We start from the raw sequence: 102,841 nt of genomic DNA, 5'->3' as shown, positions 1-102,841 counted from the left end.
AAACAGCTGGCTGTACGACGAGCTGTTCTGCAGCCGCAACTTCGGTCCGGCCATCCACAAGTTCGGCGCCATCCTCGGCGGCGCGTTCAACTTCGTCGACCAGAACCTGTTCGGCGGCAAGATCCCGCTGACCCTGCACGACAACCAGCCGGACTACGCCTGCCTGAAGCCGGCTGCCGCGTGCGCGAAGATCGACTATCCCAAGCCGGACGGCAAGCTGAGCTTCGACAAGCTGTCCTCGGTGTTCCTCTCCAACACCAACCACGAGGAAGACCAGCCCTGCCACCTGAAGCTGGTCGATGCCTCGATCCCGCTGGGCAAGAACCTGCCGCTGTATGACGAGCCGGCGCAGCGCTATTGCCCGGCCGGGGTGTACGAGATCGTCACCCTGGAAAGCGGCGAGAAGAAGTTCCAGATCAACGCGCAGAACTGCGTGCACTGCAAGACCTGCGACATCAAGGATCCGGCGCAGAACATCACCTGGGTGGCGCCGGAAGGCACCGGCGGGCCGAATTATCCCAACATGTAAGGCGCAGCCCCGAGGATCCGCCCGTCAGCTGGCGGACCTCCTCTGCAGTAGCCAAGCCCGAAAACGCAAGAGCCACTGCCCCGCATGGGACAGTGGCTCTTTTTTTCAGGGACGATCCAAGCCCTGTTTGACCGGGACACCAGGCCCTCACTGGGGCTGGTAGTAGCCCACCGCGACCAGGTAGTTGCCGACCCGGCGGATGTAGGCGTGCTTCGGCTCGTTCTGCTTGGTCACCGGGTTGAGCCACTGATAGTCGAACTCGCCCTCGCCCTTGTTGAGGGCAATGTCGAGCATTGGCTGGCCGATCACCTTGCCATCCGGTCCCTTGATCGAGGCGAAGTCACGCGCCAGCAAGCGTCGGTTGTAGCCGTGGGCGACGAAGCGCTTGGTCTGCAGGTCGACGACCAGAACGTACAGATCGCCCTGGTAGTAGCGCTTGTCGAACTTGTTGATGGCGTCGATAGTGGCTTGAGGCTCGCTGGCCACCGCTTTGGCCGCCTCATCGAGCAGCTTGCGGGCATCGGTCGAGTCGGCGCGCGGCATGTAGTAGCCGACCGCAATGACATGGTCGCCGACCCACTGATAGAAGGTGTGCTTCTTGACGACCTTGCCGTCGAGGGTCCAGTCGCGGAAGGGGTATTCGATCTCCCCGATGTGCCCTTCGCCACCCTCCCGTGACATCAGTTTGGCACGCGCCTCGGCGCCGACCGCCTCGCCGATATCCTGACCGGCCAGCAGGATCGACGGCCCGCCACTGGCTACCAGCACGCCCTGCGCGTCGACCACGTAGACGTAGAGATTATCGACAGTGAACGGCCCGCGGCGACTGAATGTGGCCAGCGCCTTCTCGCCTTCCTGACGATAGTAAGCGACAGCCTTGGCCAACATGGCTCTCGCCGCCTGCTCCTCCTGTGCATATTGCGAACTTCCCGCCACCGGCGGTGAATTCTCCGCGGCAACGACAGCTGCCGGCAGAGCCAGCGCCCCCAGCAGAACACCCATGCGAACCAGATCGGACATGTAAACCCCTTGTTTCAGCGTCAATTGTTTTTGGAATCGCCGCGGCGACCTTTGCCACCGTCCACCGGTCGTAGCCGGCAGGAATACACTCTCGCTCAAACGCAACGACCAAGGAAGCCCTTGGTCGTTGCTGGTAACGCTTCTAGTGGCCCCACAGTGCCGAGGGGCAGCCCAACCACCGCCACGCAATCACTCACGGCGGTGAAAAGCAGCAGGCTGGCAACAACTTGCCAGCTCAAAGCCCATGGTCCCGTTAACGTTCAACGATGGCTTGCGACTGCGGCCAGCTCGTTCTCCCGGATCAGCTTCTTGTTGATCTTGCCGACGCTGGTCTTCGGGATGTCGGCGACGAAGCGGATCTGCCGTGGGATCGCCCACTTGTTGATGTGCCCGCTGGCGACGAACTGCTGCAGGTGCACCTCGATGGCCTGCTGGTCGAGACTCTCGCCCGGTGCGCAGACCACCAGGGCCAGCGGCCGCTCGCCCCACTGCGCATCGGGAATGCCCACCACGGCGACCGCGGCGACCGCCGTGTGCTGGCTGATCAGGCTCTCCAGCTCCAGCGAGCTGATCCACTCGCCGCCGGTCTTGATCACGTCCTTGATGCGGTCCTTGATCTCCACCACGCCACGCGCGTCGATGGAAGCCATGTCGCCAGTGTGCAGCCAGCCGCCCTCCCAGAGTTCGGCGCCCTTCTCCGGCTCCTTCAGGTAACCCTGAGTCAGCCAGGGTGCGCGGACGACGATCTCGCCCAGCGCTTCACCGTCGTGCGGCACGTCGTGGCCGGCAGCGTCGACGATGCGCAGGTCGACCAGCGGGATCGGCACGCCAGTCTTGATGCGCTCCGCCAGCTGCGCGTCCAGCGGCAGGGCGAGGTCTTCGGCGCGCAGGTGGGTCAGGGTCAGCAGCGGGCAGGTCTCGGACATGCCGTAGCCGGCATGGATGAGCATGCCCTGCTGGCTGGCCTGACGGGCGAGGCCCTGGGTCAGCGCGCTGCCGCCGAGGAGCATCTTCCAGCCGGCGAAGTCGGTCTGCTTGCCCAGCTCGCAGTCCAGCATCATCTGCAGGATGGTCGGCACGCAGTGGGAGAAGGTCACCCCCTCCTCGCGGAACAGGCGGACCAGCATGTTCGGCTCGTAGCGGCCGGGGTAGACCTGCTTGACGCCCAGCGCCGTGGCCACGTAGGGCACGCCCCAGGCGTGCACGTGGAACATCGGCGTGATCGGCATGTACACATCATTCGAGCGCAGCAGCGGCTGGCCCTCGTAGGCGGCGAAGGTGCCCAGCTCGTTGAGGGTGTGCAGCACCAGCTGGCGATGGGTGAAGTACACGCCCTTCGGATGGCCGGTGGTGCCGGTGGTGTAGAACAGGGTCGCCACCGAGTTTTCGTCGAAGTCGGGAAACTCGAAGTGGCTGGCGGCGCCGGCCAGCAGCGCCTCGTACTCGCCCAGTACCGGCAGTTGCGTCGGCCGGGCGCTGCCCTCGGTGAGCTGGACGTAGCCCTTCACGGTGGTCAGCTCGCCGTGGATCTGCTCCATGAGCGGCAGGAAGTCGTCATGCACCAGGACGATGTCGTCCTCGGCATGGTTTATGGTGTAGACGATCTGCTCCGGCGACAGGCGCACGTTCACCGTGTGCAGCACCGCGCCGAGCATCGGCACGGCGAAGAAGCATTCCAGCGAGCGGTGGCTGTCCCAGTCGAGCAGGGCCACAGTGTCGCCGGCCTTGATCCCGGCCGCGCTCAGCGCGTTGGCCAGGCGCTGGATGCGCTCGTTGAGGGTGCGGTAGCTGTAGCGCAGCTTGTCGGAGTAGACGATTTCCTGTTCCGGCTGGTAGAGCACGCCGGACAGCAGCAGGCGCTTGATCAGCAGTTGGTAGTCGTAGGCACCTTGCGCAGGCGGAATTATTTTTGTCGTCGCCATTGTTGTTTTCCCAACTTAGCCATTCTGAAATTCGGGTTCGCTGCACGCGGGAGAACCGGTATTCGCCCAGGCCGGAGCGCGCGTCCGGAGAGCCTGGTTCCCCCTCTATGGAACGAACAGTAAATAGCCCTCCCCTCGACCGCTTCACTTCGCACGCCACGAACTTGTCATTTGGTGACAGGCAGCGCCGCTGCAGGGCGTGCGCAGCCCGCCGCACAGCGCGGAAACCGGGGGAATGGCGAGGAGGAGGAAGGCGCCGCCACGCCCCGGCTAGGGGGCGTGGCGGGTGCGGAGGGACGCGATCAGAACTGCTCGGCGTCCAGCAGGTACAGGCTCGCGCTGCCGGCACGCACCGAGGCGCTCAGCGAGTGGATGCGCGGCAGGATGCGCGCAAAGTAGAAGCGCGCGGTGCCGAGTTTGCTGGCGTAGAAATCGTCGTCGCCCTGCCTGGCCAGCGCCACGGTGGCCATGCGCGCCCACAGGTAGGCATACACGGTGTAGCCGAAGGCGTGCAGGTACTCGACCGAGGCGGCGCCGATCTCGTTGGGGTTGGTCTGCGCCTTGTCGATCACCCAGGCGGTCAGCTGGTCGAGGTTGTCCACCGCGGCCTTCAGCGGGCCGGTGAACTCGGCTAGGGAAGCGTCGGCGCCGGCGATGAAGGCGTTGATCTCCTCGGACAGGTGCCGGTAGTAGCTGCCGCCGCTGGCGACCACCTTGCGCCCCATCAGGTCCAGCGACTGGATGCCGTTGGTGCCTTCGTAGATCTGGGTGATGCGGCAGTCGCGGATCAGCTGCTCCTGGCCCCACTCGCGGATGTAGCCGTGGCCACCGAACACCTGCTGGCCGTGGATGGTGGTTTCCAGGCCCATGTCGGTGAGGAAGGCCTTGGCCACCGGGGTCAGCAGGGCGACCAGCTCCTCGGCGCGCTTGCGGGTGGCGGCGTCCACGGCGTACTTGGCGAGGTCGAGCTGCAGGGCGACGAAGCTGGAGAAGGCGCGGCCGCCCTCGTTGAGCGCCTTCATGGTCAGCAGCATGCGGCGCACGTCCGGATGCACGATGATCGGGTCGGCCGCCTTGTCCCTGGCCACCGCGCCGGTCGGCGCACGGCTCTGGATGCGCTCGCGGGCGTACTCGACGGCGTTCTGGTAGGAACGCTCGCCCAGCGCCAGCCCCTGGATGCCGACGCCCAGGCGCTCGTAGTTCATCATGGTGAACATAGCGTTGAGGCCCTTGTTCAGCTCGCCGACCAGGTAGCCGGTGGCGCCGTCGAAGTTCATCACGCAGGTGGCCGAGGCCTTGATGCCCATCTTGTGTTCGATGGAGCCGCAGCTCACCGCGTTGCCCTCGCCCAGCGAGCCGTCGGCCTCGACCATCACCTTGGGCACCAGGAACAGCGAGATGCCCTTGGCGCCGGCCGGGGCATCCGGCAGCTTGGCCAGCACCAGGTGGATGATGTTCTCGGACAGGTCCTGCTCGCCGCCGGTGATGAAGATCTTGGTGCCGCTGACCTTGTAGCTGCCGTCGGCCTGCGGTTCGGCCCTGGTGCGGATGATGCCGAGGTCGGTGCCGGCGTGCGGCTCGGTCAGGCACATGGAGCCGGCCCAGCGGCCTTCGTACATGGCCGGCAGGTACTGCGCCTTGAGCTCATCGCTGGCGTGGTTGAGCAACGCCAGGCAGGCGCCGGCGGTCAGCATCGGGTACAGGGCGAAGGACAGGTTGGCCGAGTTGACCATTTCCTCGACCTGGGCGCCGATCACCTTGGGCATGCCCATGCCGCCGAACTCCGGCGCGCCGCCGACGCCGACCCAGCCGCCTTCGGCGTAGGTGCGCCAGGCCGCGGGGAACCCGGCCGGGGTCTGCACCGCGCCTTCGTGCCAGGAACAGCCTTCTTCGTCGCCACTGCGGTTCAGCGGAGCGATGACGCCCGCGGTGACCTTGCCGGCTTCCTCGAGGATGGCGCGTGCGGTGTCGGTGTCGACGACCTCGGCCAGCGCCGGCAGCTCGGCCCACAGGTTGGAAACTGCGAAGACTTCGTTGAGGACGAAATCCATATCGCGGAGGGGCGCTTTGTAATCGGACATTGGGAACTCTCACCCTGATTGCTGTTGTTGTTGGGAAACGCCGAAGAGGTCGTCATTGCCGCGCGGGCGGGACAGCGGCTTCATCGCTGAACAGCGCTTGCGCTGGCCCGAAGGGGAATCATCCACAAGGCCCGCAGCACCTGGACTCCCGCCTGCGCGGGAGTGACGGTCGGTGGCTATTTCCGGCCTTCTTCAGTAGCCGTCGTTGCGGCCATTCACCGCTGATTTTTTAACAAGCCACCCTCGGTGCACGCTTCGAACCTGGGGTGGATTTGCGGGTGGACCTCGGTGGAGGTCGAGGTGGAAGCGGCTTCCACCGACTTGGCGGCGACGGCGCCGCTGCGCTTGTCGGGCAGCAGGAAGTACGACAGCGCGGGGATCAGGATCAGCGCGCCGAGCATGTTCCAGACGAACATGAAGGTCAGCAGGATGCCCATGTCGGCCTGGAACTTGATCGGCGACCAGGCCCAGCCCACCACGCCGGCGGCCAGGGTGATGCCGACCAGGCCGACCACCCGGCCGGTGAAGGCCACCGCGTTCTCGTAGGATTCCGACAGCGACAGGCCCTTGCGCTGGTAGTGCAGCTGCACGCTGAGCAGGTACAGCGCGTAGTCGACGCCGATGCCCACGCCGAGGGCGATCACCGGCAGGGTCGCCACCTTGACGCCGATGCCCATCGCCACCATCAGCGCCTCGCAGAGCACCGAGGTGAGCACCAGCGGCAGCAGCGCGACCAGGGTCGCCCGCCAGCTGCGGAAGGTGAACAGGCAGAAGATCGTCACCGCCAGGTAGACGAACAGCAGCATGGTACGGTTGGCCTCGCGCACCACGATGTTGGTCGCCGCCTCGATGCCGGCGCTGCCTGCGGCCAGCAGGAACTGGCGCTCCTCGCTGCTGTTCTCGCGGGCGAACTTGTCGGCGATAGCTACCACTTCGTCGAGGGTCTCGGCCTTGTGGTCCTTGAGGTAGGCGATCACCGGCATCACCGAGCAGTCGCTGTTGAACAGCTCCGGGGCGTTCACCGAGGCCTGCTGGGCGGCGTAGTTCAGCATGTCCTGGTTGCGCTGGATGCTGTTCATCTTCGGGTTGCCCTCGAAGGTGCCGGCGGTGATCTGGCGCACCGCGTTGACCAGCGACACGGTGGTCTGCACCCCCGGGTGCTGCTGCAGTTCCCAGGCCAGGCGGTCGGCGAGGACCAGGGTCTGGTAGTTCAGGCAACCTTCCGGCGCGGTCTTGATCATCACCGCGAAGGTGTCGCTGGACAGCGCGTAGTGGCTGGTGATGTAGGCGTTGTCGCGGTTGTAGCGCGAGTCCGCGCGCAGCTCCGGAGCGCCGCTGTCCAGATCGCCGATCTTCAGCTGCAGGCTGACCACGAAGCCGCCGATGCCCATCAGCGTCGCCACCAGCACCGCGCCGGTCGCCCACTTGCGGGTGGTGAACAGGTCGAGCAGGTCCCACAGCTTGCCGAAGCCGCGGTGCTGGGCGGCGCGCGAGTCGATGCGCAGGGCCCGCTCGGCAGCCTTGCGGCCGACGCCGATGTAGGACAGCGCCACCGGCATCAGCAGCAGCGAGGTGAAGATCAACACGGCCACGCCGATGCTGGCGGTGATCGCCAGGTCCTGGATCACCGGGATGTCGATCAGCATCAGCACGGCGAAACCGACCGCATCGGCCAGCAGCGCGGTGACCCCGGCGATGAACAGGCGGCGGAAGGTGTAGCGCGCGGCGATCTGCTTGTGGGTGCCGCGGCCGATGTCCTGCATGATGCCGTTCATCTTCTGTGCCGCGTGCGACACGCCGATGGCGAAGATCAGAAAGGGCACCAGGATCGAGTAGGGATCGATGGCGTAGCCCAGAGCGGCGACGATGCCCAGCTGCCAGACCACCGCGGTCAGCGAGCAGGCGACCACCAGCAGGGTGCTGCGCACGCAGCGGGTGTAGAGGAAGATGATCACCAGCGAAGTGACCACCGCCAGGGCGAAGAACATCATCACCTGGATCAGGCCGTCGATCAGGTCGCCCATCAGCTTGGCGAAGCCGATCACGCGGATCTTGTACTTGCCGCTGCCCTCCTCGCCGCTCGCTAGAGCCTTGGCGTCGCCGGCGAACTCGTACTTGGCGCGCAGCTTCTCCTCGAGCATCCGCGAGAACCGGTGGTAGTCGATGCCGTGGCCGGTGACCGAATCCTGGTCGAGCAGCGGCACGATCAGCATGCTCGACTTGAAGTCCTTGGCAACCAGGCTGCCGACGATGCCGGCGCGGTTGATGTTCTGGCGCAGCTGCTCAATGTCGGCCGGCGCGCCCGCGTAGTTGTCGGGCATCACCGTGCCGCCCTGGAAGCCTTCTTCGGTGACCTCGGTCCAGCGTACCGCCGGGCTCCACAGCGACTTCATCCAGGCGCGGTCGACGCCTTCGGCGAGGAACAGCTCGTCGTTGATCTCCTTGAGCACGTTCAGGTACTCGGGATCGAAGATGTCGCCCTGGGTGTTCTCCACCACCACACGCACCGAGTTGCCCAGGCCGCGCAGCGACTTGCGGTTCTCCAGGAAGTTCTGGATGTAGGGCTGGCTCTGCGGAATCATCTTCTCGAAGCTGGGACGCAGCTCCAGACGGGTGAGCGCCATGTAGCCCAGCACCAGGGTGACCAGCACCATGAACACCACGAACAACGGTCGGTAATTGAAGACCAGGCGCTCCAGCAGGTTGCCGGAGCGCGGATCGAACTCGCGCAGGTCGCGGATCACCGGCATGGTGTCTTGCTTGATGTTGGCCATCGCTAGGTACTCTTTTTGTAGTTCTTGTAGGTCTTATTGAAGGGCCAGCGTGCGCACGCCACGCTCGCCCACCAGCACTAACTCGTTTGCGCCGTCCCGGGCCACGCCAGCCACCGGCGCCAGCGCCGGCTGCGGCACCAGGGCAAAGCTCGCGCCGCCGTCGTGGCTGCGCAGGGCATGCCCGGCCAGGCTGAACAGCCAGAAGTCGCCACGCTCATCCAGCGCGCCGGCGGTGATGCTGACCGGCAAGCCGGTCTCCACCGGGGTCCAGCTCTGCCCGCCGTCGCTGCTGCGGAACACATGGCCGCGCAGGCCATAGGCGAGCACCTCGCCCGGCTTGCCGACCACGCCGAACCAGGTGCCCTGGTAGGGCGAGGGCAGCGCCGCGAAGCGCTGCTGGCCGGCATCCCACTTGAGCAGCAGGCCCTGTTCGCCGGCGATGTACAGCTCGCCATCGACCGCCGAGAGGCTGTTGAGGTGGAAGCTCTGCGGGTTGTCGGTGCGATCCTGCATCGGCACCCAGGTCTGGCCGCCGTCCGCAGTACGCAGGATCAGGTTGAACACGCCGACGGCGTAGCCGCGCTGCTCGTCGGCGAACCAGACGTCGAGCAACGGCTTGTCGGCGCCCTCGTCGACCAGGCGCTGGCCCTCGGCGACGAACTGGGCCCACTGCTCGTTGGCGGGCTCGGCGCTGGCCAGGGCACTGTAATGGGCCAGCACCAGGGCGCCGATCTGCCGGCCGTCCAGTTGCTTGACCCAGCTGGCGCCGCCATCGCTGCTGTGCAGCACCACGCCGTCGTTGCCCACCGCCCAGCCCTGCTGAGGGGTGGGGAAATGCACCGAATTGAGATCGGAACTGACCGGCACGCCGGCCTGCTGCCAGCTCTTGCCGGCATCGTCGGAATAGAGAATGTGGCCGCGCTGACCGACTGCCACCAGGCGCTCACCGGCCCGTGCCACGTCGCGCAGCGGGCTGCGCGCCACCAGGGCGCTCGGCTTGGCCGGCAGGTCCAGCACATCGACGTAACTGGCCGCCTGGGCGATGCCCTGCAGCGAGCCCAGCGCGATACCCAGCGCCAGCAGCGCGCACTTCTTGAAGGAACCCATTAGCGCGTCCTCTTTGGAAAGCCGTACCGGGTGGCGCGTGCCTTGCCGCCCGGCATCGTGATCATCGGCTGGCATCCGCCAGCCGCCGTCCGGCCGAACATTCGGGGGAATGCCGGGCCGGACGGGACTCGTCACCGCCGGATTAGCGGATACCGGCGCCGGCCAGGGACTCGGGCGACCACTGGGTCTTGGTCAGCGGCTCGATGTACTTGATGCCGCCGTACTGGCCGACCACCCCATTGATGTTGTAGGTGCCGCCGATCAGGTCGTAGATCATGAACGGGGTGGCATCCGGGGTCTGCTTGTCGTAGCTCTGGGTCAGGAAGGCGAAGGAGCCGCGATACAGCTGACCACGGGCGTCATACTGGTCGGATGCCAGGGCGACCCAGCTGTCCTCGTCCAGGTAGAAGCGGCGCTTGTGGTAGATGTGGCGCGCGCTCGGCTTCAGGGTGCCCTCGACGACCCACACGCGGTGCTTCTCCCAACGCACGAAGTCGGGCGAGAGATGATTAGGCGTGGTCAGCTGCTTGGTGTCCTTGGCGTAGGTCAGCTCGTAGGTGTTGTACGGGACGTACATCTCCTTCTTGCCTTCCAGCTTCCAGTCGTAGCGGTCCAGCGCGCCGTTGAAGACGAACACGTCGTCGTAGGTACCGGAGCCGGAGGTGCCCGGGTTCGGGGTGTCATAGGCCAGGTTCGGTGCCAACTTCACCCGGCGCTGGCCCGGCAGGTACTGCCAGGCGCTGCGCGGCTGCACCAGCGGGTTGGCGGCATCACGCAGCATGATCGCCTCGCCGGCGCGGCGGGCCGGCGCGGTGTAGGCCAGCTTCATCTGGTAGTAGGTGTCCTTGGCGCCGATCGGCTTGTTCATGTCCTCGTAGATCGGGTAGCTGATGTTCGCCTGGCCGGTGGTGGACAGGGTCGGCTTGCCGGCAGCGTCAACGTTCCACGAGTCGTACTTGGCGGAGATGCTCACACCCTGGTAGCGCAGCAGGAAGTTCCACATCGCCTCGGCGCCGGTCTTCGGGATCGGGAAGGGAATGCCCGGCAGCACGTTGTCCACCGCGGTGCCGCCCTCCTTGGACTGGGCGTTGGCGGCGTTCTTCAGGGTGTTGTCGAGCACGGCCTGCGGCAGCGCCACCGAACGGTGGGTCGGATAGACATCGATGCGGAAGGTCGGGAAGCGCTTGGCCAGCTCGACGGTGGTGGCGGTCAGCTGGTCCTTGTACTGGTCGACATTCTTGCCGTCGATCACCAGCAGCGGCTTCTCGCCGGCGAAGGGGTCGGGACGCATGCTGTCGCCGTTCTTGAAGCCAGCCGGCGGCGTGGTCAGGCCGCCCTGGTAGGCGGGGATGGAGCCATCGGCGCTGGCGGCCGCGTCGGCGCCGACCTTGCTCAGGCTGGTGCCGAGCTTGGCGGCTTCGCCAGCGGAGACGGCAGCGTGGGCCTGGCCGGCGATGGTCAGGGCAAGGGAAGCAGCGATCAGGGTATGCACGAATTTCATAATTATTGTTTTCCTGCTCAAAAGCTGAGAAATGCGTGGATCAGAAGGTGGTCTTGACGGTCAGGTAGACCGCGCCGCGGTCTTCCGTGGTCGAGCCACCACCGGAGAACGAGGAGTAGCCGCCGCCGTAGCAGGTGTAGTCCTGCTCGCCGTCGAAGGCGTTCGGGGTCGCGCCGTCGGTCTGGCCGTCGTCGCAAGACTCGGCCTCGCCGAAGGCATCCACGTATTTGAGGTCTACGAAGTACTGGTTGTAGATGGCGGCGCTCAGGCCGACCGCGTAGTTGCCGGTGTCCTCCGCGCCACCGCCCTGCACCGGGGAAACGCCATCCAGGCCAAGGTTGACGGAAACCGGCATGCTCAGATCGACGCCGGGGACGACCTGGTACCAGGTCGGGGTGAAGTTGACGCCGATGCCCCAGTTGTCGCGGGTCGGCTTGTCGATGCCACGGTAGGTGCTCTTGCCCTTGTACAGCGCCTCGTTTTCGCTATCGAGCTCCAGCAGGTTGCTGTAGTACAGCTCGCCCAGCAGGGTGGCCGCATCGAACAGCGGGGTGTCGCCGATGGTCATCAGACCGTTGAGGGTCCAGTGCAGGGTGTCGCCGGTGGCGCCCAGGCCGTCGCCGTCGCCCGGCACGGCGTAGATCACCCCGGTACCCGGCGCGCGGGCCGGCAGCAGGCCGAAGCCGTTGCCAAGGCCCGCCGGGCTGGTCGAGCTGACGATCGCCGGGATGCTGGCCAGCGGCATGTTGTGGCGGATGTTCAGGTCGCTGCCGACGCTGACCCCGGCGATCTCCTTGGACAGGCTGATGCCGTAGATGTCGATGTCGTCGGCGTAGGCGAACTGGTAGGTCGCGCGCTGCAGCGAGTTGTACAGGTTGCCGACGGCCGCCCGCGGGCTGGTGGGCGGCGTGCCGAAGGGGCCGCTGGCGACCGTCAGGCCGCGGGCGTCGAGCCAGGCCTGCGGCAGGATCTCCGAGGTGTTGCGGTAGTAGACGCCCAGGGTGCCGTCCAGCCACTCCGGCGCCCACTTGGCCATCACGCCCCAGTCGCCGCGCTTGTCGGGGTTGAGGTCATCACCACGGCGGATGTTGGTCAGCGCGCCCTGCACCGGGATCAGCCCCGGCGTGCCGGTGTGGCCGAGCAGGAAGCTCTGCGCGCCCTCGCCCACCAGGTCGGAACCGCCGTAGTAGGTGCCGGCCTCAGGCAGGCGCGCGGCGTCCCAGTCGAGGAAGTACTGGGCGCCGATGGTCAGCTCGGGGTTGACCTGGAAGGAGGCGGAAATCTGGTTGCGCGGGACGAACAGCTCCTTGGCCTCGGTGCCCGGCGAAGCCGCCAGCTTGGCCAGGTCCAAGCCCGACTGGCCGTAGCTCAGCGAGTGCACCGGGTTGAGCAGGGTCTCGCCCCAGAACAGGTTGTGCTGGCCGACCTTGGCGCTGATCGCGGACTCATCGCCTATCTCGGTGCGGAAGAACACGAAGGCATCGAGGATTTCGCCCGACGGGCCGCTGTAGTAGCGCTGGGCATAGTTGCTCAGGTGCGGACTGCCCAAGCCAACGCCGGTACCCGGCAGGCCGCCCAGGCTCGGGTTGATCCCCGACTGGTCGCCGTTGCCGTTGACGAACGGGTTGGAGTTGGAGCCGGTGTTGTCATAGGCCTTGTCGTACCAGCTGGCAGCACTGACGCGGAAACCCATGTTGCCCTGGTAGATCACATCCAGCTCGGTCAGCAGGTCGACCCGGTTGGTGATGTTGGTGCCCGACTTGCGGAAGTTGTAGTCGCCGTCGTTGTTGTTAGGCGTGGCCAGCATGCGCTTGTCGGCACTTTCGGTACGCACGCCGTAGTTGTACTTCACGGTGTTGTCGAAGCGAACAGCCCAGTCTTCGCTGCCGGTATCCACCTCGAAGGCCTGGGCTGCAGGCAGCGAGGCCAGCATGATGGCGCTGGCCAGCAGGCTACGACGCAGAGGGTAGGCGCTGTGATTCTGGTTGTTATGCATTACGTTGACTCCGCTTGTTTTTTATTGTTGTAAACGTTAGCTGGCATTCAGCGACTGACTGCGGCGCAAGGGCTTGCCGGACGACTGCCTTTCTCGCGATCCAGCGCCTCGACGAACTGCTCGGCCTGCGGCCATGGGCCGTAGCCAGCCGCCGGGTTCAGGTGGCCGACGGCGCCGCAGTCGACCACTTCGCTGCCCCACTGCTCGGCCATGCGGGCGACCGCCGCGAAGCTGGCCAAGTGATCGTTGCTGCTGGCGGCAACGATGCTGGGGAACGGCAGCGGGCCGCTGGGCAGCGGGTCCCAACCGTTGGCGCGCAGGGTTTCCGAGGTCGGGTAGCCTTCCGGCCACTGAGCGTTGAGATCCGGCGGCGCGGCCAGCAGGGCACCCTTGATGTCGCGGCGATGACGGGCGGCCCAGTGCGCCACCATCAACACGCCGGCGCTGTGCGCCACCAGGATCACCGGACCGTCGATCTGCACCAGTTCACGCTGGATTGCCTCGACCCGCGCGGCGCAGCTGAGCTTGTCGGTTTCCAGCGGCGGCACCGAGCGAACCTTGGCCAGGCGGGTCTCCAGCAGTGTTTGCCAGTGCTCGGCCACATGGTCGCGCAGACCGGGGACGATCAGGACGGTAGCGGCGGTTTGCAGTTTTTCCACGTCAGCACCCTTGCTCTCGATATTCAGGTCGGCTCACCCGCCGAACGCTTCGAGATCAACAGTAAAGAGCCCTCCCCCCGGTCGCTTCACATTCGACGCCATGCTCTTTTCATTTGATGACAGCCGCACCGGATGACCAAGGGCTTTACTGGGGATTGATCGTCGGACGGCTTCTCATTTGGCGACAAGGCGGCTATAAGTTCAGGACCCGCCAGCGCAGCGGGACGCCAATTGACAACTCATGGAAAACAACAAGATGACCGCCCTCGCCCGAGCCGCCATTCTCACCAACTACCTGGAAGTCGCCCGCCATCTAGGCCTGAACGGGCAGAGCCTGCTCTCGCAGGTGGGCCTCAGCGTCTCGCAGCTGGACGATCCCAATAAGCGCATCCCGGTTGCCGCCGCGGTCGGCCTGCTTGAGGAGTCGGCGCGTCTCAGCGGCTGCGAGACGCTAGGCCTGCGCATGGCCGAACTGCGCCAGCTGTCGGACTTTGGCGAGATCAGCCTGCTGCTCAGCCACCAGCGCACCCTGCGCGACGCACTGCAGGTGATCGTGCAGTACCGCCACCTGCTCAACGAGTCGCTGGCGATCCACATCGAGGAGGCCGGCAAGACAGTGATCATCCGCGAGGAAGTGGTCACCGACAGGCCGGCGCACAGCCGCCAGGCCATCGAGCTGGCAGTCGGCGTGATGCACCGCTTCTGCGCCGCCCTGCTCGGCGCGCACTGGCATCCGGCCAGCGTCAACTTCACCCACGAGGCACCGGCCGACCTGACCGTGCACCGGCGCATCTTCGGTTGCAAGCTGGAGTTCGGCAGCGAGTTCAACGGCATCGTCTGCCCCGCCGCCGACCTGGACACCGCCAACCCGCTGGCCAATGCGGCCATGGCGCGCCACGCACAGCGCTACCTGGACTCGCTGCAGACCGCGGGCGAACACTCGGTGGTGTTCGACGCGCGCAAGACCATCTACCTGCTGCTGCCGATGGGCCGCGCCACCATCGAGCAGATCGCCGAGACCCTGGGGATGAACGTGCGCACCCTGCAGCGCCGCCTGGAGGAAGGCGGCGCCACCTTCAGCGAGCTGATCAACGGCGTGCGCCGCGACCTGGTGATCCGCTACCTGGAGAACCCCGGTTACTCGTTGGGGCGCATCGCCGACATGCTCGGCTACTCGATGCCCAGCTCCTTCACCCGCTGGTTCATCGCCCAGTTCGGCATGCCGCCGGCGGCCTGGCGTGCGCAGCACAACATCGTACCGCGCAAGGAACGTTGACGGAAAAGGCTACGGCGAGACCCTGCCAGCCGCGCAGGTTGGCGGGGATGCCACAGGGTCAGCGGCTGCTCTGCGCGACCGTCAGCGCCAGCTCGTCGAGATCGGTCACCGCGCGGCTGAGGTAGAACTCGGCGCCGCCTTGCCCGCGCCCCTTGGCCTGCTGCAGCTGGCCGCGCACGAACTGATAGCTTTGGCGGATCTTGTCGAGAGCTTCGGCGTGTTCGCCATGCCTCTGGCTCAGCAGCGCGAAGCGCTCCTCGATATCCAGGTCGAGGGTCCGCAGCTGCTCGGCCGACAGCAGCCACTGTTCCTTGTCCGTCACCGGGTAGTCGCGCAGCTGGTAGTCGAACAGGAAGCTGGCCAGCGCACGGCTCTGCTCGCTAAACAGCGCGGCAGGAGCCTCGGCGGGCAGCTCGCGCTGCTCGCGGGCATAGGCCGCACCGGCCGCCTCGCGCAGCTCGTGCTGGTGGACCAGCAGTTGCTGCACCAGCAGGGGATACTCCTGGCGGCGCGTCGTCGGCAGGCCTTCGAGCTTGCCGAACACCTGCTGCATGGCCTGCACCGGCCCGGACAGCTCGGGTGGCTGGCCGAGCTGTTGCACGTCGGTCTGCAGCGTCTGCAGGTGCTGGAACACCGAGGTGAGCAGACGCGGATCGGGCAGACGATCCCTGGGGTCGAAGTAGAGCATGGCGCTGACGCCGAGCAGCTGGCTGCGGCTGTCGAGTTCGCCAAGCTGCACTGCGCTGCGTTCGTCGGCGCCGGCCTGCAGATTGAGCATCAGCAGCGCGCTGAACAGCAGTTTGCTTCGCATAGTCCCTTCCCTCTTGTTTTGTTGTTCTGTGAGGTCATGCGGCCGATTCCGGATCGGCAAAGTCCGGCCTTGCGCCGGACACAAGCCATCCCCGCGGCGCCCTTCACGGGCGCCGCCGAGGACAGCGGGTGATCAGTCGCTCAGCGCAGAATGGTGCAGCCGGTGGCCGCCTGCAGCGCGTCGAAGTCGACGCCCGGGGCCATATCCACCAGGCGCAGGCCGTCTGCGGTGACGTCCAGCACGGCCAGGTCGCTGATGATGCGATTCACCACGCCGACGCCGGTCAGCGGCAGGTCGCAGCGCGCGAGGATCTTGTGGTCGCCGTTCCTGGCGGTGTGCTCCATCAGCACCACCACGCGGCGCACGCCGGCCACCAGGTCCATGGCGCCGCCCATGCCCTTGACCAGCTTGCCGGGGATCATCCAGTTGGCCAGGTCGCCCTGCTCGGACACCTGCATGGCGCCGAGCAGGGCCAGGTTGATGTGGCCGCCGCGGATCATCGCGAAACTCTCGGCGCTGTCGAAGAAGCTGCTGCCCGGCAGGGTGGTGACGGTCTGCTTGCCGGCGTTGATCAGGTCGGCATCGACCTCGTCTTCGGTCGGGAACGGGCCGATGCCGAGCAGGCCGTTCTCGCTCTGCAGCCAGACGTCCATGCCCTCGGGGATGTAGTTGGCGACCAGGGTCGGCAGGCCGATGCCGAGGTTGACGTAGAAGCCGTCCTGCAGCTCCTGGGCGGCGCGCTGCGCCATTTCTTCGCGGGTCCAGGCCATGTTCAGTTCCCCCCTGCCGTTTTAGAAAGCGTGCGGACTTCGATGCGTTTTTCCGGGTTGGCGTTGAGCACCAGGCGCTGCACGTAGATGCCCGGCAGGTGGATCTGGTCCGGATCCAGCTCGCCGATCTCGACGATCTCCTCCACCTCGGCGACGCACACCTTGCCGGCCTTGGCGCACAGCGGGTTGAAGTTGCGCGCGGTCTTGTCGAACACCAGGTTGCCGGCCTTGTCGGCCCTGGCGCCCTTGATCAGCGCCACGTCCGCGGTCAGCGCGCGCTCCATGACGTACCAGTGGCCGTCGAACTGGCGGGTCTCCTTGCCCTCGGCGACCAGGGTGCCGTAGCCGGTGCGGGTGAAGAACGCCGGGATGCCGGCGCCGCCGGCGCGCAGCTTCTCGGCCAGGGTGCCCTGCGGGGTGAACTCCAGCGCCAGCTCGCCGGCCAGGTACTGGCGCTCGAACTCCTTGTTGCCGCCCACGTAGGAGGAAATCATCCTGGCGATCTGCCGGCTGTACAGCAGCGGGCCGAGACCGAAGTCGTCCACCCCGCAGTTGTTGCTGATGATGGTGAAGCCCCGCTTGCCGGTCTCGCGCAGCGCCGCGATCAGCGCCTCGGGGATACCGCACAGGCCGAAGCCGCCGACCGCCAGGGTGATGCCGTCCGCGACCAGCCCGTCGAGGGCGGCGTGGGCGTTGGGATAAAGCTTGTTCATTGCATCTTCTCTTTCTTGTTGATTACCCGCAGGCGCGAAAACCCTGTAGGGCGAATTCATTCGCCCAGATGCCCCGCCGAGGCGAATGAATTCGCCCCTACGGTTCACAGGCCCCAGTGCATCAGTCCCAGCACCAGCGCGACCAGGAAGACGGTCTCGCCCACCATCAGCAGGATCGGCTTGATACCCACCGAGGCCAGTTCCTTGAGCTGGGTCTTCATGCCCAGCGCGCTGATCGAGATGACCAGGCACCAGCGCGACAGCTCGTTGACCCCGCCCTGCACCAGCGTCGGCACCCAGCCGGTGCTGTTGACGCAGGCGAGGATCAGGAAGCCGACGGCGAACCAGGGCAGCAGCGGCGGACGCTTGCCGGTCGGGTCGGCGCCCTGCATGCGGGTGATCATCGCGGCGGTGACGATCACCGGCAGCAGCATGGCGACGCGCATCAGCTTGACCACGGTGGCGGTGTCGCCGGTCTCGGGCGACATGCCGTAGCCGGCGCCGACCACCTGGGCGACGTCGTGGATGGTGGCGCCGAGGAAAATCCCGGCATCCTGCGGCGACAGGGCGAACCAGTTGGCGATCATCGGGTAGAGGATCATCGCCAGGGTGGACAGCGCCGATACGCCGATCACGGTGAACAGGGTGGCGCGTTCCTTCTGCGGGTGGTTGGGTAGCGCGGCGGCCAGCGCCAGCGCCGCCGAGGCGCCGCAGATGGCGGTGGCGCCGCCGGTGAGCATGCCGAACAGGCGCTGGAAGCCGAGCGCCTTGGCCGCCACCACCGACACGCTGATGGTCACCGCCACCAGGATCACCACCAGCGCCACCGGCTTCCAGCCGAGGCCGGCGATCTGCTCCAGGGTGATGCGCATGCCCAGCAGGCACACGCCGATGCGCAGCACGGTGCGTGCGGTGAACTCGATGCCGACCTTGCACTTGCCGTCCGCGGACAGGAAGTTCAGCGCCATGCCCAGTAGCAGGGCGAACAGCATCACCGGCGCACCGTAGTGCTCGGAGAGGAAGGTCGCCGCCGCGGCGACGATCAGGCTGACCATGAAGCCCGGCGCCAATTCGCGCACACGGCTGGGGAAGGAAACGAGAGCGATGGCGCTCATTGAGCGGACTCCTCGGAAGCGATGACGATGAACAGCCGGCCGTCTTCCTGCACCTCGACCGGATAGCTGGCGACCTTGAGCGCGGTCGAGTTGAGCAGGTAGCCGCTGGCCAGGTTGAAACGCAGGCCGTGGGCGCAGCACTGGATCACCCGCCCGTCCAGACGCCCGCCGCACAGCGAGGCGCCCTGGTGCGGGCAGCTGTCGTCGATGGCGTAGAACTGGCCGTCGACGTTGAACAGCGCCAGGCTCTTGCCGGCGGATTCGACCAGCGCACGCGCACCGGGGGCCGGCACCCTGGCGGCCGGCACTTCGATATGCCGGGTCATGCCGGCTGCTCCCGGCGCGCCAGCGCGGCGTGCATGGCGCCGAGCAGCACCTCGGTCGACTGCGCGCCGGACACCGTCAGCTGGCGGTCGAAGACGAAGCACGGCACACCGCCGCCGGCCATGCCGGCCGCCTCGCCGAAGAACGGGCGGCCGTCGCCGTGCAGGCTGTCGACCAGCTCGGCAGCCAGGAAACCGCAGGACTCGGCGGCGACCAGCAGGGTGGCGGGATCGCCGAGGTCCTCGCCGTTGTGGAAGTAGGCGGCGAATAGGCACTCGAGCAGGGCCTCGACCTGCTGCGCGCTGCCGATGGCGGCGGCCTGCGCCAGCAGGCGATGGGCGTCGGCGGTATTGGGCATGCGCAGGATGTGGGCGAAGTCGATGTCCTCCCCGGCGGCGGCCGCCGCCTCGCGCACCTGGGCCTGGCGCAGGCGCACGGCCTGCTCGCTGCCGAGGCGGCGCAGGTAGAACTCGGCGAACGGCACGCCCGCGACCGGCAGGTCCGGCAGCAGCTGCACGCCGCGCCACTGGAGGGTCACCGCAACGTCCGGCCGGGTGGCGCGCAGGCGGGCCAGCGCGCGCCCCAGCTGACGCTTGCCGATCAGGCACCAGGGGCAGATGAAGTCGAAGAACACCTCGATAGACAGCGGCTGGCTCACGACTGGGCCTCCAGTGCCGCTTCGGTGGCGGTTTCCTCGACACCCTCGCCCTTCAGGCGGGCCATGTCGTTCAGGTAGTAGCGCTTGGCGTAGAAGAACACCGCCGCCGCCGCGATGCTGACCAGCGGCACCAGCTGGAAGGCGTTGTCCAGACCGATCAGATCGGACACCTTGCCGGTGAGCAGCGGGCCGGTGGCCAGGCCCAGCAGGTTGTTGGCCAGGGTCAGGGTGGCGAACGCAGTGCCGTGCACGGTGTAGTGGGTCAGGTTGGCGACCATCGCCCCGGCCGGACCGGAGGTGCCGGCGGCGATCAGCATGCCGAGGCAAATCAGCACCAGCTGGGCGGGGCCGGCCGGCAGGGCGAAGGCCAGCGACAGCAGCAGGCAGCTGCCCAGGCAGTAGCCGATGGCCAGGCCGATCTTGCGATCCGGGCGGTTGCGGCACATACGGTCGCTGAGCATGCCGCAGAGGATCATGCCGATACCGCTGCACAGCACGATGATGGCGGCAACGCCGCCGGCCTGGTCGGTGCCCATGGCGTAGTAGCGATTCAGGTAGCTGGGCATCCAGACGATGACGGTGCCGCCGACGAACAGCTGCAGGCCGCTGCCGACGTAGGCGGACAGCACCGAGCGGCTGGAGTACAGGGTGCGCAGCGGGCGCTGGGCCTTGAGTGCCGCCTTGCTGGCGGCATCTGCCACCCGCCGGGGGGCGATCTTCGCCTCGCGCACGATGACCGGATAGAGCAGCGCCAGGGCCAGGCCGAACAGCGCCATGCCGGCGAACGCCCAGCGCCAGCCCAGGTGCTGGGCCATCACCCCGCCGAGGGCCATGCCCAGCACCGAGCCGAACATGCCGCCGGAAATGAAGGCGCCGGACAGGGTGGCGCGCATCTCGCGCGGGAACACCGAGACCACCACGGCGATGCCGACGCTGCCGTAGGCGGCCTCGCCGACGCCGACCAGGAAGCGGGCGACGAACATCTGCTGGTAGTTTTCCGCCAGCGCGCAGCCCAGGGTCGCCAGGCTCCACAGCACGGCCATGATCGCCAGGCTCCGGACCCGGCCGAAGCGGTCGGCGACCAGCGAGAGGGGGAAGGTCAGCAGGCCGACCATCAGCGCGACAATGCCGCTGAGCAGGCCGAGCTGGGCATCGGAGAGCGCCCATTCGCCCTTGAGCAGGGGGAATACGGCGTTGAGCACCTGCCGCGACATGTAGTCGGAGATCAACAAGCCGAAGGTCAGGGCGAAGACGATCCAGGCATAGCGGCGCGGGATGCCGTTGGAGGTGTCTTCGCCGTCATCGGCGGTGGGGTGGTAGGCGGCCATGCTGCCTCCTTCTGTCTGTCGGGCGTGGGTCTTGTTGTTATGGAAGGCCTGAAATAGCCACTGATCGTCACTCCCGCGCAAGCGGGAGCCCAGGTGCTGCGGGCCTTCTGGATGATTCCCCTTCGGGCCAGCGCAAGCGCTGTTCAGCGATGAAGCCGCTGTCCCGCCTGCGCGGGAATGACGACTTCTTCAGAGTTTCCTCATTGGTCATGCCTGACCGGTTCTGCAAAGGCTTCGCCCGGGGTGAAGCCTTTGCGCAACCTCTATGGAGCGTAGAGGGGCCGGGAAGCCGCTGACCTCCCGACCCGACCAAGGTCAGCCGCGCTGCGGCACGCCCTTCTGCCCCGGCTTGCGGTTCGGCGCCATGCCGTTGGCCAGCAGGGTTTCCTCGATGCTGTCGTACTGCACGCCGATGCGGTAGATCTCGCGCGCCTCCTTGCCGTTGGCCACTTCGCGGCCCAGTTCGTGGGCGACGCGCACGGTCTGCTGGATCTGCTGCACCGAGGTGAACGGCTTGCCGTGCTGGTCGATGATGGTGTCCTCGATGCCGCAACGCGGGTGCAGGCCCATGGCCAGGGCCATGGCGTTGAACGGCAGCACGTTCTTCAGCAGCGACTCGGCGGTGATGGTGCAACCGTCCGGCGCGCGGTGGATGAAGTTGAAGAAGTTGAACGGGTTGGGGCCGTCGAAGCCGCCGCCGATGCCGATCCAGGTCAGGTTCAGCGGGCCCATGTAGACGCCCTTGCGCACCAGGCGCTCGAGGGTTTCCAGGGCGTGCATGCCGGTCAGCTGGAAGTGCGGCTGGATGCCGTTGGCGCACAGGCGCTTGAGGTGCTCGGCCACCCAGGACGGACCGGCCGGCACGGTCATTTCGCTGTAGGCGGCCTGGTAGGCCGGGTTGGCCAGGGAGGTGCCTTCCAGGTATTCCGGATACAGCAGCTCCATGATGTTCATTTGCGTGGTGTTGATGGCGATGGTCACCTGGTCCGGCTTGGGCGTCAGCTCGGCGAGCAGGTGGCGGGTGTCGTCACTCAGCCACAGGGCTTCGGCGCCCTCGCCTTCCGGGGCGAAGGAGATCGAACCGCCGACCTGGATGATCATGTCCGGCACAGCTTCACGCACGCCGGCGATCAGCTCGTTGAACTTGGACAGGCGCTTGGAACCCTTGCCGTCCAACTCGCGCACATGCAGGTGCAGTACGGTGGCGCCGGCCTCGTAGCAGTCGACGGCCTTCTGCACCTGCTCTTCCATGGTCACCGGGATGTCTTCCGGGAAGTCCTCGGGCATCCACTCGGGGCCGTAGGGGGCGACGGTGATGACCACCTTCTCCATGTTCTCGGGGTGCAGGGAATCGTCGAAGAATTGCATGTTGTGATCCTCGGTCTTTTTGTTGTTTGCCGCCGGGCGTTCCGGCAGGCACAAGATGCGTGCACGTAAGGGGGGCGCTGAAAAGTCGTCATTCCCGCGCAGGCGGGAATCCAGAAGGCCCGTGGTACCTGGGCTCCCGCCTGCGCGGGAGTGACGGCAAGTGGCTTTTTCAGAGTTTCCTTAGAAAGTCTTGTCGCCGATGATCCCGGCGCGCTCCATCTTGCGATGGCACGGCGGGTAGTCCATGACGGCGTAGTGCTGGGTGCTGCGGTTGTCCCAGATCGCCACGCTGTTGGGCTTCCAGCGCCAGCGCACCTGGTACTCCGGGATGTAGGCCTGGCTGACCAGGTAGCGCAGCAGGTCGCTGCCGCCCATGTTGTAGTCCTGGCCGTAACGGACGTGCTCCGGGGTGTGGAAGTTGGTGAAGTGGGTAGTGAAGGCGTTGACGAACAGCACCTTCTCACCGGTTTCCGGATGGGTGCGCACCACCGGGTGCTCGGCGTCCGGGTACTGGGCCTTGAGCGCCAGGCGCTTGTCGATCGGCATGGCGGCGCCGAAGCTGGCCTCGATGCTGTGGCGGGCGCGCAGGCCCTCGATCTTCGCCTTCACGTCGGCCGGCAGGTTCTCGTAGGCCAGCACCATGTTGGCCCACATGGTGTCGCCGCCCACCGGCGGGCACTCGATGCAGCGCAGCACGCAGCCCAGCGGCGGCGCCTCGCGCCAGGTGGCGTCGGTGTGCCAGGCGTTCTCGTAGCGGTCCATCGGCTGGTCGGGGCGCTTGTAGATCTGCACCAGGCCCGGGTGCTCCGGGTCGCTGCCGGCCACCGGGTGGTCTTCCAACTCGCCGAAGCGGCGGGCGAAGGCCACGTGTTCGGCGCGGCTGATGTCCTGGTCGCGCAGGAACAGCACGCGGTGCTTGAGCAGCTGGGCGCGGATCTCGGCGAACAGGCCGTCGTCGTGGATGGCGTCGGCCAGCTTGACGCCGACCAGCTCGGCGCCGATGGCACAGGTCAGTTGTTCGACTTGCATGGCGGTGGCCTCCTCAGATGACGAAGATCGACGAGCCGGTGGTCTTGCGCGACTCCAGGTCGCGGTGGGCTTCCACGGCATCCTGCAGGGCGTAGTGCTGGTTGATCTCGATCTTGATGCGGCCGCTGCCGACGTGGTCGAACAGCTCGCCGGCCAGATCGGCCTTCTCGGCCGGGTCGGCGATGTAGTCGGCCAGCGCCGGGCGGGTCAGGTACAGCGAGCCCTTCATCGCCAGCAGCACCGGGTCGAAGGCCGGGATCGGCCCGGAGGCGGTGCCGACGCAGACCAGCAGGCCGCGGCGCTTGAGCGAGTCCAGCGAGGCCATGAAGGTGTTCTTGCCGACGCTGTCGAACACCACGTTGACGCCGACACCATCGGTCAGCTCGCGCACGCGCTTGGCGACGTCCTCGTGGCTGTAGTTGATGGTGTGGTCGCAGCCGTGGGCGCGGGCCACTTCGGCCTTGGCCTCGGTGGACACGGTACCGATCACGGTCAGGCCGAGCAGCTTGGCCCACTGCGAGACGATCAGGCCGACCCCGCCGGCGGCGGCGTGCAGCAGGATGGTGTCGCCGGCCTTGAAGTCGTAGATGCGGCGCATCAGGTAGGCCGAGGTCAGGCCGCGCATGGTCATGGCCGCGGCGGTCTCGAAGGAGATGGTTTCCGGCAGCTTGATCAGCGGCGCGGCCGGGATCAGGCGCTCGGTCGAGTAGGCGCCGAGGGTGTTGAGGAAGCCGGTGTAGGTGACGCGATCGCCCACCGCCACGTTGGTCACGCCCTCGCCCACCGCCTCCACCACGCCGGAGGCTTCCACGCCCATGCCGTTCGGCAGCGGGATCGGGTAGGTGCCGTTGCGGAAATAGGTGTCGGCGTAGTTCAGGCCGACCGCCACGTGGCGCAGGCGGACCTGACCGGGTCCGGGCTCGCCGACTTCGACGTCCTCGTAGCGCAGAACCTCGGGCCCCCCGGTTTCATAGAAGCGTACGGCTTTGGCCATGCTTGTCTCCCCAATTCATCTTGTTGAGCAATACCGCTCGTGTAGTAGGGAATTTAGGCAGTTGCCCCTTTCGGCGCTTCTCATCGGGCGACAGCGGTTTTTCATTTCATGACAGTTGCCGGGGATTCCTGCCTCCAGCGTGGGCCGCACGCAAAAAAGCCGGTGGGCGCGGCTGGCCTGCACCGCCATGCAGGTCCTGCCGCACGCACCGGCAAGGTTCAGCCAGTCTCAGCGCTGGCCACTGAGCGAATCAGGCGTGCTGGGTGAAACCCACCTGCCCCGGCTTGCGATTGGGTGCGAAGCCGTTCTTGGCCAGCGTCTCGTCGGCGTCCTTGTAGAAGGTGCCGATCTTGTAGATCTCGCGGGCTTCCTGGCCGTTGGCGATGTCGCGACCGAACTCGCGGGAGATGCGCACCAGTTGCTCGATCTGCTCGACGGTGGTCATCTTGCGCTCGCGCTTCTGCGTCCAGATGTTGTCCTCGATGCCGCAGCGCACGTGCAGGCCCAGGGCGATGGCCATCATGTTCAGCGGCAGGGTGTTGAGCATGGAGGTTTCCAGGGTCAGCACCGAGCCGTCTGGGCAGGCGCGCACGAAGTTGGCCAGGTTGTAGAGGTTCGGCGCCTCGAAGCCGCCACCGATGGCCACCCAGGTGAGGATCAGCGGCACGTTGCACACGCCACGGCGCATCATGCGCTCGACGGTTTCCAGCTGCGCGATGTTGGCCAGCTGGAAATGGGTCTGGATCTTGTTGTCGGAGAGGCGCTTGATGTGCTCCTCGACCCAGGCCGGGCCGGCCGGGATGGTCATCTCGCGGTAGGCCTCGTAGCCGGCGGTACCCACGTCCAGCGAGGTGCCGCGGACGTCGGCGGCGCACATCTGCTCGACCACGTTCATCTGGTTGGTGTTGATGGCGATGGTCACCTGGTCCGGCGTCGGCTTGATCTCGGCCAGCATGTGGCGGGTGTCGTCGGACAGCCACTTGGCGACGTCGCCTTCGCTTTCCGGGGCGAAGGAGATCGAGCCGCCGATCTGCAGGATCATGTCCGGACAGGCTTCGCGGATACCGGCGACCAGCTGGTTGGTGAAGGACAGGCGCTTGGAGCCCTTGCCGTCGGCTTCGCGACCATGCACGTGGAGCACGGTGGCACCGGCGTTGTAGCAGTCGACGGCCTTCTGGATCTGCGCGTCGAGCGAGACCGGAATGTCTTCCGGAAAGTCGGACGGCTGCCACTCCGGGCCGTAGGGCGCGGCGGTGATGACCAGTTTCTGCATGTTTTCGACGAACAGGGACCCATCGGTGAAGTTCATGGCGTTTTCCTCGGCTTGGCGGTGTTGTGCTGGTTGTGCTGTTCGGGGGATGGGGAAACTCGGCAAGAGTCGTCATTCCCGCGCAGGCGGGAATCCAGAAGGCCCGTAGCCCTGGGCTCCCGCCTGCGCGGGAGCGACGCAGAGTCCCCTCAGAAAGGCTTGTCGCCGACGATGGCCGCGCGCTCCATCTTGCGATGGCAGGCCGGGTAGTCCATGACCGCGTAGTGCTGGGTGCTGCGGTTGTCCCAGATGGCGATGCTGTTGGGCTTCCAGCGCCAGCGCACCTGGTACTCCGGGATGTACGCCTGGCCGATCAGGTAGCGCAGCAGGTCATTGGCGCCGGGGTTGGCGTCCTGGCCGAAGCGCACGCGCTCCTTGGTGTGGTAGTTGGTGAAGTGGGTGGTGAAGGCGTTGACGAAGAGGATCTTCTCGCCGGTTTCAGGATGGGTGCGCACCACCGGATGCTCGGCATCGGGGTACTGGGCCTTCATCGCCAGGCGCTGCTCGAGCGGCATGGCGGCGGCGAAGGACGACTCGAAGCTGTGGTTGGCGCGCAGATCCTCGATCTGCTGCTTGATCGCCTGCGGCAGCTTCTCGTAAGCCAGCGCCATGTTCGCCCACATGGTGTCGCCGCCCACCGGCGGGCATTCCACGCAGCGCAGCACGCAGCCCAGCGCCGGGGTCTCGCGCCAGGTGCCGTCGGTGTGCCAGGCGTTCTCGTAGCGGTCGATCGGCTGGTCGGGGCGCTTGTAGATCTGCACCAGGCCCGGCGCTTCCGGATGGGTCGGCGCCATCGGGTGGTCCTCCAGCGCACCGAAACGGCGGGCGAAGGCCACGTGATCCGGACGGGAAATGTCCTGATCGCGCAGGAAAAGCACCTTGTTCTGCAGCAGCAGTCCCTTGATCTCGTTGAACAGTCCGTCGTCGTGGACGGCATCGGCGAGGTTCACGCCGACCAGTTCGGCGCCGATACTGCAGGTGAGTGGTTCTACGCGCATCTTGTTGTTCTCCTCGGGGGCGAAGGGCGTTCGGCCGGACGAGCCGCCTGGCAGGCCGGCTGGCCGCAGTGGCCGTGAGGAGAAATTTATGAGCGCGCACCGCCGTCGACCTTTCATTCGACGACAGTGTTTTTTCATTTCATGACTAATCCCGGAGGTTTCCTGCGGGATTGGGCGCGGCTTTGATTTGCGTCAGTTTTTGCGATGCCAACCAGATGGCCGCAAGCCCACCTGCTCCGCTTCAGCCTGGGACGAAGGCGGGGCGCTGACGGGCAAGGGCGACATCCAGCGGCCCAGCCAACAACTGGCCGGGGGACCTTCCGTTGCGTAACATCCGCAGCCCCGTTTCCCACCCCACGCTGCGGCCGGCTGCGCCGGCCCGCCTCCCAGGTAAGTCTCAGGTAAGCCATGAAAGCAAAACGTCTGCGCGCCGATGTCCTGGCCGGACTCACCACCTCCTTCGCGCTGGTGCCCGAGTGCATCGCCTTCGCCCTGGTGGCCCAGCTCAATCCGCTGATGGGCCTGTACGGCGCCTTCATCATCTGCACCCTCACCGCGCTGTTCGGCGGCCGCCCCGGCATGGTGTCTGGCGCCGCCGGCTCGATGGCCGTGGTGATAGTCGCGCTGGTGGTGCAGCACGGCGCGCAGTACCTGCTCGCCACCGTGCTGCTGGGCGGACTGATCATGGTCGCCTTCGGCCTGCTGCGCCTCGGCAAGCTGATCCGCATGGTGCCGCACCCAGTGATGCTCGGCTTCGTCAACGGCTTGGCGATCGTCATCGCCCTGTCCCAGCTGGAGCACTTCAGGAGCGGCGAGACCTGGCTGAGCGGTACAGCGTTGTACCTGATGCTGGGGCTGGTGGCGCTGACCATGGCCATCGTCTACCTGCTGCCGCGCCTGACCCGCACGGTGCCGCCGGCGCTGGTGGCGATCCTCGGCGTCGGTCTGGCGGTCTGGCTGCTCGGCCTGCCGACCCACACCCTCGGCGACATGGCGAATATCGCCGGCGGCCTACCCGCCTTCGCCCTGCCGGACATCCCCTGGAACCTGGAAACCCTCGGCATCATCGCCCCCTACGCGATCCTGATGGCCCTGGTCGGCCTGCTGGAAACCCTGCTGACCCTGAACCTCACCGACGAGATCACCGAGAGTCGCGGCTACCCGGATCGCGAGTGCGTGACCCTCGGTGCGGCCAACATCGCCTCCGGCCTGTTCGGCGGCATGGGCGGCTGCGCGATGATCGGCCAGACCATGATCAACCTCAGTTCCGGCGGCCGCGGCCGGCTGTCCGGGGTGGTCGCCGGGGTGATGATCCTGTTGTTCGTGCTGTTCCTCGCGCCGCTGATCGAGCGCATCCCGCTCGCCGCACTGGTCGGCGTGATGTTCGTGGTGGCTCAGCAGACCTTCGCCTGGGCCTCGCTGCGGGTGCTCGGCAAGGTGCCGCGCAACGATGCGCTGGTGATCTTCGCCGTGACCGTCATCACCGTATTCACCGACCTGGCCACCGCCGTGCTGTGCGGCATCGTCATCGCCGCACTGAACTTCGCCTGGCAGCAGGCCCGCGAGTTGTACGCCGACAGCCATCTGGAAGCCGACGGCAGCAAGCTCTACCGCCTGCACGGCACGCTGTTCTTCGCCTCCAGCACGCCCTTCCTCAACCAGTTCGATGTGGCGGGCGACCCGGCCCAGGTGACCCTCGACTGCCGCCACCTGAGCTTCGTCGACTACTCGGCCATCGCCGCGCTGAAGACCCTGCGCGAGCGCTATGCCAAGGCCGGCAAGCACCTGCGCGTGCTGCACCTGTCCGAGCGCTGCAAGCAACTGCTCAAGCGCGCGGGCGTACAGCACGACTAAGGCCAGCCGGGTGCAGCGCCCTCAGGGGAGCGCCGAAGAGGCCGTCATTCACGCGCAGGCGGGACAGCGGCTTCATCGCTGAACAGCGCTTGCGCTGGCCCGGAGGGGAATCATCCACAAGGCCCGCAGCACCTGGGCTCCCACCTTTGCGGGAGCGACGGCTCGGGACCTCCTCAGCGCTGCAGCGGCATCAGCTTGTCGTCGAAGTCATTCATGCTCGGGAACACCAGCGGCTGCTGGTCGTCGAGCGTGTGCAGGTGGCGGCCGTAGTCGGCGAGGATCTGCGCACGCGCCTCGGCACTGACGTAGGGCACGTGGTAGCCGATGAAGGGCGGCAGAACCTCGAAGCCGCAGTAGGCCAGAGAGCCCTGCAGCAGCGGGCGCAGCAGGGTGTGGATTTCGCCGTGGATCGCCTCGGCGCCGAACATGTGCTCGCGCCCGCCGAGGGTCAGCGCCACCAGTGCACGCTTGCCGCGCATGCCGCCGCGGTCGTAGATGCGCTTGCCGCCGTAGAACACCCCGGAAATCATCACCCGGTCGATCCAGCCCTTGAGGATCGCCGGTTCGGAGAACCAGTACAGCGGGAAGTTGAGGATCAGCAGGTCGCACCACTGCACCTTGGCGATCTCGGCGGCGATGTCCTCCGCCAGGGTGCCAGCCTCGAAGTTGTGGCGCTGCTCCAGGGCGTAGACCAGATAGTCCGGGTTGGCCCGGCAGCCGAAGTCGGCGGCGCTGGCCACCGGGTTCCAGTTCATCGCGTAGAGGTCGGAGACCTGCACCTCGTGGCCCGCGCCGCTCAGTTGCTCGACGGCGCAATCCTTGAGCGCGGCGTTGAACGAGCGCGGCTCGTGGTGGGCGTGGACGATCAGTACCTTCATGCGCGCTTCTCTCCTGTCGGTGAATCTGTTCGCGGGCAATCATGTGGTGGCGAACTCATTCGCCACACTACCTCGGAAAGGCGAATGAATTCGCCCCTACAGGCTCAGGTGATTTCCCGGCGCTTTGGTCGGTGCCAGCGGCATCAGCCCCTTGCACATTGCCTTGTGCAGCTTGCCGACCACCTTGAGGCTCAGGCTGCTCTGTGCCTGGACACAGCAGGCCAGCACGATGCCGTGCTCCTGCTCGTCGCGGCTAACGTGCTGGCGGCTCATGGTGCGGGTGGTCTGGTAGACACCGCTGGTGACCTGCACCTTGCACACTCCGCAGCCGCCGCCGCGGCAGCCGACCGGAATGCCCTTGCGGCCGAGCCTGGCCATGCCGTTGAGCACGGTTTCCTGCTCGTCGCAGGCAAAGCGCTCGCCGGTGTCCTCGATGAGGATTTCATGCTTCATGGCCAGCGCCCTCCTCTGCCGCCTTGCGGGCCTGCACTTCGTCCGCGCGCAGCACACTGGCTGGCGCGCCGCCGATGGACCAATCCTCCGGTGCCACCCGCTGGCAGCGGCCGCGCACCAGCTCGCGGCGCACGCCGAGCACTTCCACCAGCAGCTCGGTGAAGCCCTGCGACAGACGCTGGCGATCCTCCAACGAGCGGCCGTCGAGGACGATGAATTCGAAGAACGGTGCGTGCAGCCCGTTGCTGCTGCTCAGCTCGCCGGCGACGGCGAACTGATTGGTGGGATAGGTGGTGATGAAAGCCCGCACCCGCTCCATGGGCGCCTTGAGCACTTCGCTGTACAGGCGCGAAGCCTCTTCGAGCAGGCGTTGGTCCTGCTCCGCGGAGCTATGCCCCGCCAGCAGATGGAAGTTCACGACAGGCATGGCGCATCTCCAATTATTGTTATTTGCGCGGTCAGTCCGGAGCCAGCGTAGGGTGCGCCGTGCGCACCGCAAGTGCCATTGTGCGCACGGCGCACCCTACAGGGCTACGGTAAGCCGCGACGCCGCCCCGAATCCAGCATCAGAGTCGAGCCGGTCATCGCATCGGCTTCCGGCGCCAGCAGCAGCGACACCGCCCAGGCCACCTGCTCCGGGGTGGTGAGGGCACCGATGGACGACTCGGCGCACATCTCGGCCAGCACGGCATCAGTGGTAATCCCGCGCAGCGCGGCGCGGTCGGCGGCGACGCGGTGCAGGCGCTCGGTATCGGCCGGGCCGGGGGCGATCAGGTGCGCGGTGATGCCGCGCGGGCCATAGGCGAGGCTGAGCTGGCGGCTGGCGTTGGCCAACGCAGCGTTGGCCACCCCGGCCGCCGCGGCGTAGGCAGTCGGCTCGAAGCCGTAGTGGCCGCCGATGGCGACCAGCCGCGAGCCCTTGACCAGCCGGCCGTCCACCGCGCGCACCAGGCGCAGCAGGCCGCCGACCTTGATGTTCACCGCATCGACCAGAGCGCTGGTTGGCGCGTCGAGCACACCGCCGGCCACCGCCACGCCCGGCCCGTGCACGATCATGCGCACCGGGCGGTCGAGGATGGCGGCGATCTGGGCGATGGACTCATCGCTGGCAATGTCGGCCACGCAGGCGATCACGCCGGGATGGCGGCTGGCCAGCGCGTCGATGCTCGCCGCGCTGCGCGCCACCGCCACCACGTCTAGGCCTGCGGCGCACAGCCGGGCGACTATCGCCTGGCCGAAGGCGCCGGTGGCGCCCACCACCACGGCCAGTTCCTTGTTTGCACTCATGGTCACCTCCAGAAACAGCAACGCCGGACAGGTTGCCCCGTCCGGCGTCAGTCTTAAGCGCTCTTCAGCAGCCCGCGCTCCTTGGCCATGGTCATCGCGGTGTCGAGGATCATGTCCTCCTGGCCGCCGATCATCTTCTTGCGGCCCAGCTCGACCAGGATGTCGCGCGCCGGCACGCCGAAGCGCTCGGAAGCGCGCTTGGAGTGCAGCAGGAAGGTCGAGTAGACGCCGGCGTAGCCGAGGGTCAGCGACTCGCGGTCGACACGCACCACGTGCTCCATCATCGGCACGATGATGTCTTCGGCCACGTCCATCAGCTTGAACAGGTCGACGCCAGTCTCGATGCCCATGCGCTCGCACACCGCGGCGAACACCTCCAGCGGGGTGTTGCCGGCACCGGCGCCGAGGCCCGCCGCCGAGCCGTCGATGCGGCTGGCGCCGGCTTCGATGGCGGCGATGGAGTTGGCGATGCCCATGCCCAGGTTGTGGTGGCCGTGGAAGCCGATCTCGGTTTCCGGGTTGAGCACTTCACGCAGGGCGCCAATGCGCGCCTTGACGTCCTCGGGCAGCATGTAGCCGGCGGAGTCGGTGACGTACACGGTCTGCGCGCCGTAGGACTCCATCAGCTTGCCCTGCTTGGCGATGCCGGCCGGGTCGTTGAGGTGGGCCATCATCAAGAAGCCCGAGGTGTCCATGCCCAGCTTGCGGGCGAAGGCGATGTGCTGCGGCGAGGTGTCCGCCTCGGTGCAGTGGGTGGCCACGTGCACGCTGCGCGCGCCGCAGTCATAGGCCGACTGCAGTTCCTTCATGGTGCCCAGGCCCGGAATCAGCAGCACCGAGACCTTGGCCTGCTTCATCTTGGCAGCGACGGCGGAGATGTACTCCTCGTTGCTGTGCGGGGCGAAGCCGTGCTGCAGCGAGTTGCCGCCCAGGCCCGCGCCGTGGGTGACCTGGATGTAGGGCACGCCGGAGTCGTCGAGGGCGGTGGCGACCTTGACCATCTGCTCGATGCTGATCTGCTCGCGCTTGGCATGCATGCCGTCGCGCAGGCACATATCGTGGAGGATGACCTTGCGGCCTTTGAGACTGTTGGACTCGCTCATCACGCGACCTCCGGGGTTGGCAGCTGGATCTTTCCGGCGAGGATCTCCTCGGCGAACATCTCGGCGGTACGGGTGGCCGCCGCGGTCATGATGTCGAGGTTGCCGGCGTAGGTCGGCAGGTAGTCGCCGAGGCCGGCCACTTCCATGAACACCGCGACCTTGTTGCCGTCGAACAGCGGGCCATTGACCAGCCGGTAGCCCGGCACGTACTTCTGTACCTCGCCGATCATCTCGAGGATCGAGGCGGTGATGCGCTCCTGGTCCGGCTCGTCGTCGGTCAGGCAGGAGATGGTGTTGCGCATGATCATCGGCGGCTCGGCCGGGTTGATGATCGCCAGCGCCTTGCCCTTGCGCGCGCCGCCAACCTTCTCGATGGCGTTGGAGGTGGTGTAGGTGAACTCGTCGAGGTTGGCGCGGGTGCCCGGGCCGATCGACTTGGACGCCAGGCTGGCGACGATCTCGGCGTAGCCGACGCTCTGGATGCGCGACACCGCGTGGACGACCGGGATGGTCGCCTGGCCGGCGCAGGAGATCATGTTGACGTTCATCTCCAGCTTCTCGGCGTGCTGGCGCAGGTTCACCGGCGGCACGCACAGCGGGCCGATGGCCGCCGGGGTCAGGTCGATCATCAGCACGCCCAGCGCGTTGAGCTTGCGGCTGTTCTCGGCGTGTACGTAGGCCGAGGTGGCGTCGAAGGCGATCTGGATGTTGTCTTCCAGCACGTGCGGCAGCAGGCCGTCCACGCCATCGCTGGTGGTCTTCAGGCCCATGTCGCGGGCGCGCGCCAGGCCTTCGGACTCGGGGTCGATGCCGACCATCCACACCGGCTCCAGCACTTCGCTGCGCTGGAGCTTGTAGATCAGGTCGGTACCGATGTTGCCCGAGCCGATCAGTGCACAGCGGATCTTCTTCATTGTCCCTGCTCCTGCAGTGCGGCGCGCTGCGGCTTGCTCAGCCCGGCGACGTAAAACTCGTGCTCGCGGTGTTCGGTGATCAGGATGCGCACGGTTTCCGGGCTGCAGTCCAGGCTGTCGGCGACCGCGGCGGTAACGGCAGCGGCAACGCGCTGCTTCTGCTCGACGGTGCGGCCTTCGATCATGTGCATTTCGATGATGGGCATGGGGGTACTCTCCAGATTCTTGTTATTCGGTGAAGCGCATGGATACGGAGCCGAGTTCCTGGAAGCGGGCGACCACGCTGTCGCCCGGCTTGACCGGCACGGCCTCGGTGATCCCGCCGCTCATCACGAAGCTGCCGGCCGGCAGGTTCTCGCCCAGTTCGGCGAGGATGTTCACCAGCATCGCCACCGCCTCGGCCGGATGACCGAGCACCGCGGCGCTGGCGGCCATGCCGACCAGCTCGCCGTTCTTCTCCATCACCACGCCGAGGGTGCGCAGGTCGAGATCCTCGACGTAGCGCGGACGACCGCCGCCGACGAAGCGCGCCGAGGAGCCGTTGTCGGCGATCACGCTGGCCAGGTCGAACTTGAAGCCGGAGAAGCGCGAATCGATGATTTCCACCGCCGGCAGCACGTAGTCGGTGGCGGCCAGCACGTCAGCCGCCGTGCAGCCCGGACCCTGCAGGGTTTCCTTCATGACGAAGGCCACTTCGCACTCGACGCGCGGGTGCACCAGGTCGGAGGTGGTGATCGCCGAGTTCTCCGGGCGCGCCATGCGGTCGGTGAGGAAGCCGATGGAGGGCACGCTGACGCCCATCTGCTGCATCTTCGCCTTGGAGGTCAGCCCGGCCTTCCAGCCGACCAGCTTGTGGCCCTTGGCGATGAAACGGCGGCGCAGCTCGCTCTGCACGGCGTAGCCGTCGGCGATGGTCATGTCCGGGTATTCGTCGGTGAGCTTGGGGATCGCGTAGGCGCGAGTCTGCGCCCCTTCGACGCGCTCGCACAGGCGCACGATGTCCTCGCGGGACAGGGTCAGGTTGCTGCTCATGCTGCGCTCCTCCCGGAGAATTTCACCCGGCAGCTACCGAGGCCGCCCACCGTGCACACCAGTTCGTCGCCATCGACCACCGGCACCAGCGCCGACTGCGAACCGGAAAGGATCACCTCGCCGGCCTTAAACGGGATGCCCAGTTCGCCGAGGGTGTTGGCCAGCCAGGCCACCGCGTTGGCGGGCGAGCCCTGCACCGCGGCGCCGACGCCGGTGGAGAAGATCTCGCCGTTCTTTTCCAGCACCATGCCGGCCAGGGTCAGGTCCAGCTTGCGCGGGTCGCCCTTGGTCTTGCCCAGCACGTACACACCGCAGGAGGCGTTGTCGGCCACGGTGTCCTGGATCTTGATCTGCCAGTTGGTGATGCGCGAATCGACGATCTCGAAGCACGGCAGCACGTAGTCGGTGGCGCGGATCACGTCCATCGCGGTGATGCCCGGGCCCTTGAGGTCATGCTTGAGCACGAAGGCCAGCTCCGCCTCGGCCTTGGGCTGGATCAGGCCGCCGAGGTCGATGGTGTCGCCCTCGTGGTAGACCATGCCCGAGGTGAGGATGCCGAAGTCCGGCTGGTACACGCCGAGGAAATCCTGCACCGGCTTGCTGGTGGCGCCGATCTTCTTGCCGACCACCGTCTCGCCGGCCGCAAGGCGGCGCGCGACGAAGCGCTGCTGGATGCGGTAGGCATCCTCGATGGTGATGTCCGGCTCGCGGCTCAGCAGCGGCGGCACCGCACGGCGGGCGACGAAGGCTTCGTAAAGCTCGTCACCGTATTGCTCGATCTTGTTGTTATCCATGTCGTTCTCACAAGGCTTCGACGGGGTTACCCCCTCTCCCACCCGTGGGAGAGGGGCGTCAGATTCAGAGCTTCACGCAGACGTTGCGCGTCTCGGTGTAGAACTCCAGCGAGTGCACCCCACCCTCGCGGCCGATGCCCGACTGCTTGGAGCCGCCGAACGGGGTGCGCAGGTCGCGCAGGAACCAGCTGTTGATCCAGGTGATGCCCACCTCGACGCGCGCCGCCATGCGGTGGGCGCGGGCCAGGTCGTTGGTCCAGATGGTGGTGGACAGGCCGTAGACGTTGTCGTTGGCCAGCGCGACCACCTCGTTCTCGCTGTCGAACGGACGGATGTGGCAGCACGGGCCGAAGATCTCTTCGCGCACCACCGCCGCGTCGTCGGACAGGCCGGTCCAGATGGTCGGCTGCACCCAGGAACCCTCGGCCAGCTCGCCTGGCATCTCCGGCACGCCGCCGCCGGTGACCACGGTGGCGCCCTCTTCCACCGCCTTGCGGTAGTAGGACAGCACCTTGTCGCGGTGCTCCTGGCTGATCAGCGGGCCGTAGTTGGCGTTGTGATCGTCCGGGCGACCGAACTTCACCGCCTCGGCCTTGACCTTCAGCGCCTGCACGAAGCGCTCGAAGATCGGCCGCTCGACGTAGACGCGCTCGGTACCCAGGCACACCTGGCCGGAGTTGAGGAAGGCGGAGCGGAAGATGCCGTCCACCGCCGCGTCGAAATCGGCGTCGGCGAAGACGATGCCGGCGTTCTTGCCGCCCAGTTCGAAGGACACGTCGCGCATGCCTTCCGAAGCAGCCTTCATGATTGCCGCGCCGGTGCGGGTCTCGCCGGTGAAGGTGATGGCGTTGACGCCCGGATGCTGGGTGATGAACTCGCCGGCCGAATCCGGACCGAAGCCGTGCACCACGTTGTACACGCCCTTGGGAATGCCCACGGCGTTCATCACCTCGCCGAGCAGCGCGGCGGTCTGCGGCGACTCCTCGGACGGCTTGACGATAACGGTGTTGCCGCAGGCCAGCGCCGGGCCGACCTTCCAGGTCATCAGCATGAACGGCGCGTTCCACGGGCAGATCACGCCGACCACGCCCTTGGGCACACGCATGGAATAGTTGAGGGCACCGCGACCATCCGGGGTGGCCATCTGGAAGGACTCGCTGGCGACGTTCTTGATCACGTCGGCGAACACCTTGAAGTTGGCCGCGCCGCGCGGGATGAACACATGCTTCTGGACGTGCGCGGGCTGGCCGGTGTCAGCCATCTCGGCCTCGACGAAGTCGTCGAAGCGGCGGGTGATCTCGTTGGCCACGCCGTACAGCAGCTCGACGCGCTGGTCAGTGCTCAGCCCGCCCCACTCGCCGTTGAGCGCGCCACGCGCAGCCTTGACCGCCGCATCCACCTCGGGACGGCCAGCTTCGCTGATCGAAGCGATCACGCGATTGTCGAGCGGCGAACGCTTGTCGAAACGCTTGCCGCTGGCAGCGGCGACGTACTCGCCGGCGATGAAGTTCTCAATCTTGCGCATGGTCACTCCGCGTTGTTGTTCTAGAGGGTGGCCAGCCGGTGCGACCGGGGTGGTGGTCGGAGTGGCTGGGCCTTGGGAGTGAGCATAAGGAGGGGTTGCGATACCGGCTAATACTTTGTTTCTTCTGATTGAATACCCTGTAGGTATCGAGTCAGGCGCATCAGCCTCTGGTCAAAACGGCCTTGAACCGCTCAGAATCGGGGTTCTGCTTCCGGCACCGGGTTGGTGCTGCCTTCGTTGAGAAAAGGAATAGTCGTCAGCTATGACTCCCTGCAAAAGCGCATAGACACCTCTCATAATAAACATAACCAAGCTCAATCAATCGTATTTGCCTTAAAATCACACACCCCGATAGGGTTTTCTTGAAATAAACAAGGGAAAGTTATGAAAAAAGAAAAAGGTACGCACCCTATATCAGACATGAGATTGGCACGCCCAATCATTTATATAGACAAATCAACCAACAAGGCAATAACACTCCAAAGGAGCGAAGTCTTCACAATTAATGATTGCGAGATAATATTTCCGGCGCCAAATAATGTTTCATTATTTGCAAGCATTGCAAAAAAAGAAAGGCAGCAAGCAAAAAACATCCACTCCAGCTTGATTGCAAAAAACATAAAAACCAAAAAAGCATTTGATGTTAAAGATAAAGACATAACTAGGCTATTCAATTATTTCGAGCACATTCAAAGCAGCATAATAGCCATATACACGGCAATAGAGGCATTTGCAAATATCGCCATCCCCGCAGATTTCACACACACCTTTAAAAACAACAAGGGCATAACCGAAACATGGAACAAGGCCGCCATAGAGCGGTGGTACAAAACTAGCGACAAAATTTCAGAATTACTCCCAAAAATTCTAGGTAGCGAGTCGCCTAAAACCATGGCCAACTGGTCAAAATTTAAGGACCTTGAAAACATAAGGAACGAAATAATTCATCAAAAAACGAAGCAAAGCAGCGGCGAAAAAAATATTGACTCATCATTTCTCGGAACTCTTTTAAGCAATGAAATATTCAACACGATAGATTCCGGATTTGAATTAATCTCCTTTTTCTGCCAGAAAGATACATATCACTCATTCTTTCCCATGGGGTTCAGTGATGCACACCTAAAACCTATCGAGGTAGACAGCTTTACAGATAGCTTTAAACTGCATCGCAAAGCCGAAGAGTAGAGTCCCATTGAAAATTGGGCAGATTTATTTTCCATGCGACCGACACATCTAGAGCATTAAGCCAACTCTGCGTCAACTGCTCAGACCCACGAACTCGCCACGTGCTGAGCCTTACTCGCTGGGACTATCATGGTCTTATCCGGCCGCGGTCCTGCGGCCACACATGGCGCAGGACATGAAACGCCCGGGGAGTATCAACGATGGGGAGCACAAGCCTTCATCCCAGCGGAACCAGAGGGTCACGTACTGACCCGACGTTGACCGCTGCGGCCAAGGGTCAAGGCCCCGGAGCTGAGTCGTCCAGCGACTACCGTGCGGTCGCCCTCTTCATCGGCGGCGCCGGCGACAAGAAGTCCTACTACCTCGCCGGCCCCTACCGCAACATCGCCTATGCGCTGGACGCATTCGAGCAGCGCATCGAGGCGGCCGGACAGGCGGAGAACTTCCAGTCGCTCTATCTGGGCTATCACGAGGTGTGGAGCGCGTCCGCCATCGGCCGGCTGGTGGCGACCGAAGTGCAGGATCAGAACACGCCCATCTATATCGTCGGCCACAGCCTCGGCGCCTGGAGCGGCGCGCATCTGTCGCAGCGGCTCAGCGAATGGGGCTATCGGGTGGAGATGCTGGTGACCCTGGACCCGGTGGGTTCGGGGCTGCTGGTGCGGCTGGGCTCGCGGATTCCCTACCACCGGCCGGCGCCGCACTGCCACTGCTGGATCAACGTGCGCGCCGAGCCGGGACGGTCGAATGCTTCGGATCTGGTGGCGCAGCTGGGGCGCAAGTGGCATGTCGCCGGCGAGCCGGATATCGACGAGGCGCTGGACACCAATCACGCCAATGCCTGGGCGCTGTTCTGCAATCCGCTGCACGACGGTCGCTCGGCGGCCGACCATATGTTCGAGTCGATTGTCGGCCAGTTGCACGGCTGATCCGGCAGGCCAGTCGGAATCCGTGCGAGCGCACGGATTTTTACTGTTCGAGCTATCAAGTCCGGCCGAATCCTTGCGTTCGCAAGGATTCGGGGGGTGTTCAGCCGGGCATCTTCGCAAAATGCGGCAGGTCGTCCAGCGGCTTGCCCCACGGCTGGGCGCTGTCGCAGTAGATGTGCATTGTCGGGCTGACGGCGGCCGGGTCGTCGAGGCTGGCGGCGCGGATGAATTGCAGGTCGGGCAGCACAGCCACGTCGGAGAACAGCGGCGAGCCACAGTCGGGGCAGAAGTGGCGGACTACCGGATTGCCGCTGTCGCCGGTGGTGGCGTAGGTGCTGGTCGGCCCCTTGTGGGTGAACGCAGCGCGGGGCACGGCGAATACCGTGGACATGGCGGCGCCGCTGGCGCGCTGGCAGTCGCGGCAATGGCAGTGCGCGACGATGACCGGCTCGGCTGTGGACTCGTAGCGAACGGCGCCGCAGGCGCAGCCGCCAGCCAGTTTCCTTTCACTCATCCTGTCTTTCCTTTTGCAGAGACAAAAAAACGGCCGCCCGTGGGCGGCCGCAAAGGGTGACTCAGATCGCCTTGAACAACGGGCTGCGCACCTGCTGCGCATCGGCCGCCGAGATGAACTTCTCGGTGTAGATGTCGCGTTCGAACAGGCGGCCCTGCATCAGGGTGGTGATGCAGGAGTCGATCATCAGCGGCGGACCGCACAGGTAGGCCTTGTGGCCGCGGAAGTCGTTGGCGAAGTATTCCTTGGCCGCCTCGTGAACGAAGCCGCGGAAGCCCTGCCAGTCGCTGCCTTCGGGCTCATGGGAGAGCGCCGGCACGTACTTGAAGTTGGGGTGCTGCTCGGCCAGGGCGAGGAATTCGTCGTGGTAGTACAGCTCGCTAAGGTTGCGCTGGCCGTAGATCAGGGCGATCGGCTTGTCGAAGCCTTCGGCGAGCAGGTCGAGGATCATCGAGCGCGGGCTGGACAGGCCGGAGCCGCCGGCCATGAAGATCACCGGCACGTCGGCGGACTTCTTGACGAAGAAGCGTCCGTAGGGGCCGCTGATGGTCAGGCGGTCGCCGACCTTGAGCTGCTCGTGCACGTAGGTGGTGCCGCGACCGCCGGGGACGATGCGGATGTTCAGCTCGATCTCGCCACCCTCTTCCGGCGCGTTGGCGATGGAGAAGGCGCGGTGCCCGATGCCGTCCGGCAGCACCAGGTTGACGTACTGGCCGGCCTGGAAGTGCATGCCCTCGGGCGCGTCGAGCTTGAGCCAGAGGCCCTTGATGGTCGGGGTCAGGCTCTCGATGCGGCTGACCGTGGCGGGGAAGTCGCGTACCGGCAGGTTCTCGGCGTCCGGGTCTTCCTCGATCTCGGCCTCGATGGTGATGTCGCTCTGCGCGGTGGCGCAGCACGCCAGGCACTTCTGCTCTTCGCGCTCGAAGTCCATCAGGGCGAAGCTGGAGGCTTCGCCGTGTTCGATCTCGCCGTTGGTGACCTGCACCTTGCAGGTGGCGCACAGGCCGTGGCAGCAGGCGTGCGGCAGGTAGATGCCGGCGCGCAGCGCGGCGTCGAGGATGGTCTGGCCTTCCTCGATCTCGATGGTCTGGCCAAGCGGCTCGATGGTCAGTTCGTAGCTCATGACGCGCCCTCCCCTCAGTTCGCCGACACCAGGCTGTTCAGGCCCGGGGTACGCATGCGCAGCTGTTCCTTGTGGCCGATGCCGTTGGCGGCCAGGCTGGCCTCGAAGTTCGGCACCCAGGGCTGGCCTTCCTTGAGCCACTCGACCTTGTTCCAGTCGATGGCGGCGGTGTCCGGGTCGGCCTGCAGCAGCGGCAGCAGGTGGCTTTCGATCAGCTCGCCGAAGGTGGCCTGCGGCGGCAGGCAGAACATGATGGGGGCACAGATCAGCAGGTGGTGGTCCCAGCTGATGAACACCAGTTGCTTGCCGTGGAAGTTCTCCACGCGGTCGCGGGGGATGCCGACGTATTCTTTGCGGGCGACTACGGTCATGTTCGTATTCCTTCTTGTTGTTCTGTGCGCGGCGCGGCCGGAGCGCACTCCGGCCGCGCCGCCTTGCATTACTGGTTAGTGGTGGACTGGGCGCGCCACTGCTCGAAGTTCTGGCGGTCCTGAGAGGTGGCGAAGTCGCCGTTGTCCTGGCCATCCTTGAGGAACACCCAGTCCATCCACGCGCCGAGGTCGCCCTTGAGCTCCTGCATCAGCCCCGGCATCGGCAGCCAGGCCTGGATGTACTTCTCCGGCTCGTTGTCGAACACATCCTTGCAGCCGTCGGAGCAGAAGTGGTAACGATCGCCCTTGTACACCGACTCGCGGTGGCAGGTCAGGGTCGGGTCGCCCGGCTCGGTGAACAGGGTCGGCAGCTGGCAGCACTGGCACAGCTTGGGCAGGCCGAAGTTGTTGAACGGCGCGCCTGTGGCGGCTTCGTGCTTCTTGATGTGCTCCCAACGCGGGCGGTAGTACTTGTCGAAGGTGGTCGGGTACTTCTTCGACAGCCAGTCCATGTCCTCGTCGGACGGGATCCACACGTGGAAGGAGGTGCCGAACTTCCACTGGTAGAGGCCCAGCATGAGCTGGTGGGACATGTGGTCGATGGCCTCTTCGGCCTGGTCCCAGCCCTTGGGCGCACGGATGCCGTAGCGGGCCAGGTCCTTGAACAGCGCGGTGCCGTTCTCGATGCCGTAGATGTTCCAAGCTTCGCGCCAGGACATCACGCGCTTGGGCAGCATGTAGTCCATCATGGTGCTGACCAGGCTCAGCACGCGGATGCCGCGCCAGAACCACTTGTCGATCCAGGCCTGGACGATCGGCAGGTTGTCCGGGTCCTGCTCGAGCATGAACTTGATGCACTCGAGGCCCAGGGTCATGTGCCGTGCCTCGTCGGACTGCGCCGAGAAGCCGAAGGTGACGGTGGCCATGTCGCCGTTGTAGGCGGCACCGGACATGAACGGCACGAACAGCAGGTTGGTCAGCACGTATTCGAAGCTGAAGCCGATGGCGATCATGAATTCGAACGGGCCGGCGGACATGGCGTCGTCGAAGAACGAACGGGCCACCGAGGTGTACCAGATGCGGTCGCGGTGTTCGGCGAAGGCGTGGAAGCCGTTGTAGAACTTGTTGTAGTTGGACAGCGCGTGGATCTGCGTCTGCGCGTGGCGGATCTCGTCGATGGCCTGCATCTGACAGGCGACCTGGGTGCCGACACCGGGGAACTCGCGGCCAACGCGGGCGAAGCCCTTGTGCGCGGAGTACTCAGCGGGGCTGATGGCCTGCAGGAACACCTTCAGCGCCGACAGGTAGCGGGCGTCGGTGATGTTCAGGTGGCCGTTGTTCTGCGCATGGGCGTCGATGATCGCGTAGAACTTGCGCTCCTTCTCGGCCTGGTACTTCCAGTAGGCGTCCATGGTCAGGCGGAAGGGATCTTCCCACTTGTCCCAGTCGTGGATCTTGATGCCTTCGTACTGCACGTAGGGGAATACTTCCTCGTGGCTGCGGTAGGTCGGCTCCCAGCCCAGATCGCGGGTGAACAGCTTGTACTTGTCTTTCAGGCTGAGCTTCTTGGCGGCGGTTTTCATGTCCATGGCGGGATCCTCTCTCAGCTGTTCCAGGTCAGGGTCAGGGTGTCTTCGTCTTCGTCGACGTTGCCTGACAGCGTGATCAGGTTGATCTGCAGTTCCTGCAGATCGAAGCTGCGACCGAGCTGCTCCTCGATGGTGTCCTTGCGGATCACCAGGCGGTTCGGCGCATCGATCTTGACCATCGCCGGCTCGCGGTTGACCACGGCATGGGGGTTGTCGATTTCGATCGCCTCGATGATCGGGCGAGTGTCTTCGTTGGCTTGCAGGGCAATGAATACGGTGGACATGGGTGAGCCTCTCAGAGCGCGATGCCGGTTTTTTCGATGCGCGCCTTGAAGGCGGCCACTTGTTCGCTGACCAGGTCGTCGGCGTCGGCGCCGAACACCTGCTCCACCACCGGCAGCAGTGCCGATGCAGCGCGGCACTTCCAGGCGTTGATCCACTCCTGCAGCTGGGCGCGGTTGGCCTCGGACTCGCCGGCGGCGACCTTGAGCACGGCATCCACCCACTTCTTGGTTTCGTCGAACCAGTCGGTCATGAACTGGGTCAGCATGGCCACCGAGGAAGCGCCACGGCTGGCCAGGTGCTCGTCGACGATGCGCTCGTAGACCAGCGGGTAGAGCAGGCCATCGAGGGCGACGTTCTGCGCCACGAACAGCTCGAACGGATCGCGCAGCGCCAGGCAGTCCTCGACGTAGCGGCGCAGCGGCTGCCAGGCCTCGCCATCGAGCCAGGCGGCCTTGCCAGCTTCCAGCGCCTCGGTGCCGCCGAGCAGCAGGCCCAGGCGCGACAGGTACTGGGCGATGCCCAGGTTGTCCATGGCGTGGTAGATGCACGGCTGGGTGAAGGTGGTGCCGTAGCCGTAGCCGCAGATGAAGGTGTTGTTCTGGTTGGCGCCCCAGGCGGCGTGGCGCAGCGGCACCAGCAGGTCGAGGGCGATCTGGCGCAGCTCGGCCGGCAGCAGGTCGGTCAGGCCGCGGCTTTCGACGAAGCTGAAGTTGGCCTCCATGCTGTCCTGCTGGCGGGCGCGGGCCAGGGTGTAGGTGCTGTAGTAGAACTGGCGCGGGTCTTTGAGGGCGTACCAGTCCTGCATGACGATCTTGGTGATGCCGGTGTCGTACAGCGCCTGATCCGGGTCCCAGGTCGGCCGGTAGTGCAGGTTCTCGGCGGCCTGGATGTCGTAGCTGCCTTCCTGGTAGCGCGAGGCAGGCTTGTCGCCAAAGCGGCGGGCCAGGTGGTCGAAAGTCTGGCGCAGCGGCTGGATGCTCACCGTGCGAAGGTCGATTTGCATACTTGTTCTCCTGCTGACGCTGCGCGGTACGCAGCGCCGTTCTTGTTGTTCTTGTCAGTGCTCAGGCTTTGAAGCGGGTCTGGGTGGCGTCGGCGAGACTCCAGTTCCAGTCGCTCGGCTCGTCCGTCCCTGTGCCCTCTTCCTTCGGCGGCAGCATCTGCACCTGGTTGGCCGCGCAGAACTCGGCGAAGGCTTCCGGGGTGAGGATCATCTCCACACAGAGGTCGGGCTCGCCGATGGCGAAGTCGAACTCGATGAAGCCGTTACCTCGCTCGCCGGTCACACGGACCCAGCGCTGCCGGGTGTCGAGGTTGGCCGGCACCATTTCCACCAGTTGCTCGGGACGGTTCATGGCCGGTCTCCTCAGGTCACTACGGTGAGGAAGGTTTCGTGCAGCTTGCGCTGCGGGTAGTCGAGGCCCTGGCCGAAGTTGTCGAAAGTCCAGGTGATCGGCTCGTAGTCGGGGTACGGCTGGTAGCCGCCCATGAAGGTCTCGAAGCGGTTGCCGGAGGGGTCCCAGGCGTAGATGGTGCAGCCGCGGGTGACGCCGTGGCGGGTCGGGCCGATGTCGACGTTGACCAGGTTCATCGACATGATGTCGCCGGCGCGCAGCACCTGCTCCCAGCTCTCCATCAGGAACGAGCAGTGGTGCAGCTTGCCCGGCTCCGGGTATTCGGCGAAGGCGATGTCGTGGACCTTGTGGGAGCAGGACAGCCAGATCGCGGCGTTACCCTGGCCGTCCGGGGTGAGCACGCGCTCGACCAGGTAGAAGCCCAGCACCTCGGTGAAGATCTTCTGCACTTCGGCGACGTTCGGCCCGTACAGCAGGGTGTGATCGAGGCGCACCGGGCCGATGCCGTGCTCGCGGGCCTGGGTCCAGGGGGCAGGGTTGACCAGGCCGGCACCGTTGCCGACTGCGGTCTTCTCGGCGTACAGCTCGATCAGGTGGCCGGAGGGCAGCTCGAAGCGCACACGCTCGCCGGTCTCCAGCAGGTCGCCGGCCGGGATACGGGTGGTGGTCAGACCGTAGGCCTGCAGATCGGCGTCGAGTTGCTCGAGAGTGGCCTTGTCGAGCACCTTGAAGCCGAAGAAGTCGATGCCGGCCTCGTCGGCCTCGCGGATCACGTAGCTGTGGTGATCGCGCTCGTCCCAGCACTTGAAGTAGACGCGACCCTGCGCGTCACGCCCGGTTTCCACCAGGCCCAGCACGTCGCGGTAGAAACGGACGCTTTCCTCGAGATTGAGCACGCGAACCTGGGCATGGCCCGGCCGCAGCACACCAGTCATCGCCATTTGTTGTCTCCATTATTTGGCTTGATGCGGTTTTGTAGTCTGCGGGCTTTCTACTGACATCCCGGCAGACAATCTTGCTTTCAACGTCATATACATTGCAGGGACGGTGCCAACTTATTTAAGTGACTGTTTTTAAAGGATTTATCAGGAAATCACCGGATCTGTGACCAACTCTGCGCATGACGCTTTTGTCCGCGGGGCCCAGGCGCCTTACAAAAACGTAAAGGTGCGGCGCACAAAACAACGGGCTGCAGCAGGTGCTTGGCGGGGCATGGAGGGCGCAAAGGAGCGGAATGCGCGGAGAAGATGCGCCCCGGACGCTGGCAGGCCAGCAGCCAATCCATGAAAAGGGAGACGGCGCGGGTTTCAGGTACCCGCGCCGGCCAGCGACAGCGCGCACTGTACGTTTTGGTCACGCCAAGCGGGGTAAGCGCCTGATGTTTGTGTCCGGCGTGGCGGTAGGACTTGGGTAGGGTGCGCCGTGCGCACCGGGACCACGCTGCCCCATGGTGCGCATGGCGCACCCTACGGTTCAGCGCCCGGCGCGCTGGCCGCGGCTCACGCCCTGTAGTAGGTTCGGTGGCCTAGCGGATTTCAGGGAGGATCGTCATGGCCAGCACAGAAGAAGTCGCTGCATTCATTGCCGCCGAGTTCCCGCAGACCAAATGCACGGTGCTGGAGGTCGGCAATGGCGGTGCCACGGTATCGCACCAGATCGGCCATGGTGAGTTGCGCCCCGGCGGCACTGTGTCCGGCCCGGTGCTGATGAGCATCGCCGATGTCGCGCTGTACGTGGCGATCCTCGGCGAGATCGGCCTGGTGCCGATGGCGGTGACCACCAGCCTGACCATCAATTTCCTGCGCAAGCCAGCGGCGGACCGGAGCATTGTGGGGGTCTGCAAGCTGATCAAGGTCGGCAAGTCTCTGGCGGTCGGTGAGGTCTACCTGTATTCGCAAGGCTCAAACGACGCCGTGGCGCATGTGGTCGGCACCTACTCCATTCCGCCGCGCCGGCAATGACGAGACTGCGCCTTTCCGAAACCGGGTAGGCGCGTCGAATCCGTATCAGTCGCTAGCTTCCAGCGCGCACGCCCCCGCCTCCCCTCCGGCCTGCTTGAGCCGATAGGCCAGTTGCCGGCGGGTGATGCCGAGCAGGCGAGCGGCGTGGGTCAGGTTGCCGTCGGCGCGGCGCACGGCCAGCTGGAGCAGGCGGTTCTCGTGGGCCTGCAGATCGAAATGATCGTCGAGCAGGGTGTCGTAGAGCTGCTCGCGGCGCGCCTCCTCGGCATTGCCCACCTGGCCCTTGCCGTCGACGGCCACCCCTTGCGGGGTTGCTGGCGCGTTGCCGGCGAACAGGTGCTCCAGTTCGATCTGCCCGCCGGACGGCGCCAGCAGCACGGCGCGCTCGACCAGGTTCTCCAGCTCGCGCACGTTGCCCGGCCAGTTGTAGGCCATCAGCGCCTGCATGGCGCGGTCGGTCACGCCATTCAGGGTCTTGTTGTAGGTCGGCGCGTACTTCTCCAGCAGCGAGCTGACCAGGATAGGGATGTCCGCCTTGCGGTCGCGTAGCGGCGGGATCGCCACCGGATAGGTGGCCAGCCGGTAGTAGAGGTCGGCGCGGAAGCGCCCATCGGCAATCGCCTGCTGCAGGTTGACGTTGGTCGCCGCCACCAGGCGCACGTTGACCTTGCGGGTCTTGTCGTCGCCGAGGCGCTCGACCTCGCCGGTCTGCAGCACGCGCAGCAGCTTTACCTGCGCCGACGGTGACAGGTCGCCCAGTTCGTCGAGGAACAGGGTACCGCCGTCGGCGCGCTCGAAGCGGCCGGGGCGCGACTGCTGGGCGCCGGTGAAGGCCCCCTTCTGCACGCCGAACAGCTCGGACTCGATCAGGTCGTTGGGGATCGCCGCGCAGTTGACCGCCACGAACGGCTGCTTGGCGCGGTCGCTGTTCTCATGCAGCCACTGGGCAAACACTTCCTTGCCGACCCCGGTCTCGCCGAGCAGCAGCACGGTGATCGGGCTGTGGGCGGCCTTGCTCAACAGGTCGAAGGCGGTGCGGAACGCCGGCGAGCCACCGACCAGCTTGCCGCTCGGCATCTGCTCGCGCTGGCGGCCGCGCAGCTGCCAGAGCTCCTGCGCCAACTCCTGGTAGGCGGTGTCCATCTCGGCCGGGCGGCAGTATTCGAGGTAGGCATCGTCGCCCCAGGCCTCGACCGGCTTGCCGACCAGCACGCAGTGGTGGTCGCCGCAGCAGGTGCACTGGGTTTCACGGAACACGATGAAGCGACGGAAGAAACGGGTAACGTAGCCGGAGGCATAGCCGGCCAGCGTCCAGCAGGCGGTTTCCTCACCAATGCCGTACTGCTGCAGGTGGGATTCGGCTTCCCAGGAGTTCTCGCAGACCACCTCGCCGAAAAAGGTACCCTGCTCCCAGTCGATCTGCGCCTCGGTGATGGTCGACTTGACCAGGCCCTCGAAGGCGTGCAGCTCCGGGCCGATCTGGAACACGTCGTAGTTTTCGCCTGCGCCCAGCAGCTTGGAGGCACGCTCGGCATCCTCCTGCCCGGCGGCGAAGCCCATGCGGAACAGCAGGCCGTGGGCCCGCTTGGCGCCGAGCGAATCGATCAGCTCGCGGCGCAGGGCGCCGAGGGCCTTGGCGTGAAGCAGCAGCATGCGGCTCTCGTCTAGCCAGATCTGCCCGTCATCGATGTTGAAGCGCAGTCTCGAACGCAGATTGAAGCGCTCGAGCGAGCGTTGTACTGCCATGTCAGTCATCCCCCGACCGGCTCGCGAATGGGCAAGGCGTGTCATTGCACTCCCCTGCCCGGCCCTTGGCCGGCTTTGTCTTGTTTTGGTCCCGTCTGAAACGGAACAGGCGGCCGACAACTTAAGTCATCGGCCGCCCGGATACCACTAGCGCTTGGTCAGACCGTTACAGACTTAGCTTGCAGCTGGGCCTGAGGCTGGCTCGGTCGCAGGAGGAAGTGCGCCAGTGCCGGTAGCAGGATCAGCGCGCCGAGCATGTTCCACACGAACATGAACGCCAGCAGGATGCCCATGTCGGCCTGGAACTTGATCGGCGACCAGACCCAGGTAGCGACCGCGATGCCCAGGGTGATACCGGTCAGCACCACCACCTTGCCGGTGAAGATCAGCGCCTTGTAGTAGGCCTCGGACAGGCTCATGCCCTCCTTCAGCCGCGCCAGGGTCACCGTCATCACATACAGAGCGTAGTCCACGCCGATGCCGACGCCGAGAGCGATCACCGGCAGGGTGGCGACCTTGACGCCGATGTTCAGCCACACCATCAGCGCCTCGCACAGCACCGAGGTGATCATCAGCGGCACGATAGCGCAGACCACCGCGCGCCACGAACGGAAGGTAATGAAGGCCAGCACGATCACTGCCGCGTAGACCAGGAACAGCATCTGCACGTTGGCCTTCTTCACCACGATGTTGGTGGCAGCCTCGATGCCGGCGTTACCGGCGGCGTTGAGGAAGCGCACCTCGTCGCTGCCGTATTTGGCGGCGAAGGCTTCCACGGTGTTGACCACGCTGGTCAGGGTGTCGGCCTTGTGGTCCTTGAGGTAGGCGTACACCGTCAGCAGGTCGCAGTTCTGGTTGAACATCTCGCGCGGGGCGCGGGTGATGATGGCGTTGAGCATGTCCTGCGAACGCGGCATCTCGAACCACTTGAGGCTGCCCTCGTTCATCCCGGCGTTGGCCACCTTGGCGAGGCCCGCCAGCGAGCTGGTCGCCTCGACGCCCGGCAACTGCTGCAGCTCGCGCTCCAGCGCATCCACCGCCGTCAGGGTGCTGTAGTGGGCGCAGGCGTATTGCGGGGTCTTGACCATGACGATGAACACGTCGCTGCTCGCCGCGTAGTTGGCGACCATGAAGGCGTTGTCCTTGTTGTAGCGCGAGTCAGCGCGCAACTCCGGAGCGCCCGGATCGGTGTCACCGATCTTCAGCTGGAAGCTGATGGTCAGGCCGATGGCACCCAGGATCAGGCCAAGGCCCACGGCCAGGCCGGCCCACGGCGTGCGGGTGAACAGGTCGAGGAAGGCCCAGAACGGGTGTTTCTTGTGCTCGACGTCATTGGCCTCCATCAACTCGGCCTTGAGGCTGCGCTGCGCGGCCACCGGGCTGACGCCGGTGTAGGACAGCAGGATCGGCAGCAGTACCAGGTTGGTGAAGATCAGCACGGCGACGCCGATGCTGGCGGTGATGGCCAGATCCTGGATCACCTGGATGTCGATCACCATCAGCACCGCGAAGCCCACGGCGTCGGCCAGCAGCGCGGTCATCCCGGCGAGGAACAGGCGGCGGAAGGTGTAGCGCGCCGCCACCAGCCGGTGGGTGCCGCGGCCGACGTCCTGCATGATGCCGTTCATCTTCTGCGCGCCGTGGCTCATGCCGATGGCGAACACCAGGAAGGGCACCAGCACCGAGTAGGGGTCCAGCTCGTAGCCGAGGGTCGGCAGCAGGCCGAGCAGCCAGACCACCGCGACCAGCGAGCAGAACACCACCAGCAGGGTGCTGCGCAGGCAGCGGGTGTACCAGTAGAGCACCGCGGTGCAGATGACGATGGCGGCGGCGAAGAACACCAGCACCTGGCGCAGGCCATCGATCAGGTCGCCGACCACCTTGGCGAAACCGGTGACGTGGATGGCGACCTTGTCCGACTCGTACTTGGCACGCAGTTGCTCGATGCGCTGCGACAGCGCGTGGTAGTCGATGCGCTCGCCGGTCTCGGCGATGCGCTCCTGCAGCGGCACCAGCACGATGCTCGACTTGTAGTTGGCGGCCACCAGCTGGCCGATCTCGCCGGAACGCTCGACGTTGATGCGCACCTGTTCGAGGCTCGACGCCGAGCCGTCGTAGTCGTCGGGGATCACCGGGCCGCCGTCCAGGCCGTCCTCGGTCACGCCGGTCCAGCGCACCGCCGGCGCCCACAGCGACTTCATGTACGGGCGGTCGACGCCGGGCAGCAGGAACACTTCGTCGCTGAGCTTGCGCACGGTGTCCATGTACTCGGCATCGAAGATGGTGCCCTCTTTAGCTTCCACGGCGATGCGCAGGGTATTGCCCATGCCGGCCAGCTGCTTGCGGTTCTCCAAGAAGTTGGCGATGTACGGGTGACCGGTGGGGATCATCTTCTCGAACGCCGCGTTCAGCGACAGGCCGAGCGCCTGGTAACCCAGCACCAAGGTGGTGAACAGGCAGATGACCACGATCGCCAGGCGGTTGTTGAACAGCAGCCGCTCGGCAAGGATCCCGGAATTCTGGTCGAACTCCTTCAGATCGGCGATGACCGCTTCGGCAGGAAGGGACTGGGCGTGGCTCATCATTTGACTCCCGAAACAATAGCGTCCGGCTCGACGCGGGACAGGCCGCGCGCGCCGGAAAGAATCAGCGCGCCATCGGCGGCTTCGGCGATACCGGTCAGGCCCGTGCCCGGCTGTACGGCCAGGGCAACGAAGCTGCGCGCGCCATCGGTGCTGCGCAGCAGGCGACCGCTCTCGTCGGCGAGCAGCACGGAGCCATCCTGCAGTTGGCGCCCGGAACTGATGGTCACCGGCTGGCCGAGCTCGACCCGCTGCCAGTTGGCGCCACCGTCGGCGCTGCGCCAGGCGTTGCCACGCAGGCCAAAGGCCAGCAGCGCATCGCCGTCGAGAGCGAGCGCGCCGAAGAAGGTGCCGGCGTAGGGCGTGCGGATCTCGGCGAAGCTGGCGCCGGCGTCGGCGGAATGGAACAGGGCACCCTGCTCACCGGCGATCAGCACCTCGCTGCCGTTGACCTGCACCTGGTACAGGTGCTTGCCGCGCGGATTGGGAACCCGCCCGACCAGCGACTGCCAGGTCTTGCCACCATCGGCGGTATGCAGGGCCAGGCCGTAGGCGCCGACCACGTAGCCATGCAGCTCATCGGTAAAGCGCACGCCGAGGAAGGGCTTGTCCGGGCCGTCGCTGACCAGATACTCGGCACTGCGCAGCGCAGCGGCGGCACCCTCCTCGCCCGCTTCGACGCGGATCCGGGCATCGTCGCGAACCAGCACTGCCACCTGGTTGCCGTCGAGCTGTCGTTGCCAGGTTTCGCCGCCATCGGCGCTGGCCAGCACCACACCGCTATGCCCCACCGCCCAGCCATGGGTCGCCGAGGCGAAATGCACGTCGGTCAGCGCCACGCTCACCGGCACGCTTTTGGCCTGGCGCCAGGAGCGCCCGGCGTCGTCGGACAACAGCACGGCACCGCGCTCACCTACTGCCACCAGTCGCTCACCGGCGCGAGCGACGGCGAGCTGCAGGCTGTGTTGCGCCCGCGCGCTTTCCCGCGCAGGGAGGTCGAGCAGGTCAGGCACGGTCGGCCCGCTTGCTGCGTTGGAAGGGCCTGCCAGGCAGGCGAGGGAGAGCATGGCGACGGCCAGGGCCGTGCGCCGGCGGAGCGGATTTAGCGCGTGCATGGTGCTTACTCGAATCCGACTCCCCGCCTCCGCTGCGCCGTCAAGCACGGCGCCTGCGGGGTGGGAGAGTCATGAGAGGGAACTCCGGCACCCCCGCCTGGGGCTGAAGTGCCGGAACTGCGGCCGGAAAGCGCGTCTCAGCGCACGCCTTCGGCGGCTACTGCATCACCGGTGTAGTGAGTCTCCGGCTTGCGCGCATCAACCTTGTAGGTGGCCTCGTTGAGCGACTGGGTGGTGCTCATGGTGTTGGCCTGCAGGTTGAAGATGTGCGCGGGCTTCAGAGCCAGCATCGGCGTGGACGGCAGCACGAACGGGGTGATCTGGGTGGTGCGCCACAGCTTGCCCTCGCTGTCGTAGCCATCCATCAGCAGGACCATCCAGGAGTCCTCGTCGAAGTAGTACTTGCGCTTGGCTACGGCATGACGCTTGCCGCCCGCCACGGTCGCTTCCACTTCCCACACGCGGTGCAGTTCCCAACGCACCTTGTCCGGGTTCAGGTGGTGCTGACCGTAGGCCTCGTCCAGCTTGGCGGTGACCACCTCGTTGGCGTTGTAGGGCACGTACATCTCTTTCTTGCCGACCAGCTTCCAGTCGAAGCGGTCGATATGGCCCATCAGGCCCATCACCTCGTCGAAGTAGTTGGCGCCGGAGGCGACGAAGTCCGGGGTGTCGTAGGCCACGGTCGGAGCACGGCGCACGCGGCGCTGGCCGACCAGGTACTGCCAGGCCTGGCGCGACTGGGCGACGTCGATGCTGTCGCGGAACACCAGCGATTCGCCAGCCTTGAACGGCGGAGCGGTGGTGGCGAAGCGCATCAGGAAGTACTCGCCGCTCCACTTATCCGCAGAGCCATCCTTGTAGTAGTAGGGATACTGGTTGGACTGGTCGTTCTGGGTCGCCAGGGTGCGCGAACCATCGGCGGTGAGGACGATGTTCTTGAAGTTGGTTACATCGGTGGCTTCGTTCTCGACCCGCAGCAGGTGATTCCACACCACCTCGATGCCAGCCTTGGGAATCGGGAACGGGATGCCGCCGTAGCAGCCCTGCAGCGACTTGCCGTCGTCCTTGGTCTGGCACTGGGTGGCGTTCTTCGCCGTGTTGTCATACACGTACTGCGGCGCCACAGCGGTGCGGTGGGTCGGATAGACGTCGACGCGGAAGCTGTCCGGGTATTTCTTCAGCAGCGCCTGGGTGCCTTCGGAGAGCTTGTCGGCGTACTGCGCCATGTTCTGCGCAGTGATCTTGGCCACCGGCTTCTCGCCCGGGAACGGTTGTACCGGAATGTCGCCGACCTTGGCACCGGAGGTGGACACGCCCTGCTGGCCGGTCCAGGCCGGAATGCTGCCATCCTTGTTGGCGGCCTTCTCGCCGCCCAGCGGGTTGAGGTTGCCTTTCAGCGCAGCCGCTTCTTCAGCGCTCACTGCAGCATGTGCGCCCTGGGCGCTCATCAGTACGGCAGCCAATGCTGCCCACAAAGCCGTTTTCTTGTGCATTTTTATAATCCTCGACTCGGGGATATTCCGACTTAGAAAGTGCGCTGGATCGACATCGAAATGAAGTCGCGGTCGCCGTGGAAGTTGTCATAGGACAGCTCGGGGCGAGCTGTGCCGTACTTGATGACCGAGCCGTCCGGGCCGTAGTAGTGGGTGATACCCACGCTGGCCTGCCAGGTCTTCTGGTACTCGGCCTTCAGGCCGACGCTGACGTTGCCGCCGTGGTTGGCGGGGAACAGTGCACCGTTGACCGAGGAGCTGCCGAACAGGCCGTAGCTCACGCCGATCGGTACCTGCAGGTCGAGGCCCGGAGCCACCTGGAAGTACTCGGGGGTGAACACGAACTGCAGCGCGCCCGCGTCGCGAGTGGCCTCGGGGTCGAGCCCATTGCCGGTGCCGGGGGTGGTATCGCCTTCGTCGGTAACGCTCAGGCGGCGGTTGAAGGCAAATTCACCGATGAACGAGGCGCCATCCCAGAACGGGGTGGCGGCCAGCACGCTGATCGCCGACAGGTTCAGGTGCATGGTGCGCCCTTTCGGGAAGGCGGAGTGATCGCCGCCGTCGGCACTACCTATACCCATCGGCAGAATCACCGCGTTGCCGGTGGCCACCAGCGGCATGTCGTCGCGGAAAGACAGTTCGCCGGCGACGTTGGTCTCGCCAACCAGGGTGCTGAAGCTGAAGCCGATGGTACGGATGTCCTCGGCATACACCTGCTCGTAGAGGCCGCTGGTCGGGTACACGTAGAACTGCGGCATCTTGTCGTGGAACTGCGCCGCATAGATGCCGTATTCGGTATCGCCCGCCTTGAACTTGACCTGCACACCGCCCTGCCCCGAGTCGCGGGCTTCGATATCGTCGCCACGCAGTACCGAGAAGCCAGGCCCCAGGATCAGCGAATCGCCACCTTCGTCGACGAAGTCGGCGAAGCTGAAGTAGCTGCCGGCCCCCGGCAGACGGCTCTTGCGCCATTCCAGCTGGTAGTAGGCACCGATCGACACGTTGGAGTTGATCTGCAGCTGCCCGGAAACCTGACCGATCGGACGGAGGATTTCCTTGAACTGCGAGTTGGGCACCGACAGTGCCTTGATCAGGTCCAGCGAGGTCTGCGCCGCGGCGATGCCGTTGGAGCCGAAGAACAGGCTCTCGCCGTACAGCTGGGTGAAACGGCCAGCCTTGGCGTTGAGGTTCATGTCACCCGGAGTGAAGCTGCCGTAGACGAACGCGTCCAGCAGCTCGGCCTTGCGTCCGTGCAGCTTCTCGGTGTCATCGGTGAATTCGTCGTAGTCTACGCCGCGCGAGTTGACCAGTGCGCCCCCCAGCGCGCCGGGGTTGTCGTTGGACTTGTTGTAGACGTCGTCGTACCAGGCCGCACCGCTCAGGCGCAGGCCGTAGTTGCGCTTGTAGCGCAGGTCGAATTCGGAGAGCAGGTCGAGGCGGTTGGAAATCAGACCGCGGTCGAAATTCTGGTCGCCGTCGTTGGTATTGACCTGCGGGCCGTTGGTGGAGCTGTCGGCAACGTTGGAATCGACATCGCGCACACGCCAGGCAGCACTGTACTTGACGGTGTTGTCCCAGGAGATGCGGAAATCCGGATTGCCGGAGTCGATCTGGAAGGCGAATGCCGCACTGCTGACAGACAGGCCGGCACACACGCCAGCGAGCGGGAGAAATCCCTTTTTCAAACGAAACTTCGACAGACTGGCTCTGTGGTCCATGTCTTCATCCTCGAAAATCATTGTTGTTGTTGTGCTTTCGGTGTCCAGGCTTTCTTGATGCAGTGTTTCTGCAGCTCGCCCCCATATGCTTCGGACATGGTTGAGAAACTATTGCCCGGACGACTTACCGTCCAATACCATAAAAATGCCAGATCGATACCCAAAAGGTATTGATGTGCTCAGCCGCAAGCCGTCGAGCCAGGCCCAAGCCGCTTAGCTCCTTGCGCGTAGCCAGATCACCGCCGCTCCCCGCTCCAGAGCGCCCGGAAGGCAGTCCCGGGATGAGGTCTCCCGGGCGCAGTGCTAGCGGATCAACGCACGCCCTCGGCAGCCACCGCATTACCGGTGAAATAGCTCTCGGACTTGGGAGACACCACCTTGAAATCCTCTTCGTTGAGCATCTGGACCACGCTCATGGTGTTGCCTTCCAGATTGAAGACCACCGAGGTTCTCAGCAGCGTGGCCGGGATGGCAGGCACCACATAGGGGATCCCCTGGGTGGTTCGCCACAACACCCCCTTCTTGTCGAAGCCATCCACCAGGGCGATCGCCCAGGTATCCTCGTCGATGTAGTAGCGACGGGTCGGCACCGCATGGCGCCGACCTTCGGCCACCGTCGCCTCGACCTCCCACACCCGATGGCGCTCCCAGCGCAGGTGATCGGGATTGAGATGGTGCTTGTCCAGCGCCTCGCTGACCTTGGCGCCAAGCAGCCCGTTGGTGTTGTAGGGAATCAGCATTTCCTTCTTGCCGACCAGTTTCCACTCGTAGCGATCCAGAGCGCCGAAGAACCCCTGAACCTCATCGAAATAGTTGGCCCCCGACGAGACGAAGTCGGGCGTATCGTAGGAAACGGTCGGCGCTCGGCGTACCCGCCGCTGGCCGACCATGTATTGCCACGCCTGGCGCGGATACTTGCCATTGATACTGTCGCGGGCGACCAGCGACTCGCCAGACTTGTAGGGTGGCTCGATGGTCGTATAACGGAACATGGCATATTCGCCCGACCAGTCCTTGGCATTGGCCCCTTGGTAATACGGCGGATACTGGAAGGCGATTTCGTTGCGGGTGGCCAGCGTATGGACGCCATCGGCACCACCGACGATATTGCGGAAGCGATAGTCGATCGCCGGAGCCTCGACCCGCAGCAGGTGATTCCACATCACCTCGACCCCGCTCCGGGGAATCGGAAAGGGAATTCCACCGATGCAACCCTTGATGGTGTCCCATCCTTCCTTGATGCTGCAGTCGAGCGCATTCTTGGCGATGTTGTCGTAGACAACCTGCGGAGCTGCCGCTGTGCGGTGGCCAGGATATACATCAAGCCGGAAGCTGTCGGGATACTTCTGCAACAATGCCTTGGTCCCACCGGACAACAGGGCATCGTATTCGGCCATATTCCTGGCAGTGACCTGGAAAAGCGGCTTTTCATTGGCAAACAACTGCGTCGGGATGTCCCCCAGCATGTTGCCCGGCACCGGCTTGGTAATGCCCCCCTCCCATTGCGGAATACTGCCGTCGGCATTCCCGGCCCTCTCCGCGCCCAGCGGGGTCAGCGTGCCATTGCGCAGCTTGGCCGCCTCCTCGGCACTGACGGCAGCCAGCGCCCCCTGCGGCACGCCCAGCATGATGCTGACCAGCACCACGCCAAGTGTTGCTTTCTTGTACATTGCAATATCCTCGACTCGGGAATATTCGACGAGAAAGAGGTATTGGCACGACAGCGAAACGAATCCCGGGGTGCGCGTTATTTATTCAGGCCGAGCGCTGGTATCGCGCCATTTACTGAAAGGCACTCTATCGAAGCAGCAAAATGACTGTAGCCTGGACCACGCCGAAAAATATGCTGCTGATTTTTCGCAGCCACCTGCGCCCCCAATCGGGATAATCGCAGTGAATCGAGCACCAGTATTATCGGCATCGACCTGAGCGACAAGCTGCGCTTATTTCCGAAGCCGCTGCAAACGCCACAGAAATCCGCCTCACACTCCCTTAAACCGGACTTCGAACAACTGGTGCAACCTCCATGCCTTCCCCTCGAAAATCGCTCTTGTTATTGTAAGTTTCCGTTCCTTGCATCTTGCAGCGATGTTTCGCTCCCCCATACAGAGGAACGGACCAGAAATCTATTGCCCGAATGGCTTAGCGTCCAATACCATAAAAACGTCATCTTGCTACCGCAAAGGTATCAAGCGACCAGCTCCCTCCCACAAGGTCGTCCAGCATGGATCTGCGTCATCTCCGCTACTTCATCGCCGTTGCCGAAGAGCAGAACATCGGTCGGGCAGCAGCCCGCCTGCACATCTCGCAACCGCCCCTGACCCGGCAGATCCAGCAACTGGAGGATGAACTGGGCGTGCGGCTGTTTACCCGCACCCCGCGCGGCATGGAGCTGACCGGGGCGGGCGAGATGTTCCTCGAGGAAGCGCGCAACATCCGCGCGCTGGTCGATCAGGCCACCGAGCGGACCCAGCGGGCCGGCCAGGGCAAGCTCGGCCGACTCGATGTCGCCATCTTCGGCTCGGGGATTCTGGACACCATTCCGAAGGTGCTGCTCGCCTTCAGGAACGCGTATCCCGAGGTCAAGCTCGTCCTGCACAGCATGAGCAAGGGCGAGCAGATCGAGGCCTTGCGCCAGCGGCGTATCGACGCCGGCTTCAACCGCATGCTCGCGCCGCTGCCCGACCTGGCCACCCAGCTCGTCGCCACCGAATCGCTGTTCCTCGCGGTGCACGAGAGCAGTCCCCTCGCCCGCGAGGCCGTCGTGCCGTTCCGTGCGCTGGCCGAGCATCCGTTGATCGCGTTCCCCACCGGCGCGCGGCCCAACTTCGTCGACAAAGTGATGGGCCTCTGCCAGCAGATGGGCTTCGTGCCGGAGGTGGCGCAAGAGGTGGGCGACTCGGTGACCGGCGTCGCCCTGGTGGCGGGCGGATTCGGCGTGTGCCTGGTGCCGCAGTCGGCTTCGGTACTGACGTTCCCCGGGGTGGTATACCTCCCGCTCAGCGGCGCCCCCGAAAACGCCACCGTCGATCTGAGCTGCATCTACCGCGCCGACGACCAGTCGCCGATTCTCGATGCCTTTCTGCAGACGATCAGGTCATTCGGCAAGTAAGCCGCGCCCGGTACAAATGTCCGGCGGCAGCAATGAACGGCTCGCGAGCCGGTGTTTCGGCACTGCCGGGTACCTACAGGGAACTCACGAGATGGCCGCCGTCGACGGCGAGGCAGGCACCCGACATATGCCGCCCGGCGTCGGAGGCCAGCAGCAACATGGGGCCATCAAGGTCCGCTGGCGTCCCGAAACTACGGCCGGGCACCCGCGCCCGCAGCTTTTCGCCCGCCGGGCTGCCGAGGAAGTCCTGGTTGAGATCGGTAGCGATGTAGCCTGGCAGCAGCACATTGGCGCGGATGCCGAAACGCGCCAGCTCGAGCGCCATCGCCTTGGTGGCCTGGATCAGGCCGGCCTTCGAGACCGCGTAAGGCGCCACGCCTCCGGCAACCCGCTCCCCCAGGATCGATGCCACATTGACGATGCAGCCACCCTTGTCGGCCGCCACCATGCGCCGCGCGCCCTCGGTGGCGACCAGCCAGCCACCTTTCAGATTGGTGTCGAGCACACGGTCCCAGTCGTCCTCGCCTTGCTCGAGCAGGGGCTTGGTGACCGTGATGCCAGCATTGTTGACGATGATGTCGGGCACCCCCGCAATCCTCGCAGCCTCATCGAAACAGGTGACGACGCTGGCCTGATCGCTGACGTTGAGCGACAGCGCGTGCGCCTTGCCGCCGATAGCCTCTATTTCTGCCACCAGCTCGTCGAGCTTGTCGGCGCGGCGGGCAGCAACCAGCACCTGTGCACCGACCCTAGCCAGCAGCTTGGCGAAGTGCCGGCCGAGGCCACTGGAGGCACCGGTCACCAGGGCAATGCGCCCGTCCAGGCGGAAACAGTCGAGAACGGAATCTTTACTCATGCTCTACCCCATCGGATAGCAGTCGACCCAACCAGACATCACTGAACGAGGATCTTGCCCACCAAACGCCAGCACCACGGAAGGCACAGCAGTCATGCACCCGCGTGTCGATGTTGCCGATCTGGTAAGGCACGCGGCTCTGCGCGATCGGCGCTATACCGGTGATACTTTGGATCCCCCGATCTGCATCAGGGGAGTTTGCGCAAAGATCTTGAAACGCGGAGGTTTACTGCTTGCCGTCCTGACGCATGTTCAGGATCCAGGCCACCAGCTGCCGGGACTCCTCGTCAGTCACGTCAACGCGGGCGCCCGCCGAAGGCATCGGCGCCGCGCCCCAGTGCCCTTCTCCGCCGTTACGCACCTTGCCTGCCAGCACTTCCAGCGCTGAATCCGGATACTTTTTGGCAATGCTCGTGAACGACGGCGCCTTGGGCATATCGTGATCGAGCGCATGGCAGGTCATGCATTGCTTCTGCTCGGCCAGTTGCATCATGTCCGCCGACTCCGCCGATGCCTGCAGGGCAAGCGCGGAAAGTCCGCCAATCACCGACATTGCCATAATTGTTTTTTTCATATCATCAGCCTCATATATTGTTTTCATTTATTGGCACAGCATGATGAAAAATGCCTATTTGGCACCTCTATTCAGCCTCGCTGAAGGCTTGAAGAGCCTGTATGACCGCATGACCTGCATACCGGGTTAGCCCGCCCCGTCGATGGCTTCCGCCCCCCAGATATGCTCAGCGTCGGGTCCTTGATGTCGCAGAGCTTGCAGCGCGCGCGATTGAGCGGGCTGCAAGCGTCTAGAGAAACGAGGGCCAGCCCTTGATGACTATGGGGTTATGCACGGCCTCTGCATGCGTGATTACCGCTGCCTGGTTGGCAACGGACGGCAACGAGGAGGATTGCACGGCCAGATAACTCAGGGTCACAAACAAGCCGGCAACAAAAAAACAAGTCATATTTCTTTTTATTTTCATGGCCTTGTCTCTCAACGATCCAGGGTATGACCACCTTGAACGCATGGGGATGGTCCCGAGCTCGCCCTCCAAAGAGGAGATGCGTTCTCGCCATTACGCAATGCCTGCCTCGCAGGGCCATGCGCCATGGTCAAGTCAGAATCTAGAAGAACAAGCGGAGCGCTGCAAGCCCATTTACAAACGAGCAGTTCTGTTTTTTAATCAACTCAGCAAGACCCTGCTCCCCTGCTCCACGACTCAAGCCGATGGCCTTGTGTGCCCATTGGCCCGATAACAACAAGGAAACACCATGGCTCAGCGTCAGATTTTCGTAGTCGGTGCAGCTCGCACCCCCATCGGCACCTTTGGCGGTTCGCTCAAGGACACCCCCCTGACCGCGCTCGCGACCACGGCCTGCAGCGCAGCCCTGCAACGCTCGCGGGTCGACCCCGGCGAAGTGGGCCATGTCGTGCTGGGCAACGTGATCCCGACCGAACCACGCGACGCCTATCTGAGCCGCGTAGCCGCCATGGACTCCGGCATTCCCCAGGAAACCCCGGCCTTCAACGTCAACCGCCTGTGCGGATCGGGTCTGCAGGCGATCGTTTCCGCCGCCCAAGCCATCCTGCTGGGCGATGCCGACATCGCCATCGGTGCCGGTGCGGAGAGCATGAGCCGCGGCCCGTTCATCCTGCCCAGCCTGCGCTGGGGTGCCCGCCTCGGCGATAGCGGCGCCGTCGACTACATGAACGGCATCCTCCACGACCCCTGGCAGAAGACCCACATGGGCGTCACCGCGGAAAACGTCGCAGCGCGCTATGGCATCAGCCGTGAGCAGCAGGACGGCCTCGCCCTGGAAAGCCAGCGCCGCGCCGCGCGTGCCATCGCCAAAGGCTATTTCCAGGAGCAGATCGTTCCGGTGCAACTGCAGACGCGCAAAGGCGTGGTCAGCTTCGCCAGCGACGAGCATGTACGTGGCGACCTCAGCCTCGAGCAACTGGCCGCGATGAAGCCGATCTTCCAGAAGGAAAACGGCACCGTCACGCCGGGCAATGCCTCCGGCCTCAACGACGGCGCTGCCGCCGTGGTGCTGGCCGAGGAGCAGCGCGCCAACCGCCTGGGCCTGCAGCCGCTGGCACGCCTGGTCGGCTACGCCCACGCTGGCGTCGACCCGGCCTACATGGGCATCGGCCCGGTACCGGCCGTGCGCCTGGTGCTCGAACGCACCCGCCTGTCCATCGAGCAGATCGACGTGATCGAAGCCAACGAAGCCTTCGCCGCCCAGGCCTGCGCGGTGACCCAGGAGCTGGGTCTGGACCCGGCCAAGGTCAACCCGAACGGTTCGGGCATCTCGCTGGGCCATCCGGTCGGCGCGACCGGCGCCATCATCACCACCAAGGCGATCTACGAACTGCACCGCACCGGAGGCCGCTACGCCCTGGTGACCATGTGCATCGGCGGCGGCCAGGGCATCGCCGCGATCTTCGAGCGCGTCTGAGTCGCCACTTGCCTCACTGACAACAAGAACAAGACAGGAGCAACACAATGCAGATCCGAACCGTAGGCGTCGTCGGCGCCGGAACCATGGGCAACGGGATTGCCCAGGTCTGTGCCATGGCCGGCCTCAAGGTGATCATGGTGGACATCTCCGAGGCCGCCCTGGCCCGCGGCGAGCAGACCATCAACGCCAGCCTCGACCGCCTGGTGCGCAAGGAGTCCATCAATGCGGACGCCAAAGCGGCCGCTCTGGCCAACCTGGTCAGCACCACCGACAAGCAGGCTCTGGCCGAGGCCGACCTGGTGATCGAGGCCGCCACCGAGGCGGAAGCCCTCAAGCTGGCGATCCTCAAGGATATCGACGCCATCGTCCGCCCCGACGCGCTGATCGCCAGCAACACTTCGTCGATCTCCATCACCAAGCTGGCCGCGGCCACCAGCCGTCCTGACCGGTTCATCGGCACCCACTTCTTCAATCCGGTGCCGGTGCTGGCGCTGGTCGAGCTGATCCGCGGTCTGCAGACCAGCGACGAAACCCAGGCGGCCGCCGAGGCTTTCGTCGCCAGGATCGGCAAGACTTCGATCAACGCCAGGAACAGCCCCGGCTTCGCGGTCAACCGCATCCTGGTGCCGATGATCAACGAGGCGGTGTTCGTGCTGCAGGAAGGCCTGGCCAGCGCCGAGGACATCGACGCCGGCATGAAGCTGGGCTGCGGCCAGCCGATCGGCCCGCTGGCTCTGGCTGACCTGATCGGTTTGGATACCCTGCTGGCGGTGATGGACGTCTTCTATCACAGCTTCAACGACTCCAAGTACCGCCCGGCGCCGCTGCTGCGGGAAATGGTCGAGGCCGGCTACCTCGGCCGCAAGAGCGGTCGCGGTTTCCACCGCTACGACTGACCCGTTGCCACCTACCCGCGAGAGCCTGCCATGGACTTCACCCTTACCGCCGAACAGCGCGACCTGCAGCAACGGGTGCGCGATTTCATTGCCGACACCATCATCCCCCTGGAACAGGACCCGCGCTGCGGCGCCCACGGCCCCAGTGAAGACCTGCGCCGCGATCTGATCGCCAAGGCCAAGGCCGCCGGCCTGCTTTCCGCGCACGTCTCGCCGGAATACGGAGGCCTGGGCCTCGACCATCGCAGCAAGGCGGTGTTCTTCGAGGAGGCCGGCTACTCGCCGCTGGGACCGGTGGCGCTGAACATCGCCGCGCCCGACGAAGGCAACATGCACATGCTCGAGGCGATCGCCACCGAGGAACAGAAGGAGCGCTGGCTGCGCCCGCTGGCCGCCGGCGAGATCCGCTCGTGCTTCTGCATGACCGAGCCCGATCCGGGCGCCGGTTCAGACCCGTCGATGCTGCAGACCACCGCCCGCCAGGTCGGCGAAGAGTTCCTGATCAACGGCCGCAAGTGGTTCATCACCGGCGCGGAAGGCGCCACCCTGGGAATCATCATGGCCAAGCTGGAAGACGGCCGGGCCACCATGTTCCTCGCCGACATGAACAGCCCGGGCATCCGCATCGAGCGGACCATGGACGCGCTGGACTCGTGCTTCCCCGGCGGCCATTGCGTGGTCAGCTTCGACAACCTGCGGGTACCGGCCAGCGCGATCCTCGGCGAGCTGGGCGAGGGCTTCAAGTACGCCCAGGTGCGCCTCTCCCCTGCCCGCCTGACCCACTGCATGCGCTGGCTCGGCCAGGCGCGCCGCTGCCACGATGTCGCCAGCCGCTACGCCGCCCGGCGCATGGCCTTCGGCAAGGCACTCGGCCAGCACGAGGGCGTCGGCTTCATGCTGGCCGACAACGAGCTGGACATGCACAGCGCCCGCCTGTCGATCTGGCATACCGCCTGGGTACTCGACCAGGGCCATCTGGGCACCCACGAATCGAGCATGGCCAAGGTCATCGCCTCGGAAGCCACCTGGCGGGTGGCCGACCGCAGCGTGCAGGTGCTCGGCGGCCAGGGCGTGACCGGCGAGACCATAGTCGCGCGGATCTTCTCCGACATGCGCGCCTTCCGCATCTACGACGGCCCCTCGGAAGTCCATCGCTGGAGCCTGGCCAAGCGCATCTTCAAGAGGAACAGCGCATGAATCCCGAGCTGAGTACCGCCCTGCAGGCCTTCATCGCCCAACAGGCCGGGGCCGCGAGCGTCGAGTTCAGCGAGCTGCGCCTGCTCTCCGGCGGCGCCATCCAGGAGAACTGGCTGGCCATCGCGCGGATCGAAGGCGGCCCGCTGGCCGGCACTCAGGAACTGGTGGTCCGCGCCGACTCCCCCACCGGGGTGTCGGTCAGCCATGGCCGCGCCCAGGAGTTCGCCCTGCTGCGCGCGGCCTTCGCCGCCGGGGTCACGGTACCGGAGCCGCTGTGGCTGTGCGCCGAGCGCGAGGTCATCGGCCGGCCGTTCTTCGTCATGCGCCGGGTGGCCGGCACCGCCACCGGCTACCAGCTGGTCAAGGACCGCAGCCTGGGTGGTGACCGTGCCGAACTGGCGCGCCGGCTGGGCGCCGAGCTGGCGCGGATCCACTCGATCCGCCCGCCGCGCGCCGATCTCGACTTCCTGCCGAGCTACGCCGCAGCGCCGGCACTGCACCTGATCCAGCAGCACCGCGCCTACCTCGACAACCACCACACGCCGCATCCGGTGCTCGAATGGGGCCTGCGCTGGCTGGAGCGCCATGTCCCGCCGCGCGGCGAGCTGGTGCTCTGCCACCGGGATTTTCGCACCGGCAACTACATGGTCGACGACAATGGCCTGACTGCCATCCTCGACTGGGAGTTCGCCGGCTGGAGCGATCCGCTGGAGGATCTCGGCTGGTTCTGTGCGCGTTGCTGGCGCTTTGGCGCCGACGCACTGGAAGCCGGCGGCATCGGCCAGCGCGAGGACTTCTACCAGGGCTACGAGAGTGTCAGCGGCTGCCCCATCGACCGCGCGCAGGTCGCCTACTGGGAAGTCATGGCGCACATGAACTGGGCGATCATCGCCATCCAGCAGGCCGAGCGGCATCTCTCCGGCGAGGAGGATTCGCTGCTGCTGGCGCTGACCGGGCATATAGTCCCGGAGCTGGAATACGAAATCCTGCGGATGACGGAGGGCACCTGATGCGCGACTACCCCACTGGAGCACAACTGCTGGAAAGCGCCGAGGCGCTGCTGCGCGCCCAGCTGCTGCCCGCCCTGCCTGCCGAGCAGAAGCAGAATGCCTTGATGATCGCCCGCGCCATGGGCATCGCCGCCCGCCAGCTACAGGCGGGCGAACAGCCTGAGCGCACGGAGCTGACCGAGCTGCAGGCGTTCCTGCACAGCGCCGCAAGCCCGGCCCAGCCGGGCGCGGAGGCGCTGCGCGCACAGCTGGTCGAGGCCAACCGCGCACTGAGCCGGCTGATTCGCCAGGGTGGCGCCGACGCCGGCGATGCCCACGCCCAGGTCTTCCGCCACCTCGAACAGGTGGCGCGGCAGAAGCTCGCCGAGAGCAATCCGCGCTACCTGCAACGGGCCAAGCCATGAACGCCCGCAACGACCTGCCGCGTCGGCGCATCTACCTGCTGCGCCATGCACAGGTCAGCTACTTCGATACCCAGGGCAAGCCGCTCGACCCGCGCCAGGTGCCGCTGACCCCGACCGGGCGCCAGCAGGCCGAGGCGGCCCGGCAGTTGCTGGCCCCGGTGCGCTTCGACCTGGCGGTGTGCTCGGGGCTGCCGCGCACCGAAGAAACCGCGCGGATCGTGCTGGGCGCGGCGGACATCGCCCTGCAGATGGAGCCGCGCCTGCAGGAGGTGCGTGGCGGACGCCTGCGCGAGGTACCGCCTGAGCAGCGCCAGCAGGCCATCGCCTACGCCTACGACGGCGCGGAATTGCCCGGTGCCAGCTTCATCGGCGGCGAGGCCTGGAGCGACTTCGCCCTGCGCGTCGGCCAGGCCTGGGACGACTGGTTGGCTCGCCCGGACTGGAACGACCTGCTGCTGGTCGCCCATGACGCGGTGAACCGGGTGATCCTCAGCCGCATCAGCGGCAGCGGACTGGCCGGGCTCAAGGCCTTCGAGCAGGATCCGGCGTGCATCAACATCATCGAAGCCGACCACCCCGCCAGCCCAGCCCCGCGTCATCTGATCCGCAGCGTCAACCTGGCGGCCTACGATCCGCTGCGCGCCAACCAGCGCCTGACCGTAATGGAGCAGGTCTGGCGCAGCTACCAGCCAGCGCCCCAACCCTGACCCAGATCGCTTTCCACAAGGACCCGACTATGTCCACTGCCCCTATCCTGCTCGAGAGCCACGGCCAGATCCGGCATATCCGCTTCAACCGGCCACAGGCCCTCAATGCCATCGACCAGAGCCTGGCCAGCGCCTTCCTGGCCACCTGTCGGCAGCTGGCCGATGACCCCGAGGTGCGCGTCATCGTTCTCAGCGGCAACGGCCGCGGCTTCATGGCCGGCGGCGACATCGCCCAGTTCCGCGACGACCCCGCTTCGGTGCCGGAAACCCTGATCGAGCCGATGAACCAGGCCCTGCAGTTGCTCAGCGGCCTGGATGCCCCGCTGCTGGCCAGCCTGCACGGCCCGGTAGCCGGCGCCGGCATGAGCCTGGCACTGGCCTGCGACCTGGCCATCGCCGCCGACAACAGTCGCTTCAACTTCGCCTATATCAACCTCGGTGCCAGCTGCGATGTGGGCGCGTCCTGGAGCCTGCCGCGCCTGGTGGGCCTGCGCAAGGCACTGGAAATCGCCCTGCTCAGCGAACCGTTCGACGCCGTCGAAGCACTGCGCCTGGGCCTGGTCAACCGCGTGGTACCCGCCGAGGAGCTGGAAAGCGCCACCCTGGCCCTGGCCCAGCGCCTGGCCGCAGCCTCGCCCAAGGCCCTCGGCCTGCTCAAGCGTCTGATGCGTGGCAGCTTCGAGAACAGCTTCGCCAGCCAGCTGGAAGCGGAAAAGGCGGCCTTCGCCGACTGCCTGCAGACCGAGGACTTCCGCGAGGCCGTGAGCGCCTTCCTGGAAAAGCGCCCCGCCACCTTCAGCGGTCGCTGACCCCCTGCGGCGCGGCGACCGCCCGGTTGCCGCGCTGATGCAGCAGCAGGCCCAGACCGATCACCACCGCGCCCAGCCACACCTGCGGCGGCAGTTGCTCGCCGTTGAAGCGCTGACCAACCAGCAGCGCCAGCAGCGGGGTGATCACCAGGATCAGCGCCACCTGCGCCGAGTCCAGGCGCCGCACGATGTAGTAGTACAGGGCGAAACCCAGCACCGAGCCGAACAGCGCCAGATAGAGAATCGACAGGCCACCGCGCCAGCTCAGCTGCGCCGGCAGCGCCGCGCCATCCAGCCACCAGGCCAGCAGGAACAGCGGCGCAGCCACCAGCAGGGAACCGGCGGTGGTGGCCAATGGCGCGCTGTCGTCGGCGATGCGCTTAAGGCCGACCAGAGTGGCGGCGTTGACCAGCACCGCGAACAGCAGCACGGCGATGCCCGCCGCCGCCCCCTCGGCAAGCTGCAGGCCATCGTCGATGAAGACCATGCCGAGGCCGACCACGCCCAGCGCCATGCCCAGAAGGCGTGTCGGGCTGAGCAGGCGCTCCTCCAGCCAGAAGGCTGCCAACAGGCTGGTTACCAGCGGCGAAAGCCCGAAGATCACCGACATCAGCCCCGAATCGAGGCGCCGCGCCGCCCAGTAGACAGCGAGCATGGCGACGAACAGCCCGCCGCCGGCCACCAGGTAGCTGAGCAAGGCGCGCCGATGCCGCGGCAGATGGATGCCACACAGGCCCAAGACCAGCAGGCAGCTAACCAGTGCAATGAACATGCGGGTCGCGGCAGCGAAGGCGAAGCCGGTATCCAGCGTGCCCCACTGGATGGCCAGCGGGGTGGTCGCCCAGATCAGCACGACGCCCAGATAGGCCAGCCAGACCAGCCCCCGGCCACTGAACAGGTTGCGTGCCAACCGATCCGCAAAGAGCTTGTGCATCGCAGAGAACCTTTGCCGGTGTGAAAAAAAAGGCACGCCAGGGAAACGGCGTGCCGAAGGGACATCCCCACCCCAGGGACACCGGTCAGATATCGAGCACCAGGCGCGGGCTCTGCGAGCGCGAGCAGCAAGGCGTGAACCAGTTTTCCTCGTCGCGCTCCTTGTCGGTCAGCACCTGGTCGCGGTGGTCCGGCTGGCCGTCCAGCACCCGGGTGATGCAGGCACCGCAGATGCCCTGCTGGCAGGAAACGCTGATCTCCACACCGTCGGCCTCGAGCACCGAGACAATCGACTGGTCCGCGGGAATCACATAGACCTTGCCGCTGCTGGCGACCTGCACCTCGAAGCGCTGGTCTTCCGAGGTATCCACCGCCTTGGCGGCGAAATACTCGAAATGGACGCGTTCGTCGCTCCAGCCCTGCGCCCTGGCGGTGTTGGTCACGAAGTCGATGTAGCCGCCCGGGCCGCACACATACAGGTGGCTGTCCGCCGGCTCGGCGGCCAGTACCGCCGCCAGATCGAGTTTCTGTTCGGCCGCGCCATCGTCGAAATGCAGGTGCACCTTGCCGGAGTAGGCGGAGTTGCCGATGCGCTCGACGAAGGCCGCGCGCTCGGGAGAGCGCGACGAGTAGTGCATGACGAAATCGGCGCCGCTGCTGGCCAGGCGCTCGGCCATGCACAGGATCGGGGTGACACCGATGCCGCCGGCGAACAGCACGTAGCGCTTGGCCTGCACCAGCGGGAAGTGGTTGCGCGGCGGGCTGATGCGGATGGTCTGCCCTTCCTGCAACTCGTCGTGCACGGCGATCGAGCCGCCACGCGACACCGGGTCGCGCAGTACGCCGATGACATAGCGATGCTGCTCGGTCGGGTCGTTGCACAGCGAGTACTGGCGTACCAGACCCGGGCGAATTTCCACGTCGATGTGCGAGCCCGCACTGAAGGCCGGCAGGGCCTCTCCGCTGGTCGAAGTCAGCTCGAGAGTCACGATATCCAGCGCTTCGGCCGCCTTGCGGGCGATGCGCACTTCAAGATAGGTAGAGTCCATACTGGCCATCTCCGAATTTTTATTAGGGTTGCGCCGCCAGGCGCTGGCGGATGTCGGCGCGCAGCTGGTCCTTGCGGATCTTGCCCGAGGCGGTGCGCGGGAAATCAGCCACCACTTCCAGGCGCTCGGGCAGCTTCTGCCGGGCCACCCCTGCCTGAGCGATGCTGCCGAGCAGCGTGTCGAGGGTCAGGGTCTGGCCGGGCTTGAGTATCACATAGGCGCACAGGGTTTCACCGAGGCGCGGGTGCGGCATGGACACCACCGCCGCCTCGTCGATGGCCGGATGCTGGTGGAGGATGTCTTCTACCTCCTTGGCGCTGATCTTCTCGCCGCCGCGGTTGATCAGGTCCTTCTTGCGCCCGGTGATGACGATGGCGTTGTCGGCGGTGATCCGCCCCAGGTCGCCGGTGGCGAAGAAGCCGTCGGCATCGAAGCTGGCCGCGGTCTGCTCGGCATCGGCATAGCCGAGGAACATGGCGGCGCCGCGCACGCAGATCTCGCCCTCCTGGCCCAGAGCGACCGGCTGGCCCTGCTCGTCGAGCAGGCGCACCTCGTAGTCGCAGATCTCGCCGTCGGTGGTGGCCGCCTGCTCCAGATGGCCCTCGCCGACGAAGCCCAGGGTCACCAGCGGCGCCTCGCTGGAGCCGAACACGCGGAAGGCGCGGCAGTTGTCGAACACTTCGCGGGCCTTGTAGATCAGCGCCGGCGGCACCTCGGCACCGCCACAGGCGAAGGCCTTGAGGCTCGGCAGACGGCGGCCGTGCTGCTCGGCCTGGTGGATCAGCTCGTGCAGGAACGGCGTGGCGCCGAGGCTAACGGTGACCTGCTCGCGCTCGATGATCTCCAGCGCCTCGGCGGCGTTCCAGCGGTCCATGAACACCGTGCGCGCATTCAGGAAGAACGGCAGCTCGAGGCCGCTGAGGCCGGTGACATGGGTCACCGGCGAGGCCATCAACAGGGTTTCCGCGCCGCTGCCGCACCAGTGCTCGAAGGCGCGCTTGAGGCGGGTCGGCCCGGTGTTGTGCGAATGCAGCACGGCCTTGGGCCGGCCGGTGGTGCCGGAGGTGTAGAGGATCAGCTTGACCGCGTTGGCGTCTACCACCGGCAGCGAAGCCGGCCCCTTGCCCTCGGCGAGCATCGCCTCGTAGCTGTCCGCGCCGGACGCATCGCTGCGCACCGGGCAGAGCAACTGCAGCTGCGGCAGGCTCGGCGCCAGGCGGGCCATCATCGCGGCGTAGTCGAAGTTGCGGTAGGTGCCCGGAAAGAAGGCCGCCTTGATCGCCGAGTCGGCCAGCATGAAGGCGACCTCGGCATCTCGGTAGATCGGCACGATCGGCGCCACCACCAGGCCCAGCAGGCTGGCGGCCAGGTCGATGACTGCGGTCTCTCGCCAGTTGGGCAGCTGGAAGCTGATCACGTCGCCGGCCACCAGCCCGCGGCGCTGCAGGGCACCGGCCAGCAGGCGGGCATCGCCGAGCAGCTCGCCCACCGCGCAGGGCACGCCCTCGAACACATGGGTGATCTGCCGCGGGTCGCGTGCGGCCATGGCCGCGGCCCGCTCGGCGATGGTCTGGTTCTGCCACTCGCTGCAGCCGGCATAGCGGGCCAGGATCGCCTCGTCCAGGCGCACCTGCCGGCCACTGATATCTTTGCGCATGCTTACATCCTCTTGTTGGCTACTTGTGGATGCGTCTTTCAGGCGGACTTCAGCGTCGACTCGACGAAGCGGCTGAAATGCCAGTCGCGGCTGCCAAACAGCGCCGCGTTGACCATCAGCCGGCGGAAGTAATGACTGACCTCCAGCTCTTCGGTGACACCGACGCCGCCGTGCATCTGGATCGCCTCGTTGGCGATCTTGCGCGCGGCATGGCTGATGTAGGCCTTGGCGCCGCTGACCTGGCGTGCGCGCTCCTCGGCCGGCAACAGCATTGCCTGCTGGGCGGCACGGGTCAGCGCGCGGATTTCCTCCTTGAGCATGTACAGGTCGGCCATGCGGTGCTGCAGCGCCTGGTTGCTCGCCAGCGGCTTGCCGAACTGCTTGCGCACCTTGAGGTACTCGTTGGTGATGTCGACTAGGCAGGTCGCCGCACCGAAGGCCTCGGCGCACAGCGCCACGCCGGCCTCGTCGAAGACTTCGGCCAGCACGTCTGCTGCGCACGCGCGTCCCTCGTCACCCAGCCGCTCGGCCGGTGTGCCGAAAAAGCGCAGGTTGGCGGCACCTCGACCGTCGACCAGGCGATATGCCTGGCGCTCGACGCCTGCGCCGGCAACATCGACCAGATACACCTGCAGCTCGCCCTGCTCGTCACGGGCAGTCACCAGCAGGCGGTTGGCGGCATCGCCGTGCAGCACGCCCTGCTTGGTCCCCGTCAGCTGTCCTGCCTCCACCCAGCAGCTCTGACCGTCGAGTTGCTCCTCATGGGCCAGTGCCAGCTTCAGGCTGCCATCGGCCAGCGCCGGCAGCAGCGCGGCCTGCTGGCTGGCAGTGCCCAGCTTGACCACCAGCCCGGTGCCGACCAGCGCACTGGCCAGCAGCGGCTCCATCAGCAGGCGCTTGCCGACCACCTCCATGACCGCGCCCTGCGCCACGGCATCGCCGTCCAGGCCGCCCTCCTCCTCGGGTAGGCGCAGCGCCAGCCAGCCGAACTCGGCATAGTTCTGCCAGGCCGCCGCGCTGTAACCGGCGGGCTGCTCGAGCACGCGCCAGCGCTTGAGGAAGTCGTACTGCTCGGCGGTATAGCGCTCCAGGCTGTCACGCAGCATGGAGATGGTTTCAATGTCCGTAGTCATAGTCCGAGCACCGCCTTGGCCACGATATTGCGCTGGATCTCCGACGAGCCGCCGAAGACCGTTGCCGCGCGATTGTAGAAATGTTCCTTGAGGATGCCGCCGACATCGTCGTCGCCCAGCGGCGGCAGGCCGGCGCTGTGCAGTGCCGCGGTGTCGTAGGCGATCCCCGCCGCGCCCAGCGCCTCGACCAGCGCCTCGGCCACCTCCTGGTACAGCTCGGTGCCGCGCACCTTGATCAGCGAGGCTTCGCCGCCGTTGTCGGTGCCCTCGACCATCGACTCGACCGCCTGGTAAGCGACTTCCTGCAGCGCCATGAAGCGCAGCTCGAACTCGCCGATGCGGTTGCGCATCAGCGGCTGGTCGATCAGGCGCTGGCCATCACGAATGGTCTCGCGCGCCAGCTTCTTCAGGCGCTCCAGCACGTGCCAGGCCAGGCCGACGATGGCGCCGGCGGTGCGCTCGTTCTTCAGCAGGAACTTGGCGTAGGTCCAGCCGGCGCCCTCCTCGCCGACCAGGTTGGCCGCCGGTACGCGCACGTTCTCCAGCCACACCTCGTTGACGTGGTGATAGCCGTCCATGGTGTGGATCGGCTTGACCGTCACGCCCGGGCTGCGCATGTCGATCAGCAGGAAGGAGATGCCGTTCTGCGACTTGCCGTCGTTGCTGGTGCGCACCAGGCAGAACAGCCAGTCGGCCCACTGCGCGTAGGTGGTCCAGACCTTCTGGCCGTTGACCACGTAGTGGTCGCCGTCGCGTACCGCCTGGGTGCGCAGGCCGGCCAGGTCGGAACCGGCGCCCGGCTCGGAATAGCCCTGGGCCCAGAACTCCTCGGTCTTGACGATGCCGGGCAGGAAGCGGCGCTTCTGCTCCTCGCTGCCGAAGGTGTAGATCACCGGACCGACGTACTTGACGCCGAAGGGGATGATCCACGGGCAACCATGGCGGGCCAACTCGTCCTCGAACACGAAGCGCTCCAGCGACGACCAGTCGCGACCGCCGTAGGCCTGCGGCCAGTGACCGACCACCCAGCCCTTGGCGTCGAGCAGGCACATCCACTGCAGGTAGTCGTCCTTGTCCAGCACCTGGTGCCGATGGGATTTGTCGCGCAGGGCCGCCGGCATCTCGTGCTTGCAGAACTCGCGGACTTCTTCTCGCAGGCGTTGCGCCCGATCGCGTAGCGTCTTGTTCATCTCGCTTCCCTTGTTCTATGTCCGCGCGCTGTGGGTGGCGCGCCGCAGCGGCCACCCCGGCAGCGGGCGGCTACTTCGCCAGGCCCAGGTACTTGTCGAGGGTCAGGTGGTGATGGCGAATGCGGCTTTCCTGGTAACTGGCCAGGCTGACGGCGCCCTTCTTCGAGGCCTTGAGGCCCTTGGTCATGGCGTCCAGGTTGCTCATGTCCTGGTCGAAGACCGGGCCCAGCGCGCCCAGTTCGGCCGCGGCGGAGAACTCCAGGTCATCGGGCAGGCGGTTGAGCTTGGCGCCGGGCGGGCACTCGGTGCCGGCCGGGTAGCGACCGAGCAGCCAGACGTCGAACAGACAGGCTTCGTGGTTGTCGCCATCGGGAATGGCGCGGTAGACGATGTTGCCGAAGTAGCCGGCCCACACCTGGCTGTTGGGGAAGATCGAGTAGAGGATGGCGTCCTGCAGCTCGGCCAGGGTGGCATGGGACAGGTCGACCCCGGCGGCTTCGGAGAAGATCTTGCGGTTCAGCTCGCCGATGTACTGGCGGGTGGTCATGCCATCGGGCAGCACGTGCTTGCTGCTGTCCGACTCGGCCATGCGCCCGGACTCGTCGAGGATGTCGCGCAGGATCAGGGCTTCCTCGACATCCTTGAGGTTGGAGCTGGTCACTGCCATCGGCGTGACGCTGCGGCTGATGTTGTCGCCGTACATGTCGTACTGGCTGTCGATATCGCCGGTGAAGGTCATGATCTGCGGATGGGTTGCCCGGGTGTGCATGGACTCCATGAAGGCTTCCTGGGCGACCTTCCAGTTGCACGCCATGCGCCGCTGCACGTGGGCGATGGACACCGAGTGTTCGAAGTTGTAGTCCTTGAAGTGCTCCGGCAGCACGTCGAGGTGCTCGCGCAACGAGGGCGCATCCAGGTCCGGGTTGATGAACACGAAGCCGGCCCAGGTTTCCACCTTCACCTGCGGCAGCTTCTGATCGCACGGCTTGAGGTGCTTGAAGTCCCAGGTGGTGGGCATGGTCTTGAGATCGCCCTGCAGGTCCCAGGCGAAGCCGTGGTACGGGCAGCGCAGTTGGTTGACCGCGCCGCTGCTCATGCGCAAGGCACGCCCGCGGTGCAGGCAGGAGTTGTGGAAGCCGCGGATCTCGTGGTCCTGGCCACGCATGACGATGATCGAGGTGTTGACGATGTCATACACCACATGGTCGCCCGGCTTCTGGATGTCCTCCTCGCGGCACACCATCTGCCAGGCCTTGGTCCACAGCTTCTCGGCTTCCAGCTCATGGAAGGCGCGTGAGCTGTAGCGATCGACCGACAGGTCCTCGTCGCTGAAGCCGGGGTGATTCGGCTGCAGATGCTCCGGAACCGGCACCGTTTCCAGCTTCAACAACTGCTGGAACAGGTTGGGATCGCCCACCTCCTCCGGCGGCAATACGGTGAACTTGGCGTGCTTGGGATTGTTCATGCTAGTGCCCTCGTTATTTTTATTGAGCTGGTCGATCGGATGGTTACGGCGCTTCGAGAATGGTCACGGCGCTGACACCCGGCGCGCCGTAGACATGGGTGTAGCCAAGCCGCGGCCGGCCCGGCACCTGCCGGGCGCCGGCCTGCTGGCGCAGCTGGGTGCAGACTTCGATGACCTGGCGCAGGCCGGAGGCGCCCACCGGCTCGCCATTGGCCAGGCAGCCGCCGTCGGTATTCACCGGCAGGCGGCCACCGATATCGGTTTCGCCGCGGCGCAGCAGATGGCCCTGCTCGCCGTGTTCGCAGAAGCCGTTTTCGGCGAGATGGATGATTTCCGAACCGCTGTCGGTGTCCTGCAGCTGGATCACGTCGATGTCCGCCGGGCCGACCCCGGCCAGCTCGAAGGCCGCGTGCGAGGCGGTGACTGTCGGCGCCGGCGACTGCTGGGCCGCCAGCCCCGGGCTGAACACCTCGAAGGAGCCGTGATGACGGGTGCGCATCACCGCGGCGCGCACCAGGATCGGGTTGCGGCTGTACTTGTGTGCCTCGCTCGCCCGGCACAGCACCAGCGCCGCGCCGCCCTCGGCCGGATTGCAGAACATGTACTTGCGCAGCGGCAGGTTGACCGGCATCGACTCGGCGATCTCGGCGAAGCTCAGCTCGCGCTGGCGCCAGGCATGCGGAGTCAGCGCTCCGTTGCGGAAGGCGCGCTGGGCGACGTGGACCAGCGCCTCCTCGGGAATGCCGTGCTCGTGCAGGTAGCGTTGGGTCTTCAGGGCGAAGAACTGGGTGGTCAGCATCAGGCCAGTTTCGCCGTACCAGTCCTCCAGGCCCCAGTCGGCCGGCTTCGGGTTGAAGGCGCCACGCGGGTGCTTGTCGAAGCCGACCGCCACGCCGATCTCGGCCATGCCGCTGCGCAGCGCAGCAATCACACTGGCCAGGGCGCTGCCGCCGGTGGCGCAGCCGTTGGCCACGTTGACGAACGGGATGCCGGTCAGGCCCAGGTGATTGGCCAGCGCGTCGGCATTGCCGCCATCCTGGCTGCCGCCGTAGGCCACGCCGACCTGATGCCACTCGACGCCGGCGTCCTTGAGCGCCTCGCGCACGGCATAGGCGCCCTGGGCCTGGCCGCTCAGGCCGTCGGTGCGCCCGAAGGGGTGCAGGCCGACACCGATGATGGCGATATCTTCCATCACTGATCTCCTTCCGCGGCGGGCGGAGCAAAGGCGAAGGTATGCAGCGGCTCACCGGCGGCATTGCGGCCGTAGCGGACCAGGGTGAGCTGCATCGGCATGCCGATGCGCAGCTGCTGGGGATCGGCAACCGTCAGGCGACTTTCGACCTTGACCCCGCACGGCATCTCCACGTAGCCGACGCCGTAAGGCTGGAAATCGACTTCGCTTTCGCCGCTGTTGTAGGGCGCCTTGGGCAGGAAGCCCTGGATGGTCCAGGACCACAGCCGGCCTTCGCGACCGATCTCGCAGCTCTCGAGATCGCTGCCGCTGCAGCGGGTGCAGTTGTCGGCGATGGGGAAGTAGCACTCGCCACACTGGCGGCAGCGACTGCCCAGCAGGCTCGGGCCCTGCGCGCCGACGCGGAGCAGGTGCCCGCCGGCGAGGTTGGTCTGCATCAGGTTGCTCATTGTTATTTTCAACCTTTTTTAAACCATCAAGATTGTTTTTTATTGGAGACAGAGTGACAAAGCGCAGACGGTTTGGCAACCGTCTGCGCAGAATTTAATTGGCGGGTTTTTGCAGCTCGAGTTTGCGCTTGTAGGCTTCCATGTACTCGGCCATGGCCGTCTTGGCCAGCAATTCGTGCAGGCGGTGCAGACGGTCGCCATGCAGGTAGCTGGACGGGTCCAGGGCCACGCCGCGCAGGGCATGCATGATCAGGTCGCGCAGGCCTTCACCGGTTTCGCGCATGCCGGCCTCGGCCCAGATCGGGAAGTGAACCTCGATGCTCTTGGAGATGCGCTCGTCCAGCGACTGCTCCAGAGGAGCCATCACCGTATGCAGCTCGGCGTCGGTGCGCGCACCGCGAACCAGCTCGTGAAATGCCAGGAACGAGGGCTTCATGAAGTAGTCCTGCAGCACCTTGAGGGTCTCGAGCATGCTGTCCTGGGTTGGTTGGCCGCCTGCACGCCGACTGACCTCGCGGATCGCGGCATCGTACTCTTTGACCCGGATATCGGTGATGTGCTCGGCTGCCGCGGCAAACACCTCGGCACGCGACTTGAAGTGGTGGGTCATCGCCCCGCGGGAAACGCCCGCCTGCTTGGCGATCTTTTCCGTGGTGGTCTGGGTATAGCCGATACCGATCAGACACTGCATGGTGGCATCGAGAATCTGCATGCGCATCAAATGGCTTTTCTCGGCTTGCCAACTGCCGTTTTCCGACCGCTTGCGCCGAACAGGTGGTTGCATGACGCCTTCCCCTGCATCCACAGAAATATACCCAGTCATTTTATTCTACCTTCAACATTGTAGAGCCGGAGACATGATCCATCGGATGATTGTGGACACGTCCCCTGCTCGGCCGCGATTACAGATCAGGACAGACGGATCGAATGCCCCGCATCCACGGTCACTACGCTGCCACTCATATAAGAAGACGCGTTGCTGGCCAGCAACAGCAACGGACCATCCAGCTCTTCATGACGGCCAAGGCGCTTGGGCGGCAGGCTGGCGATTTCACGCAGGCCGACTTCCGACTCATAGAAGGGATTGGTCATTTCGCTGGGGAAATACCCCGGAGCCAAAGCGTTGACTCTTATTGAATAGGGTATCAGATCCAACGCCATATACTGAGTCATGTGAATCAGGCCCGCCTTGGTTGTGCCATAGTTCACAAACTTATCCTTGGCCAGATGTCCGAGAATCGAGGCGATATTGATGATCGAGCCGGGTTTTCCGGCGACGATCAGACGCTTGGCCATTTCCTGGGCCACGAAGAACGGGCCGGAGAGATTGGCATCCAGCAACGATGTCCACTGGTCGCGGCTCATTTCCTCGAAGGGCGCCGGATCGGACAGTCCCGCATTGTTGACCAGAACATCGACATGCCCGAAGCGACTCTCGACCTGGTCGTATGCCTGCTTGATCGAGATGCCGTCGGTGACATCCATGGCACAGGCAAACGCCTCGCCACCCCTGGCCCGAATACCCGCCGCCACATTCTCGACCCGATCCACGCGTCGCCCGACGCAGGCAACTTGCGCGCCCGCATCGGCGAGGATGCGCGCGAAGTGCGCACCCAGTCCCGTCCCTGCGCCTGTCACCAGGGCAATTCGACCTTCAAGGGAAAAACGATTCTGCACGCTTGCACTATTGTTATTGTTCATTTCAAGCACTCCACTACCCTTCAGACCAGCAGCGCAGGATCTGCCAGTTGCTCGGCGACGAAGCGGCAGAAGCGCGCCGCATCGGCTCCATTGATGACCCGGTGGTCGTAGCTCAGCGACAGCGGCAACAAATGTTTCACCACCACCTTGCCCTCCACCATGGCCAGACGCTCGGCCACCCGGGTCACCCCGAGGATCGCCACTTCCGGCGCATTGATGATCGGCGTGAAGGCCGTGCCGCCTATCGAGCCCAGCGAGCTGATGGTCATGCAGCCCCCCGACATCTCGGTGATCGGCAAGCCCTTGCTGCGCGCCCGCGCCGACTTCTCGGCCAGCTCGCTGGCAATTTCGGCAATCGACTTGCGGTCGCAGTCCTGGATCACCGGTACCAGCAGCCCGTTATCAGTATCGACAGCGACACCGATATGGAAATACTGCTTGAGTACCAAGCGCTTGCCGTCCGGCGACAGCGAGGCATTGAACTTGGGAAACGCCTTCAGCGCATTGACCAATGCCTTGATCAGAAACGGCAACGGCGTCAGCTTGATGCCCAGATCGCTGCCCAACTGGCGGCGATGTTCGTCCAGCGCATCGATCTCGGCCTCGTCCTGATGGGTGACATGGGGTATCTGCACCCAGTTGCGGCCGAGAAAGGCGCCGGTAAGCAGCTGATAGCGGGACAGATCGACCGTTTCGACGGGGCCGAACTGGCTGAAGTCCACGGCCGGCATCGGCGGCAGATTGGCAGGCCAGGCGACCGGTGCTTTCTCGACCGCGGTCATCAGGCGATCTCCCCGATGACAGTGCCGATTTCATAGGTCTCGCCGGCCTGCTCGATGATCCGCAGCGTGCCATCGGCCGGCGCCTCGATTTCCTGCAACGACTTCTCGCTTTCGATGGCGTACAGCGGCTGGCCCTTGCTCACCTGGGCACCGTCCTCGGCCATCCACTCGACGAGCACCGCCTCGTTCATCGAGAAACCCAGCTTGGGAAGAAGAATTTGCGTAGTCATGGCTATCCCATCCTTATCGTTAACGAAGGGTTTCGAGAATCGCAGCGGTGATGCGCTGCTTGGTAGGAATGAAGGCGTCTTCCAGGGCCTTGGAGAACGGCACCGGCGAGCGTGCCGCACCGACGCGGCCGACCGGCGCGCGCAATTGGCCGAACAGCTCGCGGTGCACGCGGGTGGCGATCTCGGCACCGACGCCGAAGTCCACCTGGGCCTCATGGGCCACCACCAGGCGACCGGTCTTGGCCACCGAGGCCAGCACGGTGTCCATGTCCAGCGGCACGATGCTGCGCAGGTCGATGACCTCAACCGAGATGTCGCGCTTCTCCAGCTCCTTGGCCACGGCCTGCACCTCGACCATGGTGCGGCTGTAGCTGACCACGGTGACGTCGCTGCCCTCGCGGACCACCTTGGCCTTGCCCAGCGGGATACGCTGGCCGGACACTGGGGCGTCGCCCATGGCGAAGTACAGCGGCAGGCTTTCGACGAACAGGCAGGGATCGTCGTCGAAGATGCACGACAGCAGCAGGCCATAGGCGTCCGCCGGGGTCGACGGCGCCACCACCTTGATGCCGGCGGTGTGGGCGAACCAGGCCTCGAGGTAGTCGGCATGCTGGCCGCCGGTACCGAAGCCGGCGCCGGTGGCGGTGCGGATGGTCAGCGGCACATGGGTCTGCCCGCCGGTCATGAAGCGCAGCTTGGCGGCGTGGTTGACCACCTGGTCCATGGCCACGGTGATGAAGTTCATCAACATGATCTCGGCGACCGGGCGCATGCCGGCCAGCGCAGCGCCCACGGCGGCGCCCATGATGGCCTGCTCGGCGATCGGCGTGGAGCGCACCCGCTCGGTGCCGAAGCGGTCCGACAGCCCGGAGGTGCACTTGAACACCCCGCCGCCCTGCGGGTCGGCGATGTCCTCGCCGAGGGCGATCACGCTGGAATCCAGCTCCATGGCGTCGTACATGGCCATGGCGATGGCCTGCGACATGTTCATTCGACGTGCCTTGACTTCGCTCATGCGCGGACCTCCTCGGCATAGACGTCCAGCTGCAGCTCGGAAACGTCGGGGTAAGGACTGGCCAGACCGAACTGGACGGCATCCTCGAATTGTTCGCGGTTGGTGTTCTCGATGTCCGCCAGGTGCAGATCGCTGGCATGGCCCTGCTCAATCAGCCAGGCGCGCAGCGCCGGCATCGGGTCGGCGGCGATGGCCGCGGCCATTTCTTCCTTGCCGATGTAGTGACTGTCATCGCCCAGCAGGTGGCCACGGAAGCGGAAGGTCTTGGCTTCGATCAGGGTCGGACCCTGGCCGCTGCGGGCGCGCTCGATGGCCTCGTGGGCAGCTCCCCACATCTCCACCGCGTCGTTGCCGTTGCACTGGATGCCGTGCATGCCGTAGCCGATGGCACGATCGACGATTGCATGCGCGCCGGTGCCGTATTCGTACTTGGTGTGCTCGGCGTAGCCGTTGTTCTGACAGACGAACACCACCGGCAGCTTCCACACCGAGGCCAGGTTGAGCGCCTCGTGGAAGGCCCCGATGTTGCTGGCGCCATCGCCGAAGTTGCACACGGTGACCTGGCCGGTTTTCTTCAGCTGCGCCGCCCAGGCCAGGCCGTTGGCAATCGGCAGACCGGAGCCAACCACCCCGGTGGTCACCGGAAGGCCGGAAGCCAGGTGGGTGATGTGCATCGGCCCGCCCTTGCCCTTGCAGGTGCCGGTCGCCCGGCCCATGAACTCGGCGACGAAGGGGCGCAACGGAATGCCCTTGGCCAGTTGGTCGTGGATGCCGCGGTAGGTGGTGATGACGTAGTCGTCAGCGCGCAGGTTGACCGACACCGCCGCCGGAATCAGCTCCTGGCCACGCGTCGAATAGTACGGAGAGGCGATCTGGCCGGCCTTGATCAGCTCGATGAAGCGGTCATCGGCGGTCTTGATCAGATGGGCCTTGCGGTAGATCTCCAGCAATACCGCCGCATCGGGGGTCTTGGGGTCTTTCATGGTTACCTCGCCCAGGTGAGCTGTTTGTTGTCTTTGTTGTGTCTGGGGCCGCGGCTGTAGCTGACGGATTCAGCTTAAAACCGACAGGATTGTTTTTAAAGATATAGAGGGCTCCACGATTGAGCAAGCCCTAAGCTGTTTTTTTCTGCCAATCCACCGCGCGGCCCGCGACGACTCCTCTGCCACGGGTTCAGCTGACGGCTGTCTCCCGTGCCGAGGTCTGGGCCAAGCCCTTGAACATCAGGGCGTAGGCCCCTCTGAGGAAGGCCTCAGCCTCCGCCTCGCGGCCGGGTTCAGTGGTGAACTCGCCGCAGTAGTGCAGCTGCGAGCGCTCCCCAGGCAGGCGCTCGATGCGCCCGGTGGCCTGGTAGCTGAGCAGGCCGGCAGGACGCTCGCCGACGATGGAAAGCCGATAGACCAAGTTGTCCGGGTCCTGGAAGTCCAGGCGCTCACTGACCGGGGCGGGAAAGCCATGGTTGTAGATGTGGCGAATCAGGCCGATGCCCTCCCCCTCCAGTTCGACGCGCTGAATGCTTACCGCCGGCTCGTCCCGCGGCCACCAGCGCTCGATCTGGGCGAAATCCTCCAGCAGCGCCCAGAGCACGTCAGCGGGAGCATCGAATTCGTGACTGGTGGTGATCTGTTGGGTATTGGTCGGGCTCATACCGTCTGCTCCTGTGCAAGCGCCTGGGCGGCGGCCTGAACGGACGCCTCGATCTCGTGCTTCATCGGGTTGCGGCGCAGGGTGAGCCCGCCGTTGACCTGCAGGTTCTGCCCGGTCATGAAGCATTCGTCGCTGGCCAGCCAGACGGCGGCGGCGGCGATGTCTTCGCTAGTGCCGATCCGCTGCAGCGGATACCCCGCGACGAAGGCCTCGAACAGTCCCGGCACTTCCTTGGCGGCGGCGGTCATCGGCGTGTCGGTAACCCCCGGCGAGATGGAGTTGGCGCGAATGCCGCGCTCGCCGAACTCGTTGGCCACGCAACGGATCACGTGGTCAGTGCCCGCCTTGGTGCCCATGTAGGCCGCGTGATCGTGGAACATGATGGTGGCGGTCGCCGAGCTGATCTGGATGATCGAGCCACCCTGCTCCATCGCTTCGACGGCGGCCTGGCAGAACTGGAAGGGGCCGACGAACTGCAGCTCGCTCATCCGCCGCAGCTCATCCGCACTGGTTTCCAGGAACGGGCGGAGCAGGCCCCAGCCCGTGGCGTTGACCGCGATATCCACGCGCCCGCCCTTGTCCCTGGCAAAGGCGAACAGGTCGAATACCTGCTGCCGATCGGTGATGTCGCAGGTCTTGGGATAGCCGCCGATCTCGTCAGCCAGGCGCGCCAGCTCGTCGCCGTGGCGGCCGGCGACGATCACCGTGGCGCCTTCATCCCGAAAGCGACGGGCGATGACCTGCCCCATGTTGTCGCGCCCGGCCGCGCCGAGTACCACCGCAACCTTGCCTGCCAGCTTGTTGGAGGTTTGCATAACCAGCCTCTTGTCATTGTTTTGTTTGATCGGCACCGCACGGGACTCCGTGCGGTGCGCAGACCACAGCGGCCAAACGGCTCGCGCGCGTTAGCGGATGCCGCCGCCAGTCATGGCGGCAGGACTGAAGTAGTTGTCGGGACGCGGTGCAGTCACCACCCAGCCGCCGCCCATGGTCGCGTTCTGCTGACGGTGGTAGGCACCGGTGGCCAGATCATGGGTGACCGCCTCGTCGGTCATGTGGCCGGTACCCTCGTAGAAGGTGATCGGCAGGCTATGGTTAACCCGGTAGATCTGTCCGGCGCGGTCGAAGTTGTCGCTGATGCCCACGCTGTACAGATCCTCGTCCAGATAGATCATGCGGCGCGGATAGATATGGCGCTGGCCTTCCTTCAGCGTCGCCTCGACGACCCAGACCCGGTGCAGTTCCCAGCGCATGCAGTCCGGATTCAGGTGGTTCTTGGTGCCTTCGCCCAGCGTATCGGGGCACACGTTCGGGTCGCGGATCTTGTAGGTGTTGTAGGGGATGTACATCTCCTTCTTGCCGTGCAGCTTGAAGTTGTAGCGATCCAGCGCCCCGTAGAAGATCGCCAGCTCATCGGTCGTTGTCACACCACCGCTGGTTGGGCTCGGCGTGTCATAGGCAATGTCGGGCGCCAGCTTGACGCGGCGTTGTCCGGGCAGGTACTGCCAGGCGCGGCGACCTTGATCCACCATGTCGATGGAGTCGTGCACGACGATCTTCTCGCCGTTCTTGCGCGCCGGGTCGAGGAAGTCGACGCGCAGCATCTCGTAGATATCCTTGTCGCCGATCGGCCCGGTACGCTGGGGATCGAAGATCGGATACTGGATCTGCATGCTCGACACGCCAGTGACCGTGCGAGTGCCGCGCGTATCGACCAGGCTGGTGGTGAAGGCGCGGGTTTCAAAGGCAAACTGGTCGAACTTCAGCAAGCGGTTCCACATGACCTCATTGCCGGTCTTCGGGAACGGGAACGGGGTTCCGCCGTAGCAGCCCTCAAGGCCCAGCTCGTCATTCTTGGTCTTGCATGCGCTGGCGTTCTTGATGGCGTTTTGCTGGAAGTATTCGGGATAGGCCGCCGTGCGGTGGGACGGATAGATGTCCATGCGGAAGGTCGGGTACTTGCGCAGCAAGGCCTGCATGCCCTCGGTGAGCTTGTCCGCGTACTGGGTCAGATTCTGCCCGGAGATGGAAAACAGCGGCTTCTCATTGGCGAACGGATCGGGGCGGATACCTGGGTTCTTCGGGTCGTAGCTGGCTGGCGGCTTGATCGGGCCGGTATAGGCCGGGATGCTGCCGTCGGCATTGCCCGCCTGCTCCGCCCCCCAGGGCGTGTAAGTCTTGCCGATCTGGCTGATCTGCTCCGGGGTCGCTGCGGCCTGAGCCAAGGCCGCACAGCCTCCGGCCACGGCGATTGCCACGACATTACGCATCAATTGCTTCATGTGGTGCTACTCCTGGTTTTTGTTATTTATGCGTGTCGAGCAACGCCTTGCTCCGGCGCCTGCCTGACACTTACCACGGTGAAACCTTGTTTGCGGGGCACACCGGAGCGATCGCAAGACTCCCCGGAGACGCCCACGGGACCCACTCAGTGCCCTTGCCGCCGTCGATCAATCGACGACGCGGAGCGGATTGGAGCCATCCCATTGCGCCGCCGCGCTCTTCATCAGGTCGAAGAAGGCGTAGTTTTCCTTGGGGAAATCGATCAGTTCGATCAGCCCGCCGCCGCCGTCCACGTAGATCGCCTCGCCCCCGCCCGGCAACCAGACCTCCTGCATCACCTGCGCCCCCGCTGCGCGGCAGGTAGCGCGCGCCTGCTCCATGCTGTCCACCATCAGGCAGACGTGATGCATGCCCTCACGGCCGGCATCGAGCCAGGTCTTGTAGATCGAGGGCGCGTCGTTGTGCTGCTGGATCAGCTCGATCTGCATGTCGCCCCAGTAGGCGATCGCCACCGAGAAATCCAGATCGATCGGCTGGCCGCGGTAATGCGTGGCCTCGGTCTGGATATGCTTGAGGTGGAAGAACGGGCCGACGCCCATGGTCTCGGTCCAGTAGCGCAGTGCCGCATCGAAATCCTTCGGCACCCATGCCAGCTGCATGATCGTGCCCAGCCCGGACAGTGCGTTTTTCAGCGTGCTCATCGTGTCTCCTCCAGTACAGCGGCCGATACGGACGCCTCGGTTGCATGACTCAGCGAATTGCCGCGCACCCCGGCCTCAGCCGTCGGGGCGAGCCTGACGATCAGCTTGCCGGTGTTGGCGCCCTCGAACAGCAGATTGAAGGTGTCCAGGCAGTGCTCCAGGCCGTCGACGACCTGCTCGCGGAACGTGATCTTGCCCTCCGCCAGCCACTGGCGGACCTGGGCGATGGCCTCGGGGAAGCGCTCGAAGTAGTCCGAGACGAGAAAACCTTCCAGCGTCACCGTGCGGGCGAGGATCTGCCAGAAGTTGTACGGCCCCGGCACGGGCTGCTGGCTGTTGTAGCCCGAGATGGCGCCGCAGAAAACGATGCGGGCGTTCTTGTTGAGGTTCATCAGCGTGGCGTCCAGCACCTCGCCGCCGACGTTGTCGAAGTAGACGTCCACACCCTCCGGACAGGCCTCGCGAATGGCCTCCTCAAGATTGGCGCTGGTGCGGTAGTTGATCGCCGCATCGAAGCCCAGCTCGTCGACGATCCAGCGGCACTTTTCCTCGGAGCCGGCGAGGCCCACGGCGCGGCAGCCCTTGAGCCTGGCGATCTGCCCCACCAGGGAACCCACCGCGCCACCAGCAGCGCTGACCAGCACGGTCTCGCCTGGCTGCGGCCGCCCCTTCTCCAGAAAGCCGAAGTAGGCGGTCAGGCCCACCGCGCCGTAGATGCTGAGAAAGTACTGCTCCGCCTCGCCGGGCATGGGCTGCACAGGCATCAGCTGCTCGCCCCTGGCGATGGAGTAGTCCTCCCAGCCGTTGACGCCGACGGCCAGGTCGCCGGCCTTGAATGCCGGATGGCGGCTGTCGATCACCTCGCCGAGGCTGGTGCTGCGCACCACCTCGCCCAGGGGAATCGAAGGCAGGTAACTCGGCCGCTCGGACATCCAGTCGCGGATGGCCGGGTCGATGGACAGATAGTGGTTGCGGATCAGCACCTCACCGGCCTGCAGCGGGCGCAGCGGCTCCTCGCGCAGCTCGATATCGGCCAGGGTCACCAGACCCTCGGGGCGCTTCTGCAGAATCCAGCTGCGATTGCGTAATTCGGGCATGCTCTCTCGCTCCTTCTTGTTGTTGTCATTCGCTATAGGCAGTAGCTGGCCGAGCCCGGGCAGCGCAAGGCGCCGGAGTCAGTCAACGGGTGACCCGGTGATTCGGCCGCGATGGCGGCGCCTCTGGCTGGAGCATGGAAGAGCGTGTTGAGGCCACGGACGGGAAGGTCATGAATTCGGCTCGTCGTTATTGTTATATTTAAAAACCAACATGTACGTTTTTATTTAAAATAACCAGTGCCTCCGCTTCTTTCAAGGGATTCATTGACGATTTTTGGGATGCACAACGTGCCGCGACGGGCGGCTTAAGACGCCCAGCCGCTGCGCTGCCCCATCCGGCGTGAATCCGCCGTAGGCGGCAGTGGAGAATGCGTTGTTCCGGGTTGGCGACTTGCGGGCCAAATGGACCACAAGCCGCAGCCGCTGGTCCATCGGGCCGAGTCCTCAGTCACCGTCCGGCATGCACCAGGTCGAACTGCCGGAGCGTCGTCTCGACGGGCAGGCGCGCGGCCTGCTCCAATGGCAGGGCACGCTGCGCATCGGAGACGATCTCGATGCCGTACAGGCCATCGTAGCCCGTCGCTTGGACGCAGCGGAGAAAGCGCGGTACATCAAGGGCGCCCTCGCCGGGCAGGCGCCGGCGGAAGATCTGGTCCTCCAGCAGGGTGCCGATCTGCTCCCGATCCGCGTCGTCCAGCTCGATGTGCTTGATCAGCCGAGGCGGAATGCTGGCGATGTCCTCGAAGGGGATGCCACCCCGGGCGAAGTGCCAGATGTCCAGCAGCAGACCACCATTGCCCTCCTCTGCCGCCGCGGCGATGGCGATGGCCGTCGGCAGGTCGCGGATGTTGGAGGTGGGCATGATCTCGATGACGATCTGCACGCCGACCGCGGCGGCCTCGCGGCAAAGCCCGCGGAAACTCTCGGCCATGCGCTCCAGCGGCCAGTCATCGCCGCTCATGTCACCGACCACCTTGATGTGGTGGGCGCCGAGCCGCTGCGCGACATCCAGCAGCAGCCGGCGGGTCCGGTCGGAGGCCGCGCGCCTCTCGCCGTCGGCGAACCAGTCCATCAGCACCTCGAGCTCCAGATAGCGCAGGCCGTTGTCGGCCAGGATCTGGCGGATCTGTGCGTCGTCGTAGCGCTGGCGCACCGCAATGAGGTCGTCGACGTACAGCCCCATGCCCACATAACCGGCCCTGCCCGCCGCCTCGGCGCGCGCGCGGAAATCCCGCGGACTGACCATGCTCCCGGCCAGCGGCACCACGTCGCCGGCCAGCGTCCAGCAGGACGCCAGCAGTCTTGGTGATTGCTTCATTTTCCCCTCCTTCCGATAGCGTTCGGCGTCCGTGCTCACTGGCTCTCGAACGGCGGCATGGCCAGGAACTTGTCCAGCGTCTGGTGCAGGTGGCGGATGCGCACCTCCTGGTAGTTGCCCAGCGTCGCGCCCTTCTTGCGCGAGGTGAGGAAACCCTGCTGCTGGGCCTCCATGTTGCCGGTGTCCTGGTCGAACACGTGGCCCAGCGCCTGGTCGATACCGGGCGCGGTGGTGTACGACTCCTCGGCCTTCAGGCGGAAGGGTTCCGCCGGCTCGGGGCGCTCGCCGGAGCGGGGCACCGTCGGCATGATCATCAGGTCGAACAGCGCCCGGTTCGGGTCCATGCCCAGCGGGCGGAAGCGGAAGAACACCGGGAAGGACAAGGCAAGGAAGAAGCAGGAGTTGGGAAACACCAGATACTCCACCGTGTCGATCATTTCCGAGGTGCTGCGGCCGTCCATGTCGAGCCCGCAGGTTTCCCGCACCAAGTCCTTGAAGTACTGCGCCATCACTCGCCGGGCATTGTCGCCGGGCGGCACCTCGAGACGCTCGCCCACTGCCTCGCGGTCGCCCAGCACCATGGCATCGAGGATGTCCTGCTGCGCCACCGGCTCGCTCAGGTTGGGACTGGCCACGCCCACCAGACTGATGTGGCGGTTCACGTAGTCGCTATAGATGTCGTACTGGGTGTTGATGTCACCGCTGGAAATCAGCAGCTGCGGATGGGTGGCCAGCAGGTGATAGGCCTCCATGAAGGCCTCCTGCGCCACCTTCCAGTTGCACGGCAACTCCTTCTCCACATGCACGGAGATGTAACGCTCCGCGAAGGCCGCGCTGCGCGCATGTTCCGGCAGCGGCGCCAGATACTCCTCAAGCGGCATGGCGTCCGGGTCCATGTTGACGAACACGAAGCCGCCCCAGGTGCCGACTCGCGCCTCCGGCAGGCTGAATTTCTCCTTGTCGACATGAGGGAAATCCCACTGGCAGGGCAGCTTGGCCAGCGAGCCATCCAGCGCCCAGGTCCAGCCGTGGAACGGACAGGACAGCTCCCGGCTGCGCCCCTGGGTCCCCGACGGCTTGAGCTTGGTGCCACGGTGCAGGCAGGAGTTGAAGAAGGCCTTGATGCCGCCGTCCTGCATGCGCGTGACGATCAGCGAATAGGGGCCGATGTCGTAGACGTAGTAGTCGCCCGGCTCCGGGATGTGCTCCTCGCGGCAGGCCCACTGCCAGACGCGGGGCCACATGCAGTCCATCTCGCGCTGGAAGAATGCCGGACTGGTGTAGCGCTCGTAGGGCAGATCCTCGTCACCGAGAAAACGGTACGACTCGGTCCGGTAGGTTTCCGGTTGGGCGTCGATGTCGCCATCGGCATCCAGCACATCGCGCACGCTCATGGCTGGACAGCGGGCAATCAGGTTCTGATCGTTCACTGCACACGTCCTCTTCTTGTTGTTGTTCTGGCGGAGTTGTTTATCGTGCTGCGCGCCCTGTGCAGCAACCTGCCGCACGGGGCGCGGATCAACGATCAGTGACTGCGATGGACCTGAGTGAGCGAATCCGGCATCGGCAGGATCGGCGCTTCGGAGAAGCGGCAGATCTTCCAGCCCGCCGGGGTCCGCAAGTAGTCGAGGAAGTATTTGACGTGCAGGGTTACCTGGACGCCGTCACGCACGCCCGAGCCGATGACGTAGGCCCACGCCGAGGCCGTATCGGCGTCGAGATGGCGAACCGTGAAGTTGGTGCCGTAGTGGGCGTGGTGGGACATGTAACCGAACACGTCGGCAAAGAACTGGCGCAGCCCATCGTGCCCCTTCAGGCAGGGCAAGCCGATTTCGCGCAGATCGAAGCTGACGTCCTCGGTGAACAGGCTGAGCATGCCGTCGAGGTCCGTCAGCGAGTCCACGGCAAACAGATAGCCATGAAACAGGTCCTGCAGAGCCTGACGGTCTTCGATGAGGCGCACGCGTTGTTCAAGGCTGGACATTGAGTCTCTCCATTGTGGCTTTCGTGGCCAGAGGCCTCCGGCCACTTGGGGTCGTCTGCCGGTAGCCCGGCTACCAGCAGAGCGCAAAGACGAAGCGGCGCCGCGCAGAGCGGGCGCGCACTCCTGTGGCTTGCTTAACGGTTGGTATAGCCGGCATCCACGTGGATGGTGGTGCCGGTGACGTAGGACGCCTGCTCGGAGGCCAGCCAGAGGCTCGCCTGAGCCACCTCGCGCGGCTGGCCGAAGCGGCCGAGCAGGCTGAGTACCGGGGCAAATTCGGCCTCGCTGCAGCCCATGCGCTCCAGTGCGCCACGCAGCATCGGGGTGTCAATGGCGCCCGGAGCGACGGTGTTGACGCGGATGCCGTGCACGCCGTTCTCGATGGCCGCCACCTTGCTCAGGCCGACCACCCCATGTTTGGCCGCCACGTAGACGCCGTTGTTCGGCTGCGGACGGAACGAGCTGACCGAGCCGATATTGACGATCGCCCCGCCGCCGCCCTGACGGATCATCTGCGACAACTCGAACTTCAGACAGAGCGCAACGCCCTTCAGATCCACCGCGATCACCCTGTCGAACTCGTCCTCGTCCATCTCCGAGAGCAGCTTGGTATCGGGCGACACTGCCGCGTTGTTGACGGCCACGTCCAGTCGACCGAAATGCGCCACGGTCGCCTGCACCAGCGCATCCACGTCCGCCGCAACCGCTACGTTGCAGCGCTGGAACAGCGCCTGGCCACCGGCCCGCTCGATCTCGGCGACCAGGGTGAGGCCCATGTCCTCGTTCATGTCCGCCACCACCACCTTGGCGCCCGCTTCGGCGAACAACTGCGCCGTGGCTGCGCCCATGCCCATGGCCGCGCCGGTGACGATGGCTACCTTTCCTTCAAGCACGCGTGCTGTCATCTCGTTGCACCTTTTTTGTTGTTATTGCGGTTGGTCGTCTAACGCGTCAATGCGTCGACAAGATTGCGAGCCCCCTCAACGGCGAGGCGTGCTCGCTGTACAGCTGAAACGCCCTGCGCGGCCAGCCGCGGCATGGGCACCTCGACATCCAGCGCAGCGGCCGGCGGCAGCGCCCGGAGCAGTTGCGCCAGGGGAAACACCCCCTGCCCCGGCGGCAGGCGGTTGATGGCTTCTTCGGCATAACGCGCCGGATCCAGCGCAGCGACTCCCGCGGGCAGTAGCGGCCCGTCGCAGAGCTGGGCATAGGCGATCAGGTTGGGAGCCAGCGCGGCGACCTCGGCCGGCGTACCGCCGCTGCGCGCGAGGTGCAGCGCGTCGACGCCGATGCCGAGGTTGGCGCGGCCGACCCGTTCGACGAAGCCGGTTGCCGCGGCCAGCGACATGCAGCCCGGCGTCAGGGCCATGAATTCCAGGCCGAGCTGCAGGCCGTATTCGCCGGCCAGCTCGGCGAAACGTCCGAGGCAGTCGGTGGCGCGCAGTGGGTCGGGATCATGGATGTGGGTCACCGCCAGCCGCGCCCCCAGCTCGGCGCCGAGTGCCAGCGCCGGGCGGAAGGCGTCGAGGTCCACCCCCTCGGTCAGGGAAAAGAACTCCAGGTTGGTCACCCGCACCCCGTGGTCGCGCAGCCGGGCGAGCAACTCGCCGCGCATCGCGGGTGTCACCAGCGGAAAGCCGAAGCCAGGCGGCGACTCGACGAACAGGCAGACGCCTGCGCACCCTACCTCTGCCGCGATCGGCACCAGCTCCAGAGGAGAGACGTCACACAGGGTGAAGTGATGCAGGGCGAGCGGCGTGGTCGGCATGGCTAGCCTCCACCTGGCCGCGGAGGCGGCACCACCACCTCCTCGCGGACCAGCAGACCGCGCAGCGAATCGCCAGCGACCAGCGCGCGGCCCGCCGCGGGATCACGCCGCTGCCACGCCTCGCGCAGCGTTTCGAGATCCGGCCACCAGCTACATTCGACGCCGTCGAAGGCAGCGGACGCAGCGGTTTCCACCACGGCCTGGCGCGTCAGGCGCAGCGGGCGGCCCGCCAGCAGCGGCCCGCCGTCACCGCGCAGCCAGCGCTCGCGAAAATCCGCCGCGCTCGCCTGGTGGTCACGACTGACCACCAGCATCAGCTTGATCGCCCCCGGCATGGCCGAGGGCTCCCGCGCCTCCTGCACGATTCGCTCATGGGTGACGCAGGCGAGCACCGGCGGCGTGACGAAATTCGCCTCGTCCGGCCCGGCACCCTCCTGGTACTCGCGACTGCCGATCAGCCGCTCGAGGGTGTCGATACCATCGATCCACAGCTCGGGTGAACCGTCGGCCATGGCCGGCAGGCCGTCGAGTTCCGCCGCGACCGCATGGTTCTGCACGTAGCCCTGCATGAAACCGGCCTCGACCAGCGTCAGGGCATGCGCCCGGTGGATAGTGCGCCAGTATTCGCTGAAGGCCGGCAGGCTGAAATCCGCCCGCCGGTTGAGGAAGCTGACCACCTTGAGCGCATCCATTCAGCCTTCCCCGCGGCCGCCGCGGGCCAGGTAACGGTCCAGGGTGCGGTGGAAATGGCGGATGCGCGCTTCCTGATAGTTGCCCAGGGTTTCGCCCTGCTTTTTCGAGGCCTTGAAGCCCTGCTGCTGGGCGCGCAGGTTGGCGGTGTCCTGGTCATAGACATGAGCCAGGTACGGGTCCATGCCGGGCACCACGTCGTAGGACTCCTCCTCGGCGACCATCGCCACTTCCGGCGCATCGGGCCGCTCCTGGCCCTCGGCCAGCGGACGCAGGAACAGGATTTCGAACAGGCAGCGGTCGACATCGGTGCCCAGCGGGCGGAAACGATAGACCATGGGCAGCGAAACGCCCGGGAACAGCACCATGTTGGGGAACAGGTGGTACTCGATGGTATCGATCATCTCGGCGTCGGACACCTGGCTCAGGTCGACCTGGTATTTGTCGCCGAGGATCTTGCGCAGGTAGCGCGCCATCACGATGCGCGCGGTTTCCCCGGGCTGCACGGTGAGCTCGTCATTGATCACCGTGCGATCGCCCACCAGCATGGAGTTGACCAGCTCCTGCTCGCTGAGCGGCTGCTCGAGGTGCGGGCTGCTGACCCCGCCGACCGCGTAGAAGCGGGTGACGTGATCGCCGTACAGGTCGTACTGGACGTTGGCATCCCCGGTGCCCTGCAGCAGCTGCGGATGGGTCTCCACCACATGGTAGGACTCGAGGAAGGCTTCCAGCGCCGTCTTCCAGTTGCACGGCAGCACCTTGGCCATGTGCAGTTCGGTGAAGCGCTGCTCGAGGTCCCAGTTGCGGAAATGCTCGGGCATGACTTCCATGTACTCGTGCAGGGGCTTGGCGTTCTCGTCCATGTTGATGAACACGAAGCCGCCCCAGGTCTCGACCCGTACCTGCGGCAGACGGTAGCTCTCCGGGTTCACATGGGGGAAGTCCCAGGCGCAGGGCACCCGGGAAATCTCGCCCTCCAGGGTCCAGGTCCAGCCGTGGTAGGGGCAGCGCAGCTCCTGGGCGCAGCCCATGCCCTCTTCCGAACGCAGCTTGGTGCCACGGTGCAGGCAGGAGTTGTAGTAGGCCTTGATGCCCTTGGGCGTGTTGACGATCAGGAACGAATACGGGCCGAGTTCGTAGACGTAGTAGTCGCCGACCTGGGGAATGTGCTCGAGACGGCAGGCCCATTGCCAGACCTTGGGCCACAGGCTGTCCAGCTCCTGCTGGAAGAAAGCCGGCGAGGTATAGCGCTGGTAGGGAATGTCGCTGTCGCCGATGAACTCATAGTTGCTGCTGCGCAGCACTTCGGGGGCGGGAAGCGCGTCGCTGGCGATGATGTCCTGCACGCTGGGCCCGGGGCAGCGCGCCTCGCCGGGTTGCAGGCCGGCATATTCGCCGGGAATCAGGGGCATCTTGATCTTGCTGTTCATGGATTCACCTATTGTTCTTGTTATCTAGTCCAGAGCGGGTGGTCAGGCCGGTACGGCCGCGGCTTCCTGGCTGACCTCGATGCGCCCGTCAACCACCTGCAGGGCGAAGGTACGCAGCGGCACCCGCCCCAGCGGCCCCTTGCCGCAACCGGTGCGCACGTCGAACAGCACCCCGTGCAGCGGGCAGGCGATCATGCCGTTGCGGATCCGCCCGCCCTCAAGCTCCGCGCCCTGGTGGGTGCAGCGGTTCTCCACGGCGAAGTATTCGTTGTTGACGTTGCACACCAGGACGCTGAGGCCGGCGATGTCCACGGCCTGGCTCTTGCCAGCCGGCAGATCGGCGCAATCCAGCACGTGATGGAATTGGCTCATGGGTTTCTCCCCTTGGAACTGAAAGCACTCAGGCGAAGGAATAGGAAACGTCGTCCCGATCGGACCTGCCGCGGGTCACGGCGGCGCCGATGCCCTTGTCCCAGATCGCGCTGCTGGACTCGTTGAAGTTGAGGTCGAGCACGAACAGGCGCTTGCTGAATTTCCAGACACCGCCGCGCCGCTCGTACTGATCGAGATAGCGACCGGCGGCGATGTGCTGGGTGGGTTTGTCGTCACCCGCCAGAGCGCTCATGCCGATCACGTAGGCACGGCCGCTGGCGCGGTCGCCGTCGATCTCGAACGTCTCGTTGCTGGTGAAATGCCAGGTGATCTCCACGGCCGGGTTGTCGGCGCAGATCAGCTCGCAGAACTGCGCTGCCGGGCCGACGAACAGACCGAAGTCCATGGTCGCCTCCGGCCACCACAGCGACTCCAGCAGCGACCGGTCGCGGCGATCGACGCCGGTGCAGTAGTTGGCGACCAGCTCGTGCAGGTCCTGCTTGGCCTGCAGGGTTTCCAGCTGGATTTGCATCTGTTCGAGATTCATCGCATTTCCTTCAGATAGTCCGGTTGCGCGGCGCCAAGCGGGTGGAAAGCGCTGCGGCCACTTTCCACCCCGGGCACTCAGGCCCCCTCGCCCGCCGGATAGGGTTTGGCCAGTACGCCACCGTCAACGTACATCTGGTGCCCGGTCACGAAGCTGGCCTCGTCGCTGGCGAGGAACAGCACCGCGGCGGCGATCTCGCTGACTTCGGCGATGCGGTTCAGGGGCTGCATGCCGCCATAGATTGCCTCCAGGCGGGCCGGATCGTCGGAAGCGTCCAGGTACTGCTGCAGGTTGGGCGTGCGGGTCGCCGCCGGGTGCACCGAGTTGCAGCGGATGTTGTAGCCCTGCTCGCCGCAGTGCAGCGCCACGGTCTTGGTCACCGCATCCTGCGCAGCCTTGGCGGCGCCATAGCAGACGAACAGCGGACCGGGGCGGATGCTTTCCACGGTGGAGATGTTGACGATCGAGCCGGAGCGATTCTTCTTCATGCTGGCTACCGCGTGCTTGCAGCCGAGGAAGGCACCGCGCGCGTGCACGGCCATGTGCCGGTCCCAGTCGTCCAGGGTGGCGGCCTCGATGTGCGCCGGGTAGGAGATGCCGGCGCTCTGCACCAAGATGTCCAGCGGCCCCCAGCGCTGCTCCAGATCGGCCAGCACTCGGCTCCAGTCGGCGTCGTCAGTCACATCCAGCCTGGCGAAAGCCGCATTGGGGCCGAGCTCATCGGCCAGGGCCTCGCCGGCGGCGCAGTTGATGTCGGTCAGCAGCACCTTGGCGCCTTCCGCGACGAACAGTCGGGCGATCCCCGCGCCGATACCCGATGCGGCGCCGGTCACCAGCGCCACCTTGTCCTTGATACGTTGCATGTCCACCTCGGTTCGAAATTGGAGAACGGACGACTGCCTCACTCGGCAGTCAGGTACTTGACCAACGTCTGGTGCAGCTGGCGGATACGAATTTCCTGATAGTTCCCCAGGGTCTCGCCCGGCTTGGTGCTGGACTTGAAGCCGCGCTGCTGGGCGATCAGGTTGCCGGTGTCCTGGTCGTAGATGGTCGCCAGGCCAGGATCCAGCCCCGGCACCTCATGGAAGGACTGCTCGAAATCCAGCTCCACCGGCTCGGCCGGATCCGGGCGCTCGCCCGAGTCGGATACCGGCTGCAGGTACAACAGGTCGAAGATGCAGGAGTCCACATCGTTGCCGTTGGGGCGGAAGCGGTAGACCATCGGGAACAGCAGCGACGGGAAGAAGCAGGTATTCGGAAACAGGCAGTACTCGATGGCGTCGATGGTTTCCGAGATGCTCAGGTGCGACAGATCCTTGCCATAGGCCTTGCCCAGGGTCGCCTGGATATGTTCGGCGAACACCTTGCGGGCCGTGCTGCCTTCCGGCACCAGCAGCTTGGAACCCTCGCCGCCCACGCCCTCCACCACGCCTTCGGCCAGCAACGCGTCGAGCAGCTGCTGCTGGGTAAAGGTTTCCTTCAGGTGCGGGCTGGGAAAGCCGACCAGGTGGACGAAGCGCGACACCGTGTCGCCGTAGATGTCGTACTGGGTATTGGCATCGCCGACGGTCAGCACGCCCTGGGGATGGGTTTCCAGCACATGGAAGGATTCCAGGAACGCTTCCAGGCAGGCTTTCCAGTTGGCCGGCAACAGCTTGCGCACATGCAGGGCGACAAACTTCTCGGAAAGGTCCCACTGGGCGAAATGCTCGGGGAGGATGCCCAGATGCTCGGCCAGCGGCGCGGCATTGGTGTCGAAGTTGATGAAGACGAAACCACCCCAGGTCTCGACCTTGAGTTCCGGCAGGCGGAAGTTCTCATCGTCCATGTGGGGGAAGTCCCAGCGACAGGGCACGTCGGTCAGCTCGCCCTCCAGCGACCAGGTGAAGCCGTGGAACGGGCAGCGCAGCTCCTTCGAGCGACCGCAGGAGCCGGCCGGCTTCAGCTGGGTGCCACGGTGCAGGCAGGCATTGGGATAGGCCTTGATGCTGCCATCCTGGGTGCGCACCACCAGCACCGACTTCTCGACGATCTCGTAGACGTAGTAGTCGCCCGGCTCGGGAATGTCCTCTACGCGGCAGGCCCACTGCCAGACGCGGCTCCACAGCTTCTTCTGCTCGAGAGCGAAGAAGTCGCGGGAGGTGTAGTGCTCGAAGGGAATGTCCGCGTCGCCCAGAAAGCGATAGGACGGATCGGTGAGATGGGCCGGCGCGTGGTCGCCGTCCGAAGCGATGATGTCGGCGGTACTGGCTCCAGGACAGCGAGCCTCACCCGGCGCCAGATGCAGCGCTTTATTCATGTTCGACCTCCGTGATTATTTTTATAGAGGTGCCGCTTTGTGAGCGCCTTGCGGCCTCAAATCAAGACAAACAATTCTGTTTTAATGTGACCTGAAGAAAACTGCAACCGCTATCCGGCCTCGCCCCGCCGCGCCAGGTGCAGAGACGTCTGCTCCCTGAGGAAACTGTCGGCAGCCGGGTCGGTCCGCGCCCAATCGACGATCTCCTTGCGCCGGGAAATCTTCCAGCCGGCGCCACGGTCCTCGTACTCGTCGTGATAGCGGCCGGCGACGAACAGGTCGAACTTCTCGCCCTTCTCCGTCGTCCGGTGGTGGGCGATGAAGTACACCTCGCCCTGCGCGCGCTTGCCGTCCAGCGTGATGTCCACCTGGCCGATCAGGTGCTGGCTGGCATCGCACTGAGCCAGGAAGCCCTGGGCGAAGTCGACGAACTCCCACGCCCGGCCGGCGAACAGGCCGCAGTCGACCCAGCCATCCTCGTGGAAGGCCTGGCGCTGCAGTTCGGGCAGCAGGCGGTCCTGGCCACGCATGTAGTCGTTCAGCGCCTGCTGGATATCGCGGCGCGCGGTCAAGTCGGCCAACTCGGCGCGCAGGCTGTCGAGTTGCTGCAATCCGCTCTCGTTCATGAAGCCTCCTCCTGTGGCGAGACCGGGAAGGCGCTAGCGCCTTCCCGGTCCACCCTGCCCTTCAGATTGTCGAGGTCAAGATTCAGCGAACACCGCTGTTGGTCAGGCTGTTGGCCTGGTAGAAACCGGAGGGCTTGGCCTCTTCCGGCTTGGTCACCACCATCATGCCCTTGCCGGCCTGGGTGTAGGCCTGGCGTACATAGGCGCCGCTGGTCATGTCATGCACCACGAACTCATGCGGGTTGTGGCCGGTGGTTTCGTAGAAGGGGTAGTAGTTGGCCTGGGTCACCCGGTAGATCTTGCCGGCATCGTCGTAGTTGTCAGCCATGCCGACGGCAGGGATATCCTCGTCCCAGTAGAAGGTACGCTTGGGATAGACGTGGCGCTTGCCCGGCTTGAGGGTAGCCTCGACCACCCATACCCGGTGCTTCTCCCAACGCACGCAGTCCGGATTCAGGTGGTTGGGGGTGAACACCTGGTCGTCCGAGCACTTCTGCGGATCGTGCAATTTGAAGGTGTTGTACGGAATGTACATTTCCTTCTTGCCCACCAGCTTGTAGTCGTAGCGATCCTGGGCGCCATAGAACACCTGGGTGTCGTCGACGGTGCCCACGCCACCACCGGCCGGGCTCGGCGTGTCATAGGCAACGTCCGGGGACAGCTTCACGCGGCGTTGGCCCGGCAGGTAGGACCAGGCCCGGCGCCCCACTTCCAGCATGTCGACCGAATCGTGGAGGACCAGTTTCTCGCCCGCCTTGCGCGCCGGCGCGGTCCAGTCGACGCGGCCGTATTCGAGCATGTCTTCGGGGCCGATCGGCGTGGTGCGCGCCGGATCGTAGTGCGGGAAGGTCTGCCAGTAGGCGAAGCCGCCGGTCTGGATCTTCCGTCCGGTGGAGTCCACCAGCGTGGACAGTTGCGCCGGCGAGTAATAGGCGAACTGATCGTACTTCAGGGTACGGTTCCACATGACTTCGGAACCGTTCTTCGGAATCGGGAACGGCACCCCGCCGTAGCAGGTGCCGGCCAGTTGCAGGAGGTTTTCGGCCAGGGCGCAGGTCGCGGCATTCTTCAGCGTGTTCTGGACGACGTAATCCGGGTACTTGGCCGTACGATGGGTCGGGTAGACATCCATGCGAAAGCTCGGGTACTTCTTGAGCATTTCCTTGAAGCCTTCGGTCACCTTGTCCCCGTGCTCGGCAAGGTTGGCGGCAGTCACGCTGAAAAGCGGCTTCTCGTCGGCGAAGGGGTCTGGGCGGATGCCCGGCTTGGACGGATCGTAGCTGGCCGGCGGCTTGATGCCACCGGTATAGGCGGGAATGCTGCCGTCGGCATTGGCGCCCTTGATGGCGCCCCAGGGCGTCAGCTCGTTGCCCAACTTGGTGATTTCCTCCGGACTGAGCGCTGCCCAGCTCGCGTTGGCAGCACTTACGGCACACAGCAGCACCGCATGCTTGGCAAAACCTTTCATAAGCTACCCCTTCATTGTTCTTGTATGGTGGTTACTCGTGTTTACCATCGACCCCACTAGCCCAGCGGCAAGGCTTCTCGGCGGTCGCCGAGATTACGCCGGGATAGCGAGGTCCCTTCTCACAGCCTCAGTTGTTCTTCGCCCCCTGCTCGACCCACAGGCGAATCAGTTGCAAACTGTCCTCCGCCAGCGGCGGCTGGCCAAAGGGCATCTGCACACCCGCACCGCCGACATTCAGATGCGTTCCCTGCAGCTTGTGCAGCAGGTAGCTCTGCTCCGGCGCACCGGGCGCCACCCTTTGCAACGGGCTACCCGCCGACGCCACGCCGACCAGGCTCTGGTAGGCCGCCGAGGGATACAACTTCATGCCTCCCGGCTCATCGCCATTCATGTGACAGGTGGCGCACTGGACCCGGAAAATCGGCGCCACCGCCTTGGAGAAACTGACCTCCTCCGCCGCGTGAAGGCTGGCGCAGGGCAAGCCCAGCGCCAGCAGCGCCAGCAACCCTCTGCCCATGGCGTTCATCAGGCTTGCCCCGCGGCATGCCGGGCGGCCAGATAGCCGAAGGTCATGGCCAGGCCGATGGTGCCACCCGCGCCCAGGTAAGCCGGCCCCGACGGACTGGCGATGCAGTTGCCGGCGCCGTATAGGCCCGGGATCGGCTCGCCCTTGGCCGAAAGCACCTGAGCATTCGGGTTGATCGCCGGCCCGGCATTGGTGTCGAGCGCTCCGGGCGCCAGGATCACCGCATACAGGGTGCTTTTGCGATCGATGGGGTACATGGTCGGGTTGGGCTTGTCGTTGGCCGGGAACTTGGCGTTCTTGCTGACCGGGGAGAACAGCTTGTTCCAGATCCGATCGTATTCATGCAGGCCTCGATCGAAGTCTTCGTCACGGCCCGCCTCGGCGAACTTGTTGTAACGCTCGATGCTGGCGTCCAGGTTCTGCGCGAAGTCATCGGACAAAGCCAGATTGCCGATCTTCCCGGCCAGGCTTTGCAGACGCTTCTTGATGTTGGCGGTCAGCTCCTGGGGGTTGCTGCCCTCGATCAGCCACTTTGACTCGCGCTTGTCGAGCGGCAGCGGCAAGGCGCCGGCGTAGCGGTCCAGGGTGCGATCGTCGAAGACCATGAACATGAAGCGGTTCGGGTATTCGGCATTTACCGGGTCGAAGGTGAAGTGCGCACGGGTACGGTCGTTGTAGTTGCGCTTCTCGTTCATCACGCGCTTGCCGTACTTGTTCACGTGGATCATCGAGTCGCCCGGCGCGAAGAACACGCCATGGGGGACAGCGCGGTTCTCCAGCGCCTGCTCCAGCACCACGGGCGAGCGCCAGGCGGTGCCCAGCGGCCCCATCTTGGCCCCGGCCTGCTGGGCGATGGTGATGAAGTCGCCGGTCGAGCCAGCCGCCGCACAGGCGCCGTACAGCCCCGGCTGATGCAGACGCACCAGATCGACGTTGTGGGCAAAGCCGCCGGAGCCGAAGATCACGCCCTTGCGGGCACGAATGCGCAGGGTCTTGCCGGCATTCTCCACCTCGAGGCCGACCACCCGGTCGCCGTCCTTGATCACGCCAACGGCCCGGTGCTCGAGCAGGAAGGGCACGTCACGCTTGGTCAGCCACTGCTCCAGCTGATAGGCCAGGCTGTTGCCGCCGCCGGCGGAACTGGCACCGGACGCCGGTTCCATGGCGCGCATGTTGTTCAGCTTGTTCTCTGCCAGGTGGTCACCGTAGTCCGGCGGCGCGGTATCCACGTCCCACATCTTGAACTGGCGGAAGTGCATCGCATCGATCTTCTCCATCCACTCGACCATCTTCGAGCCGTTGTCGTAGAAGGCTTCGAGCATCTGGAAGACGTCTTGCGGCAGGCCCAGGGTCGCGCTATCCGCCGCGTACATTTCCGGATAGGCGTAACGGGCGATGTAGCGCAGGCAGTCTTCGCGCTTGTCCTGCGCCCCTTGGGCGACGATGAACTTGTTGTTGGGAATCCAGGTGACACCACCGGACTTGCCGGTGGTGCCGCCGGGCATCGGCATCTTCTCGACGACGATGACCTTGGCGCCCAGCGAGGTGGCGGTGACCGCAGCCGAGCAGGCCGCTGCGCCGGAGCCGACACAGACGATGTCGGTTTCCATGTCCCAGACCGGGCCGCCCTGCGCAGACTTCTCGCCAGCCGCCAGTACCGAGCTGGCCAGGCCGAGGGTGGAGGCGGCACCAGCAACCAGGCCCGCGCCGATTAGCAGCTTGCGCCGGGAAAGATTGTTGTCTTGATTGTCGTTGCTCATCGACTTGCCTCGTTCTTGTTGTTCTGTGTGAAGCTTCTCTCGGATCAGAAAAAACCAACCCGATGGTTTTTATTGAAGATAGCCTCTGCCTTGATCTGGATCAAGCCCTAGTTGTGCAGTCCCGCGAAGTCATCGCTCAGCCTGCACAGCGCCGCGATTTCGAGCCGAGCGCCAGGCTCGCCAGAGTCGACGTGCGCCCATGCCTCCCCCTCGGATCGCCCCCAAGACGTAACCAAGACCCTCGCGCTCGACAGCAGCTGACAAACCATGGGGCCCGCGAAGTCACGCGCACCAGGCTCACGGCTGCTCCAGCAGCGATCTTGCCTTGTTCAGGGTGTTACCGGTGCCAATTGGGAGAAAAGGCGGTTGAGATCGTCATCGCTGGACGCGGCCAACACCTGCTCCAGCCAATGGTAATACTGCTGCAGACCGACCTCGTTGCGGCCGAATTGCACCTTGGGCATCAGCCCCGAGGACAGCGCACGTTGTTGCTGGCGCGACATGGGCAGGTCTTCCTCGCCAACCACGCGCCCGATGAAGCTGACCAACTCCCGCACTTTCGCTTCGCTGGCCTCGGTGGGCGGGCTCTCGGTCAGGAAGGTCTGGATGGTCTGCGAGGAGTCCGGCGTTTCGCCGGGAACCACCTGGGAGATGACCATGATCCGCTCGCCGGCAATGAAGCAGTTCAGGGAGACATTGGGGAAGAGAATCCACTCGCCAAACAGCAATGCCCCGGTTGACCACTCCTTCTCCTGCAGGTTTTTCAGGCTGTGCAGGCCGTCCTGTTCAACCGGATTGCTGGACATCAGCCCCAGGCGCTGGTGCGGGCCATGGAAGTAATATTGGGCCAGATTGCTGATATCGGGGCCAAAGGTGTTCTTGTGCAGGATAGGCAGGTGGTAGAAGTCCATGTGGGCATCGAAGGCCAACTTCCAGTTCGCTCCGGGCAAGACGCGCTGGTCATAGAGCTGCCAGCGCTCCAGCTGGAACCCTTCCAGTAGCTGGTCCACCCCGCCAAGGAAGCTGGGAGTATCCAGAGTGGAGCCCGGGTCGAGGGTCACCCAGATCAGCCCGGCACTTTCCCAGGCAGGCAGCCTCTTCAGCCCCAGGCTGCCCTTGTCCACTTCACCGTAGGATCTGGCTGAAGCCACCGCGAGCAGCTTTCCTTCTGCGGTAAAGGTCCAGCCGTGGTAGGGGCAGGTGAACCGTGCCCGCTTGCCGCAACCTTCCGCCAACTGGCTGCCGCGGTGAGTACAGCTGTTGAGAAAGGCCTGCACCTGCCGATCCGCGCCGCGCACCAGCAAGACCGGCACTCCGGCTATTTCCATGGCCTTGTAACTATTCGGTTCGGCCAGCTCGCAACTTGCGGCAAGCATCAATGGCAGGCGGCGAAACAGCAGTCTTTTCTCTGCCTCGAAGCGTTCAGGGCTTACATAGATATCGGCATCGACGCTGAGAATGTCTGGGGCCAGATCGATCTGCTGGCTGTCCAGGCGGTGGAGCATGTCCCTGGCCGTGCGGATCAGGGTTGTTCTGGCGTGATCGGACATAGTTGCAGTCCCTGGCTGACAAGTTTTGGGTTGGCAATTTTCAGATGCGACTGCATCAGCCAATCCAGTTGCTAGAGGATTTCCTGCAACTCGAACACATTGCCGTCCGGGTCGCGCGCATAGGTCGCCTTCACCGTCCCTAGGTGCTGCGGTGGCGCATGGAAGCGCACTCCCGCCTGCAGCAGGCGCTCGTACAGCTCATCGATACCCTTCACGTCCAGGCAGAAATGGGTGATGCCGTGACGATTCACCGGGCGCTCGCCCTCCTCCGGCTGAGTCTCGGGCAGGCTGAACTGGAACAGCTCCAGACAGATATTGCGCCCCTGCAGCATGACCTGGGTCGCGGCGGAGTCCTCCAGGCCGAGCACCTGGTTGATCTGCAGGCTTCCGGCCGGCCAGCTGGTGCGACTGATTTCTTCCAGACCAAGCAGGTCGCGGTAGAAAGCAACGGCCCGCTCCATGTTGGGCGTGGAAATGGCGAAATGATGGAAAGCTTGGCTCATGGACGTCTCCCCTCAGCAATTCAATTGCTGGAAGCCCGGTTTCCGGGCTCCCGGCGCTGCGCTTATTTGATGGTTTCAGCGTTGTCGATGACCATCTGCGTACCGTTGATGTAGCGCGACTCGTCGGAGGCCAGGAACAGCACCAGGTTGGCCACATCGACCGGCTGCCCCATCTCCTTCTTCACCTGCGACAGGGCATGGCTGTCCGGGTCGATATCGCGCAGCGCGGCAGCGGTCATCGGCGTCTCATGGCCGCCGGGGAGAATGGCGTTGCAGCGGATCTTGTAGCCCTTGTCCTGGCAGTGGATGGCCACGCTGCGCGTCATCGACAGGATGGCGCCCTTGGCGGCGGCATAGGAGAAAACCTCGCCGATGCCCTTGATCGCGCCAATCGAGGAGATGTTGATGATCGAGCCGCCGCCACTGGCGTGCATCGCCGGGATGGCATGCTTACAACCGAGGAAGGTGCCCTCGGACATCACCGCGTTGACGAAGCGGTACTGCTCCAGGCTGATGCTTTCAACATCGCCGAAGATAACCACCCCGGCGTTATTCACCAGCACATCGAGACGACCGAAATGCGCCAGGGTCTCGGCGATCACTTCCTTCCAGCGCAGCTCGTCGCGCACGTCGTGCTTTAGGAACAGCGCTCCGGGGATGCTCGAAGCGACCTCGCGCCCCAGCTCCTCGTTGACGTCGGTGAGCACCACACGGGCACCCTCCTGCGCCAACAGCCTGGCATCGGCGGCGCCCAGCCCCGATGCCGCGCCGGTAATCAGCACAACTTTCCCTGCTACACGTCCCATGACTTGCCTCCAGGCACGGCGACACCTGCGCCGAGCGCTTGATGAAATGAACGAAGTGTCGTCGCGATCAGCCGCGGATTGGCGGCGGGGTGATGCTGTCGATGGCGGATATCGAATACTTGCGCACCGTCATGTCGAGCAGCTCGATATCAGCGACGCGCTTGAGAAAGGTATTGATGTGCGGGGTTGCGAAGTGTTGCTGCAGGGCCTCGTCCGAGTCCCACTCCTCGCTGATCCAGATGACATTGGGCGCCAGGAGGTCCTGGGCAAAGGCATAGTGGCGGCAACCCGGCTCCCGGCGGGTGTGGGTCATGACCTCCTGCGCCGCAGCGAGGTAGTCATCGACCCGCTGCGGAGCGACTTCCATGCGGGCACTGATGGCAATGGTGTCCATGCGCAATCCTTCATTCTTATCGTTATTCGAAGGGAACGGGTGGCACCCGCACGCTGGATGCCACCCGAGGCCGGATCAGATCCGGCCGGCGATGTAGTCGTTGATCACTTCGTGGTAGCGCCGCACGCGGGCCTCCTGGTTGGCCAGGTAGGAGTCGCTGTAGCCGCGGGAATGGAAGCCCTTCTGCTGGGCGATCGCGACGCTGAGGTCCTGGTCGGCGACCCAGCCCAGGGATTTTTCGCCGTGTTTGAAGACATCATGCTTGGCCGCTTCCATCGGCCACTCGCCCAGCGGCGTGGCGGCCTTGGTCTCGCCATGGGCCGGACGCACGAAGTACCAGTGGTCGAACAGGCACTTCTCCGGATCGGTCGGGTGCGGCATCGGGCGCAGGATCTGGTAAGAGTCGGCGGCCATGGTGAAAGACATGTTGGGGAACAGGGTGTAGTGGTAGTAGTCGGTCAGCTGATCGTCGTTGAGGTTGGCGTACTGGGCGTAGCCGCGCGCCTCGCCCAGCTTGCGCTTCTGCTTCTGCAGCGCCACCCGCACCTCACCGGCACGGCCTTCGTATTCGTCGGGATTCAGTTCCCAGGCGCGCATCATGGCATCTAGCGGTGCGGATTCCACGCCATCCGGCCACCCAGTCCACGCTTATCCGGCCGGGCATTCCACGCACATCCGGCCACCTGTTCCACGGCCATCCGGCCGGGCAGTCGGAGCGCAGCGACGCTAGGGTGGCA

Annotated in this window: 99 protein-coding genes; 14 read left to right on the top strand and 85 right to left on the bottom strand. The window is 65.3% G+C overall.

What is annotated here, in order from left to right; genetic code table 11:
* On the top strand, nt 1-529 hold a 529-nt coding region (locus KRX52_RS07155; protein ID WP_217681045.1), incomplete at its 5' end, for a 4Fe-4S dicluster domain-containing protein.
* A 147-nt stretch (nt 530-676) separates the two neighbouring features.
* Here KRX52_RS07155 and KRX52_RS07150 read toward each other — a convergent pair.
* The 8 genes from KRX52_RS07150 to KRX52_RS07115 form a co-directional block, all read right to left on the bottom strand.
* On the bottom strand, nt 677-1,549 hold the full coding sequence (locus tag KRX52_RS07150; protein WP_217681042.1) for a cache domain-containing protein: 873 nt from the start codon (nt 1,547-1,549) through the stop codon (nt 677-679).
* Between the two features lie 260 nt (nt 1,550-1,809).
* Nucleotides 1,810-3,471 (bottom strand): fatty acid--CoA ligase, encoded by a 1,662-nt coding sequence (locus tag KRX52_RS07145; protein ID WP_217681040.1) that lies wholly within the window; start codon nt 3,469-3,471, stop codon nt 1,810-1,812.
* 302 nt (nt 3,472-3,773) lie between these two features.
* On the bottom strand, nt 3,774-5,552 hold the full coding sequence (locus KRX52_RS07140; protein ID WP_217681038.1) for an acyl-CoA dehydrogenase C-terminal domain-containing protein: 1,779 nt from the start codon (nt 5,550-5,552) through the stop codon (nt 3,774-3,776).
* Between the two features lie 215 nt (nt 5,553-5,767).
* Nucleotides 5,768-8,326 carry an efflux RND transporter permease subunit gene (locus KRX52_RS07135; protein WP_217681036.1) on the bottom strand — a complete coding sequence of 853 codons (2,559 nt, stop codon included), beginning with the start codon at nt 8,324-8,326 and terminating at the stop codon, nt 5,768-5,770.
* A gap of 33 nt (nt 8,327-8,359) precedes the next feature.
* On the bottom strand, nt 8,360-9,433 hold the full coding sequence (locus KRX52_RS07130) for a WD40/YVTN/BNR-like repeat-containing protein (RefSeq protein ID WP_217681034.1): 1,074 nt from the start codon (nt 9,431-9,433) through the stop codon (nt 8,360-8,362).
* 142 nt (nt 9,434-9,575) lie between these two features.
* A complete protein-coding gene (locus KRX52_RS07125; protein ID WP_217681032.1) occupies nt 9,576-10,934 on the bottom strand; it encodes a DUF1329 domain-containing protein in 1,359 nt (452 codons plus the stop codon).
* Nucleotides 10,935-10,974: 40 nt separating this feature from the next.
* Nucleotides 10,975-12,930 carry a DUF1302 domain-containing protein gene (locus KRX52_RS07120; RefSeq protein ID WP_217681030.1) on the bottom strand — a complete coding sequence of 652 codons (1,956 nt, stop codon included), beginning with the start codon at nt 12,928-12,930 and terminating at the stop codon, nt 10,975-10,977.
* Between the two features lie 47 nt (nt 12,931-12,977).
* On the bottom strand, nt 12,978-13,589 hold the full coding sequence (locus tag KRX52_RS07115) for an RBBP9/YdeN family alpha/beta hydrolase (RefSeq protein WP_217681028.1): 612 nt from the start codon (nt 13,587-13,589) through the stop codon (nt 12,978-12,980).
* 256 nt (nt 13,590-13,845) lie between these two features.
* Between KRX52_RS07115 and KRX52_RS07110 the strand changes: the two genes are divergently transcribed.
* Nucleotides 13,846-14,865 carry an AraC family transcriptional regulator gene (locus KRX52_RS07110; protein ID WP_217681026.1) on the top strand — a complete coding sequence of 340 codons (1,020 nt, stop codon included), beginning with the start codon at nt 13,846-13,848 and terminating at the stop codon, nt 14,863-14,865.
* Between the two features lie 58 nt (nt 14,866-14,923).
* Here KRX52_RS07110 and KRX52_RS07105 read toward each other — a convergent pair whose 3' ends face one another.
* From KRX52_RS07105 to KRX52_RS07050, 12 genes are all read right to left on the bottom strand, one after another.
* Complete coding sequence (locus KRX52_RS07105; protein WP_217681024.1) at nt 14,924-15,676, bottom strand: hypothetical protein; 753 nt, start codon at nt 15,674-15,676, stop codon at nt 14,924-14,926.
* Between the two features lie 140 nt (nt 15,677-15,816).
* Complete coding sequence (locus tag KRX52_RS07100; RefSeq protein WP_217681022.1) at nt 15,817-16,446, bottom strand: CoA transferase subunit B; 630 nt, start codon at nt 16,444-16,446, stop codon at nt 15,817-15,819.
* Nucleotides 16,447-16,448: 2 nt separating this feature from the next.
* Complete coding sequence (locus tag KRX52_RS07095) at nt 16,449-17,159, bottom strand: CoA transferase subunit A (RefSeq protein ID WP_217681020.1); 711 nt, start codon at nt 17,157-17,159, stop codon at nt 16,449-16,451.
* 104 nt (nt 17,160-17,263) lie between these two features.
* The gene (locus KRX52_RS07090) at nt 17,264-18,274 is read right to left on the bottom strand and encodes a YeiH family protein (protein ID WP_217681018.1); all 1,011 of its coding nucleotides are present in this window, start codon (nt 18,272-18,274) and stop codon (nt 17,264-17,266) included.
* Nucleotides 18,271-18,600 (bottom strand): Rieske (2Fe-2S) protein, encoded by a 330-nt coding sequence (locus KRX52_RS07085; protein ID WP_217681016.1) that lies wholly within the window; start codon nt 18,598-18,600, stop codon nt 18,271-18,273. Before KRX52_RS07085 ends, KRX52_RS07090 begins: the two co-directional genes overlap by 4 nt.
* The gene (locus KRX52_RS07080) at nt 18,597-19,256 is read right to left on the bottom strand and encodes a DsbA family oxidoreductase (protein ID WP_217681014.1); all 660 of its coding nucleotides are present in this window, start codon (nt 19,254-19,256) and stop codon (nt 18,597-18,599) included. The genes KRX52_RS07085 and KRX52_RS07080 overlap by 4 nt, the downstream gene beginning before the upstream one ends.
* Entirely contained in the window at nt 19,253-20,584 is a 1,332-nt protein-coding gene (locus tag KRX52_RS07075; RefSeq protein ID WP_217681007.1) for an MFS transporter, read from the bottom strand. The genes KRX52_RS07080 and KRX52_RS07075 overlap by 4 nt, the downstream gene beginning before the upstream one ends.
* 315 nt (nt 20,585-20,899) lie before the next feature.
* Nucleotides 20,900-21,952: a beta-keto acid cleavage family enzyme gene (locus tag KRX52_RS07070; RefSeq protein WP_217680999.1), complete on the bottom strand. Its 1,053-nt coding sequence runs from the start codon at nt 21,950-21,952 to the stop codon at nt 20,900-20,902.
* A 180-nt stretch (nt 21,953-22,132) separates the two neighbouring features.
* Complete coding sequence (locus tag KRX52_RS07065; protein WP_217680997.1) at nt 22,133-22,981, bottom strand: TauD/TfdA dioxygenase family protein; 849 nt, start codon at nt 22,979-22,981, stop codon at nt 22,133-22,135.
* Between the two features lie 13 nt (nt 22,982-22,994).
* Entirely contained in the window at nt 22,995-23,975 is a 981-nt protein-coding gene (locus KRX52_RS07060) for a quinone oxidoreductase family protein (RefSeq protein ID WP_217680995.1), read from the bottom strand.
* Between the two features lie 250 nt (nt 23,976-24,225).
* Nucleotides 24,226-25,284 (bottom strand): beta-keto acid cleavage family enzyme, encoded by a 1,059-nt coding sequence (locus KRX52_RS07055; protein ID WP_217680993.1) that lies wholly within the window; start codon nt 25,282-25,284, stop codon nt 24,226-24,228.
* Between the two features lie 149 nt (nt 25,285-25,433).
* Complete coding sequence (locus KRX52_RS07050) at nt 25,434-26,282, bottom strand: TauD/TfdA dioxygenase family protein (protein WP_217680991.1); 849 nt, start codon at nt 26,280-26,282, stop codon at nt 25,434-25,436.
* Nucleotides 26,283-26,690: 408 nt separating this feature from the next.
* Between KRX52_RS07050 and KRX52_RS07045 the strand changes: the two genes are divergently transcribed.
* A complete protein-coding gene (locus KRX52_RS07045) occupies nt 26,691-28,136 on the top strand; it encodes a SulP family inorganic anion transporter (protein ID WP_217680989.1) in 1,446 nt (481 codons plus the stop codon).
* A gap of 173 nt (nt 28,137-28,309) precedes the next feature.
* Here the strand turns inward: KRX52_RS07045 and KRX52_RS07040 are convergent, their stop codons facing one another.
* The 10 genes from KRX52_RS07040 to KRX52_RS06995 all read right to left on the bottom strand — a co-directional run bounded on the left by KRX52_RS07040 (nt 28,310) and on the right by KRX52_RS06995 (nt 36,122).
* Nucleotides 28,310-29,014 (bottom strand): NAD(P)H-dependent oxidoreductase, encoded by a 705-nt coding sequence (locus tag KRX52_RS07040; RefSeq protein ID WP_217680987.1) that lies wholly within the window; start codon nt 29,012-29,014, stop codon nt 28,310-28,312.
* Between the two features lie 96 nt (nt 29,015-29,110).
* Nucleotides 29,111-29,467: a 2Fe-2S iron-sulfur cluster binding domain-containing protein gene (locus KRX52_RS07035; RefSeq protein WP_217680984.1), complete on the bottom strand. Its 357-nt coding sequence runs from the start codon at nt 29,465-29,467 to the stop codon at nt 29,111-29,113.
* Nucleotides 29,457-29,894, bottom strand: a complete 438-nt coding sequence (locus KRX52_RS07030; RefSeq protein WP_217680983.1) for a tautomerase family protein — start codon at nt 29,892-29,894, stop codon at nt 29,457-29,459. The genes KRX52_RS07035 and KRX52_RS07030 overlap by 11 nt, the downstream gene beginning before the upstream one ends.
* A 104-nt stretch (nt 29,895-29,998) precedes the next feature.
* Nucleotides 29,999-30,754 (bottom strand): SDR family NAD(P)-dependent oxidoreductase, encoded by a 756-nt coding sequence (locus tag KRX52_RS07025; protein ID WP_217680982.1) that lies wholly within the window; start codon nt 30,752-30,754, stop codon nt 29,999-30,001.
* 53 nt (nt 30,755-30,807) lie between these two features.
* The gene (gene dmpG, locus KRX52_RS07020) at nt 30,808-31,860 is read right to left on the bottom strand and encodes a 4-hydroxy-2-oxovalerate aldolase (protein WP_217680981.1); all 1,053 of its coding nucleotides are present in this window, start codon (nt 31,858-31,860) and stop codon (nt 30,808-30,810) included.
* A complete protein-coding gene (locus KRX52_RS07015; RefSeq protein ID WP_217680980.1) occupies nt 31,857-32,771 on the bottom strand; it encodes an acetaldehyde dehydrogenase (acetylating) in 915 nt (304 codons plus the stop codon). Before KRX52_RS07015 ends, dmpG begins: the two co-directional genes overlap by 4 nt.
* The gene (locus KRX52_RS07010; RefSeq protein ID WP_136488398.1) at nt 32,768-32,977 is read right to left on the bottom strand and encodes a tautomerase family protein; all 210 of its coding nucleotides are present in this window, start codon (nt 32,975-32,977) and stop codon (nt 32,768-32,770) included. The genes KRX52_RS07015 and KRX52_RS07010 overlap by 4 nt, the downstream gene beginning before the upstream one ends.
* A 22-nt stretch (nt 32,978-32,999) precedes the next feature.
* Nucleotides 33,000-33,803: a 2-oxo-3-hexenedioate decarboxylase gene (dmpH, locus tag KRX52_RS07005; RefSeq protein ID WP_217680979.1), complete on the bottom strand. Its 804-nt coding sequence runs from the start codon at nt 33,801-33,803 to the stop codon at nt 33,000-33,002.
* A complete protein-coding gene (gene dmpE, locus KRX52_RS07000; protein WP_217680978.1) occupies nt 33,800-34,597 on the bottom strand; it encodes a 2-oxopent-4-enoate hydratase in 798 nt (265 codons plus the stop codon). The genes dmpH and dmpE overlap by 4 nt, the downstream gene beginning before the upstream one ends.
* 64 nt (nt 34,598-34,661) lie before the next feature.
* Nucleotides 34,662-36,122, bottom strand: coding sequence for a 2-hydroxymuconic semialdehyde dehydrogenase (locus KRX52_RS06995; protein WP_217680970.1), 1,461 nt, complete (start codon nt 36,120-36,122; stop codon nt 34,662-34,664).
* Nucleotides 36,123-36,506: 384 nt separating this feature from the next.
* Here KRX52_RS06995 and KRX52_RS06990 point away from each other — a divergent pair, with 384 nt between their 5' ends.
* On the top strand, nt 36,507-37,307 hold the full coding sequence (locus tag KRX52_RS06990; RefSeq protein WP_217680962.1) for a hypothetical protein: 801 nt from the start codon (nt 36,507-36,509) through the stop codon (nt 37,305-37,307).
* 257 nt (nt 37,308-37,564) lie between these two features.
* The gene (locus KRX52_RS06985; protein ID WP_217680960.1) at nt 37,565-38,236 is read left to right on the top strand and encodes an alpha/beta hydrolase; all 672 of its coding nucleotides are present in this window, start codon (nt 37,565-37,567) and stop codon (nt 38,234-38,236) included.
* A gap of 100 nt (nt 38,237-38,336) precedes the next feature.
* On the opposite strand, the gene KRX52_RS06980 is transcribed toward KRX52_RS06985, so the two are convergent.
* From KRX52_RS06980 to KRX52_RS06945, 8 genes are all read right to left on the bottom strand, one after another.
* Nucleotides 38,337-38,750 carry a GFA family protein gene (locus KRX52_RS06980; protein WP_217680958.1) on the bottom strand — a complete coding sequence of 138 codons (414 nt, stop codon included), beginning with the start codon at nt 38,748-38,750 and terminating at the stop codon, nt 38,337-38,339.
* Nucleotides 38,751-38,811: 61 nt separating this feature from the next.
* Nucleotides 38,812-39,873: an NADH:ubiquinone reductase (Na(+)-transporting) subunit F gene (locus tag KRX52_RS06975; RefSeq protein ID WP_217680956.1), complete on the bottom strand. Its 1,062-nt coding sequence runs from the start codon at nt 39,871-39,873 to the stop codon at nt 38,812-38,814.
* A 14-nt stretch (nt 39,874-39,887) separates the two neighbouring features.
* Complete coding sequence (locus tag KRX52_RS06970) at nt 39,888-40,244, bottom strand: phenol hydroxylase subunit P4 (protein WP_217680954.1); 357 nt, start codon at nt 40,242-40,244, stop codon at nt 39,888-39,890.
* Between the two features lie 68 nt (nt 40,245-40,312).
* Complete coding sequence (locus KRX52_RS06965; RefSeq protein WP_217680953.1) at nt 40,313-41,833, bottom strand: YHS domain-containing protein; 1,521 nt, start codon at nt 41,831-41,833, stop codon at nt 40,313-40,315.
* A 14-nt stretch (nt 41,834-41,847) separates the two neighbouring features.
* Complete coding sequence (locus KRX52_RS06960; protein WP_217680951.1) at nt 41,848-42,117, bottom strand: MmoB/DmpM family protein; 270 nt, start codon at nt 42,115-42,117, stop codon at nt 41,848-41,850.
* Nucleotides 42,118-42,128: 11 nt separating this feature from the next.
* Nucleotides 42,129-43,121 (bottom strand): aromatic/alkene monooxygenase hydroxylase subunit beta, encoded by a 993-nt coding sequence (locus KRX52_RS06955; protein WP_217680949.1) that lies wholly within the window; start codon nt 43,119-43,121, stop codon nt 42,129-42,131.
* A 61-nt stretch (nt 43,122-43,182) separates the two neighbouring features.
* Nucleotides 43,183-43,473, bottom strand: coding sequence for a phenol hydroxylase subunit (locus KRX52_RS06950; protein WP_217680947.1), 291 nt, complete (start codon nt 43,471-43,473; stop codon nt 43,183-43,185).
* An 11-nt stretch (nt 43,474-43,484) separates the two neighbouring features.
* On the bottom strand, nt 43,485-44,414 hold the full coding sequence (locus tag KRX52_RS06945) for a catechol 2,3-dioxygenase (RefSeq protein WP_217680945.1): 930 nt from the start codon (nt 44,412-44,414) through the stop codon (nt 43,485-43,487).
* Nucleotides 44,415-45,023: 609 nt separating this feature from the next.
* Here KRX52_RS06945 and KRX52_RS06940 point away from each other — a divergent pair.
* On the top strand, nt 45,024-45,434 hold the full coding sequence (locus KRX52_RS06940; protein ID WP_217680943.1) for a PaaI family thioesterase: 411 nt from the start codon (nt 45,024-45,026) through the stop codon (nt 45,432-45,434).
* Nucleotides 45,435-45,479: 45 nt separating this feature from the next.
* Here the strand turns inward: KRX52_RS06940 and KRX52_RS06935 are convergent, their stop codons facing one another.
* The 6 genes from KRX52_RS06935 to KRX52_RS06910 form a co-directional block, all read right to left on the bottom strand.
* Nucleotides 45,480-47,180: a sigma-54-dependent Fis family transcriptional regulator gene (locus KRX52_RS06935; protein WP_217680941.1), complete on the bottom strand. Its 1,701-nt coding sequence runs from the start codon at nt 47,178-47,180 to the stop codon at nt 45,480-45,482.
* Between the two features lie 158 nt (nt 47,181-47,338).
* On the bottom strand, nt 47,339-49,762 hold the full coding sequence (locus KRX52_RS06930) for an efflux RND transporter permease subunit (RefSeq protein WP_217680931.1): 2,424 nt from the start codon (nt 49,760-49,762) through the stop codon (nt 47,339-47,341).
* On the bottom strand, nt 49,762-50,877 hold the full coding sequence (locus KRX52_RS06925) for a WD40/YVTN/BNR-like repeat-containing protein (protein ID WP_217680929.1): 1,116 nt from the start codon (nt 50,875-50,877) through the stop codon (nt 49,762-49,764). The genes KRX52_RS06930 and KRX52_RS06925 overlap by 1 nt, the downstream gene beginning before the upstream one ends.
* A gap of 137 nt (nt 50,878-51,014) precedes the next feature.
* Nucleotides 51,015-52,370, bottom strand: a complete 1,356-nt coding sequence (locus KRX52_RS06920) for a DUF1329 domain-containing protein (RefSeq protein WP_217680927.1) — start codon at nt 52,368-52,370, stop codon at nt 51,015-51,017.
* Between the two features lie 32 nt (nt 52,371-52,402).
* Nucleotides 52,403-54,088, bottom strand: coding sequence for a DUF1302 domain-containing protein (locus tag KRX52_RS06915; RefSeq protein ID WP_217680925.1), 1,686 nt, complete (start codon nt 54,086-54,088; stop codon nt 52,403-52,405).
* Nucleotides 54,089-54,399: 311 nt separating this feature from the next.
* Nucleotides 54,400-55,758, bottom strand: a complete 1,359-nt coding sequence (locus KRX52_RS06910; protein WP_217680923.1) for a DUF1329 domain-containing protein — start codon at nt 55,756-55,758, stop codon at nt 54,400-54,402.
* Nucleotides 55,759-56,312: 554 nt separating this feature from the next.
* Between KRX52_RS06910 and KRX52_RS06905 the strand changes: the two genes are divergently transcribed.
* Nucleotides 56,313-57,200 (top strand): LysR family transcriptional regulator, encoded by an 888-nt coding sequence (locus tag KRX52_RS06905; protein WP_217680921.1) that lies wholly within the window; start codon nt 56,313-56,315, stop codon nt 57,198-57,200.
* Between the two features lie 73 nt (nt 57,201-57,273).
* Here KRX52_RS06905 and KRX52_RS06900 read toward each other — a convergent pair whose 3' ends face one another.
* Nucleotides 57,274-58,056, bottom strand: coding sequence for an SDR family NAD(P)-dependent oxidoreductase (locus tag KRX52_RS06900; protein WP_217680919.1), 783 nt, complete (start codon nt 58,054-58,056; stop codon nt 57,274-57,276).
* A gap of 226 nt (nt 58,057-58,282) precedes the next feature.
* Complete coding sequence (locus KRX52_RS06895) at nt 58,283-58,630, bottom strand: c-type cytochrome (RefSeq protein ID WP_217680917.1); 348 nt, start codon at nt 58,628-58,630, stop codon at nt 58,283-58,285.
* 695 nt (nt 58,631-59,325) lie between these two features.
* On the opposite strand from KRX52_RS06895, the gene KRX52_RS06890 reads away from it, so the two are divergent.
* The 7 genes from KRX52_RS06890 to KRX52_RS06860 are packed head-to-tail and all read left to right on the top strand — an operon-like array spanning nt 59,326 to nt 65,539.
* Nucleotides 59,326-60,513 (top strand): acetyl-CoA C-acyltransferase family protein, encoded by a 1,188-nt coding sequence (locus KRX52_RS06890; protein ID WP_217680909.1) that lies wholly within the window; start codon nt 59,326-59,328, stop codon nt 60,511-60,513.
* 47 nt (nt 60,514-60,560) lie between these two features.
* Nucleotides 60,561-61,412, top strand: coding sequence for a 3-hydroxybutyryl-CoA dehydrogenase (locus KRX52_RS06885; RefSeq protein WP_217680907.1), 852 nt, complete (start codon nt 60,561-60,563; stop codon nt 61,410-61,412).
* A 30-nt stretch (nt 61,413-61,442) separates the two neighbouring features.
* On the top strand, nt 61,443-62,609 hold the full coding sequence (locus KRX52_RS06880; RefSeq protein WP_217680905.1) for an acyl-CoA dehydrogenase family protein: 1,167 nt from the start codon (nt 61,443-61,445) through the stop codon (nt 62,607-62,609).
* Entirely contained in the window at nt 62,606-63,619 is a 1,014-nt protein-coding gene (locus tag KRX52_RS06875) for a phosphotransferase family protein (protein WP_217680903.1), read from the top strand. The genes KRX52_RS06880 and KRX52_RS06875 overlap by 4 nt, the downstream gene beginning before the upstream one ends.
* A complete protein-coding gene (locus tag KRX52_RS06870; protein WP_217680901.1) occupies nt 63,619-64,023 on the top strand; it encodes a DUF6285 domain-containing protein in 405 nt (134 codons plus the stop codon). The genes KRX52_RS06875 and KRX52_RS06870 overlap by 1 nt, the downstream gene beginning before the upstream one ends.
* Complete coding sequence (locus tag KRX52_RS06865; protein WP_217680899.1) at nt 64,020-64,730, top strand: histidine phosphatase family protein; 711 nt, start codon at nt 64,020-64,022, stop codon at nt 64,728-64,730. The genes KRX52_RS06870 and KRX52_RS06865 overlap by 4 nt, the downstream gene beginning before the upstream one ends.
* A gap of 29 nt (nt 64,731-64,759) precedes the next feature.
* Nucleotides 64,760-65,539 carry an enoyl-CoA hydratase/isomerase family protein gene (locus tag KRX52_RS06860; RefSeq protein WP_217680897.1) on the top strand — a complete coding sequence of 260 codons (780 nt, stop codon included), beginning with the start codon at nt 64,760-64,762 and terminating at the stop codon, nt 65,537-65,539.
* Here the strand turns inward: KRX52_RS06860 and KRX52_RS06855 are convergent.
* From KRX52_RS06855 to KRX52_RS06665, 39 genes are all read right to left on the bottom strand, one after another.
* Complete coding sequence (locus KRX52_RS06855) at nt 65,526-66,473, bottom strand: DMT family transporter (RefSeq protein ID WP_217680895.1); 948 nt, start codon at nt 66,471-66,473, stop codon at nt 65,526-65,528. The genes KRX52_RS06860 and KRX52_RS06855 overlap by 14 nt on opposite strands.
* 85 nt (nt 66,474-66,558) lie before the next feature.
* The gene (locus KRX52_RS06850; RefSeq protein ID WP_217680893.1) at nt 66,559-67,521 is read right to left on the bottom strand and encodes a PDR/VanB family oxidoreductase; all 963 of its coding nucleotides are present in this window, start codon (nt 67,519-67,521) and stop codon (nt 66,559-66,561) included.
* Between the two features lie 22 nt (nt 67,522-67,543).
* Nucleotides 67,544-69,178 carry an AMP-binding protein gene (locus tag KRX52_RS06845; protein WP_217680891.1) on the bottom strand — a complete coding sequence of 545 codons (1,635 nt, stop codon included), beginning with the start codon at nt 69,176-69,178 and terminating at the stop codon, nt 67,544-67,546.
* 38 nt (nt 69,179-69,216) lie between these two features.
* Nucleotides 69,217-70,311 carry an acyl-CoA dehydrogenase family protein gene (locus tag KRX52_RS06840; protein ID WP_217680889.1) on the bottom strand — a complete coding sequence of 365 codons (1,095 nt, stop codon included), beginning with the start codon at nt 70,309-70,311 and terminating at the stop codon, nt 69,217-69,219.
* Entirely contained in the window at nt 70,308-71,501 is a 1,194-nt protein-coding gene (locus KRX52_RS06835) for an acyl-CoA dehydrogenase family protein (protein ID WP_217680887.1), read from the bottom strand. Before KRX52_RS06835 ends, KRX52_RS06840 begins: the two co-directional genes overlap by 4 nt.
* 70 nt (nt 71,502-71,571) lie before the next feature.
* The gene (locus KRX52_RS06830) at nt 71,572-72,966 is read right to left on the bottom strand and encodes an aromatic ring-hydroxylating oxygenase subunit alpha (protein WP_217680885.1); all 1,395 of its coding nucleotides are present in this window, start codon (nt 72,964-72,966) and stop codon (nt 71,572-71,574) included.
* Nucleotides 72,967-73,009: 43 nt separating this feature from the next.
* A complete protein-coding gene (locus KRX52_RS06825) occupies nt 73,010-74,158 on the bottom strand; it encodes a thiolase family protein (protein ID WP_217680883.1) in 1,149 nt (382 codons plus the stop codon).
* Nucleotides 74,158-74,607 (bottom strand): Zn-ribbon domain-containing OB-fold protein, encoded by a 450-nt coding sequence (locus KRX52_RS06820; RefSeq protein ID WP_217680881.1) that lies wholly within the window; start codon nt 74,605-74,607, stop codon nt 74,158-74,160. The genes KRX52_RS06825 and KRX52_RS06820 overlap by 1 nt, the downstream gene beginning before the upstream one ends.
* 94 nt (nt 74,608-74,701) lie before the next feature.
* A complete protein-coding gene (locus tag KRX52_RS06815; protein ID WP_217680878.1) occupies nt 74,702-75,325 on the bottom strand; it encodes a TetR/AcrR family transcriptional regulator in 624 nt (207 codons plus the stop codon).
* Nucleotides 75,326-75,516: 191 nt separating this feature from the next.
* Nucleotides 75,517-76,308: an SDR family NAD(P)-dependent oxidoreductase gene (locus KRX52_RS06810; protein ID WP_217680876.1), complete on the bottom strand. Its 792-nt coding sequence runs from the start codon at nt 76,306-76,308 to the stop codon at nt 75,517-75,519.
* 20 nt (nt 76,309-76,328) lie between these two features.
* Nucleotides 76,329-77,090: a 2-oxo acid dehydrogenase subunit E2 gene (locus tag KRX52_RS06805; RefSeq protein ID WP_217680874.1), complete on the bottom strand. Its 762-nt coding sequence runs from the start codon at nt 77,088-77,090 to the stop codon at nt 76,329-76,331.
* Complete coding sequence (locus tag KRX52_RS06800; protein ID WP_090312986.1) at nt 77,090-77,320, bottom strand: biotin/lipoyl-containing protein; 231 nt, start codon at nt 77,318-77,320, stop codon at nt 77,090-77,092. Before KRX52_RS06800 ends, KRX52_RS06805 begins: the two co-directional genes overlap by 1 nt.
* A 19-nt stretch (nt 77,321-77,339) precedes the next feature.
* Nucleotides 77,340-78,335, bottom strand: a complete 996-nt coding sequence (locus KRX52_RS06795) for an alpha-ketoacid dehydrogenase subunit beta (RefSeq protein WP_217680872.1) — start codon at nt 78,333-78,335, stop codon at nt 77,340-77,342.
* Nucleotides 78,332-79,318 (bottom strand): thiamine pyrophosphate-dependent dehydrogenase E1 component subunit alpha, encoded by a 987-nt coding sequence (locus tag KRX52_RS06790; RefSeq protein ID WP_217680870.1) that lies wholly within the window; start codon nt 79,316-79,318, stop codon nt 78,332-78,334. Before KRX52_RS06790 ends, KRX52_RS06795 begins: the two co-directional genes overlap by 4 nt.
* A gap of 190 nt (nt 79,319-79,508) precedes the next feature.
* Nucleotides 79,509-79,982 (bottom strand): SRPBCC family protein, encoded by a 474-nt coding sequence (locus KRX52_RS06785; protein WP_217680868.1) that lies wholly within the window; start codon nt 79,980-79,982, stop codon nt 79,509-79,511.
* Nucleotides 79,979-80,797, bottom strand: coding sequence for an SDR family oxidoreductase (locus tag KRX52_RS06780; RefSeq protein ID WP_217680866.1), 819 nt, complete (start codon nt 80,795-80,797; stop codon nt 79,979-79,981). The genes KRX52_RS06785 and KRX52_RS06780 overlap by 4 nt, the downstream gene beginning before the upstream one ends.
* Before the next feature lie 90 nt (nt 80,798-80,887).
* On the bottom strand, nt 80,888-82,264 hold the full coding sequence (locus KRX52_RS06775) for a DUF1329 domain-containing protein (RefSeq protein WP_217680864.1): 1,377 nt from the start codon (nt 82,262-82,264) through the stop codon (nt 80,888-80,890).
* 168 nt (nt 82,265-82,432) lie between these two features.
* The gene (locus tag KRX52_RS06770) at nt 82,433-82,966 is read right to left on the bottom strand and encodes a VOC family protein (RefSeq protein WP_217680856.1); all 534 of its coding nucleotides are present in this window, start codon (nt 82,964-82,966) and stop codon (nt 82,433-82,435) included.
* Nucleotides 82,963-84,063: an NADP-dependent oxidoreductase gene (locus tag KRX52_RS06765; protein WP_217680843.1), complete on the bottom strand. Its 1,101-nt coding sequence runs from the start codon at nt 84,061-84,063 to the stop codon at nt 82,963-82,965. The genes KRX52_RS06770 and KRX52_RS06765 overlap by 4 nt, the downstream gene beginning before the upstream one ends.
* Nucleotides 84,064-84,511: 448 nt before the next feature.
* Complete coding sequence (locus KRX52_RS06760) at nt 84,512-85,381, bottom strand: sugar phosphate isomerase/epimerase family protein (RefSeq protein WP_217680841.1); 870 nt, start codon at nt 85,379-85,381, stop codon at nt 84,512-84,514.
* A 35-nt stretch (nt 85,382-85,416) separates the two neighbouring features.
* Nucleotides 85,417-86,811 (bottom strand): aromatic ring-hydroxylating oxygenase subunit alpha, encoded by a 1,395-nt coding sequence (locus KRX52_RS06755; protein WP_217680840.1) that lies wholly within the window; start codon nt 86,809-86,811, stop codon nt 85,417-85,419.
* Between the two features lie 95 nt (nt 86,812-86,906).
* A complete protein-coding gene (locus KRX52_RS06750; protein WP_217680838.1) occupies nt 86,907-87,365 on the bottom strand; it encodes a nuclear transport factor 2 family protein in 459 nt (152 codons plus the stop codon).
* A 134-nt stretch (nt 87,366-87,499) separates the two neighbouring features.
* The gene (locus KRX52_RS06745; protein WP_217680836.1) at nt 87,500-88,258 is read right to left on the bottom strand and encodes an SDR family NAD(P)-dependent oxidoreductase; all 759 of its coding nucleotides are present in this window, start codon (nt 88,256-88,258) and stop codon (nt 87,500-87,502) included.
* Between the two features lie 50 nt (nt 88,259-88,308).
* A complete protein-coding gene (locus KRX52_RS06740; protein WP_217680834.1) occupies nt 88,309-89,133 on the bottom strand; it encodes a sugar phosphate isomerase/epimerase family protein in 825 nt (274 codons plus the stop codon).
* 2 nt (nt 89,134-89,135) lie between these two features.
* Nucleotides 89,136-89,825, bottom strand: coding sequence for an EthD domain-containing protein (locus KRX52_RS06735; RefSeq protein ID WP_217680832.1), 690 nt, complete (start codon nt 89,823-89,825; stop codon nt 89,136-89,138).
* Nucleotides 89,826-91,253 (bottom strand): aromatic ring-hydroxylating oxygenase subunit alpha, encoded by a 1,428-nt coding sequence (locus KRX52_RS06730; protein ID WP_217680826.1) that lies wholly within the window; start codon nt 91,251-91,253, stop codon nt 89,826-89,828.
* Between the two features lie 42 nt (nt 91,254-91,295).
* Nucleotides 91,296-91,625, bottom strand: a complete 330-nt coding sequence (locus KRX52_RS06725) for a Rieske (2Fe-2S) protein (RefSeq protein ID WP_217680824.1) — start codon at nt 91,623-91,625, stop codon at nt 91,296-91,298.
* Between the two features lie 28 nt (nt 91,626-91,653).
* Nucleotides 91,654-92,172, bottom strand: a complete 519-nt coding sequence (locus KRX52_RS06720; protein WP_217680815.1) for a nuclear transport factor 2 family protein — start codon at nt 92,170-92,172, stop codon at nt 91,654-91,656.
* 77 nt (nt 92,173-92,249) lie between these two features.
* Nucleotides 92,250-93,035 carry an SDR family oxidoreductase gene (locus KRX52_RS06715; protein WP_217680813.1) on the bottom strand — a complete coding sequence of 262 codons (786 nt, stop codon included), beginning with the start codon at nt 93,033-93,035 and terminating at the stop codon, nt 92,250-92,252.
* Between the two features lie 38 nt (nt 93,036-93,073).
* On the bottom strand, nt 93,074-94,471 hold the full coding sequence (locus tag KRX52_RS06710) for an aromatic ring-hydroxylating oxygenase subunit alpha (RefSeq protein ID WP_217680811.1): 1,398 nt from the start codon (nt 94,469-94,471) through the stop codon (nt 93,074-93,076).
* A 110-nt stretch (nt 94,472-94,581) separates the two neighbouring features.
* Nucleotides 94,582-95,097, bottom strand: coding sequence for a nuclear transport factor 2 family protein (locus tag KRX52_RS06705; protein ID WP_217680809.1), 516 nt, complete (start codon nt 95,095-95,097; stop codon nt 94,582-94,584).
* 82 nt (nt 95,098-95,179) lie between these two features.
* Nucleotides 95,180-96,565, bottom strand: a complete 1,386-nt coding sequence (locus KRX52_RS06700; protein ID WP_217680807.1) for a DUF1329 domain-containing protein — start codon at nt 96,563-96,565, stop codon at nt 95,180-95,182.
* A 127-nt stretch (nt 96,566-96,692) separates the two neighbouring features.
* Complete coding sequence (locus KRX52_RS06695) at nt 96,693-97,091, bottom strand: hypothetical protein (RefSeq protein WP_217680805.1); 399 nt, start codon at nt 97,089-97,091, stop codon at nt 96,693-96,695.
* Nucleotides 97,091-98,851 carry an FAD-dependent oxidoreductase gene (locus KRX52_RS06690; protein ID WP_217680803.1) on the bottom strand — a complete coding sequence of 587 codons (1,761 nt, stop codon included), beginning with the start codon at nt 98,849-98,851 and terminating at the stop codon, nt 97,091-97,093. Before KRX52_RS06690 ends, KRX52_RS06695 begins: the two co-directional genes overlap by 1 nt.
* Nucleotides 98,852-99,180: 329 nt before the next feature.
* Nucleotides 99,181-100,401, bottom strand: a complete 1,221-nt coding sequence (locus KRX52_RS06685) for an aromatic ring-hydroxylating oxygenase subunit alpha (protein ID WP_217680801.1) — start codon at nt 100,399-100,401, stop codon at nt 99,181-99,183.
* 71 nt (nt 100,402-100,472) lie between these two features.
* Nucleotides 100,473-100,904 (bottom strand): VOC family protein, encoded by a 432-nt coding sequence (locus KRX52_RS06680; RefSeq protein ID WP_217680799.1) that lies wholly within the window; start codon nt 100,902-100,904, stop codon nt 100,473-100,475.
* Nucleotides 100,905-100,966: 62 nt separating this feature from the next.
* A complete protein-coding gene (locus tag KRX52_RS06675; protein ID WP_217680785.1) occupies nt 100,967-101,710 on the bottom strand; it encodes an SDR family oxidoreductase in 744 nt (247 codons plus the stop codon).
* 67 nt (nt 101,711-101,777) lie between these two features.
* Nucleotides 101,778-102,104 (bottom strand): putative quinol monooxygenase, encoded by a 327-nt coding sequence (locus KRX52_RS06670; protein WP_217680783.1) that lies wholly within the window; start codon nt 102,102-102,104, stop codon nt 101,778-101,780.
* Nucleotides 102,105-102,179: 75 nt separating this feature from the next.
* Nucleotides 102,180-102,704, bottom strand: coding sequence for an SRPBCC family protein (locus tag KRX52_RS06665; RefSeq protein ID WP_217680781.1), 525 nt, complete (start codon nt 102,702-102,704; stop codon nt 102,180-102,182).
* Between the last annotated feature and the right edge of the window lie 137 nt (nt 102,705-102,841).

This window comes from Geopseudomonas aromaticivorans (genome assembly GCF_019097855.1).
GTDB classification, from domain to species: Bacteria; Pseudomonadota; Gammaproteobacteria; order Pseudomonadales; family Pseudomonadaceae; genus Geopseudomonas; species Geopseudomonas aromaticivorans.
Note: the sequence above shows the minus strand (reverse complement) of the source record. Positions and strands in the feature narration are given on the sequence as shown.

Coding starts and splice junctions, on each gene's coding strand:
- KRX52_RS06850 (WP_217680893.1), bottom strand. CDS start 67,521: ATGGACTCTACCTATCTTGAAGTGCGCATCGCCCGCAAGGCGGCCGAA.
- KRX52_RS06815 (WP_217680878.1), bottom strand. CDS start 75,325: ATGCGCATGCAGATTCTCGATGCCACCATGCAGTGTCTGATCGGTATC.
- KRX52_RS07105 (WP_217681024.1), bottom strand. CDS start 15,676: ATGCGAAGCAAACTGCTGTTCAGCGCGCTGCTGATGCTCAATCTGCAG.
- KRX52_RS07150 (WP_217681042.1), bottom strand. CDS start 1,549: ATGTCCGATCTGGTTCGCATGGGTGTTCTGCTGGGGGCGCTGGCTCTG.
- KRX52_RS07070 (WP_217680999.1), bottom strand. CDS start 21,952: ATGCAATTCTTCGACGATTCCCTGCACCCCGAGAACATGGAGAAGGTG.
- KRX52_RS06895 (WP_217680917.1), bottom strand. CDS start 58,630: ATGAAAAAAACAATTATGGCAATGTCGGTGATTGGCGGACTTTCCGCG.
- KRX52_RS06680 (WP_217680799.1), bottom strand. CDS start 100,904: ATGAGCCAAGCTTTCCATCATTTCGCCATTTCCACGCCCAACATGGAG.
- KRX52_RS06955 (WP_217680949.1), bottom strand. CDS start 43,121: ATGCAAATCGACCTTCGCACGGTGAGCATCCAGCCGCTGCGCCAGACT.
- KRX52_RS07135 (WP_217681036.1), bottom strand. CDS start 8,326: ATGGCCAACATCAAGCAAGACACCATGCCGGTGATCCGCGACCTGCGC.
- KRX52_RS06950 (WP_217680947.1), bottom strand. CDS start 43,473: ATGAACCGTCCCGAGCAACTGGTGGAAATGGTGCCGGCCAACCTCGAC.
- KRX52_RS06665 (WP_217680781.1), bottom strand. CDS start 102,704: ATGATGCGCGCCTGGGAACTGAATCCCGACGAATACGAAGGCCGTGCC.
- KRX52_RS07010 (WP_136488398.1), bottom strand. CDS start 32,977: ATGCCCATCATCGAAATGCACATGATCGAAGGCCGCACCGTCGAGCAG.
- KRX52_RS06865 (WP_217680899.1), top strand. CDS start 64,020: ATGAACGCCCGCAACGACCTGCCGCGTCGGCGCATCTACCTGCTGCGC.
- KRX52_RS07050 (WP_217680991.1), bottom strand. CDS start 26,282: ATGCGCGTAGAACCACTCACCTGCAGTATCGGCGCCGAACTGGTCGGC.
- KRX52_RS06760 (WP_217680841.1), bottom strand. CDS start 85,381: ATGAAGCAATCACCAAGACTGCTGGCGTCCTGCTGGACGCTGGCCGGC.
- KRX52_RS07110 (WP_217681026.1), top strand. CDS start 13,846: ATGACCGCCCTCGCCCGAGCCGCCATTCTCACCAACTACCTGGAAGTC.
- KRX52_RS07130 (WP_217681034.1), bottom strand. CDS start 9,433: ATGGGTTCCTTCAAGAAGTGCGCGCTGCTGGCGCTGGGTATCGCGCTG.
- dmpE (WP_217680978.1), bottom strand. CDS start 34,597: ATGGATAACAACAAGATCGAGCAATACGGTGACGAGCTTTACGAAGCC.
- KRX52_RS06805 (WP_217680874.1), bottom strand. CDS start 77,090: ATGACCGCGGTCGAGAAAGCACCGGTCGCCTGGCCTGCCAATCTGCCG.
- KRX52_RS06860 (WP_217680897.1), top strand. CDS start 64,760: ATGTCCACTGCCCCTATCCTGCTCGAGAGCCACGGCCAGATCCGGCAT.
- KRX52_RS06965 (WP_217680953.1), bottom strand. CDS start 41,833: ATGGACATGAAAACCGCCGCCAAGAAGCTCAGCCTGAAAGACAAGTAC.
- KRX52_RS06960 (WP_217680951.1), bottom strand. CDS start 42,117: ATGTCCACCGTATTCATTGCCCTGCAAGCCAACGAAGACACTCGCCCG.
- KRX52_RS07065 (WP_217680997.1), bottom strand. CDS start 22,981: ATGCAAGTCGAACAACTGACCTGTGCCATCGGCGCCGAGCTGGTCGGC.
- KRX52_RS06670 (WP_217680783.1), bottom strand. CDS start 102,104: ATGGACACCATTGCCATCAGTGCCCGCATGGAAGTCGCTCCGCAGCGG.
- KRX52_RS06790 (WP_217680870.1), bottom strand. CDS start 79,318: ATGAAAGACCCCAAGACCCCCGATGCGGCGGTATTGCTGGAGATCTAC.
- KRX52_RS07095 (WP_217681020.1), bottom strand. CDS start 17,159: ATGAACAAGCTTTATCCCAACGCCCACGCCGCCCTCGACGGGCTGGTC.
- KRX52_RS07055 (WP_217680993.1), bottom strand. CDS start 25,284: ATGAACTTCACCGATGGGTCCCTGTTCGTCGAAAACATGCAGAAACTG.
- KRX52_RS06910 (WP_217680923.1), bottom strand. CDS start 55,758: ATGTACAAGAAAGCAACACTTGGCGTGGTGCTGGTCAGCATCATGCTG.
- KRX52_RS06825 (WP_217680883.1), bottom strand. CDS start 74,158: ATGGAAGATATCGCCATCATCGGTGTCGGCCTGCACCCCTTCGGGCGC.
- KRX52_RS07045 (WP_217680989.1), top strand. CDS start 26,691: ATGAAAGCAAAACGTCTGCGCGCCGATGTCCTGGCCGGACTCACCACC.
- KRX52_RS07060 (WP_217680995.1), bottom strand. CDS start 23,975: ATGGCCAAAGCCGTACGCTTCTATGAAACCGGGGGGCCCGAGGTTCTG.
- KRX52_RS06785 (WP_217680868.1), bottom strand. CDS start 79,982: ATGAGCCCGACCAATACCCAACAGATCACCACCAGTCACGAATTCGAT.
- KRX52_RS06675 (WP_217680785.1), bottom strand. CDS start 101,710: ATGGGACGTGTAGCAGGGAAAGTTGTGCTGATTACCGGCGCGGCATCG.
- KRX52_RS06705 (WP_217680809.1), bottom strand. CDS start 95,097: ATGAACGAGAGCGGATTGCAGCAACTCGACAGCCTGCGCGCCGAGTTG.
- KRX52_RS06945 (WP_217680945.1), bottom strand. CDS start 44,414: ATGGCGATGACTGGTGTGCTGCGGCCGGGCCATGCCCAGGTTCGCGTG.
- KRX52_RS06845 (WP_217680891.1), bottom strand. CDS start 69,178: ATGCGCAAAGATATCAGTGGCCGGCAGGTGCGCCTGGACGAGGCGATC.
- KRX52_RS07040 (WP_217680987.1), bottom strand. CDS start 29,014: ATGAAGGTACTGATCGTCCACGCCCACCACGAGCCGCGCTCGTTCAAC.
- KRX52_RS07140 (WP_217681038.1), bottom strand. CDS start 5,552: ATGTCCGATTACAAAGCGCCCCTCCGCGATATGGATTTCGTCCTCAAC.
- KRX52_RS06880 (WP_217680905.1), top strand. CDS start 61,443: ATGGACTTCACCCTTACCGCCGAACAGCGCGACCTGCAGCAACGGGTG.
- KRX52_RS06835 (WP_217680887.1), bottom strand. CDS start 71,501: ATGAACAAGACGCTACGCGATCGGGCGCAACGCCTGCGAGAAGAAGTC.
- KRX52_RS07120 (WP_217681030.1), bottom strand. CDS start 12,930: ATGCATAACAACCAGAATCACAGCGCCTACCCTCTGCGTCGTAGCCTG.
- KRX52_RS06870 (WP_217680901.1), top strand. CDS start 63,619: ATGCGCGACTACCCCACTGGAGCACAACTGCTGGAAAGCGCCGAGGCG.
- KRX52_RS06725 (WP_217680824.1), bottom strand. CDS start 91,625: ATGAGCCAATTCCATCACGTGCTGGATTGCGCCGATCTGCCGGCTGGC.
- KRX52_RS06905 (WP_217680921.1), top strand. CDS start 56,313: ATGGATCTGCGTCATCTCCGCTACTTCATCGCCGTTGCCGAAGAGCAG.
- KRX52_RS06800 (WP_090312986.1), bottom strand. CDS start 77,320: ATGACTACGCAAATTCTTCTTCCCAAGCTGGGTTTCTCGATGAACGAG.
- KRX52_RS06915 (WP_217680925.1), bottom strand. CDS start 54,088: ATGGACCACAGAGCCAGTCTGTCGAAGTTTCGTTTGAAAAAGGGATTT.
- KRX52_RS06770 (WP_217680856.1), bottom strand. CDS start 82,966: ATGAGCACGCTGAAAAACGCACTGTCCGGGCTGGGCACGATCATGCAG.
- KRX52_RS06810 (WP_217680876.1), bottom strand. CDS start 76,308: ATGAACAATAACAATAGTGCAAGCGTGCAGAATCGTTTTTCCCTTGAA.
- KRX52_RS06740 (WP_217680834.1), bottom strand. CDS start 89,133: ATGCCGACCACGCCGCTCGCCCTGCATCACTTCACCCTGTGTGACGTC.
- KRX52_RS06710 (WP_217680811.1), bottom strand. CDS start 94,471: ATGAATAAAGCGCTGCATCTGGCGCCGGGTGAGGCTCGCTGTCCTGGA.
- KRX52_RS06885 (WP_217680907.1), top strand. CDS start 60,561: ATGCAGATCCGAACCGTAGGCGTCGTCGGCGCCGGAACCATGGGCAAC.
- KRX52_RS06780 (WP_217680866.1), bottom strand. CDS start 80,797: ATGCAAACCTCCAACAAGCTGGCAGGCAAGGTTGCGGTGGTACTCGGC.
- dmpH (WP_217680979.1), bottom strand. CDS start 33,803: ATGAGCAGCAACCTGACCCTGTCCCGCGAGGACATCGTGCGCCTGTGC.
- KRX52_RS07015 (WP_217680980.1), bottom strand. CDS start 32,771: ATGAAGAAGATCCGCTGTGCACTGATCGGCTCGGGCAACATCGGTACC.
- KRX52_RS07075 (WP_217681007.1), bottom strand. CDS start 20,584: ATGGCCGCCTACCACCCCACCGCCGATGACGGCGAAGACACCTCCAAC.
- KRX52_RS06765 (WP_217680843.1), bottom strand. CDS start 84,063: ATGCCCGAATTACGCAATCGCAGCTGGATTCTGCAGAAGCGCCCCGAG.
- KRX52_RS06935 (WP_217680941.1), bottom strand. CDS start 47,180: ATGGCAGTACAACGCTCGCTCGAGCGCTTCAATCTGCGTTCGAGACTG.
- KRX52_RS07035 (WP_217680984.1), bottom strand. CDS start 29,467: ATGAAGCATGAAATCCTCATCGAGGACACCGGCGAGCGCTTTGCCTGC.
- KRX52_RS06970 (WP_217680954.1), bottom strand. CDS start 40,244: ATGACCGTAGTCGCCCGCAAAGAATACGTCGGCATCCCCCGCGACCGC.
- KRX52_RS06730 (WP_217680826.1), bottom strand. CDS start 91,253: ATGAACAGCAAGATCAAGATGCCCCTGATTCCCGGCGAATATGCCGGC.
- KRX52_RS06990 (WP_217680962.1), top strand. CDS start 36,507: ATGAAAAAAGAAAAAGGTACGCACCCTATATCAGACATGAGATTGGCA.
- KRX52_RS06750 (WP_217680838.1), bottom strand. CDS start 87,365: ATGTCCAGCCTTGAACAACGCGTGCGCCTCATCGAAGACCGTCAGGCT.
- KRX52_RS06690 (WP_217680803.1), bottom strand. CDS start 98,851: ATGAGCAACGACAATCAAGACAACAATCTTTCCCGGCGCAAGCTGCTA.
- KRX52_RS06930 (WP_217680931.1), bottom strand. CDS start 49,762: ATGAGCCACGCCCAGTCCCTTCCTGCCGAAGCGGTCATCGCCGATCTG.
- KRX52_RS06840 (WP_217680889.1), bottom strand. CDS start 70,311: ATGACTACGGACATTGAAACCATCTCCATGCTGCGTGACAGCCTGGAG.
- KRX52_RS06720 (WP_217680815.1), bottom strand. CDS start 92,172: ATGAATCTCGAACAGATGCAAATCCAGCTGGAAACCCTGCAGGCCAAG.
- KRX52_RS07085 (WP_217681016.1), bottom strand. CDS start 18,600: ATGACCCGGCATATCGAAGTGCCGGCCGCCAGGGTGCCGGCCCCCGGT.
- KRX52_RS06900 (WP_217680919.1), bottom strand. CDS start 58,056: ATGAGTAAAGATTCCGTTCTCGACTGTTTCCGCCTGGACGGGCGCATT.
- KRX52_RS06695 (WP_217680805.1), bottom strand. CDS start 97,091: ATGAACGCCATGGGCAGAGGGTTGCTGGCGCTGCTGGCGCTGGGCTTG.
- KRX52_RS06735 (WP_217680832.1), bottom strand. CDS start 89,825: ATGGATGCGCTCAAGGTGGTCAGCTTCCTCAACCGGCGGGCGGATTTC.
- KRX52_RS06700 (WP_217680807.1), bottom strand. CDS start 96,565: ATGAAAGGTTTTGCCAAGCATGCGGTGCTGCTGTGTGCCGTAAGTGCT.
- KRX52_RS06920 (WP_217680927.1), bottom strand. CDS start 52,370: ATGCACAAGAAAACGGCTTTGTGGGCAGCATTGGCTGCCGTACTGATG.
- KRX52_RS06715 (WP_217680813.1), bottom strand. CDS start 93,035: ATGCAACGTATCAAGGACAAGGTGGCGCTGGTGACCGGCGCCGCATCG.
- KRX52_RS06775 (WP_217680864.1), bottom strand. CDS start 82,264: ATGAAGCAATTGATGCGTAATGTCGTGGCAATCGCCGTGGCCGGAGGC.
- KRX52_RS07025 (WP_217680982.1), bottom strand. CDS start 30,754: ATGAGTGCAAACAAGGAACTGGCCGTGGTGGTGGGCGCCACCGGCGCC.
- KRX52_RS06820 (WP_217680881.1), bottom strand. CDS start 74,607: ATGAGCAACCTGATGCAGACCAACCTCGCCGGCGGGCACCTGCTCCGC.
- KRX52_RS06995 (WP_217680970.1), bottom strand. CDS start 36,122: ATGCGCAAGATTGAGAACTTCATCGCCGGCGAGTACGTCGCCGCTGCC.
- KRX52_RS06875 (WP_217680903.1), top strand. CDS start 62,606: ATGAATCCCGAGCTGAGTACCGCCCTGCAGGCCTTCATCGCCCAACAG.
- KRX52_RS07145 (WP_217681040.1), bottom strand. CDS start 3,471: ATGGCGACGACAAAAATAATTCCGCCTGCGCAAGGTGCCTACGACTAC.
- KRX52_RS07100 (WP_217681022.1), bottom strand. CDS start 16,446: ATGGCCTGGACCCGCGAAGAAATGGCGCAGCGCGCCGCCCAGGAGCTG.
- KRX52_RS06940 (WP_217680943.1), top strand. CDS start 45,024: ATGGCCAGCACAGAAGAAGTCGCTGCATTCATTGCCGCCGAGTTCCCG.
- KRX52_RS07030 (WP_217680983.1), bottom strand. CDS start 29,894: ATGCCTGTCGTGAACTTCCATCTGCTGGCGGGGCATAGCTCCGCGGAG.
- KRX52_RS07090 (WP_217681018.1), bottom strand. CDS start 18,274: ATGAGCGCCATCGCTCTCGTTTCCTTCCCCAGCCGTGTGCGCGAATTG.
- KRX52_RS06685 (WP_217680801.1), bottom strand. CDS start 100,401: ATGTCCGATCACGCCAGAACAACCCTGATCCGCACGGCCAGGGACATG.
- KRX52_RS06830 (WP_217680885.1), bottom strand. CDS start 72,966: ATGAACAATCCCAAGCACGCCAAGTTCACCGTATTGCCGCCGGAGGAG.
- KRX52_RS06855 (WP_217680895.1), bottom strand. CDS start 66,473: ATGCACAAGCTCTTTGCGGATCGGTTGGCACGCAACCTGTTCAGTGGC.
- KRX52_RS06795 (WP_217680872.1), bottom strand. CDS start 78,335: ATGAGCGAAGTCAAGGCACGTCGAATGAACATGTCGCAGGCCATCGCC.
- KRX52_RS06975 (WP_217680956.1), bottom strand. CDS start 39,873: ATGAGCTACGAACTGACCATCGAGCCGCTTGGCCAGACCATCGAGATC.
- KRX52_RS06890 (WP_217680909.1), top strand. CDS start 59,326: ATGGCTCAGCGTCAGATTTTCGTAGTCGGTGCAGCTCGCACCCCCATC.
- KRX52_RS07125 (WP_217681032.1), bottom strand. CDS start 10,934: ATGAAATTCGTGCATACCCTGATCGCTGCTTCCCTTGCCCTGACCATC.
- KRX52_RS06980 (WP_217680958.1), bottom strand. CDS start 38,750: ATGAGTGAAAGGAAACTGGCTGGCGGCTGCGCCTGCGGCGCCGTTCGC.
- KRX52_RS06925 (WP_217680929.1), bottom strand. CDS start 50,877: ATGCACGCGCTAAATCCGCTCCGCCGGCGCACGGCCCTGGCCGTCGCC.